The organism is Actinomadura sp. ATCC 39365, from assembly GCF_054392275.1.
Genome location: NZ_CP184335.1, coordinates 9391200 through 9506542, shown reverse-complemented (window position 1 = coordinate 9506542; position 115343 = coordinate 9391200). Strand labels below are relative to the sequence as shown.

At 73.7% G+C, this 115343-nt stretch carries 92 protein-coding genes, 1 pseudogene and 1 riboswitch (2 of these 94 cut by a window edge); of the genes and pseudogenes, 56 read left to right on the top strand and 37 right to left on the bottom strand.

From position 1 onward, the window contains the following. Positions 1-2628 carry the 5' portion of a glucodextranase DOMON-like domain-containing protein gene (locus ACNF49_RS45500; RefSeq protein ID WP_482941611.1) on the bottom strand. It extends 642 nt beyond the left edge of the window, so the window shows 2628 of its 3270 coding nt (coding positions 1-2628); the start codon lies at positions 2626-2628; the stop codon falls past the left edge of the window. Between the two features lie 250 nt (positions 2629-2878). Between ACNF49_RS45500 and ACNF49_RS45495 the strand changes: the two genes are divergently transcribed. After that, positions 2879-4315 carry an MFS transporter gene (locus ACNF49_RS45495; protein ID WP_357979661.1) on the top strand — a complete coding sequence of 479 codons (1437 nt, stop codon included), beginning with the start codon at positions 2879-2881 and terminating at the stop codon, positions 4313-4315. Positions 4316-4714: 399 nt separating this feature from the next. Here the strand turns inward: ACNF49_RS45495 and ACNF49_RS45490 are convergent, their stop codons facing one another. Continuing rightward, positions 4715-6685, bottom strand: a complete 1971-nt coding sequence (locus ACNF49_RS45490; protein ID WP_482941610.1) for a tetratricopeptide repeat protein — start codon at positions 6683-6685, stop codon at positions 4715-4717. A gap of 277 nt (positions 6686-6962) precedes the next feature. Further along, complete coding sequence (locus ACNF49_RS45485) at positions 6963-7160, bottom strand: hypothetical protein (RefSeq protein ID WP_357979665.1); 198 nt, start codon at positions 7158-7160, stop codon at positions 6963-6965. A 302-nt stretch (positions 7161-7462) separates the two neighbouring features. Between ACNF49_RS45485 and fxsT the strand changes: the two genes are divergently transcribed. Beyond that, entirely contained in the window at positions 7463-10030 is a 2568-nt protein-coding gene (gene fxsT / locus ACNF49_RS45480; RefSeq protein WP_357979667.1) for an FxSxx-COOH system tetratricopeptide repeat protein, read from the top strand. Between the two features lie 16 nt (positions 10031-10046). On the opposite strand, the gene ACNF49_RS45475 is transcribed toward fxsT, so the two are convergent. Then, positions 10047-11246, bottom strand: coding sequence for an FxsB family cyclophane-forming radical SAM/SPASM peptide maturase (locus ACNF49_RS45475; protein ID WP_482941609.1), 1200 nt, complete (start codon positions 11244-11246; stop codon positions 10047-10049). A gap of 366 nt (positions 11247-11612) precedes the next feature. Here ACNF49_RS45475 and ACNF49_RS45470 point away from each other — a divergent pair, with 366 nt between their 5' ends. From ACNF49_RS45470 to ACNF49_RS45450, 5 genes are read left to right on the top strand one after another with little or no spacing between them, the layout of a single operon-like run. Next, a complete protein-coding gene (locus tag ACNF49_RS45470; protein WP_482941608.1) occupies positions 11613-12632 on the top strand; it encodes an ABC transporter substrate-binding protein in 1020 nt (339 codons plus the stop codon). Continuing rightward, positions 12629-13465, top strand: a complete 837-nt coding sequence (locus ACNF49_RS45465) for an ABC transporter ATP-binding protein (RefSeq protein ID WP_352324581.1) — start codon at positions 12629-12631, stop codon at positions 13463-13465. Before ACNF49_RS45470 ends, ACNF49_RS45465 begins: the two co-directional genes overlap by 4 nt. Beyond that, positions 13458-14420, top strand: a complete 963-nt coding sequence (locus ACNF49_RS45460) for an ABC transporter permease (protein ID WP_357979675.1) — start codon at positions 13458-13460, stop codon at positions 14418-14420. The genes ACNF49_RS45465 and ACNF49_RS45460 overlap by 8 nt, the downstream gene beginning before the upstream one ends. Then, positions 14417-15745, top strand: coding sequence for an LLM class flavin-dependent oxidoreductase (locus ACNF49_RS45455; RefSeq protein WP_357979677.1), 1329 nt, complete (start codon positions 14417-14419; stop codon positions 15743-15745). The genes ACNF49_RS45460 and ACNF49_RS45455 overlap by 4 nt, the downstream gene beginning before the upstream one ends. Further along, complete coding sequence (locus tag ACNF49_RS45450) at positions 15742-16311, top strand: NADPH-dependent FMN reductase (protein WP_357979679.1); 570 nt, start codon at positions 15742-15744, stop codon at positions 16309-16311. Before ACNF49_RS45455 ends, ACNF49_RS45450 begins: the two co-directional genes overlap by 4 nt. Before the next feature lie 154 nt (positions 16312-16465). Here ACNF49_RS45450 and ACNF49_RS45445 read toward each other — a convergent pair whose 3' ends face one another. The 3 genes from ACNF49_RS45445 to ACNF49_RS45435 all read right to left on the bottom strand — a co-directional run bounded on the left by ACNF49_RS45445 (position 16466) and on the right by ACNF49_RS45435 (position 20272). Next, positions 16466-17260 (bottom strand): SDR family oxidoreductase, encoded by a 795-nt coding sequence (locus tag ACNF49_RS45445; RefSeq protein ID WP_357979681.1) that lies wholly within the window; start codon positions 17258-17260, stop codon positions 16466-16468. Positions 17261-17303: 43 nt separating this feature from the next. Continuing rightward, positions 17304-19310 carry a glycosyl hydrolase family 28-related protein gene (locus tag ACNF49_RS45440; protein ID WP_482941607.1) on the bottom strand — a complete coding sequence of 669 codons (2007 nt, stop codon included), beginning with the start codon at positions 19308-19310 and terminating at the stop codon, positions 17304-17306. A gap of 182 nt (positions 19311-19492) precedes the next feature. Continuing rightward, the gene (locus tag ACNF49_RS45435) at positions 19493-20272 is read right to left on the bottom strand and encodes a CPBP family intramembrane glutamic endopeptidase (RefSeq protein WP_482941606.1); all 780 of its coding nucleotides are present in this window, start codon (positions 20270-20272) and stop codon (positions 19493-19495) included. A gap of 117 nt (positions 20273-20389) precedes the next feature. Between ACNF49_RS45435 and ACNF49_RS45430 the strand changes: the two genes are divergently transcribed. Next, the gene (locus tag ACNF49_RS45430; RefSeq protein ID WP_482941605.1) at positions 20390-21301 is read left to right on the top strand and encodes an NAD(P)H-binding protein; all 912 of its coding nucleotides are present in this window, start codon (positions 20390-20392) and stop codon (positions 21299-21301) included. A gap of 26 nt (positions 21302-21327) precedes the next feature. Beyond that, complete coding sequence (locus ACNF49_RS45425) at positions 21328-21714, top strand: DoxX family protein (protein WP_482941604.1); 387 nt, start codon at positions 21328-21330, stop codon at positions 21712-21714. Between the two features lie 4 nt (positions 21715-21718). Here ACNF49_RS45425 and ACNF49_RS45420 read toward each other — a convergent pair whose 3' ends face one another. The 4 genes from ACNF49_RS45420 to ACNF49_RS45405 all read right to left on the bottom strand — a co-directional run bounded on the left by ACNF49_RS45420 (position 21719) and on the right by ACNF49_RS45405 (position 26359). Then, entirely contained in the window at positions 21719-22051 is a 333-nt protein-coding gene (locus ACNF49_RS45420) for a putative quinol monooxygenase (RefSeq protein WP_352352667.1), read from the bottom strand. Between the two features lie 87 nt (positions 22052-22138). Continuing rightward, positions 22139-22744, bottom strand: coding sequence for a superoxide dismutase family protein (locus tag ACNF49_RS45415; protein WP_482941603.1), 606 nt, complete (start codon positions 22742-22744; stop codon positions 22139-22141). Between the two features lie 98 nt (positions 22745-22842). Then, positions 22843-25032 (bottom strand): transglycosylase domain-containing protein, encoded by a 2190-nt coding sequence (locus ACNF49_RS45410; RefSeq protein ID WP_482941602.1) that lies wholly within the window; start codon positions 25030-25032, stop codon positions 22843-22845. A 163-nt stretch (positions 25033-25195) separates the two neighbouring features. Continuing rightward, the gene (locus ACNF49_RS45405) at positions 25196-26359 is read right to left on the bottom strand and encodes an SRPBCC family protein (RefSeq protein WP_357979696.1); all 1164 of its coding nucleotides are present in this window, start codon (positions 26357-26359) and stop codon (positions 25196-25198) included. A gap of 220 nt (positions 26360-26579) precedes the next feature. On the opposite strand from ACNF49_RS45405, the gene ACNF49_RS45400 reads away from it, so the two are divergent. Next, complete coding sequence (locus ACNF49_RS45400) at positions 26580-27614, top strand: DUF6221 family protein (RefSeq protein WP_357979698.1); 1035 nt, start codon at positions 26580-26582, stop codon at positions 27612-27614. 19 nt (positions 27615-27633) lie between these two features. Here ACNF49_RS45400 and ACNF49_RS45395 read toward each other — a convergent pair whose 3' ends face one another. Further along, complete coding sequence (locus tag ACNF49_RS45395) at positions 27634-28113, bottom strand: proteasome activator (RefSeq protein ID WP_357979700.1); 480 nt, start codon at positions 28111-28113, stop codon at positions 27634-27636. A 115-nt stretch (positions 28114-28228) separates the two neighbouring features. On the opposite strand from ACNF49_RS45395, the gene ACNF49_RS45390 reads away from it, so the two are divergent. From ACNF49_RS45390 to ACNF49_RS45355, 8 genes are all read left to right on the top strand, one after another. Further along, positions 28229-28591: a hypothetical protein gene (locus ACNF49_RS45390; RefSeq protein ID WP_357979702.1), complete on the top strand. Its 363-nt coding sequence runs from the start codon at positions 28229-28231 to the stop codon at positions 28589-28591. A gap of 78 nt (positions 28592-28669) precedes the next feature. Beyond that, positions 28670-28921 carry a hypothetical protein gene (locus ACNF49_RS45385; protein WP_357979704.1) on the top strand — a complete coding sequence of 84 codons (252 nt, stop codon included), beginning with the start codon at positions 28670-28672 and terminating at the stop codon, positions 28919-28921. 127 nt (positions 28922-29048) lie between these two features. Continuing rightward, positions 29049-29582 (top strand): 2,4'-dihydroxyacetophenone dioxygenase family protein, encoded by a 534-nt coding sequence (locus ACNF49_RS45380; RefSeq protein ID WP_352324601.1) that lies wholly within the window; start codon positions 29049-29051, stop codon positions 29580-29582. Positions 29583-29618: 36 nt separating this feature from the next. Then, on the top strand, positions 29619-30860 hold the full coding sequence (locus ACNF49_RS45375; RefSeq protein ID WP_357979706.1) for an MFS transporter: 1242 nt from the start codon (positions 29619-29621) through the stop codon (positions 30858-30860). Continuing rightward, entirely contained in the window at positions 30857-31906 is a 1050-nt protein-coding gene (locus ACNF49_RS45370) for a 2,3-butanediol dehydrogenase (protein WP_482941601.1), read from the top strand. Before ACNF49_RS45375 ends, ACNF49_RS45370 begins: the two co-directional genes overlap by 4 nt. After that, positions 31903-32637 (top strand): SDR family NAD(P)-dependent oxidoreductase, encoded by a 735-nt coding sequence (locus tag ACNF49_RS45365; RefSeq protein WP_482941600.1) that lies wholly within the window; start codon positions 31903-31905, stop codon positions 32635-32637. Before ACNF49_RS45370 ends, ACNF49_RS45365 begins: the two co-directional genes overlap by 4 nt. Before the next feature lie 54 nt (positions 32638-32691). Then, positions 32692-33657, top strand: coding sequence for a helix-turn-helix domain-containing protein (locus tag ACNF49_RS45360; protein WP_357979712.1), 966 nt, complete (start codon positions 32692-32694; stop codon positions 33655-33657). Positions 33658-33731: 74 nt separating this feature from the next. Next, complete coding sequence (locus ACNF49_RS45355) at positions 33732-34625, top strand: IS982 family transposase (protein ID WP_482941599.1); 894 nt, start codon at positions 33732-33734, stop codon at positions 34623-34625. Between the two features lie 21 nt (positions 34626-34646). On the opposite strand, the gene ACNF49_RS45350 is transcribed toward ACNF49_RS45355, so the two are convergent. Continuing rightward, the gene (locus ACNF49_RS45350; RefSeq protein ID WP_482941598.1) at positions 34647-36116 is read right to left on the bottom strand and encodes an IclR family transcriptional regulator domain-containing protein; all 1470 of its coding nucleotides are present in this window, start codon (positions 36114-36116) and stop codon (positions 34647-34649) included. Between the two features lie 115 nt (positions 36117-36231). Between ACNF49_RS45350 and ACNF49_RS45345 the strand changes: the two genes are divergently transcribed. Genes ACNF49_RS45345 through ACNF49_RS45310 form a run of 8 tightly spaced genes read left to right on the top strand, consistent with a single transcriptional unit; the run spans position 36232 to position 43795 of the window. Next, positions 36232-37014, top strand: coding sequence for a CoA transferase subunit A (locus ACNF49_RS45345; RefSeq protein ID WP_357979716.1), 783 nt, complete (start codon positions 36232-36234; stop codon positions 37012-37014). Next, positions 37011-37640, top strand: a complete 630-nt coding sequence (locus ACNF49_RS45340; RefSeq protein WP_482941597.1) for a CoA transferase subunit B — start codon at positions 37011-37013, stop codon at positions 37638-37640. Before ACNF49_RS45345 ends, ACNF49_RS45340 begins: the two co-directional genes overlap by 4 nt. Further along, a complete protein-coding gene (locus ACNF49_RS45335) occupies positions 37637-38785 on the top strand; it encodes a thiolase family protein (protein WP_357979720.1) in 1149 nt (382 codons plus the stop codon). The genes ACNF49_RS45340 and ACNF49_RS45335 overlap by 4 nt, the downstream gene beginning before the upstream one ends. 5 nt (positions 38786-38790) lie before the next feature. Next, positions 38791-39543, top strand: coding sequence for a protocatechuate 3,4-dioxygenase subunit beta (pcaH, locus tag ACNF49_RS45330; protein WP_352328074.1), 753 nt, complete (start codon positions 38791-38793; stop codon positions 39541-39543). Next, positions 39540-40064: a protocatechuate 3,4-dioxygenase subunit alpha gene (pcaG, locus tag ACNF49_RS45325; RefSeq protein WP_482941596.1), complete on the top strand. Its 525-nt coding sequence runs from the start codon at positions 39540-39542 to the stop codon at positions 40062-40064. Before pcaH ends, pcaG begins: the two co-directional genes overlap by 4 nt. Further along, entirely contained in the window at positions 40051-41238 is a 1188-nt protein-coding gene (gene pcaB / locus ACNF49_RS45320; protein WP_482941595.1) for a 3-carboxy-cis,cis-muconate cycloisomerase, read from the top strand. The genes pcaG and pcaB overlap by 14 nt, the downstream gene beginning before the upstream one ends. Positions 41239-41240: 2 nt before the next feature. After that, positions 41241-42338 (top strand): bifunctional 3-oxoadipate enol-lactonase/4-carboxymuconolactone decarboxylase PcaDC, encoded by a 1098-nt coding sequence (pcaDC, locus tag ACNF49_RS45315; RefSeq protein WP_482945673.1) that lies wholly within the window; start codon positions 41241-41243, stop codon positions 42336-42338. Further along, complete coding sequence (locus ACNF49_RS45310) at positions 42335-43795, top strand: aldehyde dehydrogenase family protein (RefSeq protein ID WP_482941594.1); 1461 nt, start codon at positions 42335-42337, stop codon at positions 43793-43795. The genes pcaDC and ACNF49_RS45310 overlap by 4 nt, the downstream gene beginning before the upstream one ends. A 49-nt stretch (positions 43796-43844) precedes the next feature. On the opposite strand, the gene ACNF49_RS45305 is transcribed toward ACNF49_RS45310, so the two are convergent. Beyond that, a complete protein-coding gene (locus ACNF49_RS45305; protein ID WP_482941593.1) occupies positions 43845-46739 on the bottom strand; it encodes a M36 family metallopeptidase in 2895 nt (964 codons plus the stop codon). A gap of 171 nt (positions 46740-46910) precedes the next feature. On the opposite strand from ACNF49_RS45305, the gene ACNF49_RS45300 reads away from it, so the two are divergent. From ACNF49_RS45300 to ACNF49_RS45290, 3 genes are read left to right on the top strand one after another with little or no spacing between them, the layout of a single operon-like run. Beyond that, the gene (locus ACNF49_RS45300) at positions 46911-47657 is read left to right on the top strand and encodes an SDR family NAD(P)-dependent oxidoreductase (protein WP_357979730.1); all 747 of its coding nucleotides are present in this window, start codon (positions 46911-46913) and stop codon (positions 47655-47657) included. Between the two features lie 34 nt (positions 47658-47691). Continuing rightward, the gene (locus ACNF49_RS45295) at positions 47692-48039 is read left to right on the top strand and encodes an ArsR/SmtB family transcription factor (RefSeq protein WP_357979732.1); all 348 of its coding nucleotides are present in this window, start codon (positions 47692-47694) and stop codon (positions 48037-48039) included. Further along, positions 48032-48502 carry an SRPBCC domain-containing protein gene (locus tag ACNF49_RS45290; protein WP_357979733.1) on the top strand — a complete coding sequence of 157 codons (471 nt, stop codon included), beginning with the start codon at positions 48032-48034 and terminating at the stop codon, positions 48500-48502. Before ACNF49_RS45295 ends, ACNF49_RS45290 begins: the two co-directional genes overlap by 8 nt. Before the next feature lie 4 nt (positions 48503-48506). Here the strand turns inward: ACNF49_RS45290 and ACNF49_RS45285 are convergent, their stop codons facing one another. Together ACNF49_RS45285 and ACNF49_RS45280 are read right to left on the bottom strand one after the other, a co-directional pair. After that, a complete protein-coding gene (locus ACNF49_RS45285; RefSeq protein ID WP_482941592.1) occupies positions 48507-49655 on the bottom strand; it encodes a hypothetical protein in 1149 nt (382 codons plus the stop codon). Between the two features lie 81 nt (positions 49656-49736). Then, positions 49737-50450 carry a lytic polysaccharide monooxygenase gene (locus ACNF49_RS45280; protein WP_482941591.1) on the bottom strand — a complete coding sequence of 238 codons (714 nt, stop codon included), beginning with the start codon at positions 50448-50450 and terminating at the stop codon, positions 49737-49739. Positions 50451-50827: 377 nt separating this feature from the next. Between ACNF49_RS45280 and ACNF49_RS45275 the strand changes: the two genes are divergently transcribed. From ACNF49_RS45275 to ACNF49_RS45265, 3 genes are all read left to right on the top strand, one after another. Beyond that, on the top strand, positions 50828-51832 hold the full coding sequence (locus ACNF49_RS45275; RefSeq protein ID WP_482941590.1) for a TerC/Alx family metal homeostasis membrane protein: 1005 nt from the start codon (positions 50828-50830) through the stop codon (positions 51830-51832). Positions 51833-51933: 101 nt separating this feature from the next. Continuing rightward, positions 51934-52650 (top strand): GNAT family N-acetyltransferase, encoded by a 717-nt coding sequence (locus ACNF49_RS45270; RefSeq protein WP_482941589.1) that lies wholly within the window; start codon positions 51934-51936, stop codon positions 52648-52650. Beyond that, positions 52647-53576, top strand: a complete 930-nt coding sequence (locus ACNF49_RS45265; protein ID WP_482941588.1) for a lysophospholipid acyltransferase family protein — start codon at positions 52647-52649, stop codon at positions 53574-53576. Before ACNF49_RS45270 ends, ACNF49_RS45265 begins: the two co-directional genes overlap by 4 nt. Here the strand turns inward: ACNF49_RS45265 and ACNF49_RS45260 are convergent. The 3 genes from ACNF49_RS45260 to ACNF49_RS45250 are packed head-to-tail and all read right to left on the bottom strand — an operon-like array spanning position 53537 to position 56695. Next, positions 53537-54421, bottom strand: coding sequence for a carbohydrate ABC transporter permease (locus tag ACNF49_RS45260; RefSeq protein WP_482941587.1), 885 nt, complete (start codon positions 54419-54421; stop codon positions 53537-53539). The two genes, ACNF49_RS45265 and ACNF49_RS45260, sit on opposite strands and share 40 nt — an antisense overlap. Before the next feature lies 1 nt (position 54422). Beyond that, complete coding sequence (locus ACNF49_RS45255; RefSeq protein WP_357979753.1) at positions 54423-55346, bottom strand: carbohydrate ABC transporter permease; 924 nt, start codon at positions 55344-55346, stop codon at positions 54423-54425. After that, a complete protein-coding gene (locus tag ACNF49_RS45250) occupies positions 55343-56695 on the bottom strand; it encodes an extracellular solute-binding protein (protein ID WP_482941586.1) in 1353 nt (450 codons plus the stop codon). The genes ACNF49_RS45255 and ACNF49_RS45250 overlap by 4 nt, the downstream gene beginning before the upstream one ends. 355 nt (positions 56696-57050) lie before the next feature. Here ACNF49_RS45250 and ACNF49_RS45245 point away from each other — a divergent pair, with 355 nt between their 5' ends. Continuing rightward, on the top strand, positions 57051-59462 hold the full coding sequence (locus ACNF49_RS45245; protein ID WP_482941585.1) for a glycoside hydrolase family 3 N-terminal domain-containing protein: 2412 nt from the start codon (positions 57051-57053) through the stop codon (positions 59460-59462). Further along, entirely contained in the window at positions 59449-60474 is a 1026-nt protein-coding gene (locus ACNF49_RS45240; protein ID WP_364336868.1) for a LacI family DNA-binding transcriptional regulator, read from the top strand. The genes ACNF49_RS45245 and ACNF49_RS45240 overlap by 14 nt, the downstream gene beginning before the upstream one ends. Here ACNF49_RS45240 and ACNF49_RS45235 read toward each other — a convergent pair. The 5 genes from ACNF49_RS45235 to ACNF49_RS45215 all read right to left on the bottom strand — a co-directional run bounded on the left by ACNF49_RS45235 (position 60461) and on the right by ACNF49_RS45215 (position 70571). Beyond that, on the bottom strand, positions 60461-62017 hold the full coding sequence (locus tag ACNF49_RS45235; RefSeq protein WP_482941584.1) for an outer membrane protein assembly factor BamB family protein: 1557 nt from the start codon (positions 62015-62017) through the stop codon (positions 60461-60463). The two genes, ACNF49_RS45240 and ACNF49_RS45235, sit on opposite strands and share 14 nt — an antisense overlap. Further along, positions 62014-63603, bottom strand: coding sequence for a carboxylesterase/lipase family protein (locus tag ACNF49_RS45230; RefSeq protein ID WP_482941583.1), 1590 nt, complete (start codon positions 63601-63603; stop codon positions 62014-62016). The genes ACNF49_RS45235 and ACNF49_RS45230 overlap by 4 nt, the downstream gene beginning before the upstream one ends. A gap of 127 nt (positions 63604-63730) precedes the next feature. Next, positions 63731-65065, bottom strand: a complete 1335-nt coding sequence (locus tag ACNF49_RS45225; protein ID WP_482941582.1) for a xylan 1,4-beta-xylosidase — start codon at positions 65063-65065, stop codon at positions 63731-63733. Between the two features lie 205 nt (positions 65066-65270). Beyond that, positions 65271-66839 (bottom strand): carbohydrate binding domain-containing protein, encoded by a 1569-nt coding sequence (locus tag ACNF49_RS45220; RefSeq protein WP_357979767.1) that lies wholly within the window; start codon positions 66837-66839, stop codon positions 65271-65273. 165 nt (positions 66840-67004) lie between these two features. Next, positions 67005-70571, bottom strand: coding sequence for a galactose-binding domain-containing protein (locus ACNF49_RS45215; RefSeq protein ID WP_482941581.1), 3567 nt, complete (start codon positions 70569-70571; stop codon positions 67005-67007). Between the two features lie 235 nt (positions 70572-70806). Between ACNF49_RS45215 and ACNF49_RS45210 the strand changes: the two genes are divergently transcribed. The 5 genes from ACNF49_RS45210 (at position 70807) to ACNF49_RS45190 (ending at position 76820) form a co-directional block, all read left to right on the top strand. Then, positions 70807-71799: a LacI family DNA-binding transcriptional regulator gene (locus ACNF49_RS45210; RefSeq protein ID WP_482941580.1), complete on the top strand. Its 993-nt coding sequence runs from the start codon at positions 70807-70809 to the stop codon at positions 71797-71799. A gap of 141 nt (positions 71800-71940) precedes the next feature. After that, complete coding sequence (locus tag ACNF49_RS45205; protein WP_482941579.1) at positions 71941-73314, top strand: ABC transporter substrate-binding protein; 1374 nt, start codon at positions 71941-71943, stop codon at positions 73312-73314. Positions 73315-73385: 71 nt separating this feature from the next. After that, positions 73386-74306, top strand: a complete 921-nt coding sequence (locus ACNF49_RS45200) for a carbohydrate ABC transporter permease (protein ID WP_352325894.1) — start codon at positions 73386-73388, stop codon at positions 74304-74306. Positions 74307-74308: 2 nt separating this feature from the next. Then, positions 74309-75268, top strand: coding sequence for a carbohydrate ABC transporter permease (locus ACNF49_RS45195; RefSeq protein WP_482941578.1), 960 nt, complete (start codon positions 74309-74311; stop codon positions 75266-75268). 34 nt (positions 75269-75302) lie between these two features. Further along, positions 75303-76820, top strand: a complete 1518-nt coding sequence (locus tag ACNF49_RS45190) for a glycoside hydrolase family 13 protein (RefSeq protein WP_482941577.1) — start codon at positions 75303-75305, stop codon at positions 76818-76820. A 63-nt stretch (positions 76821-76883) separates the two neighbouring features. Here ACNF49_RS45190 and ACNF49_RS45185 read toward each other — a convergent pair whose 3' ends face one another. The 4 genes from ACNF49_RS45185 to ACNF49_RS45170 all read right to left on the bottom strand — a co-directional run bounded on the left by ACNF49_RS45185 (position 76884) and on the right by ACNF49_RS45170 (position 83083). Continuing rightward, positions 76884-77867 carry an endonuclease/exonuclease/phosphatase family protein gene (locus ACNF49_RS45185; protein WP_482941576.1) on the bottom strand — a complete coding sequence of 328 codons (984 nt, stop codon included), beginning with the start codon at positions 77865-77867 and terminating at the stop codon, positions 76884-76886. A 41-nt stretch (positions 77868-77908) separates the two neighbouring features. Then, positions 77909-80437, bottom strand: a complete 2529-nt coding sequence (locus ACNF49_RS45180; protein ID WP_482941575.1) for a protein kinase domain-containing protein — start codon at positions 80435-80437, stop codon at positions 77909-77911. Between the two features lie 262 nt (positions 80438-80699). Further along, positions 80700-81506, bottom strand: a complete 807-nt coding sequence (locus tag ACNF49_RS45175) for an alpha/beta fold hydrolase (RefSeq protein ID WP_482941574.1) — start codon at positions 81504-81506, stop codon at positions 80700-80702. Positions 81507-81604: 98 nt separating this feature from the next. Next, positions 81605-83083, bottom strand: coding sequence for a hypothetical protein (locus ACNF49_RS45170; RefSeq protein ID WP_482941573.1), 1479 nt, complete (start codon positions 83081-83083; stop codon positions 81605-81607). 125 nt (positions 83084-83208) lie between these two features. Between ACNF49_RS45170 and ACNF49_RS45165 the strand changes: the two genes are divergently transcribed. Together ACNF49_RS45165 and ACNF49_RS45160 are read left to right on the top strand one after the other, a co-directional pair. Then, a complete protein-coding gene (locus tag ACNF49_RS45165) occupies positions 83209-84540 on the top strand; it encodes an NsdA family TPR-like regulatory protein (protein ID WP_482941572.1) in 1332 nt (443 codons plus the stop codon). Positions 84541-84613: 73 nt separating this feature from the next. After that, complete coding sequence (locus tag ACNF49_RS45160; protein ID WP_482941571.1) at positions 84614-85117, top strand: NUDIX domain-containing protein; 504 nt, start codon at positions 84614-84616, stop codon at positions 85115-85117. 21 nt (positions 85118-85138) lie between these two features. Here the strand turns inward: ACNF49_RS45160 and ACNF49_RS45155 are convergent, their stop codons facing one another. Further along, positions 85139-86593, bottom strand: coding sequence for a glycine hydroxymethyltransferase (locus ACNF49_RS45155; RefSeq protein ID WP_357979795.1), 1455 nt, complete (start codon positions 86591-86593; stop codon positions 85139-85141). A 22-nt stretch (positions 86594-86615) separates the two neighbouring features. Then, positions 86616-86702: riboswitch (ZMP/ZTP riboswitch) on the bottom strand. Positions 86703-86783: 81 nt separating this feature from the next. Between ACNF49_RS45155 and ACNF49_RS45150 the strand changes: the two genes are divergently transcribed. Next, a complete protein-coding gene (locus ACNF49_RS45150; RefSeq protein ID WP_482941570.1) occupies positions 86784-87728 on the top strand; it encodes a MerR family transcriptional regulator in 945 nt (314 codons plus the stop codon). 32 nt (positions 87729-87760) lie between these two features. Here the strand turns inward: ACNF49_RS45150 and ACNF49_RS45145 are convergent, their stop codons facing one another. Next, positions 87761-88978 (bottom strand): multidrug effflux MFS transporter, encoded by a 1218-nt coding sequence (locus ACNF49_RS45145; RefSeq protein ID WP_482941569.1) that lies wholly within the window; start codon positions 88976-88978, stop codon positions 87761-87763. A gap of 227 nt (positions 88979-89205) precedes the next feature. On the opposite strand from ACNF49_RS45145, the gene ACNF49_RS45140 reads away from it, so the two are divergent. Beyond that, a complete protein-coding gene (locus ACNF49_RS45140; RefSeq protein WP_357979801.1) occupies positions 89206-89790 on the top strand; it encodes a carboxymuconolactone decarboxylase family protein in 585 nt (194 codons plus the stop codon). Between the two features lie 20 nt (positions 89791-89810). On the opposite strand, the gene ACNF49_RS45135 is transcribed toward ACNF49_RS45140, so the two are convergent. From ACNF49_RS45135 to ACNF49_RS45110, 6 genes are all read right to left on the bottom strand, one after another. Then, positions 89811-90827 carry a class I SAM-dependent methyltransferase gene (locus ACNF49_RS45135; protein ID WP_357979803.1) on the bottom strand — a complete coding sequence of 339 codons (1017 nt, stop codon included), beginning with the start codon at positions 90825-90827 and terminating at the stop codon, positions 89811-89813. A 20-nt stretch (positions 90828-90847) separates the two neighbouring features. Further along, complete coding sequence (locus ACNF49_RS45130; RefSeq protein ID WP_482941568.1) at positions 90848-91921, bottom strand: GNAT family N-acetyltransferase; 1074 nt, start codon at positions 91919-91921, stop codon at positions 90848-90850. Positions 91922-91950: 29 nt separating this feature from the next. Further along, positions 91951-93165: an ATP-grasp domain-containing protein gene (locus tag ACNF49_RS45125; RefSeq protein ID WP_482941567.1), complete on the bottom strand. Its 1215-nt coding sequence runs from the start codon at positions 93163-93165 to the stop codon at positions 91951-91953. Next, positions 93162-94772 carry a carbamoyltransferase family protein gene (locus ACNF49_RS45120; protein ID WP_357979810.1) on the bottom strand — a complete coding sequence of 537 codons (1611 nt, stop codon included), beginning with the start codon at positions 94770-94772 and terminating at the stop codon, positions 93162-93164. Before ACNF49_RS45120 ends, ACNF49_RS45125 begins: the two co-directional genes overlap by 4 nt. Before the next feature lie 4 nt (positions 94773-94776). After that, on the bottom strand, positions 94777-96015 hold the full coding sequence (locus ACNF49_RS45115; protein ID WP_482941566.1) for a hypothetical protein: 1239 nt from the start codon (positions 96013-96015) through the stop codon (positions 94777-94779). A gap of 125 nt (positions 96016-96140) precedes the next feature. After that, positions 96141-97211 (bottom strand): trypsin-like serine peptidase, encoded by a 1071-nt coding sequence (locus ACNF49_RS45110; protein WP_482941565.1) that lies wholly within the window; start codon positions 97209-97211, stop codon positions 96141-96143. Positions 97212-97378: 167 nt separating this feature from the next. On the opposite strand from ACNF49_RS45110, the gene ACNF49_RS45105 reads away from it, so the two are divergent. Both ACNF49_RS45105 and ACNF49_RS45100 read left to right on the top strand, forming a co-directional pair. After that, positions 97379-98038, top strand: a complete 660-nt coding sequence (locus ACNF49_RS45105; RefSeq protein ID WP_357979816.1) for an AMP-binding protein — start codon at positions 97379-97381, stop codon at positions 98036-98038. Between the two features lie 69 nt (positions 98039-98107). After that, positions 98108-100534, top strand: a complete 2427-nt coding sequence (locus ACNF49_RS45100; protein ID WP_482941564.1) for an ATP-binding protein — start codon at positions 98108-98110, stop codon at positions 100532-100534. 26 nt (positions 100535-100560) lie between these two features. Here ACNF49_RS45100 and ACNF49_RS45095 read toward each other — a convergent pair whose 3' ends face one another. Beyond that, positions 100561-103824: an AfsR/SARP family transcriptional regulator gene (locus ACNF49_RS45095; protein WP_482941563.1), complete on the bottom strand. Its 3264-nt coding sequence runs from the start codon at positions 103822-103824 to the stop codon at positions 100561-100563. Between the two features lie 213 nt (positions 103825-104037). On the opposite strand from ACNF49_RS45095, the gene ACNF49_RS45090 reads away from it, so the two are divergent. The 11 genes and pseudogenes from ACNF49_RS45090 to ACNF49_RS45040 form a co-directional block, all read left to right on the top strand. Beyond that, positions 104038-105558, top strand: a complete 1521-nt coding sequence (locus tag ACNF49_RS45090; protein ID WP_482941562.1) for an amino acid adenylation domain-containing protein — start codon at positions 104038-104040, stop codon at positions 105556-105558. A 14-nt stretch (positions 105559-105572) separates the two neighbouring features. Beyond that, positions 105573-105791, top strand: a complete 219-nt coding sequence (locus ACNF49_RS45085; RefSeq protein ID WP_352324385.1) for a phosphopantetheine-binding protein — start codon at positions 105573-105575, stop codon at positions 105789-105791. Then, positions 105788-107115: pseudogene (locus ACNF49_RS45080) on the top strand (flavin monoamine oxidase family protein). Before ACNF49_RS45085 ends, ACNF49_RS45080 begins: the two are co-directional and overlap by 4 nt. Continuing rightward, positions 107108-108805 carry a class I adenylate-forming enzyme family protein gene (locus tag ACNF49_RS45075; protein WP_357979826.1) on the top strand — a complete coding sequence of 566 codons (1698 nt, stop codon included), beginning with the start codon at positions 107108-107110 and terminating at the stop codon, positions 108803-108805. The pseudogene ACNF49_RS45080 and the gene ACNF49_RS45075 overlap by 8 nt, the downstream one beginning before the upstream one ends. After that, positions 108802-110244 carry a KamA family radical SAM protein gene (locus ACNF49_RS45070; RefSeq protein ID WP_482941561.1) on the top strand — a complete coding sequence of 481 codons (1443 nt, stop codon included), beginning with the start codon at positions 108802-108804 and terminating at the stop codon, positions 110242-110244. The genes ACNF49_RS45075 and ACNF49_RS45070 overlap by 4 nt, the downstream gene beginning before the upstream one ends. Then, the gene (locus tag ACNF49_RS45065) at positions 110241-111269 is read left to right on the top strand and encodes an ATP-grasp domain-containing protein (protein WP_482941560.1); all 1029 of its coding nucleotides are present in this window, start codon (positions 110241-110243) and stop codon (positions 111267-111269) included. Before ACNF49_RS45070 ends, ACNF49_RS45065 begins: the two co-directional genes overlap by 4 nt. A gap of 5 nt (positions 111270-111274) precedes the next feature. Then, positions 111275-112504, top strand: coding sequence for a phenylacetate--CoA ligase family protein (locus ACNF49_RS45060; protein WP_482941559.1), 1230 nt, complete (start codon positions 111275-111277; stop codon positions 112502-112504). Between the two features lie 2 nt (positions 112505-112506). Beyond that, positions 112507-113763, top strand: coding sequence for an MFS transporter (locus ACNF49_RS45055; protein WP_482941558.1), 1257 nt, complete (start codon positions 112507-112509; stop codon positions 113761-113763). Then, positions 113760-114611 (top strand): SDR family NAD(P)-dependent oxidoreductase, encoded by an 852-nt coding sequence (locus tag ACNF49_RS45050; protein WP_357979836.1) that lies wholly within the window; start codon positions 113760-113762, stop codon positions 114609-114611. The genes ACNF49_RS45055 and ACNF49_RS45050 overlap by 4 nt, the downstream gene beginning before the upstream one ends. Further along, complete coding sequence (paaI, locus tag ACNF49_RS45045) at positions 114608-115006, top strand: hydroxyphenylacetyl-CoA thioesterase PaaI (protein WP_482941557.1); 399 nt, start codon at positions 114608-114610, stop codon at positions 115004-115006. Before ACNF49_RS45050 ends, paaI begins: the two co-directional genes overlap by 4 nt. Then, positions 115003-115343: the 5' end (the start) of an MFS transporter gene (locus tag ACNF49_RS45040; protein ID WP_357979840.1), read on the top strand. The gene runs 973 nt beyond the window's last position; only the first 341 of its 1314 coding nucleotides appear in the window; its start codon is at positions 115003-115005; its stop codon lies beyond the right edge, outside the window. The genes paaI and ACNF49_RS45040 overlap by 4 nt, the downstream gene beginning before the upstream one ends.

The following is a 115343-nucleotide window of genomic DNA, read 5'->3' as shown; positions in this document are numbered from 1 at the left end:
ATAGGTCCCCGGGCCGTCGTCGTCGCCCTCGGGGTCGGCCACGTCGAGCACGGTGGTGCCCCCGACGACGTCGCCGACGACCGAGCGCCGGGCGTGGGCGGTGCGGCCGCCCGCGGTCGCGGTGACGGTGAGCACCACCTCGCCGAACGCGACCGGCGCCCGCGCGGTGAACGCCCCGTCGGGCCCGGCGCGCACCGAGACGACCCGCGCCGGCGTCCCGAGGTCGACGGGCGCGGCCTCGACGTCCACGAGCGCGCCCGGCGCGGCCGTCCCCGCGACGGCGACCGAGGCGCCTTCGGCGGTCGCGCCGTCGGAGGGGGCGGTGACGGTGAGCGGGGTGGTGCCCGGCATGCCGTGCGCGGCGTACCGCTCGCGGACGGCCTCGGGCTGCTCGGCAGGGCGGCGGGCGCCCAGCGACAGGACGAGCCGTACCAGCTGCGCCTGCGCCCAGGTCAGCGGGGACGCCGAGCCCGCCGGACCGCCGTCGCGGAACCCGATCGAGGCGGTCGCCGGGTCGCTCCCGTACGGCGCGGCGGCCAGGCCCGGGTTCTCCCACGCCTGCTCGGGCACCAGCCCCGTGCCCGACGACATCGCCCGCATGGCCGCCAGCAGCGACGCCGCCGCGGCCTGGTCGCCGCTCTGGAGCGCCTGCTCGGCCCGCTCCCCGGCGAGCACCGGCCACACGTGGCCCGACCCGGTGTTCCCGGTCGGCCACGGCCTGCCGGACGGAGCGCACGAGGTCGGGTCGGGCTCGTGGCAGTCGCCGTAGCCGTCCTCGGTGCCCGGCGTGTCCGAGCCGTACCGGTACCAGCCGGGGCCGCTCGCGGTCGTCCGCCGCAGCACCCGGTCCACGACCGGCAGGGAGGCCAGCACGTCCGGGTCGTCCGCGGGCAGGACGCCGAGCCTGGTCAGCTCCAGGAAACCGGCGTCCACCACCCGGCGCTGGTCCTCGGTGGGGCCGCCGTTGCCCAGGTCGTAGGAGAGCGCCGCGTCGGGGTCGCCGCCGCGCGACAGGCGCAGGAAGTAGCGGGGGGCGTATGGGCCGGTGGTGGTCACCGTCCAGCCCTTGACCGAGCGTGCGAAGTGGTCGGCGGCGGCCCGGTAGAGCCGGGCGCGGGCCCGGTCGCCCTGCCGGTCGGCGATCTCGCCCGCCGAGACCAGCCCGGCGATCTCGGCCGCGATCGTGGAGGGCGAGTGGCCCGCCTGCTCCTCCCACCGCTCCACGCCGTACGCGGGCCCGCGCGCCAGCAGGAAGTCGGCCGCCGCCCGTACGCGCGGCCACAGCCCCGCCTCGCCGCCCAGCCCGGACTGGTGGGCCATGAGGATCGGGTAGGCCGTCTCGTCGAGCTGGTCGCCGCCGGAGTCGGGCGCGAGCCGGCCGTTGAGCAGCGAGTTGCGCGGCAGCCTGCCGTCGGGGAGCTGCTGGCGTTCCAGCAGGAAGCGGGTGGTGGCGCGGGCCGTGGCCAGGTCGCCGGCGGTGAGGAAGCCGGTGAACGCCTCGTACAGGTCGCGGGCGAACACCTCGCGATAGGAGCCGAAGTAGACCGGCTTGCCGCCGGGCAGCGAGCCCGCGTCGACCGCCTGGCCCCACGGGCTCGCCAGTGAGGCGACGACCGCGCCGGGGAAGGTCTTGTCCTCACTCGCCTTCAGCACGTTCGCCGACAGCCGGTAGACGTCGGCGAGGGCGGCGGGCGGCCGGCGCAGCCCGGCGTCGTAGGCCGCCCAGCCCGCCTCGAACGCGGCGCGGGTGGACTCGAACGGCCGCGCCGCCGCCGCGCCCGCCGTCCGCAGCGCGGCCTCGGCGGTGCGCCCGAAGCCCAGCGCGAACGTCACCGCGCCCGAGGCGTCGATCGGCAGCCGGGCGGTGGCCACGACGTTGCCGCGCGGCGCGCTGTCGTAGGGGGTCAGCTCGTGGTCGGCGTCCAGCTGCGCCAGCCCGTCGCCGGACGTGCCCGCGTAGCCGACGCTCGCCAGCGGCAGCCGTCGTTCGGCCCGCAGCGCCAGGTGGGTGGGCACCGCGTAGTCGCGCTCGGGCGCCGAGGTCTCGGTGCCGGTGTCGGAGATCACGGGCGCGCCGGTGGCGGCGTCCACCGCGCCGGTGTCGGCCCCGCCGTCGGCCGGGCCGCCGCCGCCGTTGCCGTTCACGCTCGCGTCCAGCCGGACGTACAGCCGCAGGCCGGGGGGCTGCAGCCGGGTCCGTACGACGACCGCGTCGCTCCCCGGGTCGGTGACGTAGGTGGTGGTCAGCCGGTAGCGGCCGGTGCTGCTGGTGGAGGTGACGGTGCAGCTCAGCCCCGAACGCCCGGTCTCCACCCGGTAGGTGGTGTCGCGGGCCTGCGCCTCGGTGAACGTGCGGCCGTCGGTGACGACGAACTGCATCGTCTCGACGTTCGTGTTGTCGATCGTGGGCTCGTAGACGTCGGACAACACGCCGCCCGCCACCGTGTACCAGACCTTGGACGCCCGGCCCGCCGCCGTCCCCACGCAGTCTTTGCGCGCCTGCCCGAAGTGCGCGGCGGCCCCGGGCCCGGCGGGCGCGGGCCCGGCGGCGACGGCGGGCGCGACCGGCAGGACGACCGGCGGCACGCACAGGACCAGGGCGACGAAGCACCGCCGAAGACCACGCATGAACGCTCCCCTCCGCCCCCACGCCTGGTTGCAGAGAAAACCACCCGGACGCCCCTGTCAACCCGGCCCACCGCCCCGCCGAGGTCAAGGGACCTTGGGTACGTCGAGGTGACCGTTTGCCTGTAACAGGCCCCCGTTACGGGTACGATCACCGTCCGAAGGCCGGTCTTCAACCTGTGACACGAAGCCCGGCTGTGGACGACACCGCACCTGGCTTGCCCAGCGTCCGGGCGCCTTGGGAGCGACAGAGGTGACCGACAGCACCGCGGGCGAGGGCCCGGCCGACGGGAGACGCGCCCCGTGGCGGCGCGACTTCAACCTCCTGTGGAGTGCCTCGGCGGCCAACCAGCTCGGCTCGACGAACGCCATGCTCGCCGTCCCCCTGCTCGCCCTGTCGCTGACCGGTTCGCCGGTGTTCGCCGGCTGGGTGACGGCGGCCGGCACGCTGCCCCGGATCCTGCTGGCCCTGCCGGTGGGCGCGCTGGTCGACTACATGGACCGGCGGCGGGTCATGATCGTCAGCCTGCTGGCCCGCGGCGTGCTCGCCGTGCTGCTGACGGCCGGCGCGTTCGCGACCATGCCGGAGCACGTCGTGCTGCCGCTGGTCGCCGCGGCGCAGGGCGTCTGCCTGGTGTTCTTCAGCACCGCGGAGGCGACGGTGGTGCCGCGGCTCGTCCCGCGCGAGCACCTGCCGGGCGCGATGGCGAAGAACGAGGCGCGCGTGCACGCGGCGGCGCTGCTCGGCCGCCCGCTCGGCGGCCTGCTGTTCGACCTGCACCGGGCGCTGGCCTTCGCCGTCGACGCGCTGACCTCGTTCCTGTCGGTGTTCGCGCTGCTGCGCATGGCCAAGGACCGGCTCACCCCGCACGGCGTCCCGCCGCGACCGCGGGTCAGGGCGCTGGTGGCCGACCTGGGCGACGGCTTCGCCTACCTGCGCAGGGAACGGTTCCTGGTGCCGGTGCTGGTCGTCTGCGCGCTGGCCAACTTCTTCTTCCAGACGCTCGCGCTCGTCCTCATCCTGCTGGCGCACCAGCAGCGGCTGCCGAGCCTGCTCATCGGCTGCCTGATCGCGGCCACCGGGTTCGGCGGCGTCCTGGGCTCGTTCACCGCGTCGCGGCTGCAGAGCAAGGGGCGCACCCGGGGCGTGATCGTGACCTGCGTGTGGTCGTGGCTGATGCTGACCGGGTTCGTGGCGCTGGTCGACCACGACAGCGTCGTGTTCGTCGCCGTCGTGCTGCCGCTGGCCTGGGGCGGCATCGGGTTCACCGGCGCGCACATCAACGTCGCGCTCGCGGTCTACCAGGCCGACGAGGTGCCGAAGGAGCTGCTGGGCAGGGTCACGGGCGCCGGGCGGTTCCTCTCCGGCGGCGCCGTCCCGCTGGGGGCGCTGTCGGCCGGCTACCTGATCGCCGTCTGGGGCACCAGGGGCGCACTCGTCGCGGTGGCGGTGGCCATCGGCCTGCTGGCCGTCGTCCTGACGCTCATGGTGACCTCGCTCGGGCACGACCTGGGCCGCCTGTGGCGCGCGGCCGTCAGCCGGAGGGGACGGCGAGCTCGGAAGGGGGCGGCGCGGGCGGGAAGACCTCCGCGCTCAGAGCGCGCAGCGCCCGCTGCAGGGCCACCTCGACCTCCTCCCCGGCCACAACAGGACTTGATACCGAACGGGCGTGCCCGAACGCCCTGGTGACGGCCGCGCTGAGCTGTTCGAGGCGCTCGCGCGCGCCCTCCGGGCACAGCGGCCACAACCGCTCGACCGCCACCGCCGCCGCCAGGTACTCCACCCGCGCCTGGCGGAACTGGCCGGGCAGGTCCTCGCCGTCGAGGCGGGCGTCCCGGTCGGTGCGCATGTCGAGCGAGATGCTCACGGTCAGCCCGAATCGCAGCACCGCCGACTGCGCGTCGGCGAACGCCGTGCGCAGGGTCTCGGCCCGCGCGTCCTCCCGGTCGGCCCGGCGCTGCTCGGCGGCGGCCCTGGTGGCCTGCCTGGCCTTCAGCCGCTCGGTCACCATCGCCCATCCGGCGCCCGAGAACGCGGCCAGCACGGCCGATCCGCCGGTGATGAGGGCCACCAGGGCGGTGTCCGGCATCACGAGCCCGCGAGCAGCTTCCTGGCCGCACGCCGCTGGTGCTCGGGGAGCGGCGGGCGCCGCGCCGTCATGGCGCGGTCGGCCAGCTCCGTCGCCCTGGTGACGTCGCCGGTGAGCTTGTGGACGCGGGCGGCGCGCAGCAGCACGGGCCCGCTCTCCTCGGCCTCCTTCAGCGCCTCCTCGGCCTCGTCGAGGGCGTCACCGAGGTCATGGGCGACCTCGGGGCGGGTCAGGCTGGCCATCGCCAGCGCGCGGGCCGCCTTGGTGGAGGGCGCGGGCCGGCCGCCGCGCAGCTGCCGCATGTCCCGCAGGGCCGACTCCGCGTCGCCGAGATCGGCCAGGAACTCCCCGCGCGAGCGCCGGGCCTCGGGCGTGTCCGCCTCGCGGTTGAGCACGTCGCTCAGCACGGCGAGGGCGGCGTCCGGCTGGCCGGCCTCCCACAGGGCCTGGCCGAGCGCGGTCTGCACGATGAGGTCGTCCGGCACCCGGCCGACGGCGGCGCGCAGCTGCTCGACGGCCAGGCCCGGCCTGCCCTGGGCCAGGACGACGCGCCCGACCGCTGTCATCAGCCAGCCGACGGCCGCGTTGTCGCCGACGGCCTCGAAGAGCCGGGCCGCGGCGCGGTAGTGCTCGATGCTCTCCTCCAGCAGCCCCTGGTCGTAGTCGATGTTGCCGGAGAGCGTGTCGATCTCGGCCCGCAGCCGCAACGCCTGCGGCGGGCAGGTCTGGGCGGCCTCGTGGACGAGCCGGCGGGCGCGGTCGGGCTCACCCTCGTCGCCGGCGCGTTTGGCGGCGCGCAACCGGGCCGCCGGGTCGGGCGGGGACTGCGGCCACATGGCGGCGTCGAGCTGCCTGAGCGGGGCCAGCATCCGGGGGTGGCGGGGGCCGTGCATGGGCAGGCCGTTGCATTTGGGCGAGCTGACCAGGTAGCGGTCCTCCAGGGCGTTGAGCACGACCGCGCCCACGTCCGCGACCGGGTCGGACAGCCTGCCGTACTCGTGCAGGATGTCCCGGCGGAACCAGGACATGAGGCGGCCGGGGGGTAACAGGTGGTCGGCGGCGACCTCGGCCAGCGTCGCGGCGCAGAACTCGCGCAGCGCCCGGTCGGCCGCGGTGTCCAGCTCCGTCAGCAGGAACCGCTCGCGGTCCGGCGGATCGCCCCACAGCCGGGCGCCGGCGGCCTGCAGGAGCAGCGGGTCGACCTCGTCGGCGGTGGGCCAGGGCCGGCCGGTGTCGTCGCGGACCGTGCGGATCTCGTCGACCAGCTCCTCGACCTTGTCCGCGGCGGCGCCGTCGCCGGTGGACTCGGCCGACAGCCGCATCGCCTCGACGGCGTGCGCCCGGGTGAACGGCGGCAGCGCCAGCTCCTGCGGCTCCCGGACCGCGTAGCGCCTGAGCACGTGCCGCAGCTCGTCGAGGTGGTCGGTGCGGACCGACAGCAGCAGGCGCAGGTCGGGCCACTGGGCCAACGACCCCAGCAGCTCGTCGAAGAAGCTCTCCCTGAGGTGCTCGTACGGGTCGGGCAGCCGTAGGAACGTCTCCACCTGGTCGACGGCGGCCAGCGTCGGCCCGGCGACGCCGTCGTTGCGCTGGAGCCTGCGCAGGAAGTCGCTCACCGACAGGCCCGCGAAACTGGCCAGCGAGCCGCCGTCCGACCACGACGAGAGCAGCGCGATCACGTACGGGTTGTGCTCGGGCAGCGCGGCGGCGGGCCAGACGCGGGTGGAGCGGGCCAGGCCCACCGGCAGCACGCGCGCCCGCTCGTCCCGCAGCGAGGGGATCACGGCGGCCCGCAGCAGCGAGGTCTTGCCGGCGCCGGCCGCGCCGTGCAGGATCGTCAGCCGGTTGCGCCGCCACATGCCGGCCAGCTCCGCGGTCTCCGCGGACCGTCCGAAGAACAGGGCCCCGTCGCCCTCGTCGAAGGGACGAGCTCCGACGAAGGGACCGCGTCGGGGGCCGGAAGCAGTCATGGGACCAGACCTCACTCACCGAGGACGACGTCGTATTCCTTTGTGGCCCGGGACCGGACTGCGGAGGCGCCCGCCCCGGTCAATGCCGCAAGACGCGTGTGGCGGCGAGACTCCTGAATAATTCCGTCCGGTTTCGAGCTCAACGTCCGGCTGTCACCGCTGCACGATTCTCGATGGCTCCCCATGGTATGGCATCGCCGTGGCCGGCGCCCCGTTTTCGGGTTCGCCGAAACCCGGGGAAACATCTCCCGCCGGGTCTCGGCGAATCGGTTCGTGATTACGGATTGCCCGGCCGGTACGGCACCGGCGTGCTGTTGTCGAACGCGGCGAACACCTCGTCTTCCCCCGGGCCCGACTCGAGCAGCTCGAGTAACTCCAGTGCGATCACGGAGTTCCCCAGCCCTTCGAGACGGGCAGGTGAGAGTGCGGACAAATCAAGAAGATCCTTGTGTTGCGTGACGACCTGCGGTGCCATGGGCGCTCCCTCGTCGGCTCTGGCCTGCCCGCAGCGTTCCCCGTCCGGATGACCGGCCCGTCCGGAGCGAAGTGCTCAACAGGCTGATCCCAGGGTGGCCGAATTCGGCGTGCCCGCCAATAGGCGGTGAATTAGTGCCGTCCTGAATCGGCTGTTGGCGGTCGCCGTTATCGGCCGGGTAGTACGGGACCCGCCGGGCCGCTACCATGACAGTCTGTCGTTTTTTATCTTGCCCTATTCTCGAGAACGACTTTCCATTCCTGCACCAGCCCCCGTGAAGGCACGGGCAGAAGGGCGGGCACGTGACGATTCCAGAGCCGTCCGCCGCACTGCGCGCAGTGAGCGACTTTCCCAATGTCTGGAAGGTTCCACCCCGGAACAAGAACTTCACCGGCCGGGAGGAACTGCTGTCCAGGCTGCGCGACAGCATTCTCCAGCAGCCCACCGCGGTCGTGCCGAACGCCCTGCAGGGCTACGGCGGCGTCGGCAAGACGCAGGCCGCGATCGAATACGCCTATCGGTTCCGCGAGGAGTACGACCTCGTCTGGTGGATCCCCTCCGACCAGCCCGGCCTGGTGCGCTCGACGCTGGCCCAGCTCGCGCCCCAGCTCGGCCTGCCGGGCCCGACCGCGACGGGCATCGACGAGGCGGCCAACGCCGTCCTGCAGGCGCTGCGCCGCGGTGAGCCGACCCGCCGGTGGCTGCTGATCTTCGACAACGCCGACGAGCCGGACGACATCAGGGAGATCGTGCGTCCCGGCCCGGGGCACGTCCTGATCACCTCGCGCAACCACCGCTGGGAGAGCGTCGTCGACACCGTCCCGGTGGACGTCTTCCCGCGGCGGGAGAGCGTCGAGTTCTTCCAGAAGCGCCTGCGCAGGGCGATCAGCGAGTCCGTCGCCGTCGAGCTGGCCGAGGCGCTCGGCGACCTGCCGCTGGCGCTGGAGCAGGCGGCCGCGCTGCAGAGCGAGACCGGCATGGCGCCGGAGGAGTACCTCAAGCTGCTCCAGGAGCACACCAGTCAGCTGCTGAGCAGGGGCAAGCCCTCGGAGTACCCGGTCTCCATGACGGCCGCGTGGGGGCTGTCGGTGAACAAGCTCAAGGAGAACCTGCCCGAGGCCATGGAGCTGCTGCGCTGCTGTGCCTTCTTCGGGCCGGAGCCCATCCCGCGCTCGGTGCTCGTCCCGGTCAAGGGGGCGGTGCGCCCGGTGATCGCCGAGCTGCTCGCCGATCCCATCAAGCTGAGCGGGGCCATCGGCACGCTGGCCAAGTACGCCCTGGTGCGGGTCGAGGCCGAGGCGAGCGGTCAGGCCGGCGGCCAGCGCGGCCCAGGGCGACCGGCCACCCTCCAGGTCCACCGCCTGATCCAGGCCCTGCTGCGGGAGGAGCTCGAACCGGAGGTCCAGGAGGAGATCCGGGCGGAGGTCCACTCGCTGCTCGTCGGCGCGGTGCCGCAGGCCCCCGACGACCCGGCCAACTGGCCGCGCTACGACGCGCTGCTGGCCCACGTCCGGCCGGCGAGGGTGGCCGAGAGCCGCAGGGACGAGGTCCGCGACTTCGCGATCAAGATGCTGACCTACCTCAGCTCCTCCGGCAACTTCGCCGCGACCGGCAGCCACGTGGCGACGTTCCTGGAGCGCTGGACGCACGACTCCGGCGCCGACAACCGGCACGTGCTCCAGGCCAAGCGCCTGCAGGGAGACCTCTACCGCGAGCAGGGCCGCTACGCCGAGGCCTACCAGCTCAACCAGTCCACCCTGATCTCCATGCGCGCCGCGCTCGGCGAGGAGGAGCGCGACACCCTCATCCTGCTCAACGGCATCGGGTCCGACCTGCGCGCGCAGGGCCGCTTCATCGACGCCAGGGAGCACGACGAGGAGTCGCTGCGCCTGCACAGGAAGGTGCTGGGGCCCGACGACGTCATCACGGTCAGGGCGATCAACAGCCTGGCCCTCGACTACGGCCTCACCTCCGACTACGTCCGCGCCAAGGAGCTGCTCCTGGAGGCGCTGCGCACGGCCCAGGGCGGGGAGACCGCGGTCACCCGCGGCACCGAGCTCAACCTGCGCACCGGCCTCGGCCGCGTGGTGCGGCTGTGCGGCGACTACCGCCAGGCGGTCGACGTCTGCGACGACGCGCTGATCTTCGGCCGCGAGTTCTTCGACGCCAACCACCCGCGCATCCTGCTGGCCCAGAAAGACCTGGCCATCGCCCTGCTGCGGTCCGGCGAGACCGAGGACGCCCTCCTGCAGGCCATCGACGTGCACGAGCGCTACGTGCGGCTGTACGGGGTCGACCACCCCAGCACGCTCGCCGCCGCCACCTGCCTGTCCAACTGCAACCGCGCCAACGGCAACGTGGAGCAGGCCTACGAGCTGGCCTTCGACACCATGAACCGCTACCCGCGGATCTACGGCGCCGACCATCCGTACAACCACGGCTGCGCCAGCAACGTGGCCCTGCTGCACCGCGTGCTCGGCGACCCGCAGGCGGCGCGCGAGCTGAACAAGAAGGCGCTCGACGGCATCGAGCGCAGGCTGGGCCGCGACCACCACTACTACCTGCTCATCGCCGTCAACTACGCCAGCGACCTGGCCGTCCTGGGCGACCTCAAGAACGCCTGCGAGATCGGCGCGGAGGCCCACCAGCGCCTCAGCGCCCTGGTGGGCGCGCGTCACCCGACGACCCTGGCGGCGGCGGCCAACCTGTCGGCCGACCTGGAGGCCGCCGGGCAGCGGGCGGAGGGCAGGGCGCTCTTCGACGAGACCATGCGGTCCTACCTGGAGACGCTGGGCCCCGAACACCCCGACACCCGGGTGGCCGGCGAACGGCGCCACCTCGACTGCGACTTCGACCCGCCGCCGGTCTGACCGGGCCGGGCCCCGCTCACCCCCCGGGCGCGAGGAGCTCGGGGGTGCGCGGGTCGGCTCTGGTCAGGTCGGCCACGTCGTCGGTCACGGTCCGCCGGATGTGGCCGATCAGCCGGTACAGGTCGCGGCAGTAGATCGACGGGTTGCGGAACCCGCTGCCCGGACGGTACCGGTGGGGGTAGAGACCGCCGCCGCAGATCCTGGCCAGCTCGCAGGCGGCGCACTCGTCCGACAACGCCCGCGCGCCGATCTGCCGGGCCGCGATGGAGGGCAGCAGCAGCGCCGCGTCGAAGGAGTCGCGGAAGGTGTGCAGCAGCGTGCCGGCCGCTCCGTCGTAGGCGGACTTGAGCGTGTCGACCTGTTCGATGCTGCCGTCGGTCTCGATGACCACGACCGCCACCGGCGACAGGCCGATCCCCTCGCTCCTGGACGGCCGGCCGCACACCAGCCGGATGATCTGGCTGAACATGCGGATCTGGGTCTCCCGCTCGGGCGCCCGGTACCAGCGGTCGAAGACGGCCACCAGCCAGTCGCCGTACGGCGAGCCGGTGGACGACCAGCCGGGCGGGGGAGTCGTCCAGTTGCCGTGCGGCAGCAGGAAGTCCAGCACCGGCGGGCGGAACCGGAGCAGCGCCTCGTAGGTCGTGACCGGGTCGTTGGCCAGGTCGAGGGTGCACAGCAGGCCGCCGAACAGGTGGCGGTAGGCGGGCGCGGTCAGGCGTTCGATGCCGGCCCGCACCTGCTCGTAGCTGCCCCGGCCGGAGGCGTTGCGGCGGTGGCGGTCGTGCCCCTCCTTGTCGCCGTCGAGGCTGACGCCCACGTAGACGTTGAGGTCGGCGAACAGGCTCAGGAAGCCCTCGTTGAGCTGGACGCCGTTGGTCTGCACGCGGGCCACCAGCTCGACGCCGGGCGCCAGCGCCGAGCGCAGGGCGGTCAGCGCGTAGCGCATGTGGTCGACGCCGACCAGCAGGGGCTCGCCGCCGTGCAGGATCACCTCGACGCTGTCCAGGCCGTTGGCCTCGGCGTGCTCGGCGATGCGGGCGGCCACGCGATCGATGGTCGGGCCGGACATGCGGCGCGGCTGGCGGCGCCAGCTCTGGTCGGCCATCTCGTACATGTAGCAGTAGTCGCACGCCAGGTTGCAGCGGCTGTGGAGCTTGAGTATGAACTGCCTGAACGGGGTGGGCCGCCACCCCGACTCCAGCAGTCTTCCCACATCGAGATCTGCGGGCCATTCGGCTTCGCCCACGCTGATCAGCTCCCGGGGCTGCGACGAAGCTCGGTGTCCGAGCTCGTTCATCCCCGGACCGGATTCCCGCCAGAGTAGATCATCAAACCGGGCAACTGGGGACCGTCGTTTCCGGAAGCGGGCCGTTCCCGAACAGTAATTCATGTAAATCCAGTAGGAAATGTTGACTTAGCGTTCCGGGTTCCGTAGCTTCGTACGCATGAGCCAGGGCCTCTACCTGACCCGGCGCCCGCACGTGGACCACGGCCACGTCGCCAGCGCGCAGTGTCGCTGATCACGCACCTCCGGCAGACCTCCCTCCCCCCTGCGCAGTTCTCCCCAGAGGAACTCATCGTGATCAACATCAGACGTGCACTCCTCGCCGTGCTGCTCGCCACCGTGACCGTCGGCTGCGGCGCGGCCGAGGGCTCGGTGAAACCCGGCGAACCGGAGGTGAAGGAGCTTCGCTACCAGGGCAGCGTGGGCGCCGTCACCTTCCCCGAACTGGCCGCGGAGCTCGGCTACCTCGGCGACGTCAAGCTCAAGTGGGTGGGCAACACCACCTCCGGGCCGCAGGACATCCAGTCCGCGGCCACCGGCCAGACCGACTTCGGCGGCGCCTTCGACGGCGCCGTCATCAAGCTCAAGGCGGCCAAGGCCCCGATCAAGGCGGTGATCGGCTACTACGGCTCGGACGAGAAGTCGTTCAACGGCTACTACGTCAAGGACGGCAGCCCGATCAGGACCGCCCGCGACCTCATCGGCAAGAAGATCGGCGTCAACACCCTCGGGGCCCACCACGAGGCCGTCATCAAGGAGTACCTCAAGCGTCAGGGGCTGACCCCGGCCGAGATCGAGCAGGTCCAGCTCGTGGTCATCCCGCCGGTCAACACCGAGCAGGCGCTGCGGCAGGGGCAGCTCGACGTCGGCACGCTCGGCGGCGTGCTCAAGGACAAGGCGCTCGAACGCGGCGGGCTGCGTCCGCTGTTCACCGACGTCGAGCTGTTCGGGCCGTTCACGGCCGGGGCCGTCGTGCTGCGCGAGGACTTCATCGCCAGGAACCCCGGCACCGTCCGGACCTTCGTCGCCGGCTTCGCCAAGGCCATCGCCTGGGCGCAGACCCACCCGCGCGAGGAGGTCGTCGCCAAGTTCGAGCAGATCATCGCCAGGCGCGGGCGCAACGAGACCACCGACGTCGTGAAGCTCTGGAAGAGCACCGGCATCGCGGGCAAGGGCGGCGTCATCGACAGCCGGGAGTTCCAGCGGTGGATCGACTGGCTCCAGCGCGAGGGCGAGATCCGTCCTGGGCAGGTCAAGGCCACCGACCTCTACACCAACGAGTTCAACCCCTACGCGAACGGGAGCGGCTCATGACCGCCACGATCAGCGAGACCGGCGTCCAGACGAAGATCGGCATCCGGAACGTCTCCAAGGAGTTCACGGTCAGGGACGCGGGCGAGCCGTTCACCGCCCTGTCCGGGATCGACCTCGACGTCCGCGAAGGGGAGTTCCTCACGCTCGTCGGGCCGAGCGGCTGCGGCAAGTCCACCCTCCTCGACCTGGTCGCGGGGCTCACCGAGCCGACGTCGGGCCAGATCGTGGTCAACGGCGCGCCCGTCACCGGGCCCGGCCTCGACCGGGGGATCGTCTTCCAGCAGTACGCGCTGTTCCCCTGGCGGACCGCGCTGGCCAACGTGGCCTTCGGGCTGGAGGCCAAGGGCGTGCCCAGGGCCGAGCGTACGGAACGGGCGCGGCGGCACCTGGAACTGGTCGGCCTGTCCGGCTTCGAGGACCGCTACCCGCACGAACTGTCGGGCGGCATGCGCCAGCGCGTCGCCATTGCCCGCAGCCTGGCCTTCGACCCCGACGTCCTGCTGATGGACGAGCCGTTCGCCGCGCTCGACGCGCAGACCCGCGAGTCGCTCCAGGAGGAGCTGCTGCGCATCTGGCAGCACACCCGCAAGACCGTCGTCTTCATCACGCACGGCATCGACGAGGCCGTCTACCTGGGGCAGCGCGTCGCCGTGATGACCTCCAGGCCCGGCCGGATCAAGGAGATCATCGAGGTGGAGTTCGACTCGCGCGAGGGCGACCTGCGGGCCGACCCGCGCTTCGGCGAGTACCGGCACCACGTGTGGGGGCTGCTGCGCGACGAGGTCGCCGCGGCGCAGGTGCAGGAGCGGAAGGCGGCGATCCGGCATGACTGACGCCCGCGCCGACGAACGGACGCGGCCCGAGGGCGACGTCCACTGGTACGACCTCCCCGACGACGAGCCCGACCCCGCCGCCGGGGACGAGCGCACCAACGGGAAAGAGCCCGCCGCCCCGATCCGGCCCACCGAGGGGGAGAGCCGGAACCCGGCCCCGGCGGGGGTGAGCCGGACGGCGGCGTCCCCCGCGGCGACGTGGAGGCTGGCGCGGCGGGCGGGGCGGAACTCGGCCGCGATCCTGCTGCTCCTGGCCGCCTGGGAGGTGCTGCCCCGCCTCGGCGTGGTGGACCCCGTGTTCGTGCCGCCGCTGTCGGAGAGCCTGGCGGCCGGCGCGGACCTGCTGCTCACGGGCCGGCTCCCCGAACACCTGGAGGCGTCGCTGGCGCGTTCGCTGTCCGGGTTCGGGCTGGCGATCGTGCTGGCCATCCCGCTCGGGCTGCTGATCGGCTGGTACAAGCCCGTCGCCGACTTCCTCACCCCGCTGCTGGAGGTGTTCCGCAACACCTCGGCGGTCGCGCTGCTGCCGGTCTTCACGCTCATCCTCGGCATCGGCGAGACGACGAAGGTGGCGTTCGTCCTGTACGCCTGCTCCTGGCCCATCCTGCTCAACACCGTCAGCGGCGTGAAGACCGTCGAACCCCTGCTGATCAAGTCGGCCCGGTCGATGGGGCTCGGCCCGGTGCGGCTGTTCCAGAAGGTGATCCTGCCGGCCGCCGTGCCCACCATCTTCACGGGGGTGCGCCTGGCGGGCGCGTACTCGATCCTCGTGCTGCTGTTCGCCGAGATGGTCGGCGCCAAGGCCGGGCTCGGCTACCTCATCCTCGACGCCCAGTCCAGCTTCCGCATCCCCGACATGTACGCCGGCATCATCACGATCTCCGTGGTCGGCCTGCTGTTCAACCTGCTCCTGATCGGCGTCGAGCGCCGCTTCTCCACCTGGAGGACCACGTGACGAGAAAGCTCCACCTGAACGCCTTCCTCATGGGCGTCGGCCATCACGAGGCCGCCTGGCGGCACCCCCGCACCGAGCCGAGCCGCCTGACCGACGTCCGCCACTACCAGGAGCTGGCCAGGATCGCCGAGCGCGGCAAGCTCGACTCGCTCTTCCTCGCCGACGGCGTGGCCCTGCAGGGCGACGTCCGGCACAACGCGCTCGGCGGGCTGGAGCCGCTCACGCTGCTGGCCGCGCTCGCCGCGGTGACCGACCACATCGGGCTCATCGCGACCGTCTCCACGACGTACAACGAGCCCTTCCACGTGGCGCGCAAGTTCGCCTCCCTCGACCACATCAGCGGCGGCCGGGCCGGCTGGAACATCGTCACCTCCGCCAGCGAGGCCGAGGCGCTCAACTTCGGCGTCGAACGCCCCACGCACGCCGCCCGCTACGCCAGGGCGGACGAGTTCCTGGAGGTCGCCGGCAAGCTCTGGGACAGCTGGGAGGACGACGCCATCCTGGGCGACCGCACCGGCGGCCGCTACGCCGACACCGGCAAGATCCATCCCGTCGAGCACATCGGCCGCCACTTCGCCGTCCGGGGGCCGCTGAACACCTCCCGCTCCCCGCAGGGCCGCCCGCTGCTGGTGCAGGCCGGCTCGTCGGAGGACGGCAAGGAGTTCGCCGCCCGGCACGCCGAGGCCGTCTTCACCGCCCAGCAGACCCTGGAGGAGGGCCAGGAGTTCTACAGCGACCTCAAGCGGCGGGTGGCCGCCCACGGCAGGCAGCCCGGCGACGTGCTCGTCCTGCCCGGCATCTCGCCGATCATCGGCTCGACCGAACGGGAGGCGCTGCACCTGGAGAAGGAGCTCGAAGACCTGATCATCCCCGCCTACGGCCTGGCCCAGCTCTCCCACATGACCGGCATCGAGCTGGCCGAGGACGACCTCGACCGGCCGCTGCCGGACGTGCCCGTCGAGACCGAGGGCGCGCAGAGCCGGCGCAAGCTCGTCATCGACCTGGCCAGGCGGGAACGCCTGACGGTCAGGCAACTGCTCAACCGGCTGGCGGGCGGCCGCGGCCACCGCGTGGTCGCCGGGACGCCCGAGCAGATCGCCGACCAGCTCCAGGAGTGGTTCTTCACCGGGGCCGCCGACGGCTTCAACATCATGCCGCCGCTGCTCCCGTCGGGCCTGTCCGACTTCGTGGACCACGTCGTGCCGGAGTTGCAGGTCAGGGGCCTGTTCCGGTACGAGTACGAGGGCCGTACCCTCCGCGACAACTACGGCCTGACCCGGCCCGTCTCCCGGTACGCCGGGCTGGCGGCGGCGGTGGCCGGATGAGCGTCGTCGCGCTGGTCGGCAACCCCCGCGAGGGCTCCAGGACGCGGACCGTGGCCGTGGAGGCCGCCGAGGCCGTCGCGCGGCGGCTCGGCCTCCCGGGCGCGCACGACGTGATCGACCTGTCGGCGCTCGGGCCGCACCTGCTCGCCCCCGGGCCCGCGCCCGGCGTCGAGGTGGCGCTGGAGCTGGTCGCCGAGGCGCGGGTGCTGGTGGTGGCCAGCCCCACCTACAAGGGCACGTACACCGGGCTGCTGAAGGCGTTCCTCGACCGGTTGCGGCCGGAGGCGCTGGCCGGGGTGGTGGCGTTGCCGCTGCTGGTCATGGGGGATCCGAAGCACGCGCTGGCGGTCGAGGTGCACCTGCGGCCGCTGCTGGTGGAGCTGGGCGCGACCGTGCCGACGCCGGGGCTCGCCGTGCTGGAGTCGCAGCTGGCCGTGCGGGAGTCACCGCTGTCCGTGCTGGAGCCGCGGCCGCCCGAGCTGGAGGAGCTCCTGGGCCGCTGGGCGGAGCGGGTCGCGCCGCAGGTGGCCGCCGCCCTCGCGGTCGGCCATCCGGCCACCGCCTGAAGGACGGCGGGCCACTGTTTGAAAGACGAGGGTCACTGTCCGAAGGACGGCGGGCCGCCGCCTCAAGGGCGACGGGCCGCCGTCCGAGAGCGTGCGGTGCCACCCGTCCGAGGGCGGGGGTGCCGCGTGGGAGCGGGCGGGCGGGGGTGCGGGGTCAACGCCAGTCTCCGGACTGGAGCGCCCCCGCCGCCTGCGGTCCCATCGTGACCAGGCCGCCGTCCACGAACACCGACGAGCCGGTCATGTACGAGGCGGCCGGCGAGGCCAGGAAGGCGATGACCGCGGCGACCTCCCGGGCGTCGCCCGGCCGCGGGATCGGGTACCCCGGACGGCTCCCGGCCCGCGGCGGCCGGTCCTCCTGCCCGGTCATCGGGGTGGCGATCTCGCCGGGCGCGACCGTGTTGACCGTGATGCCGTGCGCGGCCAGTTCCAGCGCCAGCACCCGGCTGAGCAGCTTCAACCCGCCCTTGGCCGCGCAGTACGGCCCCGCCCCCACCCTCGGGTACTCCTCGTGCACGCTGGTGACGTTCACGATCCGGCCGCCGCGCCCCTCGGCGACCATCCGCCGGGCCGCCCGCTGCGCGCACAGGAACGGCCCGTCCAGGTCCACCGCCAGCACCGAACGCCAGCGCTCGTAGTCCATGTCGAGCAGCGGCTCCGACGACCCGGTGCCGGCGTTGTTGACCAGCACCCCGAGCCCGCCCAGGTCCCCGGCCAGCTCGTCGACGACGTGCGCGGCGCGGACCGGGTCGGTCAGGTCGTGGCGGCGCACGGCCGCCGCCTTGCCCGCGTCCCGGACCAGCGCGGCGGTCTCCCGTGCGCCGTCCTCGTCCTCGTGGTAGGTGATCCCCACGTCGAACCCGTGCTCGGCCAGCAGCACGGCGGTGGCCCTGCCGATGCCGGAGTCGGCGCCCGTGACGACGGCGACCCGGTCGTAGGTGTCGGTCATGCCGTCCCTCCTGCCCCGCACCCCGGCGCCTAACGCGGCCGTCTCACCAGGGGGCGGGGGCCGGCGGCGGGACCACCGGAGGACGGTCGTCGCAGGTGAGGGTGTTGGGCAGGAGCCAGGGGGCGAGCCAGCCGTCGTTGCCGCCGCCGTCCGTCAGCGAGAACTCCGAGCCGGACGGGGTGAAGTGGAAGGTGCCGCAGTTGTTGACGGGGACCGCGCCCACGTTGCGGGCGTCCACGTTCTCGAAGGCGGCCGAGCCGGCGGCGCGGGCGCTGAGCACCGAGGTGCCCGTGCCGTCCACCCGGACGTCCTTGAAGCGCAGGCCGGTGATGGAGTAGAGGTCCTTGACGGGCCAGTCGGCGACCAGCATGACGGCGTTGTAGGTGCTGTCCAGGTAGTGGTCGCCGGTCACCCGGATGTCGGCGTCGATGTTCCGCTCGAGGGCGTAGAACCAGATGGCGCCGAGGCCGATCTTCCAGTTCAGCTCGTACGTGCCGGCCCGCACGGTGGTGTTGCCGGTGATGTCCAGGCGGCCCGCGAACGGCTCGGCGCCGAAGCGGGAGCCGACCTGCAGGGCGCTGCCCTCGCGTACGGGGTCGGCGATCAGGTTGGCCGAGACCGTGTTGTCCGTGCCGCCGTAGACGGCGATGCCGTTGGCCAGCACCGGCGTCTGGACCGTGTTGTGGTCGAAGGTGTTGCGGGCGTCCGCCGTCCGCTCCGACCACATCGCCAGGCCGTCGTCGCCGGAGTTGCGGACGAAGTTGTCCGACACGACCGTGCCGGTGACGCCGGTGTGCAGGTTGAGCCCGTCGGCGATCTGGTCGGCGATCACGTTGCCGACGACGCGGGTGCCGTTCATCGGGCCGTCGAACCAGACGCCGACCTTGGTGTGGTGGATGTAGAGGCCCTCGATGGTGGAGTCGCTCATCGCGCCGCCGACGCCGTTGACCTGGTCGGTGTCGATGCGCTCGCGGACGTCGCCCTCGATGGCGAACCCGGACAGGCGCACGTTCCGGCTGCCGCCGTCCGCGGCGTCCTTGCCGTAGAAGCCGACGCCGGTGTGGACGGACCCGTCGGGCGCGGGGGCGTCCAGGGCGACCTCGCGGCCCTTGATGATCGTGTACCAGCTTCCGGCGCCGGTGATCGTCACGTCGTCCACGACGATGTGCCGGTTGACCTGGTACGTGCCGGGCGGGACGTAGACCTTCAGATGGGCGCGCCTGGCGAAGGCGATGGCCCGGTCGAAGGCGGCCGACGACTCGCGGCGCCCGGCCGGGTCGGCGCCGAAGGCCAGCACGTTCGCCGCGACCGGCTCGATCCGCGGCGGGGCGACGAGTTCGGAGTCGAGCAGGTCGATGACCGTCCAGGCGGCTCCGGCGCCCGCCGTCAGCCGGATCCGGTCGCCCGCCCGGTAGGTGCGCCCGAGCAGCAGGCGCTGCTCGTCGTAGAAGTGGCTGGGCCGGAACGGCTTGGTGATCGCCGGGGCCGGGGTGGTGGCGCTGGGCACGCAGGAGCACTCGGTGATCCACCAGTCCGGGTGCAGCAGGTCGGCGCCGGGGTCGTCGGTGAAGGGGTACTGGTTGTACAGCCACGAGTACTGCGAGGTCAGCGTCATGGTGGCCCGGTGGCGGCCGTTGACCGCGACGTCGAGCGGCGCGGTGATGCCGCCGCCCGTTGGCGCGTCGGGGATGCTGTAGCGCACGGTGATCGCGTTGGCCGCGGCCGGCAGGGTGAACTCGACGTGCCGGCCGGGCGTCAGCCGGACCGCCCGCCGCCCGGACGCCTCGGCGGGCAGCGTGTACGCGGTGCGGTCGGGGCCGATGACCGTGCCGTCCGTGGGGGCGTTCTCGGCCTCCTGCTCGGCGAAGCCGACGCGCGCGCCCCGGCCGGCGACGAGGGCGGGGTCGAGGGCGGCCCTGGTGACCACGGGCCGCTGCGCCGCGACGGCTGCAGCGGCGGCTTCAGCGGCGGCTTGAGTGGCGGCTTGAGTGGCGGCCTGCGCGGGGACGGCGAGCGAGGCGAGGGGGAGGCCGAGAGCCGCGGCGAGCACCGCCACGACCCTCCGGGATGTGCTCGTGCCTGACATCCGAAGCTCGATTCTCTCGGGGGGTGAGGTGACAGTAGGACCCCACGACCCCGCGACACAAGACTCCTGCGAGGAAGTTCCGAAGCCTTGTTATCGAGGTGCAAGCGTTTATCAGTTTTTTGCGACAGTCACGCAAGTGGCTTGCGTCAGGGGAGCCAGCTCACCCGGCCGTGCAGGGCGGCGTACCCGACGAAGGCCACCACGTCGATCAGCGTGTGCGCGATCACCAGCGGCATCGCGCGCCCCCACCGCTGGTACAGCCGCCCGAACACCAGCCCCATCACCACGTTCCCGACGAACCCCCCGAACCCCTGATACAGGTGGTACGACCCCCGCAACACCGACGACACGACCACCGCCCGCCACGGCCCCCAGCCCGCCTGGTCCAGCCGGTGCAGCAGGTAGCCGCTGACCAGCACCTCCTCCAGCACCCCGTTCTGCGTGGCGGCCAGCAGCAGCACCGGCACCCGCCACCACACCTCGGGCAACTGCCCCGGCACCACCGTCAGGTTGACGCCCAGCGCGTAGACGACCAGGTAGAAGGCCAGCCCCGTGCCACCGATCGCGGCGGCGAGCAGCGCGCCGCGCAACGTGTCGCGGCCCGGCTCGCGCAGGTCCACCCCGATCGTCCGCAACGACTCGCCCGACCGGACCAGCAGGTACGCCACCAGCGCGACCGGCGCCACCGAGATCGCGATGTCCACGAGCTGCAACGTCAGGTCCAGCCACGGCCGCCCGGGGGCCAGCGAGCCGACCAGCACGGCCTGCTGCCCCTTCAGCTCCTTGGGCGCGGTCAGCGAGCCGATCAGCCGGACCAGCGACAGCACCGCGCTGGCGCCGAGCGAGACCGACAGCACGACGAGGATCTCGGCTCTGATGAGTCTGGGGCCGAGGGCCGGAGCGGGTGCGAGTGACTGGGTGTGCATGGGCCGCAGATTAGCCGCCCAGCGCTCCGATCCGGATAAAGCACCCCTTGTCGGCGGGTCCCCGGGACCCGGTCATGGCGATGTCACACTTTCCGTCCCGGGTTCCTCTCAGAGGGCATGAACGACATGATTCTCGTCACCGGCGCCACCGGCGCTTTCGGACGTCCGCTGGTCGAACTGCTCACCGCCCGAGGGGTCAAGGTACGCGCCGTCACCCGCTCGGCGGCCGGGGTGCGCCTGCCCGCCGGGGCCGAGGCCGTCGAGGGCGACCCGGCCCGCCCCGAGACCCTCGCCGGCCACCTGGACGGCGTCACCGCCGTCTTCCTGCACCCGCGCGCCATCGGCGACGGGGCGCCCGGCCTGCTCGCCCGCGCCGCCGAGCGCGGGGCGCGGCGGGTGGTGGCCCTGTCCGCGATGAACGTCGACGAGCCCCTCGACGAGCAGCCCTCCCGCTTCCGCGGCGACCGGAACAAGGAGGCCGAGGCCGCCGCCGTGGACAGCGGCCTGGAGTGGACCAGCCTGCGCGCCGCCTCCTTCGCCGGGAACGCCCTCCAGGCGTGGGCCCCCCAGATCCGGGCCGGGGACGTCGTCCGGTACGTGCACGCCGGCTTCCAGGAGGTGCCGATCGATGAGCGGGACCTGGTCGAGATCGCCGCCAGCACGCTGCTCGGCGGGTACGCCGGACGCCGGCTCGAACTGACCGGGCCCGAGTCGCTGACCCACGCCGCGATGGTGGCCGTGCTCGGCGAGGCGATCGGCCGGCCGCTGCGCTTCGAGGAGATCCCGCCGGAGGCCGCCGAGCGGCACCTGGTCGCGGGCGGCCTGCCGGAGCCGTTCGTCCGGGCCCTGCTGGCCCGCTACGCCAGGTACGCCACGCGCCCCCAGTACCCGGTCACCGAGGACGCGGCCGCGGTGCTCGGCCGCCCGCCCGGCACCTTCGCCGCCTGGGCCGCCGCCCACGCCCCCGCCTTCGCCCCCCAGGACCATCCGGCCGCAGGTCAGGCGCCCGGTCTCCGCCTTCATGGCTGACCAGCCGACACCGACCGGGGGATCCCGTGCCGCACTCCACCGCCTACGTCGTCACCGCGCTGCTGACGATCGCCTGCAACGCCTTCTCCGGGTTCGCCGCCATGACCCGTCTCGAACCGGTCATGCGGTCGCTCGGCCCCGCGCTCGACCGGGCCGGGGTGCCGCAGTCGTGGCTGGTCTGGCCGATCGGCACGCTGAAGGCGGCCGGCGCGGCGGGGCTGACGCTCGGCCTGCTGGGCGTGCCCCTGGCCGGGACGGCGGCCGCGGCCGGGCTCGTCCTCTACTTCGTCTGCGCCCTCTACACCCACCTGCGCGTGGCCGACCGCTCGCCGCAGTTCTCCCTGGCGATCGTGTTCCTCGCGCTCGCGGTCGCCACCCTGGCGCTGGACCCGGCGCTGGTGCTGCGGCCCTGAGCGGTCAGCCGCGCTCGGGGACGGCCATCTCGCCGAGCAGCGACCAGTCGTCCTGCGGGACGTTCGCGTTGACGATGCGCGGCGTCTCGGCCAGGTAGCCGGGCAGCACCTGCTGGGCCTGCTTGAAGTGCGCCGACGTCACGTGCGCCGCCCCGGCCGCGTCGTCGCGGAAGGCCTCGACGAGGACGTACTCGGCCGGGTCGTCGAGGCTGCGCGACCAGTCGAACCACAGGCAGCCCGGCTCGGCGCGGGTGGCCTCGGTGAACTCGGCCGAGATCTCCGGCCAGCGGCCGGCGTGCTCCGGCAGGACGCGGAACTTCGCAGTGATGAAGATCATGACGGGAACTCCCGAGGTCGGCGGCGTTACGGCACGAGACTAGCCGCACACCGCCGCCCGGCCACGGCGGGCCTCACACGCGTCGCGTCACCTGATCACGCCGCAGGCCGTGCGGCCGCCCGCGTCGCCCGTCCTGTGGGTGGCCTCGTCGGGGCCGTCGGGGGCGTAGCGGGCGGGGATGTTGGCCAGGTTGTCGGGCAGCGCGTGCACGATGACCGCGCTGCCGTCGGCGTCGGTCAGCTCGCGCAGCCCGAACCGGTCGGTGACGACGGACGCGGTGCCCGACCCGTCCTTGCCGACCAGCAGCGGCGGCAGGTCGCCCGAGTGCCCGGCGTGGACGCCGCCGGTCAGGTCGAGGTGGCCTCCGGCGGTGAAGAAGGGGGAGACCTGGCCGGTCGCGGGATCGACGGCCTTCGGGTCGCACAGGCCCGTCGTGTGGATGTGGAAGCCGTGGAAGCCGGGCGTCAGGCCCTTGACCGAGACCGAGACGCGTGCCGTCCCGAACCCCTCGCGCAGGATGCTGAGCCGCCCGACCGCGACGCCGCGCGTGTCGCGGATGACCACGGGCCGCGGGTCGCCCTGGCGCGAGGCGGTGGCGTCGGCCACCGCGCTCACGCCGATGGCGGCGACCCCGGCGGCGAGCGCGAGGCAGAGCGCCAGATGTGTCCGGCCGAACGTCCGTGCCTTGGGCATGGCGAAACCGTCCCTCGTGAGGCGGAGATGTGCGGACTCATCGAGGGTACGGTCGTGCCGCGCCGCCTGTCGTATAGCTCTTGAGTCACCCGTCGGGGTTATGGGGCCGTCCGGTCGTCGGGGGCCGGCTCCCCGAGGCCGGTCTCTCCCAGGTCCGTCCGGCCCAGGCCGGGCTCGCCCGCGTCGGGACGGCCCGCGTCCCGGTCGGGTCGGGCGGGCGCGCAGGCGTCGCCGCAGCCGCCGAAGCGCCCGGTGTCGATCGGCGCGAACCGCGTGGCGGGCACGCCCTTCAGCGCCGCCCTCATGGTGTCGTTCCAGATCGGCCCCGGCAGCGAGGCCCCGGCCACCAGGGCGAAGTACCGGCCGCCGATCGTGGTGTTCACCAGCTTGTACCGCTGCGAGCCGCGCGGGTCGCCGATGCTGACCGCGCCCGCCAGATCCGGGGTGAACCCGGCGAACCACGCCGAGGCGTACCCGTCGGTGGTGCCGGTCTTGCCCGCCGCCGGGCGGCCGATGCCGCCGACGCGGCTCATCGTGCCCTTGGTGAACACGCCCGACAGGATGTGCGCGGTCGCGTCGGCGACGCCCGGATCGAGCGCCTGCCGGCACGACGGCCGGTACGAGGTCGGCCGGCCGGTGGCGGCGTCGGTGATCCTGGTGATGGCCATCGGCGCGCAGTACCTGCCCCGGGCGGCGATGGCGGCATACGCGGTGGCCACCGTCACCGGGTCGGTCTCGTTGATGCCGAGCGTGAACGTCTCGTACTCCTGGAGCTTGCGCCCGTCGGCCCGCGCGATCCCGAGCGACTTGGCCGTCTCCACCGTCCGGCACAGCCCCACCCGCTGCTCCAGCGCCATGAAGAACGTGTTCACCGAGCCCCACGTGCCGGTCTGCAGCGTCTTGAAACCGGGGGAGCCCTCGTCGTTGGTGACCGTCCAGGACGGGTCGCCGACGCCGGCGCCGTCGCAGTTCCTGAAGGCGGCGGTGGAGGGGGCGTTGTAGCCGTTGCCCACGGTGATGCCGTCGTCCACCTTCATGCCCTGTTTGAGCGCCTCGACCAGGGTGAACGTCTTGAACGTCGAGCCCGCCTGGAAGCCGATCAGCCCGCCGTGCCGCGCGTCGGCCACCGCGTTGAAGGAGATCTGCTTCTTCCTGGCCGAGGAGCCGTAGCCGCGGCTGGCGGCCATGGCCCTGATCGCGCCGGTGCCGGGCTCGACCAGCGCCTCGGCGGCCAGGGCGTGGTCGGTGGCGTTGACGTGCTTCCTGATCGCCCGGTCGGCGGCGGCCTGGGCCTTCGGGTCGAGCGTGGTGTAGATCTTCAGGCCGCCCTGCGCGAAGGCGCGTTCCCTGGCCCGCCGCGTGTCGCCGAAGGCCGGGTTGGCCAGCAGCTCGTGCCGGACGTACTCGCAGAAGTACGGATGGTCGCTGTCGCCACAGCCGTTGGGCAGCCGGACGTCCTTGAACCCCAGCTTCTTCGCCTTGGCCGCGGACGCCTGCTCCGGCGTGATCCTGCCGAGCTCGGCCATCCGGTCGAGCACCACGTTCCGCCGGGCTAGCAGCAGCGCGCGGGCCTTCTTGCCGCGGCTCGGGTCGGTCGTGTTCGGGTCCTGCACGGCGCCCGCCAGCGTGGCGGCCTGGGCCAGGTCGAGCCGGGACGCCGGGACGCCGAAGAACCGCCTGGCCGCGGCCTGCACGCCGTTGGCCCCCGCGCCGAAGTAGGCGATGTTGAGGTAGCGGCGCAGGATCTCGTCCTTGCCGTACTTCTGCTCGACGCCCATCGCGTAGCGCAGCTCCTTGAGCTTGCGGGCGTAGCTGGCCTCCAGAGCCTTGTTCTTGTCCTGCTCGGTGTCGGCCGCGTTGAGCAGCACCTGCTTGACGTACTGCTGGGTGATGCTCGAACCGCCCTGGCTGAGCCGGTCGGAGCTGAGGTTCTTGACCAGGGCGCGCAGCGTGCCCTCCATGTCGATCGCGCCGTGCTCGTAGAACCGGTCGTCCTCGATGGCGACGACCGCTGTCCGCATCACCTCGGAGATCTGGTCCAGGCGGACGATCTCGCGGTTCTGGTCGTAGAAGCGGGCGATCACGTTGCCGCGGGCGTCGTACACGGTGGAGGTCTGCGCGAGGGGCGGCTCGGCCAGCGCCACCGGCTTGAGGTTCAGCTGCTCGGTGGCGGAGACGACCAGCGTGCCGGTGCCGCCGACGGCGGGCAGCGTGATCGCGGCCGTCAGCAATCCGGCCGACATCGCCGCGACCGCGAGCCGGGCGACGTTCGACAGGCGATGGGGCATGCGGGAGCACCTCCGGGCGGAAACAGGGGCAAGCCCGGACATGACAGCACAGGACGAAAGGCGGCGTCCAAGACCGATATCAGCCATCCGGTGATATCGCGATCGATATCACGCCAGCGTACGGGCCACGCGCGAACCCCCGTCGCGCGTGGCCGTCCGGCGGTCAGAGCAGCGACGGCGCGACCGGCTGCACCTGGTTCTCGACGTGCTCCTTCAGCCGCACCAGATCCTGCCGCAGCTTGCGCGCGGGATGCGCGCCGAGCAGCCCGGCGATGGCGTGCCCGGCCGCCCCCGCGATGGGGTTGTAGCACAGGTGCACCTGGACGCGCGTCCTGCCGTCGGCCTGGGCGTCCACGCGCAGCACGCCGGTGTGGGCGATGAGCTCGCCGTCGCCGGACTTCCAGGCGATCTCCGCGCCCTCCTCGCGCTTGGTCTCGGTGGCCGTGAAGCGGATGCGCGTCCCGGCCGGGCCCCTGATCACCCAGTGGGAGCGCAGCTCGTCGGCCGACAGCCGCACCTCCTCGACGTCCGGCATGAAGCGCGGGAACAGCGAGTAGTCGCTCACCAGCGGCCACACGGCCGCCACCGGCGCCGCGATCGAGACGGCCGCGTTGACGTCGATCGCCTCGCGACCGGCGTTGACGCCGGTGAGGCGGCGCAGCGGCAGGTTCGTCGCCGCCCGCACGGCCAGCGCGGACGCGGCGCAGCGGGTCAGCCAGGACAGCGGCCTCGGCAGCTTGCCGGTGATCGCCCAGATCGAGGCCGCCGCCCCGCCCGCGACCAGCCTGGTCGAGGGCGACCAGCGCTGCTGGAACAGCTCCGGCACCGCCTTGCGGCGGCGGCCCTGGCCCTGCAACCGGGGCACGTCGGTGCCGTCCCTGTGCACGTGCCAGTTGGTCTCCACCCGCTTGACGCCCGGGATGCGGCGCAGCTTCTGGCGGGCGCGCTCGTCCTCGCCCGCCAGCACGTCGCCGGAGAGCGTCACGACGCGCTCGCGCACGTCGACCTCGACGGCGTGCGGGTGGCTGATGTGGCGGCCCAGTTCGGCGCGTACGCGTTCGTGCAGGACGCGGTCGTCGGCGGAGCCGCCGGTCAGGCGGTACCTGGCCGCCGCGGCCGACCCGCGGCCCCTGTTGGACAGGTCGCGGCCGAGCACGCCCAGGCCGTCGCGCACCTCGTGGGTCGCGTGCGAGCCCTTGTCCCGCACGCGGGCGCGGCGCGTCCGGCCCCGGTCCGGATCCAGCAGGTACGTCACCGCGGCCCCGGCGCAGGCGCCGAGCACGGCCGCGACGAACGGATGCGACCGTCCTCGCGACTCCGTGTGCACGATCTGGATACGCCGCGGAGCCGATGGCCGCGATCCCCCGTTGATGGAGCTGATGCCCCGAAAAGCAGTCGTGCGCATGACCACAATCCCCCTCGCTCGCACTTCCCGCTGGCCGTGGCCTACCCCGCAGGTCACAGCGCTAACGGAGGGTCGTCCGGAGGCGTTGGTCGCCCGCGATACCGGGCAGGAGGGACGGCAGGGGATTTAAGGGAGTTCTGGCATGAGAAGCACGGTTCGCACCGCGACGCAGGCGTTCTGGATCGACGCCGGGCACGGCGGGACGCAGGAGCACTACGGCGAACAGCTACGCAGGTGGCGGCACGCGTTCGCGGCCACGGGCGGGGAGGCGGGCGCGAGCGGCGTCACGCTGGACCCCCTGCACTTCGCGCTGGCCGCCTGGGAGGTCGCCACCCGGCCGGTCGCCGACTCCCCGTACGTGCGCACCCATCCCCGGGTCCTGGACGCGACCTGCCACCGGGCCGAGGACGGCCGCGATCCGCTGGCCGTGGTCGAGCTCGCCGCGCCGCCGCCAGTCCCGCTGCCGGACGGCTGGTCGAGCTGGCGGCACCAGGGCGAGCAGCCTTACGCGGCCGGCGCTGAGGGCACGCCGACCGCGCTGAGCACGCTGGAGCTGCGCATCCCCCTGTCCGGGGACCGGCTGCCGACGCCCACCCGGCCGCGCGCCGAGGGCCTGCCCAACCTGGACGACGCCCAGGCGTCGCTGGAGGCGTTCGTGGCCGAGCTGAACGCGGCGGTCACCCCGTTCCTGCGCGAGCTGGACGGCGCCGAGGGCGTCCTCGACACCGACGGCGCCACGCTGATCCAGTGGCTGCGCACGCAGATCGAGGCCGACAAGGCCACCGCGGAGGCGGCGGGCGCCGGCCCCTGGCGCTACCTCACGGCCGCCGGCTCGGCCGCCGCCCCGGTACGCCAGGGCGCGGGCGGCGCGCGGCGGCTGGAGTTCGGCGGCGGGCGGACGATCACCCGCGTCGGCTTCCACGACGACGACCTGCTCCACCCGGTCGAGGCGATCCACATCGCCCTGCACGACCCGGCCGACGCGATCGCCCGCTGCGGCGCCGAGCTGGCGTTGCTGAACGAGCACACCCCGCCGCTGTCGGCCGGGGACGCCGGGGACGCCGTCTGCCCGCTGTGCGGCGGGGCCGCCGGCTCCCCCTGCCAGACGCTGCGCCACCTGGCCTACGGCTACCGCCTGCGCCCCGGCTGGCGGCCCGAATGGAGCCCCTCCCGCTGACCGCTCCCGGCTCCCGTGTCTACATGTAGTTGCCCTCACCCTGGGCGCGGACGCCGTCGGGGCGGGGGAGTGCGCGGCCGGCGTGCAGGCCGAGCTGCTGCTGGCGGGCGGCGGCCTGCTGGAGCTGGAGCCCGGCCTGGATGCCCTGGAACACGCCCTCCAGCCAGCCCACGAGCTGCCCCTGCATGACCCGGATCTCCATCTCCGTCGGCGTCCCGCCGTTCGGGGTGGGCCGCAGGCGCTCCAGCTCGTCGCGCAGCTCGGGGGCGACCGCCCCGGCGACCTCCTGGATGGCCTGCTCGTAGATGCGGTGCATGCGCTCCCTGGCGCGCTCCTCCAGGTGCACCCCCTTGGCCTCCTCCAGCAGGCTGCGGGCCATCGCGCTCACGCGGAGCAGCCGGGCGGGCTCCTCGACGCTTTCGATGTCCGTCCTCACGGCATCGCGCAGGGTGTGCTCACGCTGCTCGTCCCCCGATGCTGGATGCGGCGTCGTCGTCATGTCCTCAGTCCTCGTTCACGCAGGTGAGCGGCTCGCTACCGCCAGCAACAGCCCTTCCCGGTGCCCCGCCGTTCACTCGTGGGAGCGGCCGGAATCCTGGGTAGGGGTCACCCTCATGAACCGGCGAGACGACGATCCCGAGGACGAGTTCTTCGCTCCGGTGCTGCGCGAGCCGCCGCCCCCGGACGAGATCAGCCGCTCAGGCGTGGTGAGCGACACCGGCGTGCCCGGCGTGCACGGCGGCGGCGAGGGCCACTGGCCGCAGAAGCCGCCGCCGTCGAGCGCGCTCGGCCTGCGCCTGCTGGCCGCCGCGCTGCTGCTGCTCGTCGGGGTCGTGCTGGCGGTGCTCGCGGTGCTGGCCGGACGGCCGGCGCTGGCGCTGCCGCCGGCGATCCTGGCGGTGGCCGCCGCCGCGTACCTGGTGGTGTTCGCGCGGCGGCGCGCCCGCGACGACGGCGGCCCGCCCACCTTCGGCTAGCGCGACGCCCGGGGCGACCACCTGGGGTTTCGGTCCTTCTGTGGGGGTACACGCCCGCTGAGGGGAAGAGGAGCCGTGATGTCTCTCATCGACCGTGACTGTGTACGCAGGCTGCTGGAGTCGGAGCACGCCGACGCGACGCTCGTGTTCGTCCGGGGCGACTGCGTCGTGCTGCGGGCCGCGGAGATCGACGACGCCCACCGGGGGCTGGTGATAGCCAGCCGCGAGGACGTCATGGCCCAGCTCCCCGACGGCGCCGCGACGAGCGGGCAGGCCCTCGACGACCTCGCCGTGCGGCTGGACAACGTGGTGCGCGACCTCGGCGCCTGATCGCCGGCCGGCCCGCGTCGCGGCCGCATGTCCTGAATCTGCAAGCCGCCACGTCCACCTGGGGAAAGACGGTGTCGGTCCCGCCGGGATTCACTGCCGGGAACACGACACGAAAGGGGCCGTTCAGATGCCCGACAACCCCACCGGCGAGTTCTGGAAGGACCTGCGGCCGATCGAGAACTCCTTCCGGCCGGACGCGCTGCCCGAGGTGTACCTGTCCAAGGTGGCCACGGACGACGACCGGTACTACGTGCCGTTCACCGAGACCGTCGGCTCGCGGCCGCTGTGGATCAACGTCAAGGACAACAGCTGGGCCGACATCCTGCGGGCCAAGGAGGCCGGGCTGGTCAACCGGCACTACCACCCGCACGAGGTGTTCGCGTACACGATCTCCGGCAAGTGGGGCTACCTGGAACGCCCCTGGACGGCCACCGCCGGCGACTTCGTCTACGAGGCCCCGGGCGAGGGCCACACGCTGGTCGCCTACGACAGCGGCGAGCCGATGAAGACGTTCTTCATCGTCAAGGGCCCGCTGGTCTGGCTGGACGAGAACGGCGACCCCGACGGCTTCTTCGACGTGCACGACTACATCAAGATGTGCCGCGAGCACTACGAGAAGGTCGGCATCGGCGCCGACTACGTCAACTCCCTGTTCCGCTGACCGCCGCCCCGCCGCATCCCCCGAAATGAGAGCGTCATGACCGACATCGCGGCCGCGCCGGACACCAGGGCCGCCGACCGGTACGAGAACCGCCTTCTCGTCATCCTCTTCCTGTCCTTCGGCTTCGTCTTCTTCGACCGGCAGGCGCTGTCGTTCCTGGCGCCGTACATGGACCAGGACTTCGGCCTGTCCAACGCCGAGCTGGGCACGCTGTCCGGCGTGCTCGCGCTCACCTGGGCGCTGGCCGGGATGTTCGCCGGCCGCCTGTCCGACGCGCTCGGCAGGCGCAAGCCCATCCTGGTCGTGGCCGTGGTGCTGTTCTCGCTGTTCTCGGCCTCGTCCGGGCTCATGGGCGGGTTCGCCGGGCTGCTGGCCGCCCGCGCGCTGATGGGCACGGCCGAGGGCGCCGTGCTGCCGATGGCGCAGTCGCTCATGGTCGAGGCCAGCCGGGAACGCCGCAGGGGCTTCAACATGGGCCTGCTGCAGGGCTCGTCGGCCGGGCTGCTCGGCGGCATCCTCGCGCCGCTGGTGGTGGTGTGGATCGCCGAGACCTACGACTGGCGGGTCGCCTTCTACGTCACGATCGTGCCGGGGCTCGTGATGGCCCTGCTGATCGCGAAGTTCGTCCGCGAGCGGTCGCCGCGGACGGCGGCCGAGGCGCCCGCCAAGGAGCCGAGGGTGCCGCTGGGCGAGGTGCTGAAGCTGCGCAACATCGTCGTGTGCATGCTCATCGCCTGCTGCTACCTCACCTGGTTCGTCACCATCATCACCTTCACGCCGACGTACCTGACCCAGGTGAAGGGCTTCGGGCCCGGCACGATGAGCGGCGTCATGACCTGCCTGGGCGTGGCCTGGGTGCTCTGGGGCTTCGCCACCCCGGCCATCTCCGACCGGCTGGGACGCAAGCCCGCGCTGATCGGCTTCACCGCGCTCGCGGTGTTCTGCCCGCTGGCCGTGGTCTACGTCGAGAGCCCCGTGCTGCTCGGCGCGATCATGATCGTCACCTACACCGGGCTCGGCTGCTTCACGCTGTTCATGGCCACCATCCCGGCCGAGACCGTGCCGCGCGGCGCGCTGGCCACCGCGCTCGGCGTGATCATGGGCGTGGGCGAGCTGGCGGGCGGCTTCCTGGGCCCGATGGTCGCCGGTTGGGCGTCCGACCAGTGGGGGTTGCAGGCCGCGATGTTCATCGCCGCCGGCGGCGCGCTGGTCGTGGTGGGGCTCGCCTTCGCTCTGAAAGAGACGGCCCCCGCCGCGCTGCGCAGGGCGGCCGCGTGAGGGCCGCGGTCTGGCACGGGGCGAAGGACGTGCGGGTCGAGGACGTCCCCGTGCGCGAGCCCGGCCCGGGGGAGGCGGCGATCGCGGTGGCGTACTGCGGGATCTGCGGCAGCGACCTGCACGAGTACGCCGACGGCCCGCACGCCATCCCCGTGGGCGAGCCGCACCCGGAGTCCGGCGTCCGCGCGCCGATCGTGCTCGGCCACGAGTTCTGCGGCACGGTGACCGGTCTCGGCGCGGGCGTGACCGGCCTGGCCGTCGGCGACCGGGTCGCGGTGGAGCCGCACTACCGGTGCGGGAACTGCCCGCGTTGCCGGGCGGGGGAGTACAACATCTGCCGCCATTTCGGGTTCGCCGGGTTGATGGGGCACGGCGGGCTCGCCGAACGGGCGACGGTGCCCGCGTACATGCTGCACCGGCTGCCCGAGTCGGTGCCGCTGGAGCAGGCGGCGGTGTTCGAGCCCGCGGCCGTGGCCCTGCACGCGGTGCGGCGGGCCGGGATCCGCGCCGGCGACACCGTCGCGGTCCTCGGGCTCGGCCCGATCGGGCTGCTCGTGGCCCGCTTCGCGGCGCGGGCCGGCGCGGGCCGCGTGGTCGCCGCCGACCGCTCGCCCGCCCGCCTGGAGCTGGCCCGCCGCCTCGGCGTCGAGGCGGCGACGGGCGACGGGCTGGCCGAGGCGGTCGGCGGGGAGGGCGCGGACGTCGTCTTCGAGGCCGTCGGCTCGGAGGGCACGCTGCGCGCCTGCCTGGCCGCCACCAGACGCGGCGGCCGGGTGGTCTTCCTCGGGCTGACCGGCACGGTCTCCCTCGACGCCTTCGCCCTGGTCAACAACGAGCAGACGATCGTGACCAGCGTCGGCTACCGCGACGCCTACCCCGAGCTGATCCGCATCGTCGCCGAGGAGGGCGTGGACCTGGCCGCGATCGTCACCGCGACCATCCCGCTGGAGCACGTGGTGCGCGACGGGTTCGAGGCGCTGCTGCGTGGCGAGGACCAGGTCAAGGTGCTGGTGCGACCGTCTCAGGACGGGGGGCGGCTCCGGTGACCGACGGACTCGCCCCCGGGCTGTTCGCCGGGCGGCACGCGTTCGTGACCGGCGGCACCTCCGGCATCGGCGCGGCGACCGCCGTGCTCCTCGCCGAGCTGGGCGCGGCCGTGACCGCGCTCGGCCTGCCGCCCGCCGACCCGGCCGAGCTGCCCGTGCACCCGCTGGTCCGGGTGGTGGAGCACGACGTGCTCGACCGGGGCGGCCTGGCCCGCCTGCTGTCGGCCGGCGACCCGCTCGACGCGCTGGTCAACTGCGCGGGCGTCAGCCACGACCGCGAGGAGTACGACCTGGCCCGCTGGCAGCGCGTCATCGAGGTCAACCTGACCGCCACCATGGTCGCCTGCCAGGCCGCCCGCCCGGCGCTGGCCGAGCACGGCGGCGCGATCGTGAACGTCTCCTCCATGTTCGCCTTCTCCGGCAGCAGGGACCGGCCCGCCTACAGCGCCAGCAAGGGCGGCGTCTCGCAGCTCACCAAGTCGCTGGCGGCCGAGTACGCCGCCGACGGCATCAGGGTCAACGCCGTCGCCCCCGGCTTCGTGGTCACCTCGCTGGCCCGCGGCGTGCTCGACGACCCGCCGGCCCTGGCCCAGGTGCTGGCCCGCATCCCCGGCGGGCGGCTCGGCAGGCCGCGCGAGGTCGCCTCGGTGGTGGCGTTCCTGTGCTCGCCGGGCGCGTCGTACGTCACCGGGGCGGTCGTCCCCGTGGACGGAGGCTATCTGGCTGTGTGACATCTCACCTAAGCTGTGTGTCCCCTGACCGGCACGAACGCGAGGAGGGTCGCCTTGTCCGCCGTCTCCGTGATCTCCCAGGCCACGACCGAGCACGTCGAACCCGCCGAGCGCATCCACTTCTGGGAGGACTACAACCGCAGGGCGCTGGTGGGCCTGTCGTGCACGTCGTACTCCGAGCACGGCCTGCTGGCCAGGCAGACCAACATCGAGCTGGCCGGGCTGCGGCTGGCCGAGATCGCCGGGAACGCCCACGCGATCGAGCGCAGCCCGCAGACCGTCAGGTCCACGCCGAAGGACTCGGTGTTCGCGACGCTGCTGCTCAAGGGCGAGGCGGTGTTCCTGCACGAGAACGGCTGCCTGGCCGCCACGGCGGGCGAGCTGGTCGTCTACGATACGCGCCGGCCGTACCTGTTCGGCTTCTCCTCCTCGATGCGGCAGATCCTGGTGGACGTCCCGCGCGAGCTGTTCGCGCAGGCGTGCGTGGCGGGCGGGCTGCCGGGGCCGATGGTGTTCGGCAGGGGGACGGCGCGGGAGGGCGTGCTCGTGGCCGCGCTGCGCTCGATGATCGGCGGCCTGGCCGCCCTGCGGTCCGCGCCCGACCCGGCCGAGGCCGAGCGGGCCGTGCTCGGCCTGCTCAGGCAGCTCGCCGAGGAGCGTACGGGCGGGCGTCCCGGGCCGGACGCCTACCGGTCGCAGCTCATCGTCGCCGAGGACTACATCGACCGGCACCTGCACGACCCCTGCCTGGGGGCGGCGCAGGTGGCCGGGGTCATGGGCATCTCCGTGCGGCACCTGGCGCGCATCTTCGAGTCCACCGGCCGCTCGCCGGCCCGGCACATCGTGGAGCGGCGGCTGGTCCGGGCGCACGCCGAGCTGACCGGGCCGCGCGCGCTGGAGACCACGATCGCCGACGTGGCCCACCGGTGGGGCTTCTCCAGCCAGGCCCACTTCGCCCGCCTGTTCCGCGCCCGGTACGGCCTGACCCCGAGCGAGGCCCGCGCCGAGGCGACCCGGTAGGCAGGGCGCGCTAGACGAGTAAGTCCTAAGTCGTTCGGAGTGCAGGCACGACGAAGGGTGTCGAGGATCGATGTGTGACGAACGACCTCAACACCCTTCTGACCGCACTGTACGTGAAGATCGACGACTGGCTGGGCGAATCACCCCGGCCAGGACGACCACCCCGACTGACCGACGCCGAACTGCTGACCTTGGCAGTCGCCCAGGTCCTGCTCGGCGTGCACTCCCAGACCCGCTGGCTGCGCTACGTCCCCGCACACCTGCCCGGCGCCTTTCCGTACCTGCCCGGCCAGTCCGGCTACAACAAGCGCCTGCACAAGGCCCTCCCCCTGCTCAAAAGAGCGATCCGAGCCCTGGCCCGTGACACCGACCTGTGGGACGACCCGCTCTGGGTGACCGACTCCACCCCGGTCGAGTGTGGCCGTTCCCGCCCCACAGCCCGCCGTTCCGAACTGGCGGGGTGGGCCGGCTACGGCTACTGCCGCTCCCACTCACGCTGGTTCTGGGGCCTGCGCCTGCACCTGATCTGCACCCCGGCCGGACTGCCCATCACCTGGGCCCTGGCCACCCCCAACATCGACGAACGCCAGGTGCTCATGGCCGTCATCGAACACGACCCGGATCTCGTGACCGAACGCCCCGGCCTGCTCATCATCGCCGACAAGGGATACATCTCCGCCGAGCTGGACGCCTTCCTGGCCGAACGGGGGGTGCGGCTGTTACGCCCGTCCTACCGCAACCGCACACCCCGCCCCGGCGAGGAACTCCTCAAGCCCATCCGCCAGCTCATCGAGTCCGTCAACGACACCCTCAAGGGCCAACTCGACCTGGAGCTTCACGGCGCCAGAACCGCCATCGGCGTCGGCGCCCGCATCGCCCAGCGCATCCTGGCCCTGACCGCCGCCATCTGGCACAACCGCGCCACCGGCCAGCCCGTCACCCGATCCCTGATCGCCTACGACCACTGACTCGACTTAGGACTTACTCGTCTAGGGGAGCCGGCCGGTGTGCGCGAGGTCGGCCTCCATGCCCGCGGCCGTCCGCCTGAGCTCGGGCAGCACGTCGCGCAGCAGGTGGTCGCGGCTGGCCCGGCCGGCGTGCGTGGCCACGTTGACCGCGGCCACCACGTTCCCGTCCGGCCCGCGCACGGGGACGGCGATCGACCGCACGCCCTCCTCCAGCTCCTGGTCCACCAGCGCGTAACCGTCGGCGGCGGCCTGCCGCACGGCCGCGGCCAGCCTCTCCGGCGAGGTGATCGTGTGCGGGGACAGCGGCTTCGGCTCGATGGCGGCCACCCGCGCGGCGGGCAGGCCGGCCAGCAGCACCCGGCCCATGGACGTGGCGTACGCCGGGAAGCGGGTGCCGACCGTGATGTCCACGCTCATGATGCTGACCGTGGGCACCCGGGCCACGTAGAGCACGTCGTCGCCGGACAGCACCGCCACCGACGCCGACTCGCGGACGCGCGCCACCAGATCGGCCAGGTGCGGCTGGACCACCTCGCCGAACGTACGCTCCGACAGGTGGGCGTAGCCCAGTTCGAGCACCTTGGGCAGCAGCACGTGGCGGTCGCCCTCGGCGGCGGCGTAGCCGAGGCCCTCCAGGCTCAGCACCGCGCGCCGGACCGTGGCCCTGGGCAGGCCGGTCACCCTGGCGGACTCGGCCAGCGTGCAGCCGCCGCGCGCCGACCCGAGCGAGACCAGCACGGCCAGGCCGCGGGCGAGCGACTGCAGGTAGCCCATGCCCAGCTCCTCCTTGACGGCCCGCGAACCGTCGAGGCCGGCGGGCGCGCGGCGCGGCTCCCGGGGCCGGGCGGCCAGGGCCGCCAGGGCGGCCTCCATGTCCGCCACCGTCGCGCGCAGGCGGGGCAGGGCGTGCTCGCGCAGCCCCGCCACCGTGTGCCTGCTGGTGTGGCTGACCACGCTGACCGCGCAGACCGCCGTGCCGCCGGGGTCGCGTACGGGCAGCGCGACCGCGATCAGCCCCGGCTCGATGAGCTGGTCGTCCTCGGCCCACGGCGCGGTGGGGTCGAGCAGGGCCAGCCCCGCCGCGCACCGCCCGGCGGGCAGCAGGTCGCCCACGCGGAAGGCCACCGACATCGTGCGCCGCCGGGTGAACTGGCCGACGAAGCGCACGCCGTCGCCGTCGCGCACGGCCAGCGAGACCGACTCCTCCAGCTCGGCGGCCAGCCGCTCGGCCAGGGGCGACAGGCTCTCCTGGAGGCCGTCGCAGGCCAGGTAGGCCGCGCCCAGCTCCATCAGCGGCGGTGCGAGCAGCACGTCGCGGCCCTCGACCCGCAGGTGGCCGAGGTGCACGAGCGTGGCCAGCACGCGGTCGACCGTGGACCTGGCCAGCCCGGTGGCGCGTACGAGGTCGGTCGCGCGCATGGGCCGCCCGGGGTCGGCGGCCAGCACGCGCAGCACGGCCAGGCCGCGCTCCAGGGTCCCGGCCGGTTCCATCGGCGGCTCCTCATCCAGGTGGGGGCTTTGACAGGAACGCCCCGGTTACAGATACTCGAACTCATAATAGTGAACTAAAGTTCGCAGAGCGAACACCTCGGCTGAACGGAGTGTCGTGCGGAGAGACAAGGTGGTCGCGACGGCCGCGGAGGCGCTGGCCGGCGTGCGGGACGGCGCGTCGTTCGCGGTCGGCGGCTTCGGGCTCAGCGGCATCCCCAACGTGCTGATCCAGGCCCTCTACGACACCGGCGTGACCGGCATCGGCGTCGTGTCCAACAACTGCGGCGTCGACGGCGGCGGCCTCGGCATCCTGCTGTCCGCCGGGCGCATCGCCCGCGTGACCGCCTCCTACATCGGCGACAACAAGGAGTTCGCCCGGCAGTACCTCGGCGGCGACCTGGAGGTCGAGCTGACCCCGCAGGGCAGCCTGGCCGAGCGGCTGCGGGCCGGCGGCAGCGGCATCCCCGCCTTCTACACCCCGGCCGGGGTCGGCACCCCCGTCGCCGACGGCGGCCTGCCGCTGCGCCACCACCCCGACGGCACGGTCGCCGTCGCCTCGCCGCCGAAGGAGGTGCGCGAGTTCGACGGCCGGGAGTACGTCCTGGAGCACGGCATCCGCACCGACTTCGCGCTGGTCCGGGCGGCCAGGGGCGACCGCTCCGGCAACCTGGTCTTCCACCGCGCCGCCAGGAACTTCAACCCGCTGGCCGCCATGGCCGGGCGCGTCACCGTCGCCGAGGTCGAGGAGCTGGCCGAGCACATCGACCCCGACGAGGTCCACCTGCCCGGCGTGTTCGTGCAGCGCGTGCTCCCGCTCACCCCGGAGCAGGCCGCCGACAAGGGCATCGAGAGGCGTACGATCACCCCGCCTCCGGCAGGAGGGACGGTCACCGAATGAGCTGGACCCGTGACCAGATGGTCGCGCGGGCGGCGGCCGAGCTGCGCGACGGTGACTACGTCAACCTCGGCATCGGCCTGCCCACCCGCATCCCGTCGTTCCTGCCGCCGGGCGTCGACGTGGTCCTCCACTCCGAGAACGGCATCCTCGGCGTCGGCCCCTACCCCGCGCCCGCCGACGTCGACCCCGACCTGATCAACGCGGGCAAGGAGACGGTCACCGTGCTCCCCGGCGCGTCGTTCTTCGACTCCTCGTTGTCGTTCGGCATGATCCGAGGGGGCCACATCGACGTGGCCGTGCTCGGCGCGATGCAGGTCTCGGCCCGCGGCGACCTGGCCAACTGGATGGTCCCCGGCAAGCTGGTCAAGGGCATGGGCGGGGCCATGGACCTGGTGCACGGCGCGCGCAAGGTCATCGTGATCATGGAGCACAACGCCAAGGACGGCTCACCCAAGATCGTCGAGGAGTGCTCGCTGCCCCTGACGGGCAGGCGATGCGTGCACCGGATCATCACCGACCTGGGCGTCCTCGACGTCACCGACCAGGGGCTGGCCCTGGTCGAGAGCGCGCCGGGCGTGGGCCTGGACGAGCTGCGCAACCGTACCGACGCGGAGGTCATCGCATGAAGGACGTCTACATCGTCGACGCCGTCCGCACGCCGTTCGGCCGCCACGGCGGCGCGCTGGCCAAGGTGCGCCCCGACGACCTGGCCGCGCACGTCGTCGCGGCGCTGGTCGAGCGGACCGGCCAGGAGAGCGCCGACGAGGTGATCCTCGGCAACGCCAACGGCGCGGGCGAGGAGAACCGCAACGTCGCCCGGATGGCCGCGCTGCTGGCCGGGCTGCCGGTCACCACGCCCGGCGCCACCGTCAACCGGCTGTGCGGCTCGGGCATGGAGGCGGTCATCCAGGCGTACCGGGCGATCGCGGTCGGCGACGCCTCGGCGGTGATCGCGGGCGGCGTGGAGTCGATGACCCGCGCGCCCTGGGTGCTGCCCAAGCCCGACCGCGCCTTCCCGGCGGGCGGCGGGGAGCTGGTCTCCACGACGCTCGGCTGGCGGCTGGTCAACCCGAGGATGCCCGCCGAGCACACGGTCGCGCTCGGCGAGGGCGCCGAGCTGATCGCCGACAAGCACGGCATCACCCGCGCGGAGCAGGACGCGTACGCGCTGGGCAGCCACCGGAAGGCGGCCAAGGCGGCCCTCGACCGCGAGATCGTCCCGATCGCCGGCCTGACCAGGGACGAGGGCATCCGCGACGACACCTCGGCCGAGGCGCTGGCCCGGCTCAAGCCGGTGTTCAGAAAGGACGGCGGCACGGTCACGGCCGGCAACTCCTCCCCGCTGAACGACGGCGCGGCGGCGCTGCTGCTGACCGACGAGGAGGGGCTGCGCGGCCGCGAGCCGCTGGCCCGCCTCACCGCGAGCGCCGCGAGCGCGCTGGAGCCGCGCTACTTCGGGCTCGGCCCGGTCGAGGCCGTGCGCAAGGCGCTGGCCAAGGCGGGCAAGGGCTTCGGCGACCTGTCGACCGTCGAGCTGAACGAGGCGTTCGCCGCGCAGGTGCTCGGCTGCCTGGCCGAGCTGCCCGAGCTCGACCCCGCCCTGGTCAACCCCGACGGCGGCGCGATCGCGATCGGCCACCCGCTCGGCGCCTCCGGGGCCCGCGTCACCGGCGCCGTGGCCCACCGGCTGGCCGCGGCCGGCTCGGGCGTCGGGATCGCCTCCCTCTGCATCGGCGTCGGCCAGGGGCTGGCCGTCGTACTCGAAAGGTAGCGTCCATGTCCGAACCACTCACGCAGGCCGACATCGACCGCGAGATCGCCGCGCTGAGCGAGTCGCGCGGCGAGCGGCCCGCCGACCACCCCGCGCGCGACTACGCCCCCTACCGCAGCACCCTGCTGCGGCATCCCAAGCAGCCGCTGGTCGCGTTGAAGGACCCGGAGGCGAGCGAGCTGTCCGGCCCGGTGTTCGGCGTCACGGACGTGACCGCCCTCGACTCCGACCTGACCCGGCAGCACCTCGGCGAGCCGCTGGGCGAGCGGATCACCGTGACCGGCCGGGTGCTCGACCGCCAGGGCCGGCCCGTACGCGGCCAGCTCGTGGAGATCTGGCAGGCCAACTCCGCCGGCCGCTACCTGCACCAGCGCGACGACCACCCGGCGCCGCTCGACCCCAACTTCTCCGGCGTGGGCCGCTGCCTGACCGACGACGACGGCCGCTACCACTTCACCACGATCAAGCCCGGCCCCTACCCCTGGCGCAACCACCTCAACGCCTGGCGGCCCGCGCACATCCACTTCTCGCTGTTCGGCACGGCCTTCGCCCAGCGGCTGGTGACCCAGATGTACTTCCCCGGCGACCCGCTGTTCCCCTACGACCCGATCCTGCAGTCGGTCACCGACGACGGCGCCCGGCAGCGGCTGGTCTCCACCTACGCGCACGACCTGTCCAAGCCCGAGTGGTCGCTCGGCTACCGGTGGGACATCGTGCTCGACGGGCCCGCCGCGACCTGGATGGAGGAAGGCCGATGAACCCCACCCCCTCGCAGACGATCGGCCCGTTCTACGGCTACGCGCTGCCCTTCCCCGGCGGCGGTGAGCTGGCCACCGGCGGCATCATCGTGCACGGCCGCGTCTACGACGGCGCCGGCGACCCGATCCCCGACGCGCTGCTGGAGTTCTGGCAGGCCGACCCCACGGGCAACCTGTCCGGCGCGCCGGGCTCGCTGCGCCGCGACCCGGTCGACGGGGCGGTGATCGGCCGGCACGGCGTCGACTTCACCGGGTTCGGCCGCGTCCCCACCGACGCCGACGGCCACTGGACCCTGCGCACGGTCGAGCCGGGCAACGGGTACATCAGCGTGTGCGTGTTCGCCCGCGGCCTGCTCCACCACCTGTTCACCCGCATCTACCTGCGGCCCGACGCCTTCCTCGACTCGCTGCCGCCCGAGCGGGCGCGCACGCTGGTCGCGGTCGAGGAGCGGGAGGGCGTCCACCGCTTCGACATCCATCTTCAGGGCGAGAAGGAGACGGTCTTCCTTGACTTCGGCTGACCCCGCCGGAGGGAACCCGGGCGCGCCCTCCGTGGGCGGTCTGGGGGACTTCGGGCTGCTCGCGCCCATGCGCGGCGGGGCCGAGGCGACCGGCGACGTGGCGGTCCTGCAGGCCATGCTCGACGCGGAGGCCGCGCTCACCCGGGTGCTGGCCGCGCTCGGGCGCGCGCCGCGGGAGGCGGCCGACGCCGTGACCGCCGCGGCCCGTGCCGAGCTGTTCGACCCGGCCGGCCTGGCCGCGCGGGCCCGTTCGGGCGGCAATCCGGTCATCCCGCTGGTGGACGACCTGCGCGCGGCCGCCGGGCCGTACGGGGAGCACGTGCACGCGGGCGCGACCAGCCAGGACATCCTCGACACCGCGCTCATGCTGGTCGCCCACCGGGCGCTCGGGCCGGTCCTGGCCGACCTCGACCGGGTGGCCGCCGGGCTCGCCACGCTGGCGTGGGCCCATCGCGACACCGTCATGGCCGCCCGCACGCTCACCCAGCAGGCCGTGCCCACCACATTCGGGCTCAAGGCGGCGGGCTGGCGGAAGCTGGCCCTCGACGCCCGCGACCGCCTCCGCGCCGCCCGCGAGGCCCTTCCCGCCCAGCTCGGCGGCCCCGCCGGCACCCTCGACCGGTTCACCGCCCCTGACGCGGACGACGCGGGCGCGGCGGCGCTCGAGGTGGCCGGCCGGTTCGCCGCCGAGCTGGGGCTGGCCGCGGCCACGCTGCCCTGGCACGTGCTGCGCACCCCCGTCGCCGACCTGGCCGGGGCGCTGGCGTTCACCGCGGGCGCGCTGGGCAAGCTGGCCGCCGACGTGCTGGTGTTGTCGCGTACCGAGATCGGCGAGGTGTCCGAGGGCGTCGGCGGCGGCTCGTCGTCGATGCCGCACAAGCACAACCCCGTGCGGGCCACGATGATCGCCGCGGCGGCCCGCCAGGTGCCCGCCCAGGCCGCGGTCCTGTACGCCTCGCTCGCCGCCGAGGACGAGCGCCCGCCCGGCGCCTGGCACGCCGAATGGCAGCCGCTGCGCGAGGCGCTGCGCCTGGTCGCCGGCGCCGCCCGCGACGCCGCGGAGCTGGTCGCCGGCCTGCGGGTGCACCCCGGGCGCATGCGCGCCGCCCTGACCGTCGCCGGACCGCCCGGCGCCGCCGCCGCCCTGGTCAAGCGGGCGCTGGAGGAGAAGTGACGTTGTTGCAGCACCGGGTGGACGGCCCGGAACACGCCGAGCCGATCGTCCTCGGCCCGTCGGTCGGCACCTCGACCCGGGTGTGGGAGCCGCAGGTCGCCGCGCTGGCCCGCAGGTTCCGCGTGGTCCGCTTCGACCTGCCGGGCCACGGCGGCTCCCCGTCGCCCGGCGTGTCCACGATCGACGGCCTGGCCGGGCTCGTCCTGGACCTGGCCGACGACCTGGGCCTGGACGCCTTCCACTACGCCGGCATCTCCATCGGCGGCGCGATCGGCGCCACCCTCGCCCTGCGCCACCCCGGACGCCTGCTGTCCCTGGCGATGATCTGCTCCTCGGCCCGCTTCGGCGAGCCGGACGGCTGGCGCGAGCGCGCCGCGCTGGTCCGCGAGCGGGGCACCGCGCCGCTGCTGGAGCCCACGGCCAAGCGCTGGTTCGCCGGGCCGGGCGACCCGGCGCTGCTCGACGACCTCGCCGCCGCCGACCCCGCCGGCTACGCCGCCTGCTGCGACGCCCTGGCCGGCTACGACCTGCGCGCCGAGCTGCCCGGCATCGCCGTCCCGACGCTGGTCCTGGGCGGGCGCGACGATCCGGCCACGCCGCCCGCGCACGCCAGGGAGCTGGCCGACGGCATCCCCGGCGCGACGCTCGTGGAGGTGCCTGGAGCGGCCCACCTGGCCGGCGTCGACCAGCCGGAACGGGTCACCGCCGCGCTGCTCGCCCACCTGCCCGCCGCCCCCGGCATGCGGGTGCGCCGGGAAGTGCTCGGGGACGCCCACGTCGACCGGGCCGTCGCCCGCACCACCGCGTTCACCAGGGACTTCCAGGACCTCATCACGCGCTACGCCTGGGGGGAGATCTGGACCAGGCCCGGCCTCGACCGGCGCACCAGGAGCTGCGTCACCCTCACCGCGCTGGTCGCGCACGGGCACCTCGACGAGCTGGCCATGCACGTCCGCGCCGCCGTGCGCAACGGGCTGACGGCCGACGAGATCGGCGAGGTGCTGCTGCAGAGCGCGATCTACTGCGGGGTGCCGGCCGCCAACGCGGCCTTCGCCGTCGCCCAGCGCGTCCTTACCGAGATATCAGGGGAGTCCGCATGACCATCACCCGTGACCTGCTGATCGGCGGCAAGAACGTCCCCGCCCTGAGCGGCCGCACGACGTCCGACCTGGCCCCCTACACCGGCGAGGTGTACGCGACCGTGGCCGCCGCGGGCGTCGAGGACGTCACCTCGGCCGTGGACGCGGCGCAGGCCGCCTTCGACGGCTGGGCCGCCACCAGCCCCTTCGCCCGCCGGGCGATCTTCCTCAAGGCCGCCGACCTGCTCCAGGAGCGCGGCGAGCAGGCCGTGGCGCTGATGGCCGCCGAGGCCGGCGGCACCCGCCCGTGGGCGCTGTTCAACGTCGGGCTGGCCGCGAACATGCTGCGCGAGGCCGCCGCCGCGATCACCGCGCCGCGCGGCGAGGTGCTCACCGCGCAGGAGGAGGGCGTGCTCGGCCTGGCCGTGCGCGAGCCGCTCGGCGTGGTCGCCGCCTTCTCGCCGTGGAACGCGCCGATCATCCTCGGCGTGCGCTCGGTGGCCGCCGCCCTGGCCGCGGGCAACACCGTCGTCATGAAGCCCAGCGAGGACGCCCCCATCGCGTGCGGCCTGTTCGTCGCCGACCTGCTGCACGAGGCCGGGCTGCCCGCGGGCGTGCTCAACGTGGTCACCAACGACCCGGCCGACGCCGCCGTGGTCGCCGAGGCGCTCATCGCCGACCCCCGCGTCCGCGCGGTCAACTTCACCGGCTCCACCGAGGTCGGCCGGATCATCGGCACCCACGCCGCCCGCCACCTCAAGCCCGCCCTGCTGGAGCTGGGCGGCAAGAACGCCATCATCGTCCTGGACGACGCCGACCTCGACCACGCCGTCGACGCCGCCGCGTTCGGCGTCTACATGAACGCGGGCCAGATCTGCATGTCGGGCGACCGCGTGCTGGTGCACGAGTCGCTGGCGGAGGAGTTCGGCCGCAGGTTCGCCGACAAGGTGCGCGCGCTGCCCGCCGGCGACCCGTCCCGGCCGGAGACCGTGATCGGGCCGCTGGTCAGCGCGGACGCCGCGCGCCGGGTGGCCGGGCTGGTCGCCGACGCGGTCGCCAAGGGCGCGACGGTGCTGGCCGGAGGCGGCGAGCCCGAGGGCGCGGTGCACCCGGCCACGGTGCTGACCGATGTGCCGAAGCACGCTGGTCTGTACTACGGCGAGGCGTTCGGCCCGGTGTGCGTGGTCGGCACCTTCGCCACCGACGACGAGGCCGTGGCCCTGGCCAACGACACCGAGCACGGCCTCACCGCCGGGATCATCACCGAGAACGGCACCCACGGCCTGCGCGTGGCCCGCCGCCTGCGGACCGGCATCGTGCACGTCAACGACCAGTCCGTGGGCGACGAGCCGCAGGCGCCGTTCGGCGGGGCCGGCTCCTCCGGCTACGGCCGGTTCGGCGGCCGGTGGGGCCTGGAGGCGTTCAGCAACACCCGCTGGATCACCCTGGCGACCGAACAGGCCCACTACCCGTTCTGACCGCCCGGCCCGCCCCTGGGAGGGGCGGGTCGGCCGGCCCGCCGGCGGGTCAGTGTGCGTACGCCTGGAACTCCGCGGCCCGCACCTGCTCGCGCGCCGGGCTCGCCGTGGCGCAGTCGGTCGCGGAGGTGGGGTCGGCGTCCTGCTCGCCCGCGTAGCGCGGGTTGCCGGTGCACTGGCTGCTGACCACCCGCAGCATCAGGTGGGTGGCGCTGGTCGGCGGCACCCGGAAGGAGCGCACCAGCAGGTCCGCGCCGCGCGGCCGGGGCAGCGTGGCGTCGAACGCGTCCGCCGGGCTGGTGTAGACCTTCCTGAAGCTCGCCGGGTCGGCGCAGTTCGCGGCGCAGGCCAGCACCTCGAACGCGCGCAGCGCCGAGAACCTGTTCTGCCCGCCCGGATCGGCGGCGTCGCCGACGTCGGGCCGGAGCATCGCGCTCACCTGGACCCTGCGCACCGTGACGGGACGGTCGCCCGCCAGGTCCACGGTGACCGACCTGCCGGCCGGCGCGCCGGTGCGCGAGGCCCAGTTCGTGGCCTCGGTGTCGTCGATCAGCCGGGCCTGGTTGACGCCGTCGCCGGCGGCCGTCGCGCCCGCCGCGGACGAGGCGAGGTTGCGCGGCAGCGGCAGCGGGAGCGGCAGCTTCGCCCCGGCCACCACCGGGAACGTCAGCCGCGCGTGCCCGAACCCGGCGCCCGCCACCACGAACCGGTACGTGCCCGGCGTCATCTCGACGGTGTCGCCCAGCGGGGTGGCCGGATCGGTGTCGGCGACCGGCACCGCGCGGCCCTCGTAGTCGCCCACGTAGAGCCGCAGGGCCGCGTCCTTGGCCGCGCCGAGCGGCTTGAGCTGGAGGGAGCCGTTACGGCCCGCCGGGTCGACGAAGCTCGGCGTCGGGTCGGGGTCGTTCGGGCCGTTGCTGGCCGCGCCCTTGCCGAGGCCGTGCTCGGCGAACGCCCGCCACAGGATGTCCTGGTTCGCGCCGTCGAAGCGGATGGCGTCGGCGGCCAGGATCGCGTCACGGTGATCGACGTAGCTGACCGCGCCGGAGGCCATCAGCAGCAGGGCGTCGTACGAGAGCTGCGCCCACCGCCGGTTGCCCGGGCACCTGTCCACCGCCACCTTGCCGTCGGCGCAGTCGCGCTGCCGGGCGGGCGTGCCCTTGCCGTACCGCTTGACGAACGCCTCGCGGACGTCGAACTGGGTGGCGGTCCAGATCTCGCCGTCCGCGTGCACCTGCGCGCCGACCAGGTCGTAGGCGATGTCGCTGTAGTTCAGCGGCGACCTGGACATGTCGTAGTTGCGGATGCCGCGCGTCCGGTCGCCCGTGACGTACGGGCCGATCACGTACGGGGTCGCGCCGGAGGAGCGGAAGCCGTACTCGTCGAGGTACTCCATGGCGAACAGGTCGGAGGTGCTCTCGTTCATGGCGCCCGCCTGCGCGCCGCTCCAGCCGGCGTTCGGTCCGGCGATCATGCGGCCGGAGATGGCGTGGGTGTACTCGTGGCCGATGACCGACATGTCGTAGTCGCCGTCCACGCAGGGGGAGTAGAACGAGCCGGCGATCGGCTGCCACAGGTACATGTTGGTGATCGGGGCGACGCCGTCGGGGCCGGTGATCTGGTTGGCGTTGTCGCGTACCGACGACACGCGTGCGCCGGCCTGGGCGTTGCCCAGCTCGGGGTCGTTGCCGAGCCCGCCGCGGTCGCCGTTGTCCACCTGCATGTTCCAGGCGGACTCGGTGAAGCCGAGCCGGTAGGACCAGTCGTGCATGCGGTTGTGCATGGCGTTGAGGTTGGCGATGGCGGCCTCCAGGTCCGCCTCGCCCGGCTGGTCGAACGTCGCCGGGTCGCACTTGGCCTGGTGCCAGGTGTTGCGCCAGGGGTAGACGTAGTCGCGGTTCGGGGAGGGCGCGTTCGCGCGGGTGCCGACGGTGAACGGGTCGCCGCTCGCGCGGTTCTCGTACGTCCGGGCGGCGTTGCCCGCGCTGGTGTGGGTCGGCGTGCCGGTGGCGTGGTCCACGTCCCAGGCGCGGCCGGTCGCCGGGTCGCCGCCGGTGGCGAGGTCGCAGCCGGGCCCGGCCGCCTGGCACCAGGTCCGCCGGGTGTCGGTGGCGGAGTAGTCGCCGGGCGGGTTGACCGGGAAGGCCGCCCAGCGCGGGTTCTCCGGGTCGAAGTGGTCGACCAGGTTCTCGCGGGTGAGGATGCCGCCGCTGACCGCGTCCACGTGGGTGGTGTACGCCGCCGCCTCGCCCCTCCCGCCGCCGATCAGGACCACCTGGTACGCGCTGTGCACGCCGTCCGGCGCGGGCACGGCCACCTTCGTGACCTGCTTCGTCGTCGCCGTGGCCAGGTCCACGCCGCCGTCGCGGGCCGCGATCTCCAGGGCCCGCGCCTCGCTGATCGCGGCGGCCGGGGGCGCGGCCTGCTCGCGGGCGAGCGAGGAGGTCACGTGGCGCACCTTCCCCCGCACGACGCCGACCGCGACGAGCCCGTCCACCCCGGCCGGCAGCCCGCCGAACCGCTGGCGCAGGAGCACGGCGTGACCGGCGCCCAGGGGGTTGACCGCGACCTTCTCCAGCCCGGCGACCTCCTCGGCCGACAGGCCGAACAGCGGCTCGTTGGCGGTCAGGTAGGCGCGGGCGGCCCGTTCGGGATCCTCGCCCAGGCCCTCGGCGAGCGGCGCGGCGCCGGTGACGACGGCTGGGGTGCCGAGGGCGTTCCAGCGGATCTCCGCGCCGGCGGCCCGCGCGCCGAGCCCGGCGGGCGGCGGGACGCGGCCCTGCCGGTGGTCCAGGTCCGGTTTGCCGTGCTGCTCGGCCTGGAAGTCGTGGACGATCGGGGCCTGGCCGCCGGGTTCGCCCCGCGCGGCGCCGGTCAGGGGCAGGGCAGAGGCGGTGACCGCGAGGGCGATCACGGCGCTGCGTAACCAGGGTCTAGTGGACACGGTTCCTCCTGGGTACAGAAGACGCGCGGTTGACGCCCGTCCCGCCAGAGGTAACACCGCCCCGGAGTCCTGACAAGATCGGATAAAGCCTCCAGACCTGTCCAGTTCTTGACACCACCGCGTATTCAACCTATAGGTTGATAAACCAATGAGTTGAACAAGGAGGAAGAGATGCTTCTCCGAGAAAAGATCGCGGTGGTCCACGGCGGCGGCGGCTCGATCGGCGGCGCGGTGGCCCGCGCCTTCGCCCGCGAGGGCGCCCGCGTCTTCCTGGCCGGCCGCACCCAGGCCCCGCTCGACAAGGTCGCCGACGACATCCGTGCGGCCGGCGGCACGGCGGAGACCGCCCTCGTGGACGCGCTGGACGAGCAGGCCGTCGACGCGTTCACCGGCTCGGTGGCCGCCCGCGAGGGCCGCATCGACGTCTCGTTCAACGCCATCTCCGTCCAGGACGTGCAGCGCCCGCTGGCCGAGATCTCCGTCGAGGACTTCCTGCGGCCGATCCAGGTCGCCGCGCGCACCCAGTTCCTCACCATCAGGGCCGCGGTGCGGCACATGGCCGGTTCGGGCGTCGTCCTGCTGTTCGGCGGCGGCGGGCCGCAGACGCAGCCGGGGCTGGGCGGGTTCAAGGTGTCGCTGGACACCATGGAGGGCATCCGCCGCCAGTGGGCGTGCGAGGCCGGGAGGCAGGGCGTGCGCGTGGTCACCCTGATCACCGGCGGCGTGCCGGAGAGCATCCCCGACTCGTTCCCGGGCAAGGCCGCGCTGGAGGCGGAGCTGCGCGAGCCCACCCTGCTCGGACGGCTCGCCACCCTCGCCGACGTGGGCGACGTGGCGGCGTTCGTCGCCTCCGACCGGGCCCGGACCATGACGTCGGCGACCGTGAACGTCTCCTGCGGCGCGATCGTGGACCATTAGGGTCGGCACCGCCCAGGAAGGAACGTACCCACCGATGCCCGACGACCAGCTCAGCCTCACCTTCGCCGCCCTGGCCGACCCGACCCGGCGGGCCATCCTCGCCCGGCTGGCCGACGGCGAGGCGACGGTCAACGAGCTGGCCGAGCCCTTCGAGATGAGCCTGCAGGCCGTGTCCAAGCACCTGAAGGTGCTGGAGCGGGCCGGGCTGATCAGCCGCGGACGCGACGCGCAGTGGCGGCCGTGCCGCCTGGAGACGGAACCCCTGGAGGGCGCCTCCGCATGGATCGACCGCTACCGCGACCGCTGGACCGGCAGCTTCGACCGGCTCGACCAGGAGATCAGCAAGCTCCGGCACAGCGAGGAAGGACGTGACCATGGGTGAGACCGAATTCGTCATCGAACCCGGCCGCCAGGACATCATCATGATCCGGGCCTTCGACGCCCCCAGGGACGTCGTGTTCCGGGTCGTGACCGACCCGGCGCTGATCCCGCGCTGGTGGGGCCCCCACTGGCTGGACACCCGGGTGGACGCCATGGAGGTCGCGCCGGGCGGACGGTGGCGCTTCGTCAACACCGACGCCCGCGGCCGGGAGTACGCCTTCGGCGGCGTCTACCACGCGGTCGTGCCGCCGGAGCGGTACGTGCGCACGTGGGAGTTCGAGGGCACGCCGGGCGAGGTGGCCCTGGAGACCGTCCGGCTGGAGGAGGCCGGCGGCCGTACCCGGTACGTGGCCCGGTCGGTGCACCCGTCCGTCGAGGCGCGCGACGCCATCGTCCGCGCCGACGGGCCCAAGGGCGGCGTCCAGTCCATGGACCGCCTCGCCGAGCTGCTGAAGGCCCGCTGAGGCGCTACTTCGGGCAGGCCAGGCGACAGCCGGCGAAGCGGGCCTCGTCCGGCTCCGGGAAGCGGGACCTCGCCGCCCCGCGCAGGGCCTCGGCCATCGAGGCGCGCCAGATCGGGCCGGGGACGGTGGTGCCGTCCACGACGTCGTAGCGGCGTCCGCCGACGGTCAGGCCGGTCACCGCGTCGGCGACGGCCGCGTCCAGAACCTGCTCGCACCGGGAGGCGAGGGCGTGCAGCACCTTGCCGGAGCCGTCGCGGACCTCCTCGACCGCCCTCGGCGCGCAGCGCAGGCCGTGGGCGGCCAGCGTGGCGTAGGTGGCGGCGACGGTGACGGTGTCCGCCTCGTTGATGCCGAGCGTGAACGTCTCGTACTCCTGCAGCGGTGTCCCGTCGCGGCGGGCGAGGCCGAGCCGCTGAGCCGTGCGCACGGTCCGGCAGAGGCCGACCCGCTCCTCCAGCCGCAGGAAGAAGGGGTTCGGCACGGCGCGGGCGGCCGAACGCAGGGTGGTGAACGCGCCGCCGTCCTCGCCGCCGCGGCCGATGATCGTATGGGTGGGGTCGCCGACGTTCTCGCCCTTGCAGTTGGTGAAGGAGTTGTAGCCGGTGGCCTGGAAGGAGCGGGCGCGGGGGAAGCCGTCGTCGTAGCGGAAGCCGCCGGACAGCGCCGCCGCCAGCGTGTACGCCATCGCCGTGGAGCCCTGGGGGAGGGCGTGCGCGCCCTCGCCGCGGCTGGCCGCCAGTGCCCTGATCTCGCCGCTGCCCGGCGCCACCATCGCCTCGACGGCGACGGGCGCGTCATCCGGGCGGACCCGAGCCTCGACGGCCCGCTGCGCCGCCTGCTGCGCCCGCGGGTCGAGGGTGGTCGCCACGACCAGGCCGCTCCGGGTGAGCAGCCGCGGATCGATCGCGGTCAGCTCGTCGCGCACCCGGCGGCAGAAGGCGGGGTGGCGGCTGGCCGCGCAGTCGGGGGCGAGCTGCTCGACGACCCGGCCGCCGCCGTCGGTGATCACGCTGTCGCGCACCACCGGCGGGGCGACGGCCAATCGCTGCCTGGCCGGAGCCGGACCGGCCGTCGCGGACATCAGCAGGACGGCGCCCCAGACGGCCGCCGCCACTCCGGCGACGACGCCGACGGCGAGGAGAAGTCGCTTCATCGACGTCCTTCCGGAAGGGGGGTGCGGCCGGCCCGTCCATCATGGCCGACCGCACCGCCCCCGTGCACCGGAGCTAGACGATCACACCCGTTGCCACAGGGCGGGCACGTTCGGCGGCTCCCAGCCGGGCAGCGCCGTGTGCGGCTGGACGCAACGGTAGGTGACGTTGTTGTAGACCACCTGGTCACCCGACTTGTACGCGGTGCCCGCCGTCCAGTTGCCGGTCGGGCCCTGGGTGGGGGTCACCGTGGGGGTCGGGGTGGGCGTGGGGGTCGGCGTCGGGGTGGCGGTGGGGGTCGGCGTCGGTCCGCCGGGACCCACCTGGAGGTCGACGCAGTTGTAGAAGGCGTTCTCCGTGTCGGCGATGTTCCAGATGGCCAGCAGCTTGATGCGCCCGGTACGGCCGCCCAGGTTCACCGAGTGGGTCACCGTGGAACCCGGCTGTCTGCCGTGGTCGTCGAAGACCGCGATCCGGGTGCCGCCGACGTAGTACTCCCACGTGCTGGTGGCGTGCCGAGCCTCGATGAGCCACTTGAAGTTGACCGTGTCACCCACGGAGGCGGCCGGCCAGGCCTTGCTGTCGTCGTCCAGCGGGGACCACCGGGGGTCGCCGCCGCTGCAGTTGCGCAGGCCCTTGGGGCCCTCGACGCTCTGCGGCTCCCAGATGATCTGGCCGCAGTTCTTGACCTTGCCGGCCGCGCAGTTGGCCTGGCGGCTGGGCGGGTCGGAGATGTAACCGTGCGCCGAGGCCGGCGGGGACAGGGCGACGACGGTGGCGACGGAGACCGCCGCCATGGCTAAGAAGGTCCATACTCTGCGCATGTCACCGTTCCTTCATGCTGGGGGATGCTCCCAAATATAAAGGAAAGTTTCCTAACGGTAAATGGCACAGTCAGCGCTTTTCCGCCCGGCAGTCAGGCTCTCGTCACGTTCCGCCGGTAGGGAGGGCCTGCGGCCGGTGGCGGGGCGAGGGCGGGCGCCCGCGCAGATGGCGGGGGCCAACAGGTGGTGACATGTCGTGACATCGCCTAGGCTGAGGGTGCCGAGGGGAGTACTTCGCAAGCGCCGGCCCGGTCAGTACGGACGTCCCAGACGTCCCCGGGCGGCCGCCCGCGCGATCGGCGCACGGGCGAAGGAGACCTCGAACGATGACGCGCGTTCGAGGAGGACCCATGCCCCCGGGCACATTGCCGACTGCCCCCGCCCTGACCACCATCGCCACGCCCACCCTCTGGCTGGTCGCGATCGCCGGGCTCGTGCTGCTGCTGGCGCTGGATCTTTTCTTGACCAGGCGCCCGCACGAGGTCCGCATGCGCGAGGCGGCCGGCTGGTCGGTGTTCTACCTGGTGCTGCCGGTGATCTTCGGCTTCTACCTGTGGGCGGACCACGGCGGCGGCGTCGCCGTGGAGTTCTTCACCGGGTTCGTGGTGGAGAAGTCGTTGTCGGTGGACAACCTGTTCGTGTTCATGTTGCTGCTGGCCGCCTTCGCCGTCCCGCCCGCGCTGGCCCGGCAGGTCCTGCTGTACGGGATCGTGGGCGCGCTCGTCCTGCGCGGCATCTTCATCTGGCTCGGCGCCGCCGCCCTGCAGAGCGGCACGTGGGCGTTCCTGCTGTTCGGCGCGATCCTCATCGTCACCGCCGGGAAGATCCTCAAGGACGTGCTCGGCGGCCACGAGCAGCAGGTGGACATCTCCTCCATGCGCAGCGTCCGGCTGGTGCGCCGGTTCGTGCCGGTCACCGACGACTACCGCGGCTCCCGGCTGGCCGTGCGCGAGGGCGGGCGGCTGGCCCTGACGCCGCTGGCCCTGGCCGCCGTCGCCGTCCTCGGCACGGACATCGTCTTCGCCGTGGACTCCGTGCCGGCCGTGTACGGCGTGACCGAGGACCCGTTCCTGGTCTTCGCCACCAACGCCTTCGCGCTGATGGGCCTGCGGGCGCTGTACTTCGTGCTGCAGGGCGTCCTGACCAAGCTGCGCCACCTCAACCACGGGCTGAGCGTCATCCTGGCCTTCATCGGGGTCAAGCTCATCCTGCACTGGGCGCACGGCGTCTGGGACTGGCTGCCGCAGATCCCGACGCTCGCCTCGCTCGGCGTGATCGTCGCCGTCCTGACCACGGTCACCCTGACCAGCCTGTACGCCAACCGCCGCGACCGCGAGAAGGAGGCCGCGAGCTAGTTCACCGCTCCGACGCCTGGGTGCCCCCGACGAGAGAGCCGGCCGTCATGTCGGCATGACGACATGGTCGCGAGACGCTTTCAGGGAAGGACCCCGCGCCCATGACGATCTCTCTTGACACGAGCCGGTACACGGTCGGCATGGCCACGAGCCCCGCCGACCTCCAGGCGGCCCAGCGGCTGCGGTACGAGGTCTTCGCCGAGGAGATGGGGGCGCGGCTCGACAGCCCGGTCTCCGGCCTCGACGTGGACCGGTTCGACGCCTACTGCGACCACCTCCTGGTACGGGAGGGGCGGCGGGTGGTGGGGACGTACCGGCTGCTGCCGCCGGGACGGTCCGACCGGCTCTACTCCGACGGCGAGTTCGACCTGCGCGCCCTCGCCCCCATCCGGAACGACCTCGTCGAAGCAGGACGTACCACCGTGCACCCGGACCACCGGGACGGCGCGGTGGTCGCGCTGATGTGGGCCGGGATCGCCCGGTACATGGTGGACGGCGGCCACCAGTGGCTGGCGGGCTGCTGCTCGGTGCCGCTCGACGACGGCGGCGCGCTGGCGGCCGGGGTGGCCGGGCGGGTGCCGCTCGGCCCCGAGGAGCACCGGGTCACGCCGCACGTGCCCTGGCTCGGCGACGGCGCGCCGCGCTCCGACCGGTTCGTGCCGCCCGCGCTGCTCCGCGGCTACCTGCGGCTGGGCGCGTGGGTGTGCGGGCCGCCCGCGCACGACCGGGACTTCGGCACGGCCGACTTCTTCGTGCTGCTCTCGATGGCCCAGGTGAACACCCGCTACCTGCGTCACTTCCTGGGCGGGACGCCGTGACCGGCCCGTGGCTGCGTACGGGCCCGTGCACGCCGGACATGTGCGTGGGGGCGGCGGTCGCCGGCGCTGGGGTGGCCCGCCGGGCGCTGCGGCTGCTCGCGGCGGCCCTGGTGGTGCTGGCCGGGGGGCCGCTCGCGCTGTCACTCCGCCGCGCCCGCCCGGACGTGCGGGGGCGCGTCACCGGGACGTGGGCCCGGCTGCTGCTGCGCGCCCTCGGCATCCACCTGGACCTGGCCGCCGGAGAACCGGACGAGCAGGCCGGGAAGCCGGGCGAGCAGGCGCGGGACGGCGAGTGGGCGGGGGCCGGGGAGCTGGTCGTGGCCAATCACGTGTCGTGGCTGGACCCGCTGGTCATCGCGGCCGCCGTGCCCTCGCGCCCGCTGGCCAAGCGGGAGATCGCCGCCTGGCCGGTCGTCCGCACGCTGGCGGCGGGCTCGGGCGCGCTGTTCATCGACAGGGAACGCCTGTCCGCGCTGCCGTCGGCGGTCGCCGCCGTGGCCGCGGCGCTGCGGGCGGGCGACACCGTCGTGGCCTTCCCCGAGGGCACCACGTGGTGCGGGCTCGGCATGGGCGACTTCCGGCCGGCGGTGTTCCAGGCGGCGATCGACGCGGGCGCCGTCGTACGGCCCGCGACGCTGCGCTACCGCGAGGACGGCCGGCCCTCGACCCGCGCCTGCTACGTGGGCGAGGACTCGCTGCTCGCCTCGGTGCTGCGGGTGGCCGCGACCCGGCGGCTGACCGTCGAGGTGCGCCTGCTGGCTCCCCTGCGCGCCGCGCCGTCGACCGTACGGCCGACGGCGCGGGCGGCCCTGGCCGGGAACGCCGAGGCCCTGGTACGCGCCGCGATGGACGGCCCTCCCGAGCGGGCGCGGGGGAGGGCCGTCGCTCACTTGCCGAAGCCCGCGGTCAGCCCGCTGAGCAGCTGACGGCGGCCCACCACGTAGAGGATCAGGATGGGCAGCGTGGTCAGGACGACCGAGGCGAGCACGGCGGGCACGTTCACGCTGTACTGGCCCTGGAACGTCCACAACGCCAGCGGCAGCGTGCGCTTGTCCGGGCTCTGGGTCAGGATCAGCGGCAGCAGGAAGCCGTTCCAGATCGTCAGCGCGTTGTAGATCGTCACCGTCACCACGGCCGGACGGGTCAGCGGGAAGGTCAGCCGCCAGAGCATGCCCCAGTCGGTGGCGCCGTCCAGCCGCATCGACTCGAACAGTTCCTTGGGCACGTCCCTGATGAAGTTCGACAACACCAGCACCGACAGCGGGATCGCGAACGCGATGGAGGGCAGGATCATGCCCAGCAGCGAGTCGTACAGGTGCAGCCGGATGATGATCAGGTAGATCGGGATGATCGTGGCCTGGAGCGGGATCGCCAGCCCCATGAGGAACAACGAGTTCACCCCGCGCAGGAACCGCCCGCCGCCGCGCACGATCGCGTACGCCGCCATGAACGACACCCCGACGGCGGGCACCACCGCGCCGAGGGTGAGGAGGAGGCTGTTGAGGAAGTACAGCGCGAAGTCCGACTCCAGCACCATCCGGTAGGCGCCCAGCGTCGGCTCCGACGGCGGCGCGAGCGGGTTGGAGGCGTAGTAGGAGCTCTGCTCCTTGAAGCTGGTGATGACGATCCAGTAGATCGGGACCACCACGATCGCCAGCCAGATCCACCCGGCCACCCCGGCCACCCAGTTGCGGCGGGCGGCGGCCGGGCCACCCGCCCGCCGGGACGCCCCGGCGGCCGGCCGCGCCGGCTTCGTCAGCGTCGTCGCCATGTCAGGCCCCTTCCAGCTGGCTCGCCGCGGCGTCGCGGCCGCCGAGGCGGCGCAGCAGCAGCGCCAGCGCCAGGCCCACGAGGACGAGGATGACCGCGATCGCGCTGGCCGGGCCCATCAGGTTGGCCTGGAACCCCCGCTTGTACATGTCCAGGGCGAGCACCCGGGTGGCGTCGCCGGGACCGCCCGCGGTCAGCACGAAGATCAGGTCGAAGAACGTCAGCGACCCGACCACCATCAGCGTCGAGGACGTGATGATCGTGTACTTGAGCTGGGGCAGCGTGATGCTGAAGAAGGTGCGCACCCGGCCCGCGCCGTCGAGCTGGGCGGCCTCGTACATCGAGCGCGGGATCTGCCGCACGCCGCCCTGATAGATCAGCGAGTGGAACGGGATGAACTGCCACGACACCACGAAGATGACCACACTGAACGCCAGGGCGGGCTCGCCCAGCCAGTCCTGGGCCAGCAGGTCGAGGCCGAGCCCGGCGCCGAGCCCGAAGTTCGGGTCCAGCAGCGCCTTGTAGGTGATGGCGACGGCGGCCGAGCTGAGCAGCAGCGGGATGAAGTAGAACACCGACAGCACGGCCCGGTAGCGCTGCCGGCCGGCCAGGAACACCCCGAGCAGGATGCTGGCCGGCGTCTGCACCGCCCAGGACGCGGCCATCACCAGGAACGTCACCCACAGCGCGTGCGGCAGCCCGGGGTCGGCCAGCACGGCCTGCCAGCTCGACAGGCCGGCGAAGCCGATGTCGCCGAGCCCGTCCCAGGAGGTGAAGCTGAGGACGAGGACCCCGATCAGCGGGATCACGCCGAAGGCGACGAAGAGCAGCAACGCCGGGACGGCCAGCCAGGCGAGGGAGCCGCGGCCCCCTCGCCCGGCCGCCGTCGGCGCCCGCCGCCCGGCGGGGATCGGGATCACGCTCACTTGCCGATGACCGCGTTCATGTTCGTCTGGAACTGCTGCGGCGAGATGGACAGCTGGAACAGCTTGGCGATGTTGTCCAGCAGCACCTCGGCGGCGGTCGGGCTGAGCGCCTGGTCCCACGACTGGGCGAAGGTCTTGGCGTTGCTGGCGATGCCGTAGACGAACTTCAGGAACTCGGCGTCGGGGGAGGAGGCGAAGGCCGCGTCGGCGCCCTTGACGATCGGCACGGCGCCCGTGTCCGCCCACTCCTTGACCTCGGTCTGGTCGAGCACGCCGCTGGTGAGGAACTTCTTGGCGATCTCCTTCTGCTCGGGGGTGGCCTTGGCGGAGATCGACAGGTACTGGCCGGGGTTGCCGACGGTGTTGCTCGGGTCGCCCTTGCCGCCGTCCACGGGCGGGAAGTTCATGTAGCCGAGGTGGCCGCCGGGGACGAAGTCGCCGCCGTCGTTCTTCATGCCGCCGTACGTCCAGCCGCCGTGCAGCATCATCGCGGCCTTGCCGGTGTAGAGCAGCGCCTGGTCGGCGTTGGAGTCGGCGGTGATGGAGGAGAAGCCCTTGATGAAGCCGTTCGCCTTGATCAGGTCCTGCATCTTGGTCAGGGCGTCCAGGGCGGCGGGGTTGGACCAGGCGTCCTTCTGGCCGTCGAACACCGCCTGGAACACCTCGGGGCCGCCGATCCGGTCGAACAGGAACTCCAGCCACATCATGTTGGTCCAGCGCGACTGGCCGCCGAGCGAGAACGGCGCGATGCCCTTGGCGTTGATCTTGGGCACGATGTCCATGATCTCGCCCCAGGTCGTCGGGGGCTGCACGCCGACCTTCTCCAGGACCTCCTTGTTGTAGTACAGGACGATCGGCTGCACGGTCTCGCACGGCATCGCGTAGATCTTGCCGTCCACGGTGGCCGCGCCGAAGGAGGAGGGGAACAGCCGGTCCTTGACGGCGGCGTTCTCGGAGAACCAGGACGTGAGGTCCTCGACCTGGCCCGCCTGCACGTAGCTGCGCAGCGTGCCGCCGCCCCAGCCCCAGATCAGCGTGGGGGCCTGGCCGGCGCCGATGGCCGTCTTGATCTTGGTCTTGTAGGCGTCGTTCTGGAACGCCGTGCCCTCGATCGGGGTGTTGGGGTTGGCCTTGTTGAAGCGCTCTATCGCCCGGCGGCGCACGCCTTCCTGCGGCTCGACCGACAGGTACCAGTAGGTGGCCTTGGCGCCGCCGCCACCACCGCCGGTCGGTCCGCCGCCACCCGCGCGGGTGGGGCCGGACGTGCCGCAGGCGGCGAGCGCGGCTCCCAGGGGCAGCCCCATCGAGAGGCTGAGGAAGGTGCGGCGAGAGGTTGTCCTGGTCTCCACGCTGATCTCCGTACTCGAATGCCGTGGCCTGGCCGCGGCTCGGTTGTCCTTGGGACGCGTTGGCCGGCGGTCGGATCGGCAAACCCCCCAATGCCGCTCGTCCGCTCGCCGTTGAGTGAACTAGTCGAAACATTTGCGACATGACCGCGCGGCACGTCAATCTAGATTTCGACCATTACCCTGTCAAGACCTCCTACGTGGAAACCGGAGCTGGGCGGCTGCCGGGCCTGTGTAGTAATCTCACGCGGTCATCTAGCTGGCTATTCTGCCCTGGTTGCGGCATTGTGCAGGTGGCAGGCCCAGCTCCGAAATGTTTCGAAACTTTGCGGCAGGAACTCTTGAAGGAGTGCAGTTCATGACGGCTCTAGATCGGACCCCGGCGGATCGGGTCCTCGGTCCGTGGCTGGACCCGGCGCTTCCCGTGGCCGAGCGCGTCGAGGCCCTCCTTCAGGAGTTGACGCTGGAGGAGAAGGTCGCCCAGCTCGGCAGCCGATGGGTGGGCAACGACATGGCGCACGAGGAGGCGGCCCCCGCCCCCGACCCGGACGGCAAGGGCACCCACAACGTGGCCCCCATGCAGGACGTTTTCGCGGCCTCCGGCACCGTCCCCTTGAGCGAGGCCGCCCGGCACGGGCTCGGCCACCTGACCCGCGTGTTCGGCAGCGTCCCGGTGACGGCGGCCGAGGGCGCCGCCGAGGTGGTGCGGCTGCAACGCGAGGTCGTCGGCCTGTCCAGGCTCGGCATCCCCGCCCTCGTGCACGAGGAATGCCTGACCGGTTTCACCACCTACGGCGCCACCGTCTACCCGGCGGCCATCGCCTGGGCCGCCACCTTCGACCCCGGCCTGGTCGAGCGCATGGCCGCGGCCATCGGGCGGGACATGTGCGCCGTGGGCGTCCACCAGGGCCTGTCCCCGGTGCTCGACGTGGTCCGCGACTACCGGTGGGGCCGGGTCGAGGAGACGATGGGCGAGGACCCGTACCTCGTCTCGATGCTCGGCGCGGCGTACGTGCGCGGCCTGGAGGGCGCCGGCGTGATCGCCACGCTCAAGCACTTCGCCGGGTACTCGGCCTCGCGGGCCGCCCGCAACCACGGCCCGGTGCCGATGGGCCGCCGCGAGCTGACGGACATGATCCTGCCGCCGTTCGAGGCGGCGATCACCCTGGGCGGCGCCCGTTCGGTGATGAACTCCTACTCCGACGTGGACGGCGTGCCCGCCGCCGTCGACTCCTGGCTGCTGACCGAGCTGCTGCGCGAGGAGTGGGGGTTCACCGGCACCGTCGTGTCCGACTACTGGGCGGTCCCGTTCCTGGCGACCATGCACCAGGTGGCCGCCGGCCCGCAGGACGCGGGGGCACAGGCGCTCGCCGCGGGCGTGGACGTCGAGCTGCCCGACACCCTCGGCTTCGGCCCCCACCTGGTCGAGCGGGTGCGCCGGGGCGAGCTGCCCGAGTCGCTGATCGACCGGGCCGCGCGCCGGCTGCTCACCCAGAAGGTGCAGCTCGGCCTGCTCGACCCCGGCTGGACGCCGGAGGGCTCGGTCGCCGGCGCGCAGGACGTCGAACTGGACTCGGCCGCCAACCGAGCCCTCGCCCGCGAGCTGGCCGAACGCTCGATCGTGCTGCTCGACGCCGGGACCGCGCTGCCGCTGGGCGCGGGTCTCGGCCGGATCGCCGTCGTCGGCCCGTGCGCCGACGACCCGCGCACGTTCATGGGCTGCTACGCCTTCCCCAACCACGTGCTGCCCCGCCACCCCGGGCTCGGGCTCGGCGTCGAGGCCCCGACCGTGCTGGACGCGCTGCGCGCCGAGCTGCCCGGCGCCGAGATCGTGCACGAGCCGGGGTGCGCGGTCCAGGGCGGCGACCGGTCCGGCTTCGCCGCGGCGGCCGCCGCGGCCCGCGCGGCCGACCTGTGCGTCGCGGTCGTGGGCGACCTGGCCGGCCTGTTCGGCCAGGGCACGTCGGGCGAGGGCTGCGACGCCGAGGACCTGCGGCTGCCCGGCCTCCAGGCCGACCTGCTGGCCGACCTGTTCGCGACGGGCACGCCGGTGGTCGTGGTGGTCGTCTCGGGCCGCCCGTACGCGCTGGGCGAGGTGCACGCCGGAGCCGCCGGGCTGGTCCAGGCGTTCATGCCGGGAGAGGAGGGCGGCGGGGCGATCGCCGGTATACTGAGCGGTCGTGTCCAGCCTGGAGGCAAGCTTCCCGTGCAGATACCCCGCCATCCTGGCGGGCAGCCGGGCACCTACCTGCAGCCCCCGCTCGGAGCCGACAGCAAGGGCATCAGCAACCTCGATCCCACCCCGCTGTTCCCCTTCGGGCACGGCCGCTCCTACACCTCCTTCGAGGTCGGCGACCTGCGGCTCAGCGCCGCCGAGGTCCCGACCGACGGCGAGTTCACCGTCTCGGTCCGCGTCGCCAACACCGGCGGCCGGGCGGGCGACGAGGTCGTGCAGCTCTACCTGCACGACGTCCTCGCCCAGGTCACCAGGCCGGTGAAGCAGCTCACCGGCTTCGCCAGGGTGCGCCTCGAACCGGGGGAGAGCAGGCGGGTCTCCTTCCTCGTCCACACCGACAGGACCGCCTTCACCGGGCGCGACCTGCGGCGCGTCGTGGAGCCCGGAGACGTCGAGGTGCTCGTCGGCACGTCCGCCGCCGACCTGCCGTGCCGCGGCGTGGTCCGGCTGACCGGGCCGGCGCGGCCCGCCGGCGCGGGCAGGCGGCTGGTCACACCCGTGGAGATCCGAGGAGGAACAGATGCCGGCTCCTAGGCGCGCCACGCTGGCCACCGTCGCGGCCTCGGCCGGCGTGTCCGTCGCCACCGTCTCCAAGGTGCTCAACGGCCGCAGCGACGTGGCCCCGGCGACCCGTTCGCTGGTGCAGTCGCTGCTCCAGCAGCACGACTACGTGCCCGCCACGCCGCGCCGCGGCGAGGCGGGCGGCCCCGCCACGGTCGAGGTGCAGTTCGACGACGACCTCAACGCCTACTCCACCGAGATCATCCACGGCGCGATCGAGGCCGGCGACGAGCTGGAGACGTCGGTCGTCGTCAGCATCAGGAAGAGCCACCAGCGCACCGGCGGCTGGGCGCGCGACCTGGTCGCCGCCGGGCGGCGGGCGCTCATCGTGGTGACCAGCGAGCTGACCGGCGCGCAGCTCGGGGCGCTGACGCGGGCCCGGCTGCCGCTGGTCGTGATCGACCCGCTCAACCTGCCGACCACCAGCGTGACCAGCGTCGGCTCGACGAACTTCGCCGGCGGCCTGACCGCCACCCAGCACCTGCTGTCCCTGGGCCACCGCCGCATCGCCTACATCGGCGGCCCGCCGACCTCGGCCTGCAACCAGGCCCGCCTGCACGGCTACCGCGCGGCGCTGGAGGCGGCCGGCGCGCCCGAGCCGCCCGGCTACGTCCGCACCGCCCACTTCCACTACCAGGACGGCCTGGTCAACGGCGCGAGCGTGCTCGACCTGCCGGAGCCCCCGACCGCGATCTTCGCCGGCTGCGACGAGATCGCGCTCGGGGTCATGGAGGCCGCCAGGTCGCGCGGCCTGCGCATCCCGGAGGACCTGAGCATCGTCGGCTTCGACGACACCCAGATCGCGCGGATGGCCTCGCCGCAGCTCACCACCGTGCGCCAGCCGCTGCGCGAGATGGGCCGGGCGGCCCTGCGCACCGCGCTGCGGCTGGCGGCCGGCGAGCGCATCGACTCCCACCACGTCGAGCTGGCGACCGAGCTGGTGGTGCGCGGCTCGACCGCCCCGGCGGCGCCTACGGAAGGCTGAAGGCCAGGAACACCGACCCGTACGGGTTCGGGTACGGCGTGAAGGAGTACCCGGACTGGACGAACAGCATGCCGTGCGACACCACGGCCCCGCCGCCGCCCGAGACGGCCCCGCCGCGCCCGGTCAGGCCGTTGACCCCCTGCACCTCCTGCATGGTGTCGTAGGCCCACACGACCTCGCCGGTGCGCGCCGAGTAGGCCCGCATCTTGCCGTCCATGCTGCCCTCCCAGACCAGGCCGGGCGTGCTGGAGACGGCCGGGGTGTGGCCGAGCTGGCAGACCTGTGGGTACTGGGCCGCGCCACCGGTGGCGCAGCCGTCGGCCGGGTTGGGCGTCTCCCACAACAGGTGCCCGGTCGCCGGGTCGAGGGCGAAGAGGGTGCCGGGCCGGGCCATGTACGTGGCCACGTACAGGCGCTGCCCGTCGAAGGAGGTGCCCCACTGGACGCCGGACAGGCCGCCGCCGGGCATCGGCTCGGACAGCTGCCGCTGCCAGACGATCTTCCCGGTACGGGCGTCGAGCACGTGGTAGACGCCCGCCTTCTGCCCGATGCCGACCAGGGCGCGCCCGCCCGCCCTGAACAGGTTGGGCGCGGCCCCGAGGTCGAAGTCGAGCGCGGTGCCGTCGGGGAAGTTGGGGCAGTACTCGCGGTCCTCGGGGGTGGGCAGCGAGCACTCCAGCCGCCAGGTGTCCACGTCGGTCATCCGCCGGGTCCAGCGCGGGCGGCCGGTGTCGATGTCCAGCGCCAGCACCGAGTCGTAGTGGCCGGCGCTGCCGGTGTAGTTCTGGCCGGTGCCGACGTACAGGGTGCGGGTGACCGGGTCGAGGGCCGGGGAGCTCCACACGCCGCCGCCCGAGGGGGCGTACCGGGGGACGCCGTTGGGCCAGGTGCCGTCCTGGCGGGCCTTCGGGACGGTGTTGAAGCGCCAGACCGGGCGGCCGGTGTCGGCGTCCATGGCGTCGAGGTGGCCGCGGAAGGTGCAGCAGGCGTGCTCCTTGCCGATGATGTTCTCGCCGCTGGAGACGCCGACGTAGACGCGGTCGCCGAAGACCAGGGGCGAGCTGGTCACGATCGCCGTGATGGTGTCGTCGAGCCTGCGGGCCCAGGCCAGGCGGCCGGTGCGCTGGTCGACGGCGTAGAACCAGCCGCGCACGTCGCCGAAGTACACCTTGCCCCTGGCCACGGCCGGGCCGTCCTGCACCTGGGTGCGGCCGGTGCCGACGGTGGTCAGGTCGAACTCCCAGCGGGCGGCGCCGGTGGCGGCGTCCCTGGCGTACAGCTTGCCTTCGGGGGAGCCGAAGTACACGGTGTCGCCCACGACGGCGGGCTGGCTGCGCGGCGTGCCGGCCTCCTTGGGATAGGCGAAGGCCCACTTCAGCGCGAGGCCGCCGACCGTGCGCGGGTTGATCGCGCGTTCGGCCGCGTTGTGCCGCCAGCCCAGCGGGCCCTGCTGCCACATGGGCCAGTCGCCTCCGGTCGCCGCCTGCGCGGGCGCCGGGCCCTGCAGCAGCGCGAGGCAGAGCGCGGTCAGCAGCCGGATCATGAGGTCGCCTCCTTGTTCCAGAACGCGCAGTGGTGCTGCCTGGCGATCTCCCGCGTCACCTGGCTGTCACCGGCCGGGGCCAGGGACATGACGGCGGGGTCGGTGCGGGTGTAGCGGGGCCAGAGCGGGGTCCCCTCCGCGGTCGGGTCGCCGGTACGGGCGAAGCCCGTCCACTGGGCGACGAGCTGGGCGCCGAAGGAGCGCTGGTTGGCGTCCATGTCCTTGACGTCGGAGTACAGGAAGGGCACCTCGCTGATGTGGAAGGCGCCGTTCGGCTTGGTCTGGTCGAGGAAGAACAGCGGCGGCGCGTCGGTGTTGTCCACCTGGAAGGCGTACACCGGGATGTGCGCGGCCAGCCGTTCGTCGTTGAGCAGCGCCGGGCAGACCGAGTTGCTGTCGGCCACGATCGTCCGGTACGCGATGAACGCCGCCGGGGCGGGGAACCTGGCCAGCGGGTAGCGGGCGAGCACCTCGGGGGCGAGGGGGCCGTACTGCTGGCGGACCAGGGTCTCGTACTCGTCCGGGGTGTTCGCGGCGGGGAGCTGGACCTCGTCGCGGCCCACGCCGCGCATGAGGGCGACCTTGTTGACCTTCCCCCTGGCGAACGCCCGGGACGGCGACATGGTCAGGATGCGGCCGTCCACGATGGGGGCGATCGTCCCGCGGTCCGGGCCTAGCCCGTCGGAGGACTGGTCGAGCAGCGCCTTGACCGGCTTGGCCCGCAGGCACGCGGCCGGGTCGGCGGCCTGCTCGCAGCCGAGCGCGGCGGCGAACCTGCCGCCCTGGGCCTGCGCCTCGGCCTGCGTGGGCAGCTCGGCCTTGCAGTCCTGCGGTTGCCAGAAGGTGTTCACGCCGCGCAGCGAGTTGTACTCGCCGCTCTGCACGATCCCCTTCTCGAACAGGCCCTTCGCGGTCGGTGACGCCGTGTGCGCGCAGACGCTCGACCCGCCGGCGCTGGCCCCGAAGATCGTCACGTTGCCGGGGTCGCCGCCGAAGCGGCCGATGTTGCGCCGCACCCAGCGCAGCGCCTCCTGCTGGTCGGACAGGGCGTAGTTGCCGGCGTTCCGGCCGAAGGCCCGGTGTGACACGAAGCCCAGGATGCCCAGCCGGTAGCCGACGCCGACGTGCACGACGTTGCCCGCCCTGGCCAGGTAGGAGCCGTCGGAGGGGGCGCCGTACCGGAAGCCGCCGCCGTGGAACTCCACCATGACGGGCAGATTCCGGGCCCCGTCGGGGGCGGCGACGTTGAGCTTGAGGCAGTCCTCGTCCTCGGAGGGGGAGCCGAGCAGCTCCGCCTGCGGGCACGGGCTGCCCCGCCCGGTGCCGGAGAACACGCCGGGCCAGGGCGTGGCCCGGCGCGCGGGCGTCCAGCGCAGGTCGCCGACGGGCGGGGCGGCGTAGGGGATGCCGAGCCAGGAGCGCAGGCCCTCGCCCGCGATCCCGCACACCTGGCCCGAGTCGGTGGTGACGGTCGTGCCGGGCGCGCAGGCGGGCGCGCTGCGCGGTGCCGCCTGCGAGGGCGGCGTCGTCAGGCTGAGCGACGCGATCACGACGAGCGCGCTCAGCCCTGGTCGGAGCTTCAACATGCGCAAGTTCCCTCGGTGGATTGACACGGGATCTTGCGCATCGTGTCAAGGCGAGTCAGCCGGATCAATGGCGGCCGTCATACCGGACCGCCATCTCGCCCGTGTGATCACCGCGTGCCGCCTCCGGCTAGCGGTCGCTCCACTTGATCTCGTACGGCTTGAGCGTCAGCTCCTTGCCGTCCACCGTCGTGGTGACCTGCTTGCCGGCGGTGTTGACCGCGAGGAGCTGCCGGGGCTGGGCCAGCACCCGCACCCGCCGGTCGGAGGAGGTGACCGGCTCCAGCTCGGCGCCCGCCGGGAACCAGCGGGTGAAGTCGCTGACCAGCTTGCCGGTGGGCATCAGCGCGCCCGTCCGCGGCTCCCACATGCAGGCCCGGCACTCGCCGTCCTTGGCCTGCGGGTTCCAGTACAGGGCCGTGCTCGCGCCGCTCTGGGCGAACTCCATCATCGAGACGGCCTGCACGGCCAGCCGCATGGGCTCGTCCCAGACGGTGCCGTCCTCGGGCACGAAGTACCACTCCGACCACCACACCGGCAGGTCGCCGGTCTTCTCGCGCAGCCACTTGGTGATCGCGCCGAACTTGCCCAGGGCGCCGAACGCGTCCGGCAGCAGCTCGTGGGTCTCGGTGGGGGAGGCGCCGTCCACGACGACGAAGTCGGCGCCCTTCTTGTGCTTGAACCAGTACTCGAAGGCGTCGAGGGCGTGCTGGTTGACCGCCCCCCACGGGCCGCGCAACTCGGTGTCGCCCTTGCTGTCGCTGTCGAAGCCCAGGTACGGCCCGCCGATCTTGGCGTCCGGACGGACCGCCTTCACCGCGTCGTACACCTTGTTGTACAGCTCGGTGTAGCCCTTGAAGTCCGCGGGCTTCTTGTGGTCACGCCAGAAGCCCTTGAACTCGTTCCAGACCATGAAGTACTTCACGTCCCGGTAGCGCTCGGCCACGGTCGCCGCCAGCTTGGCGAAGTCGTCGAAGTGCTCCGGGTACGGCGCGTCCTCCAGGTGCTCCTTCCAGGCCGACTCCTCGGTCGGGCCCTCGGGGCCGCCCTTCATCCAGTCGGGGGCGCAGCACAGCGTGATGACGCCGGTGCCGCCGGACTCCCGCATGAAGTTCGTCCGGCTGTCGAGGTCCTCCCAGAAGTACTCGCCCCGCCGCGGCTCGGGGTTGAGCGCCCCGAAGCCCATGATGTGCTGGTTCTGCAGCATCGGCGTCTCGGACAGCGCGCGGGCGACGTCCTGCTCCAGGCGCGGGGTGATGTTGTTGGCGCTGACGCCGGTGTGGGTCAGGCCCCAGCGCGGCCAGTCGGCGTCCACGGGCGGCGGCTTGAGCGCCTTGGCGGTGGCGGCGGGCGAGGACGCCGCCGGCGGCTGGGCGCCGGTGGTCTCCTGGCCGGCGGTGGCGCCGAGGGAGCAGCCGGCCGCGAGCAGCGCCATGGCGGCGAACCCCATGACGCAGGTGGCCAACCGGCCAGAACGCCGCGCCGCCGTCCTCCCGCTTACTGTTGACACCTGAATCCCCACCTGGTCCTCGGCGCTTTTTGCCTAGAGCGTTCCATGCCCCCGCAAACGCGGCAAACCAGTGGGCCGGATTCACAGCCAAGCGTTATCTCGCGGACACGGCGGCGCTTCCGGCGCCCCTGGCGTGCCGGAAGGCCGCCGCGTCCTGTCCCTAGCGACCCTGCAGGCCCTTGACGTTGTCCCCGAACGTCCAGCCCTTCGAGCCGTCCCAGTTGATCGACCAGGTCATCAGGCCCTTGAGCTGGCCGTTGAAGGCGTTCCAGCCCTGCGACACCAGCGAGGGGGCCATGTATCCGCCGCCGGCGCCCGGCTGCGCGGGCAGGCCCGGCACCTGCTTGTCATAGGGCACGGTGATCGTCGTGCCCTGGATGGTCAGGCCGTTGTTCAGGCAGGTGGTCTGCACGGTGAAGCCCTGCACGGTGCCGGCGGAGTAGGAGTCGCCGGAGCAGCCGTACATGCTGCCGTTGTAGTACTGCATGTTCAGCCACCACAGGCGGCCGTTGTCGGCGTACTTCTTGATGATCGGCAGGTACGCGCCCCAGATCGACCCGTACGTCACGCTGCCGCCCGTCACGTACGCCGTCTCCGGCGCCATGGTCAGGCCGAACCCGGCCGGCATCTGGGCGAGCACGCCGTCGATGATCCGGATGAGGTTCGACTGCGAGGCGGAGAGCTGGGTGATGCTGCCGCCGCCGGTCAGGCCGGTCTCGATGTCGATGTCGATGCCGTCGAAGTTGTACTTCTTCAGGATCGGCACGACGGTCGCCACGAAGCGGTCGGCGACGGCGCTGGAGCCGAGGTCGATGCCGGCCGCCGCGCCGCCGATGGACATGAGGATCGTCGCGCCCGCGGCCTTGGCCTGGCACATCTCGGCCGGGGTGGCGACCTTGACGGTGGCGTCCATGCCGTCCTCCCACAGCACGGTGCCGTCGGAGCGGATGACGGGGAACGCGGCGTTGATCACGTTGTAGCCGTGCGCCTTGATGCGCGGGTCGGTGATCGGGATCCAGCCGAGCGGCGGGTGCACGCCGTTGATCGCGCCGTCCCAGTTCTCCCAGTAGCCCTGGATCACCTTGCCGGCCGGGCGCGGCTTGGTCGGGCAGGTGGTGTCGGTCGGCGTCACGGTCGGCGTGACCGTGGGCGTCACCGTCGGGGTCACGGTGGGGGTGACGGTCGGGGTGACCGTGGGCGTGACGGTCGGCGTCACGGTCGGGGTGATCGTGGGGGAGGCGGTGCCGCCGGGGCCGTCGAAGCTGACGTCGTCGGCGTAGTAGGTGCCCTGCCCGTACCAGCCGTGCAGGAAGATGACCGCGGTGCTCTGGCTCGCGGTGGTCGTGAACGACACGGTGAGCTGCGTGTACGCCCCCGCCGACGACGTCCAGGAGGAGGAGCCGCCGGTCACGCCGAGGTAGACGTAGCTGCCGCGCACCCACGCGCTCAGCGTGTACGTCGTGCTCGGCCGCACCGACACCGACTGGGTGCACTGCGCGGTGTCGGACCCGCTGGCCGCCGCGGCCAGCGCCTTGGTGCCGGAGTGGACCGGGGTGGAGACCACCGACCCCAGCCCGCCGGTGCACGACCACGGCGACAGGGATCCGGTCTCGAAGTCCGGATTGGTGAGGAGGTTGGCCGCCTGGGCGGAGGTCTGGACGACGAGGACGCCCAGTGCCGCCAGGACGGAGGCCAGCAGCACGACGAGGAGACGGCGCGTTCGCTTCATGGTGGACAACCCTTTCGTCGCCCGAGCGCGGGCCCGCGACCAGCGGGTTCATCGGATTATGTAAAGAAACTTTAAAGTTGTCCACGGAGCTTGCATACCACTTGGGTCATATCACGGACGTGCCGTCCGGGCCCCCGCGGACCCGGACGGCACGTCGCGACGCGCTCAGTTCACGTTGAGCGTGAACGTGCTCGTCGTGTTGCGGATATCGGTCGCGTTGTCGCTCAGCCGCAGATTGCCGAACGTGGCCGAGCCGACCGCCGGGCCCTGCCCCGGCTCGGGCAGCTCGTTGACCCAGATGCCGAAGCCCGACTTGGCGTCGAAGGCGTCGCCGCTGCGGTGCGCCCCCGAGATCGACACGTTCGTGAACACGGTGTCGGTGACCGGGTTCAGCGGCGTGCTCGGGCCGGAGTAGCCGGTCTGGAACATGATCCCGCTGTAGGTCGGGTCCACGATGTCCACGTCGGTGACCCGGATCGCGGTGAACTTCTTGGAGGCGGAGAAGATCCACAGCGCCGGGAACGTCTGCTGCCCCCAGAAGTGCCCGCCGGAGCGCACGAGCGAGATGTTCTCGAACTTCGTCTGGCCCGGCCCGAAGTCCCGCATCGGGATGCCGAAGTCCAGCGAGCTGATCGTGATGCCCGAGTAGACCAGGGTGTCGGCGATGTAGGCGTTGCGCACGACGTTGTTCTGGCCGCCGTACACCGCGACGCCCGCGGCCCGCCAGGTCAGCAGTGAGGTGATGTTCTCGAAGACGTTGCCGGACTGGTCGGCGTTGACGTTGTCGATCGCCGCGAACAGCGCGAAGCTGTCGTCGCCGGTGGCCCGGGTCTCGACGTTGGTGATCAGGTTGTTCGTGCTGCCGTTGGTGAAGTTGGCGCCGTCGGCGAAGGTGTTCCTGATGCGCGAGTTCCTGATCGTGACGTGGTCGACGTTCGTGCCCCAGAACATGCAGATCTGGTGCTCGACCCAGATGTCGTCGATCGTGATGTTCGAGACCTTCGACAGGTCGAAGATCTTGCCGGGGCCGTCGATGCGCGAGGTGTAGTTGCCGAAGTGGGCGAACCCGGCGAACGTCGAGCCGTTCGACGACGCCTCGGTGCGCCAGCCGACGTCGGTGCCGTCCTGGCCCGAGGGCGAGACGAACCTGGTGTACCAGGGGCCCGCGCCGACCACCTTGACGGCCTTGCCGTACACCTGGAACTTGCCCGTCGTCTGGTACGTGCCCGCGGGCAGGTAGACGCCGGTCAGGTTGCTGTCCTGGCGCGCCTTGTCCAGGGCGTTCTGCACGTCCTGCTGGGAGAACCCGGCCGGTACGGCGTAGTGCGCGGGGTCGGGGTTGGCGACCGGCGAGACCTGTTCCAGGCTGACGAAGTCGATCGCGTAGGTCGTGTTGTTGGCCGGGTCCTTCTGCAGCCGGATCCTGCTGCCCTTGGGGACCGTGGCGTTCAGCATGACGTTGGCCTCGTCGTAGATGTGGCGGGCCGGGCCGGCGCCGGGCGAGTTGCCGGGGCTCGCCTCCGCGCCGTACAGCCAGGCGTACTTCGAGGTCAGGTCGATGGCCTTGTGGAAGGCGCCGTTGACGTAGATGTTCAGGGTCGAGCTGGTCCCGCCGCCGCCCGGGGCGTCCGGGATGGAGAAGCGGGTGACCAGGGTGTTGGTGTCGGCCTTGGTGGTCCACTCGACGTAGGAGCCGTTCTGGTTCAGCGTCACCGCACGGCGGCCCGACGCCTCGCCGGCCACCGTGCCGACGTCCCTGCTCGGGCCGACGACCTGCGCGCCGCCGCCGGTCACGCCGTCCTCGGCCTCGTAGGTGTCGTACGGCATGTTCGCGCCGCGGCCGACGAAGAGCTGCTGGACGCTGGTGTTGTTGGCCTGCTTGACCGGCAGCTCGTTGGCGTCGTTCGCGATGACGGTCTTCACTGTGTACCTGCCGTTGGTGGCCGTCCAGGTGCCCAGGGAGACGGGGGCGGTGGTGGCGCCGGCGGCGATCGCGCCGCTGTGGGCGCCGGTCAGGGTTCTGACGACCGTGCCCGCCTCGTTCGCGACGGTCAGCGTGACGCCGTGCGCGCCGGCGGCGGAGGCCACCGTGCCCTGGTTCCTGATCGCGACCGAGAAGGCGACCGTGCTGCCGGCGGCCGGGTTGCCCGGCGTCCAGGAGACCGGCGAGGCGACCAGGTCGGAGGTGTCCACCGGCTTGACGACCAGCGGGGACGGGCCGGTGAGGGAGTTGTTGGACTCGTTCTGCTCGATGACGGCCCCGGCGTCGTCGGCCTTGGCGGTGACCGGGTAGCTGCCGGCGTCCCGGGCGCCGATGTTCGCGGTCACGGTCGCCGAGGCGCCCGCGGCCAGCGCGCCCACGTTCGCGGTGGCGACCTTGCCGGCGCCGAGGGAGAAGGCGACGTCGGTCGCGGCCGACGCCGCGTTGCCGGCGTTCCTGACCACGGCCGACAGCGTGACCGCGTCGGTCTCCACCGGCGCCTGCGGCGACCAGGACAGCGAGGTCACGGTCAGGTCGGGGTTCGGCGCGGGCACGCCCATGACCTGCAGCTCGGCCACCTGCCCCGCCGGGGCCCCGGTGTTGGCCGTGAACGAGAGCCGCACGTCGGCCACCCGCGCGCCGACCGGGATCGTCACCGTGTTGCCCGAGGCCGGGTCGAACGTGTACGCCGCCGAGGAGACCAGGTTCGTGAACCCCGAGGCGCCCTGCTCCCTGCCGAGCACCTGGAACGTCTGGGTGCGGGTGCTCCACACGGCGGCCGGGTCCAGCCTGACCACGACCGAGGAGACGTCGGCGTTCGCGCCGAGCTGCACGGTCAGCGTGTTCGGATAGCTGCCGCCCGCGCCCTCCCAGTACGTCGTCACGCTGTTGTCGTTGGCGTTGGCGGCGACGTAGGTGTGCACGTAGGAGGAGGCGGTGATCGGCTTGCCGGCGGCCAGGTTGGAGCCGCCGCCGCTGCCGGTGCGGGTGACGGTGTTGCTCGCCGGTGACTGGTTGCCCGCCGCGTCCCTGGCCCTGACCTGGTAGGAGACCGTCAGCGTGCCGGGCTGGGTGTCGGTGTAGGTCAGCACGTTCCCGGCGACGCTGCCGCGCAGCGCGTTGTTGGCGTAGACGTCGTAGCCGGTCACGCCCACGTTGTCGGTGGCGGCGGTCCAGGTCAGCCTGATCTGGCCGGCGACGGGCTCGGTAAAGGCCAGGCCGCCCGGCGCGGACGGGGCCTGGGTGTCGCCGGAGCCGGGGCCGCGCACCTCGAACTCCGAGACCTGGGCGGCGGGCCAGCCGGTGTTGGCGGTGACCGTCACCCGGACGTACCGGACGGTCGCCGCGGTGAAGGTGATCGTCGCCGCCGGGGCGAACGTGCGCACGGCCGAGGCCGACAGCGTCGTGAGCGGCGAGCCTTCGGCGCCGCCCTGGACCGTCAGCGTCTGCGTCCTGGACTCCCACGTGGAGGGCAGCTTCAGGACCACCTCGTTCACGCTGACGGCCGAGCCGAGGTCCACCTGGATCCACTGGGGGAAGGCGTTGTTGGCGCTCTCCCAGTAGGTGGCCTGGTTGCCGTCGGTGGCGTTGCCGCCGCCGTAGACGTCGGTGGTGCTGCTCACCGTGACCGGTTTCCCGGCCGCCAGGTTCGGGCCCGCGGCCGCGGCCGGCAGGGCCGTCCAGCCGATCAGGGCCAGGGCGACGGCCACGGCCGCCGCGAGCGGTCGTAAGAGGGAGGGCTTGCGTCTCATGGGGGGTGTCACCTCTCGTCGGGCGGGGAGGGTTGCCCGCACCTTAAGTTGACCCCTAGAAATCCGCAATGTTTCTACTTCATTTCGCAAATAATCGACTACAGCATGATTTCCTGGCTCCAGCGAAGCAGGCAGGTCACGGCTCGTGCGAGAGCGGTGGAATCCATGCTCATCGCCTGCAAGGTCCGGCGCAAGTGGTTGCAAGTCTTTGCGGGATTGGTCGTATAGTTTGCGCATGACCCGACGACTCGGAGACGTGGCCAAGAAGGTCGGCATGAGCGAGGCGACCGTGAGCCGGGTGCTCAACGGCAAGCCCGGCGTGTCGGAGGCCACCAGGGAGGCCGTGCTCACGGCCCTCGACGTGCTCGGGTACGAGCGTCCGACCCGGCTCCGCGGCGACCGCGCCCGGCTGGTCGGCCTGGTGCTGCCCGAGCTGCAGAACCCGATCTTCCCGGCGTTCGCCGAGGTCGTCGGCGGCGCCCTGGCCCAGCAGGGCTTCACCTCCGTGCTCTGCACCCGCACGGTCGGCGGGGTGAGCGAGGCCGACTACGTCAGCCTCCTGCTCTCCCAGCAGGTCAGCGGCGTCGTCTTCGCCGGCGGCCACTACGCCCAGGCCGACGCCTCCCACGGGCACTACGAGCTGCTCTACGAGCGCAAACTGCCGACCGTCCTGGTCAACGCCGCCGTCGAGCACCTGGGGTTCCCCCAGGTGTCGGCCGACGACGTGGTGGCCGCCGAGATCGCGCTCGGCCACCTGCGCAGCCTCGGCCACGAGCGGGTGGGCCTGGTGCTCGGGCCGCGCGACCACGTGCCGTCCCGGCGCAAGCTCGCCGCCGTGGTGGGGCAGGTCGATCCCGCGCTGGTCGAGCACAGCATGTACTCGCTGGAGGGCGGCCACGCGGCGGCCGCCAGGCTGGTCGCCAGGGGCGTGACCGGCATCGTGTGCGCCAGCGACATGCTCGCGCTCGGCGCGGTGCGGGCCGTGCGCCGGGCCGGCCTGTCGGTGCCGGACGACGTCTCGGTCGTCGGGTTCGACGACTCGGCCCTGATGAACTGCACCGACCCGCCGCTGACCACCGTGCGCCAGCCGATCGACGCCATGGGCCGGGCCGCCGTCGACCTGCTCATCGCGCAGATCGACAAGCACGTGGTGCCCGCCGACGAGCTGCTCTTCGACCCGGAGCTGGTGGTCAGGGCCTCGACGGGACGGGTTCGCGGCTCGTCCTGAGAACGTCTTCCGGTGACCTAGTCGTTATCTTGCAACCCTATGTCGAAACATTGCGGACATCTGGGGGATCTGCCATTGTGAGCGCACAGCGGGGCGCCTCACCGTCCCCCGGCTTCGTCAAGCTTCGGAAGGGTCAGATCGATGAAGAGATCGGACTATCGCAGGACTGTGGGGCTGCTCGTGGCGGCAGGCCTGAGCATGAGCGCCGTGGCCTGCGGCAGTGGCGACGACACCAAGCCCGAGACGCAGGGCAGCGCCTCGGGCGCCGCGCAGGTGAGCATCACCGTCGCCTGCCAGCCCGCGAAGTCCGCCCCCAAGGAGCGGCAGGCCTGGGACGACGACGTGGCCGCGTTCATGAAGGCCAACCCCGGCGTGACGGTCAAGAGCACCGACCAACAGCCCTGCTTCGACCCCAAGACCTTCGGCCCGAAGCTGGCCGGCGGCCAGATGGAGACCGTGTTCGTGGTGCCGGTCACCAACTACGGCGACGTGATCGCCAAGGGACAGGGCCTGGACATCACGCCGTACACCGGTGAGATCAAGAACTGGAACGACCTGCGCCAGGACGTCCGCGACCTGGTCACCAAGGACGGCAAGGTCTACGGCGTCCCCAACGTCCACTACAGCGTCGGCCTGGTCTACAACCGGGCGCTGTTCACCAAGGCCGGGCTCGACCCCAACAGCCCGCCCAAGACCTGGGCCGAGGTCCGCGAGGCGGCCAAGAAGATCGCCGCGCTCGGCGGCGGCGTCATCGGCTACGGCGAGTACTCCGGCGGCAACACCGGCGGCTGGCACTTCAACCAGGCCCTGTACGGCCGCGGCGGCGACATGGTCTCGGCCGACGGCAAGACCGCCGCGTTCAACTCGCCCGAGGGCAAGGCCGTGCTCCAGTTCCTCAAGGACCTGCGCTGGGTGGACAAGAGCACCGGCGCCAAGCTGTTCAACGCCTGGGAGCCCCTCATGCAGGCCATGGGCTCGGGCAAGGTCGGCATGATGCTCGGCGCCCCCGACGTCGTCACCGACGTGGTCAACAAGTTCAAGGGCGCCGCCACCGACTACGGCATCACCGGCTTCCCCGAGGCCAAGGCGTCGCTGAGCGGCGGCGAGGCGTTCTTCGTCAACCCCAAGGCCACGCCCGAGCAGGCCAAGGCCGGCCTGGCCTGGGTGAACTTCCGCTTCAACACCGTCGACAAGGGCCGCTTCGACTTCGCCCGCGGCAAGTCGCTCGGCAACCCGGTCGGCGTGCCCGACAACGACGTCTACGGCGCCTCGCCCACCGGCAAGGCCCTCCAGGACGCCCGCAAGGCCAACGCCACCCTGCCGGTGGAGAACTACCAGCCGTACGTCGACGCCTCGGCCACCATCCCGCCCAAGATGGAGCCGCCGCACGCCCAGGAGCTCTACGCCATCCTCGACGTCGCCATGTCGGCCGTGCTGAGCCGCGAGGACGCCAGCGTCGACCAGCTGCTCGCGGACGCCGAGACCAAGGCGAACGCCATGCTCGGCAAGGGCTGAGCGGAACGTGGGACCGGGGCGCCGCGCCCGCCGGCGCCCCGGTACGTCGAGTCGGTGATCGGAGACACCTCATGAGCATTGCGACCGCCGGAGCCGCGCGACGGCCGAGGCCGCCCTCGCCGTTGCGCCGGGCGTTGCGGAGGAACCTGACGGCCTACGGGTTCATGGTCGGGGCGCTGTTCTGCTTCGTCCTGTTCTCCTGGTATCCCATCGTCCAGGAGTTCATCCTCAGCTTCCAGAAGACCGACCTGGTCAACGAGCCGGAGTGGGTCGGGCTGGACAACTTCAGGGCCGCCTTCGCCGACCCCGCCTTCGGGCCCGCGTGGCTGAACACGCTCATGTTCACCGTCCTCGCGCTGGTGCTCGGCTACGGGCTGCCGTTCGCGGTGGCGATCCTGCTCAACGAGCTCCGCCACTGCCGGGCCTACCTGCGGTTCGTCGTGTACCTGCCGGTCATGCTGCCCCCGGCCGTCGCGGTGCTGCTCTTCCGCTGGTTCTACGACCCCGACGTCGGCCTGTTCAACCAGATCCTCGGCTTCTTCTCGCTGCCCGGACTCAACTGGATCTACTCGACCGACACCGCGCTGCTCTGCCTGGTGCTCGTCTCGACCTGGATGAACATGGGCTCGGCGACCCTGATCTACCTCGCCGCGCTGCAGAACATCCCGCCCGACCTCTACGAGGCCGCCGAGCTCGACGGCGCCGGCGTGTGGAAGCGGATCAGGCACATCACGATCCCGCAGACCCGGCTGATCCTGCTGCTCATGCTGATGTTGCAGATCGTCGCGACCATGCAGGTCTTCATCGAGCCGTACCTGCTCACCGGCGGCGGCCCCGAGAACGCCACCGCCACCGTCGTCTTCCTGATGTTCCAGCAGGCGTTCACCTACAGCGACTACGGCGCGGGCGGCGCGCTCGGGATGATGCTCATGGTCGTCCTGCTCGCCTTCGCCGCCGTGCAGCTCCGGCTGACCCGCGAGGAGAAGGGCTGACCATGTCGAACGCCACCCTGCGGCGCCCCGCCGCGCCGCCCTCGCCAGGACGCCGGGCGAGGAGACGGCCGCCCAGGCGCATCGAGGTGCAGTTCCGCACGATCATCTCCCCGCACCAGCTCAACAGCCGGTGGGGACGGCGGGTCTACTGGACGGTCCTGGTCGCGACGGTCGTCACGTTCACGGTCGTGTTCCTCCTGCCGATGTACTGGATGATCACCGGCGCGCTGAAGTCGGCCGAGGAGTTCGCCCAGGTGCCGCCCACGCTCTTCCCGAAGGAGCTGAACTTCGGGAAGTTCCTGGAGTCGTGGGAGCTGTTCGACATCGGCACGCTGCTGAAGAACACCGTCCTGTACGCCGCCGGCGGCTGGCTGATCACCATGTCGGTCGACGTCGCCGCCGCGTACGCGCTGTCGAAGCTGCGCCCGGCGTTCGGCAACGTCATCCTCGGCGCCATGCTGGCCACGCTGATGATCCCGCCGATGGTCGTGCTCATCCCCACCTATCTCGCCATCCACGACGTGCCGGTCCTCGGCTGGGACCTGCTGAACAACCCGTGGGGACTGTGGCTGCCCGCCGCGGCCAACGGCTTCAACATCTTCCTGCTCAAGAGGTTCTTCGACTCCATCCCCCGCGAGCTGCTCGAAGCCGCCCAGATCGACGGCGGCGGCCCGTTCCGCATCCTGTGGTCGGTGGTGCTGCCGGTCTCCCGCCCGATCCTCGGCGTGACGTCGATCTTCACGATCGTCACCTCGTTCAAGGACTTCATCTGGCCGCTGCTCGTCATGAGCGACAGCGAGAAGATGACGCTCAGCGTGGGCCTGGCCCAGACCGCCGGGGCCGTGTCGCAGGACCAGGTCATGGGCGGCCTGGTGATCGCCAGCATCCCGACCGTCATCGTCTTCTTCATCTTCCAGCGGCACATCATGGCGGGACTCACCGCCGGCAGCCTCAAGGGCTGAGTGCCTCCACCTATGGCAAGGAGTTGTCTTCAGCATGTCCGAAACGTGGTGGCGGGGAGCCGCGATCTATCAGGTCTACCTGCGCAGCTTCGCCGACGGCAACGGTGACGGCGTGGGCGACCTGGCGGGGCTGCGGGCACGTTTGCCGTACCTGTCGGCGCTCGGGGTGAACGCGATCTGGCTCAACCCCTGGTACCCCTCGCCGCTGGCCGACGGCGGGTACGACGTGGCCGACTACCGGGACATCGATCCCGTGTTCGGCACCCTGGCCGAGGCGGAGGAGTTCATCGCCGAGGCGCACGGGCTGAACATCAGGATCATCATCGACGTGGTGCCGAACCACAGCTCGACCGCGAGCGCGTGGTTCCGGGAGGCGTTGCGCGACCCGTCCGTGCGCGACCGGTTCTGGTTCCGGGACGAGCCCGGCGAGTGGCAGTCGATCTTCGGCGGCCCCGCCTGGACCCAGCTGCCCGACGGCCAGTGGTACCTGCACCTGTTCGACCCCGGCCAGCCCGACCTCAACTGGACCAACCCGGACGTGCACCGCGAGTTCCACGACGTGCTGCGCTTCTGGTACGACCGCGGCGTGGACGGCATCCGCATCGACTCGGCCGCCCTGCTGGCCAAGCCCGACGGCCTGACCGGCTCGTACGAGGACCTGGACGAGGTCCACGACGTCTACCGGAGCTGGCGCCTGATCAACGACGAGTACGCCGACCGCGTCCTGGTCGGCGAGGTCTGGCTGCCCGACCAGGAGCGTCTGGCCCGCTACCTGCGCTCCGACGAGCTGCACACCGTCTTCAACTTCCCGTTCCTGGCCTGCCCCTGGGAGCCGGCCGGGCTGCGCCAGGTGATCGAGCAGACCCTCGCCACCCACGCCCCGCTCGGCGCCCCGCCCACCTGGGTGCTGTCCAACCACGACGTCGCCCGCGTCGTCACCCGGTACGGCCGCGCCGACACCTCCTGGGACCACGGCGACCGCAGGGACGGCGCCCCCTCCGACCTGGAGCTCGGCTACCGCCGGGCGCGCGCGGCGGCGCTGCTGGCCATGGCGCTGCCCGGCGGCATCTACATCTACCAGGGCGAGGAGCTGGGCCTGCCGGAGGTGGACGACATCCCCGACGAGCTGCGCCAGGACCCGATGTGGCGGCGCTCGAACCACACGGTGAAGGGCCGCGACGGGTGCCGGGTGCCGCTGCCGTGGTCGGGAGACGAGCCGCCGTTCGGCTTCGGCACGGCCACGCCGTGGCTGCCGCAGCCGGACGCCTGGAACAAGCTCACCGTCGAGGCACAGACCGCCGACCTGGGCTCGATGCTCAACCTCTACCGGGACGGGCTGCGCATCCGTGCCGAGCGGCTCGGCGACGGGACGCTCACCTGGCTCGACCTCGGGCCCGACGTGCTCGCCTTCACCCGGGAGTCCGGCCTGACCTGCGTGGTCAACCTGAGCGCCGACCCGGTGCCGCTGCCCGCCCACGGCACGGTCCTGCTGGCCAGCGGCACCCTGGACGGCGACCGCCTGCCCACCGACACGGCGGCCTGGCTGGCCTGACACCGCCCCGGCCCGTCCGGAACGCCCGGGGACGCCCGCTCCGGGCGCGGGCCTTCCGGCGGGTCAGCCCTGGACGCGGAGGTCGGCGAAGAGGGCGCGGTGGTCGGAGCCGGGCAGGTCGAGGATCCGCACGTCCACCGCCCGCGCCCGCCCGTCCGTGAGCACGTGGTCGATCGCCACCAGCGGCGGGATCCGGCGCATCGGCCACGTGGGGACCAGCCCCTTGCCGGTGGCCGCCGCCGCGTCGGTGTAGCCGGTGCCCAGCAGCCGCCGGAACACGGCGTGGTCCAGCGTGGCGTTGAAGTCCCCGGCCAGGATCCGCGGCGCGCCCGTGGACGGCGCGGGCGGAAGCGTCCCGACCCCCGCCGCCCACTCCGGCACCGTCGAGGGCACCGGCGCCACCGGATGCACGACCACCACCTCCACCGCGCCGCCGGGCAGCGCCGCCTCCACGACCGGCATGTGGTGCCCGACCGGCTGGAACACGCCCGTACGCTCGCGCAGCGGGTGGCGCGCGTACACGCCGCTGCCGACCGGCCCCCACGTCTCCGGCTTGGTGACCTGGTACGGCAGCAGCGTCTCCAGCCCGGCCGCCGCCAGCCGGTCGCGTTCGGACCAGGTCAGCTCCTGGAGGCTGAGCACGTCCACGTTCAGGGTGCGGACCAGGTCGACGATCGTGCGGGCGTCGCCGCGGCCGCCGTTGAGGTTGGCGGTCAGCACGCGCAACGGGCGGCCGGTCGCGGCGTCCGTACCGTCGGCCAGGACGCGCGGGAGCACCAGCCAGGCCAGGCACACGCACACCGCCAGCATGACCGCGACCGCCGCCCTGCTGCGGACCAGCGCCGCCACCCCCAGCACCAGCAGCGCCGCCACTCCGAAGTACGGCGTGAAGGACACCAGCGGGACCAGCAGGACGCCCGACTCCAGGCCGCCGACCCGGACCGCCGTCCCCGCCGCGAACAGCACCGCGACCGCCGTCGCCAGCCGCCGCCAGACCCGGCGCGGACGCGTCCGCACGGGCTCCTTCACCACTTCGTCCGTGAGCACAGCCCGAACCATAGGCCGCGATTCTTAAACCTGGATGAGCGTCAGGCGGGACCGAGGCTCCACGCGCTCAGCAGCGCGTCGCCGCCGCTGCCCACGACCACGGGACGGCCCTCCAGCTCGGCCGCTGCCAGGGCCCGGACCTCGGCGCCCGGCCCCGGGCCCAGCTCCCCGACGACCTTGCCGTCGGTCAGGCTCCAGACGCGGACGACCGTCTCGCCGCCGCCCGGCGTGTGCGCGACGACCGCGACGGGCCTGCCGCCGAGCGCGCCCACGACCAGCGCGGACGCCCCCCGGTCGTCGGGGCTGCGGCGGCTGAACGTCCACTTCTTCCGGCGCTTGCCGGTCGCCAGGTCGTAGACGCGCAGGGTGGCGTCCAGGTGGGTGGAGACCAGGACGGGACGGCCGTCCACCTCGCCGCAGGCGAGCAGCTCGATGCCGCCGATCTCGCCGGTCTTGTACGAGTGTGTCACCTTTCCGTCTGACAGGCGGCGGACCCGGACGCGGTTGTCGCCGTCGCCGGTGACCAGCACGTCGTCGTCGCCGAGGCGGCCGAAGGCCAGGCCGTTGACGCCCTGGAAGTGGTCGGTGACGGCGGGGCCGATCTGGCGGCCGGTGGCGATGTCCCACAGGCGGACGACGCTGTGCAGGTCCTTGAGGCTGTCGTACTTCTGGGTGACGGCGACCGCGCGTCCGGCGGTGGTGACGGCGATGACCGGGTCGGCCGCCTTCTTCCTGCCGAGGACACCGCCCGACGGATTCCACAGCCGCATCGTGCCGTCGCCGTGCCCGGCGGCGGCCCTGCCGTCGCCGTAGGCCACGGCGGTCACGGCGGCGCCGCCGTCGCCCAGCTTGCGTACGGGCGCGGACGCCGGGCCGAGGTCCCAGACGAGCACCGTGCCCTTGGACGTGCCGCAGACGACGGTGGAGCCGGCGGCGGCCGGGGCGGCCGGCGTGCCGCTGCCCGCCGGCAGCGCCACGGGCTCCCTGACGGGCGCGCCGAACGGCTCGGCCGCAGGGGACCGGGTGGTGGGCGCCGTGGGGGATCCGGTGGGCGACCCTGTGGGGGACGTGCTGGGCCCGGGGCTCGTCGCGGCCGTCGTCGGCGTGGTCGGCGTCGTCGGCGTGCCCGTCGCCGGGGGGCCGGTCGGGTCGCCGGTGGGGCGGGGGGACGGGTCGTCGGCGAGGCCGTTCGCGGGGCGCAGGAGCAGGAAGGCGGACGCCGCCGCAGCCGCCGCGGCCGCCGCACCGCCGACCATCACGGCTCGCCGGCTCACCCGCGGGCCCGAGCCCGGCCTGGTCGCCTCACCATGAAACGCCGGCCCCGTCGCCCCGGCCAGTGACGGAGGAACCGTCGCCCCAGGTCCGGACGGAGGGACCGTCGCTCCAGGTCCGCGCGGAGGGACCGTCGCACCTGGTCCGGGCGGGGGGATCGTCGCACCGGCTCCGGCTCCGGGTCCGGTCGGCGGGGCCGTCGCGCCGGGCGGAGGGGCCGTCGCGGGGCTTCCCCCGCGCCCGTCCGGCCCTCCACCGGCCCCCGGATACGCCGGGTGGTGGGGTGCGGGCCCCTCGGAACGGAGGTGGGCCGAGCCCGGGACGCCGGGCGCGGCGGCGGGCGGGTACGGCGCGGCCGATCCTGCGGCTGCGGGTGGGTACGGCGTCGGCGAGCCCGGGGCGACGGGCGCCGACGCCGAGTTCGGTGGGGACGCGGAGTTCGGTGGGGTCGCCGAGGGCGGGGCGCTCGGGAAGGAGGTCGGGTGGGCGGAGCCGGGGGCGCTGATGAGGTGGCGGAGGAGGCCGGCGGGCGTGGGACGGGCGGCGGGGTCCTTGGCGAGGCAGGACCGGATCGGGTCCACCAGGCGGGCCGGCACGCCTGTGAGGTCGGGCACCCCGCTCATGACCTTGTGCAGGATGGCGGCGACCGTCTCACCGGCGTACGGCGGATGGCCGGTGGCCGCGAACACCATCGTCCCCGCCCAGCTGAACACGTCCGACGCCGGCCCGACCCGCTCGCCCCCGAACTGCTCGGGCGACATGTACGCCGGCGTCCCCATCGGCGCCGAGGCCTGCGTCGTCGCCCCCAGGGCCTTGGCGATGCCGAAGTCGATGACGATCGGCCCCTCGGGCCCCATCAGCACGTTGCCCGGCTTGAAGTCGCGGTGCACGATCCCGGCCTCGTGGATGGCGGCCAGCGCGGTCAGCGTGGAGATCGCCAGCCGGTCCAGAGCGCCCCCGGTACGCGGCCCCGACTCCCGGACGAGCCTCTGCAGGGTGTCGCCCGCGACGTACTCGCTCACGATGTACGGCCGCCCGTCGGCCACCCCCACGTCCAGCACGGCGGCCGTGCAGAACGCGGCCACCCGGCGCGCCGCCTCGGCCTCGCGCAGCAGGCCCCGGGTGACGTCGTCGTCCTGGGTCAGGTGGCTGTGCAGCAGCTTGATCGCGACCTCGCGGCCCGCGCCGTCGACGCCCTTGTAGACGATCCCCTGCCCGCCCGAGCCGAGCACGCCGAGCAGCCGGTGGTCGCCGATCCTCTCGGGATCGCCCGGCCGGAGCGGACGGACTTCCGGCATTCCGCTCCTCCCCTCGGGCACGTACCGGCATATGTCGGCGAACCACACCATAGGGCCGCCTGGGCGAGCCCCGGAAGCCGGGGCCGCGCGGATGGCAGGATCGAAGCCGGCACCGCACAGGAAAGGCGTCCCGCATGGCTCCCAGGATCGCGACCGCGCCGCCAGAACAAGTCGCTGATCCGGATCACGATCGACCGCTGGGGGCCGATCGCGACCGGCGGCTTCCCGCCGAACCTGACCCCCGGCGCCTGAGCCCGCCGCGTCAGCGGGCCAGCACCTCGCGCAGCACGTCGGCGAACTCCTTCGGACGGTCGACGAAGCCGCCGTGCTCGCCGGGGAACACCACCGGCGGCGCGCCGAGCAGGTCGGCCAGCGCCTGCGAGGTGCGGTACGTGAGCAGGCCGCCCGAATCGGCCCCGACGCCCACGACGACGCGGGCCGGCCCGGCCCTCAGTGCCGCGACGTCGGGCACGTAACGGGTGGTGCCGCGCAGTTCGTGCAGGAAGAAGTGGGCGGCGTCGGCCAGATCCTGCTCGGGCGACTCGCTCGGCGGCGGGGGCGGGGCGTCCTCGCCGGTCTCGAAGCCCGCGGTGGCCATGAACTTCCCGAACGCCGCCCCCGGGCCCTCCCGGCGGAACGTCTCGATGATGTCGTCCACCTCGGCGCGGCGCCGGGCCACGTCGGGCAGCAGCTCCAGCACGGGCGGCTCGTGCGCGACCAGGGTGCGCACGCGGGTGGGGTGGCGGGTGACCAGGGCCAGGCCGGTCACCGCGCCGCCGCTGCTGCCGAGCACGTCGGCCGACTCGGCGCCGAGCGCGTCGATGATCGCGAGCGCGTCCTCGGCCCGCAGGTCGGGGGTGGAGTCCTGGTCGGGATCGTCGAGCGTGCTGCCGGACACGCCGCGCGGGTCGTGGGTGACGACGGTGTGCTCGCCGGCCAGCTCCTCGGCCAGCGGCGCGAAGGGGGCGGCGTCCATCGGCGCGCCCACGAGCAGCAGCAGCGGGCCGCTGCCGCGGACGTGGTAGCGCAGGCGGCCGCCCGGGATGTCGAGAGTGTGCATGGTGCTCATCGGCGTGGGTCCTTCCGCGGAGTCGGGGTGACACCAGGTTGGACCTCCGAGGGCGCACGAACTCATCGGTCGACGGGCTTCCTGTGGCAATGTGCCGGTCAGAGCTCCTTGACCTCGTCGAACAGGTCCTCGACGGCCGCGACGATCCGCCGGGTGGCCAGGGAGGCGGCGTCCGGGCCGTCGAACGGGTGCGCCACGCCCTCGGCGACGCCCTCGACGGTGGCGAGGTGGGCCCCCGGATGGCAGACGACGTCCGGCTCGGGCAGGTTGGCCAGCAGGAACTCGCCCTGGCTCGCCCGCGCCTGCGACGGGTGCGCCCCCCGCCGCACCCACCGCAGGTTCCCCGACCGGTCCAGACGGTAGACGCCGGGGCCGTGGGCGGCCGACACGCGTACGGGGGTGTCGCGGGCCAGGCGGACCCTGACGTGGAACGGCCCGCCCGGCCGGGCCGAGCGCAGCAGCGTGCGCTGGTTGAACTCCTGCGCGTCCCCCAGCCAGCTCACCGGCCCGCCGAGCATCACCGACAGGTGGGCCAGCACGAACGGGGGCAGCCCGGCGGCCTGCTGGTTGACCGACGACACCTCGGTGCCCTCCTGGTGCCGCCACTTGATCGCCGTCAGGTAGACGCGTTCGCCCGGGGTGAGGATGGCCTCCACGCTGAACAGGCCGGCCGCGCCGTACCTGCGCCAGGCCCAGAACGCGATGCGCTCGGCGCACTCGATGAGCAGCGCGGCGGCGGGCGTCGGCCAGGGGCGCGACCAGTCGTCGCCGGTGCTGCGCATCGGCCCGGCGCCCAGCTCGGCGATCCCGGCCGAGGTGTGGGCGGGGCGGTCGGCGTACACCCGGACGCCGCCGTCGCGGTCGGGCACGCTGAGCACCGCGATCGTGCACGGCCAGCCCGGCACGTACGCCGCCACCCGGTACGGCCCGAGCAGCCGGGCCGCGCGCGGCATGTCGTCCTCGTCCGCGACGACCACGGTGCCGTGCCGGTCAGCCCGCCGGCCCGCCTGCACGACGACCCGCTCGGTGCCGACCGCGCGCCGCAGCTCGGCCAGTCCGGGCAGCCGCTCGACGTGCACGCAGGGGACGCGGGCCACCGCCGGCACGCCGGCCGCCCGCAGCAGGTCGTCCAGCAGGTGCTTGGCCTCGATCGCGGCCCGCACGTCGGCGTCGATGGCCGCGACGACCCCGCCGGGGCCGGCCAGCTCGCGCAGGCGGGCGTTGTCGTACCAGGTGAAGACGACCGGCGGGCGGTCCAGCTTGAGCAGGTGCCGGGCGGCCTCGTGCCGGACGCGGGGCAGCCAGGCGTGCCGCTCGGCGACCGACCGGGTCCTGGTGCGCTCCTCGGCGGCGACGACCATGCCGGGCAGCGCCGGGTCCCACGCCGTGTAGCAGCCGATGCTCAGCGCCGGGCGCAGGACCTCGACCGGGGCCGGGCCGGTGTAGCCGGTGCGCAGCGCGGTGCTGAACCGTTCGACGCAGACCAGCGGGCGGCCCGCCAGCGCGGCCGTCAGCTCCTCCTGCGCCGCCTCCTCCAGGCCGGTATCGCGCCGGCCCGCGCCGTGCAGCCCCTCCATCAGCCCCTCCCTCGCCGTCCTCCGCTCGGGGCCGTCCCCGAGGGGGCACGGCCCGCACTCTTGACGGTGCGCCACGTCCGGCGCACCGTCGAGGCCACAGTGATGTGAAGCGATGTGAAGATGAGATGCCGCCCCGGCGTACCCACCCAGTCGTCAACCGGGCGCTGGCGGCGTTGATCGAGCAGGCGGGCTGGACGCATGCGGCCACCGCGCGGCACGTCAACGCCGTCGCCGCCGAGAGTGGCGAGCGCGTGCACTACGACCGCTCGGCGGTCGGCCACTGGCTGACCGGCACGATCCCGCGCCCCGAGGCGGTGCGCGCGGCGGTCGAGGCGTTCCGCCGCCGCCTGGGCAGGCCCGGCCTGCGCCCGGCGCATCTGGGCTGGCCGGAGCCGGGCGGGTCGCCGTCCGCCGACGATCCCTGGCGCGGCGATCCGGTCGCCCGGCTCGCCGTGCTGGGCGAGGACGACCTGCTCAACCGGCGCACGTTCACCCTGGCCGCGTTATCCGGCTTATCCGGCTTATCGGTCCTGTCCGCGCGGCGGGCGGGCGGCCGCGCGGCGGCCCGCCGGGCCGGCGCGGGCGACGTCGAACGGATCCGCGCCACCACCCGCGCCTTCGCCGACCTGGACGACCGCTACGGCGGCGGCCACGCCCGCGCCGCGGTCGCCGCCTACCTGTCCCGCGAGGTCACGCCCCTGTTGCACGGCACGACCGGCCGCCGCAGGCCCGACCTGTTCGCCGCCGCCGCCGAGCTGAGCTACCTGGCCGCCTACATGGCCATGGACGCCGGCGCCCACGCCCTGGCCCAGCGCTACTACATCAGCAGCGTGCGGCTCGCCGACGAGGCCGCCGACCTGCCGCTGCGCGCCACCGCCCTGCGCAGCATGGCCGTCCAGGCGGCCGAGCTGGGCCACGACGGCGAGGCGCTGGCCCTGGCCGAGGCGGCCGCGTCCGCGCTGGCCGGGCACGGCCCCGCCCGCACCCAGGCATGGATCACCGGCATGCGCGCCGAGACCCACGCCGCCGCCGGCACCCGCTGGGACGCGCTCAGGCTGCTCAGCCGTACCGAGACCCAGCTCGAACGCGCCGACTCCGTCCCCGAGTCGGAGTGGACGGGCAACTACCGGCGCGAGTCCCTGGAACACCAGATCGGCCTGACCCTCACCCAGCTCGGCGACCACGCCACCGCCGCCCGCCACTTCGCCGCGTCGATGCGGGCCAGACGGCCGGTCGAGCTGCGCACCCGTGCCCTGATCGGGCTGCGGGCCGCCCACTCCCTCCTCCGCGCGGGGGAGGTGGACCAGGCGGCGGCCACCGTCCTCGACCTGAGCGACGACATCCGGCTGATCTCCTCGGCCCGGGTCCGGGAGGAGCTGCGCGGCCTGCGCGCCGCCTGGCAACCCCACCGCGGCAACGCCCTGGTCAGCCGCGCGGACCGCTCGGTCGCGGGCTGACCCCGCAGCACCGCCGTCCAGGCGGGCCGGGCGGGGCCCGTGCGTACGTCGGGTCCGGCTCTAGGATCGCGGCGTGATCAGGAACGCGTACTGCTCCTTCTGCGGCGCCGCCTTCGCCCCCGCCCAGCCCTGGCCCCGCACCTGCGCGGCCTGCGGGAACACCAGCTATCTCAACCCGCTGCCGGTCGCGGTGACGCTGCTGCCCGTCGACGACGGCCTGCTCGTCGTCCGCCGGGACGTCGAGCCGCGCCGAGGCGAGCTCGCGCTGCCCGGCGGGTTCATCGACCTGGGGGAGTCCTGGCAGCAGGCGGCCGTGCGCGAGCTGCGCGAGGAGACGGGGGTGGTGGCCGAGGCCGCCGACGTCACGCTCTTCGACGTGGTCAGCGCCCCCGACGGAACCGTGCTGATCTTCGGGCTCGGCCCGCGTGTCACCGCGTCCGCGCTGCCGCCGATGGAGGCCACGGACGAGACGAGCGAGTGGGTGGTCATCGAAGGGCCCGCCGAGCTGGCCTTCCCCGCCCACACCCGGATGGCGTCCGCCTACTTCGCGGGACGGGCCCGTCGCGGGCCGGAGTGAGCGGGGTGGGCGGCCGGCGGGTCAGCTCAGGTCGAGGCCCGGGTAGAGCGGGTGGGCGGCCAGCAGCTCGGCCGCCGCGGCGCGGGTCTTCTCGGCGGTGCTCTGCGGCAGGTCGTACTTCGCCTTGGAGGTGGCCGACGGCGTGGTGTCGGCCAGCACGCCGACGATCAGCTCGGCGACCTGGTCGAACTCCGGCGTCCCGAACCCGCGCGAGGTGAGCGCCGGGGTGCCGATCCGGATGCCCGAGGTGTACCAGGCGCCGTTGGGGTCGCGCGGGATCGCGTTGCGGTTGGTGACGATCCCGGCGTCGAGCAGCGCCGACTCCGCCTGCCGGCCGGTCAGCCCGTACGTGGACACGTCGAGCAGCACCAGGTGGTTGTCGGTGCCGCCGGTGACCAGCCGTACGCCGCGGCGCGCCAGGCCCTCGGCCAGGGCGACCGCGTTGGCGGCCACCGCCCGCGCGTAGTCGGCGAACGCGGACTGCCGCGCCTCGGCCAGGGCGACGGCCTTGGCCGCCATCACGTTGCCGAGCGGGCCGCCCAGCACCATCGGGCAGCCCCGGTCGATGGAGTCGGCGTACTCGCGCTGGCACAGCACCAGGCCGCCGCGCGGCCCGCGCAGCGACTTGTGCGTGGTGGTCGTCGTGACGTGCGCGTACGGCACCGGGTCGTGCACGCCGGTGAACACCTTGCCCGCGACCAGCCCGGCGAAGTGCGCCATGTCCACCATCAGGACCGCGCCCACCTCGTCGGCGATCTCCCGCATGCGGGCGAAGTCGATGCGCCGCGGGTAGGCCGAGTACCCGGCGATCAGGACCAGCGGGCGGAACTCGCGGGCGGTCGCGCGCAGCGCGTCGTAGTCGAGCAGGCCGCTCTCCGGGTCGGTGCCGTAGGAGCGCTGGTGGAACATCTTGCCCGAGATGTTGGGACGGAAGCCGTGGGTCAGGTGACCGCCCGCGTCGAGCGACATGCCGAGGGCCCGCTGGTCGCCCAGGGCCTTGCGCAGGGTCTCCCAGTCGTCCTCCGACAGGTCGTTGACGTGCCGCGCGCCGGCGGCAGCCAGGGCCGGGGCCTCGACCCGGTGGGCCAGGATGCCCCAGAACGCCACCAGGTTGGCGTCGATGCCCGAGTGGGGCTGGACGTAGGCGTGCTCGGCGCCGAACAGGGCCTTGGCGTGGTCGGCCGCCAGCTGCTCGACGGTGTCGATGTTCTGGCAGCCGGCGTAGAAGCGGTGGCCGATCGTGCCTTCCGCGTACTTGTCGGACAGCCACGTGCCCATCGTCAGCAGGACGGCAGGGGAGGCGTAGTTCTCGCTCGCGATGAGCTTCAGCGAGGCGCGCTGGTCGGCCAGCTCGGCGCGGATCGCGCCGGCCACGCCGGGCTCCACGGCGGCGATCACGTCGAGCGCGTTGCGGTAGGCGGCCGACACGGTGGCCGCGTCGTGGGCGCCGTAGGAATGGGGGTGCTCTTCAGCCATGACTTCTCCCGAGCCGTCGAAGTGAGGGCACCCAGGCGCGCGGCGACGTCCAGGACCGCTCCCCGGTGGTCAGTCCCACCTTACGATCACGCCAGTCACGATCCGAGGCTGACACTACGGTCATCGGCCTGAGCCGCGCAACGAGGGAGGCGCTTGAGCCTCCACCAAGGGGAGACGCCAAGGTGGAGCCATGGACGGCGGCACCCTCTACACGATCGGCGACCTGGCGCGGCGGACCGGGCTCCCGGTCAAGACCATCAGGTTCTACTCCGACCGCGGGATCGTGCCGCCGGTGGAACGCAGCCCGGCCGGCTACCGCCTCTACGACGCCGCCGCCGCGGCCCGCCTCGACCTCGTGCGCACCCTGCGCGACCTCGGGATCGACCTGGTCACGGTCCGCAAGGTCGTGGACCGCGAGCTGACGCTCGCGCAGGTCGCGGCGGCGCACGCCGAGGCGCTGGAGGTGCGCATCCGTACGCTGCGGATGCGGCGCGCGGTGCTGACGGCGGTGGCCCGGCGCGGCTCGGGGCCCGAGGAGATGGAGCTCATGCACAGACTCGCAGGACTGTCGGAGGACGAACGCCGCCGCCTGGTCGGCGACTTCCTGGACGCCGCCGTCCCGGACGCCGGGCCGGGGCTCGCGGGGATCAGGGTCTCGCTGACCCCCGAACTGCCGGACGACGCCGAGCCGGAGCAGGTGGAGGCGTGGCTGGAACTGGCCGAACTGATGGCGGACCCGTCCTTCCGCGCGAGGCTGCACGACCTGACCACCGACCACGCCACCGACCACGCCACCGACCATGCCGGAGGCCATGGGGAAGGGGTGCTGCGGGACGCCGTGTCGCTGGGCGTGTGGGCGGCGGGGAAAGCGCTGGCGGCGGGCGTGGATCCCGCCGCGCCCGAGTCCGCGCCGGTCGTGGCGACGGTCGCCGGCGAGTACGCACGCCTCCTGGGCCGTCCCGACGACGCCGGCCTCCGGCGGCGGCTGCTGGCCAGGCTGACGGCGGCGAACGACCCCCGCAGGGAGCGCTACCTCCGCCTGCTCGCCGTGGTCAACGCCTGGCCGCCCCCGGCCCCGTCGGCCCCGGCCCTCGACTGGCTCGTCACCGCCCTGCGCACCCACCCGGCCCCCTGAACCCAGGCCCCGAAGACACCACCGGACGGGGCTCAGCCGCGGGCGGGGGCCTCGGCGGTGGTGGGGCCGGTCTCGGGGAGGCCCCGGGTCAGCAGGCGGGCGCCGATGCCGAGCAGCGCGCTGACGACCAGCGTGACGCCCATCGGCAGAGCGGTGTCCGCGCCGCCCAGGCCGACCAGCGGCGAGACCAGCGCCCCGAGCGCGAACTGCAACGCGCCCATCACGGCCGCCGCCGTGCCGGTGGCGTACGGCGCCCGCCCCACCGTCAGCGCCGCCGCGTTCCCCATGATCAGCGTGAACGAGCTGACCAGCACGAACAGCACCGGCAGCACCACCACCGCGGCCACCTCCGCCCCCAGCAGCACCAGCAGGACGGCCGACAACCCCAGCACGGCCGCCTGCCCGGTCCGCAGCAGCCCCTCCGGGCTGAACCGGCGCACCAGGCGCGCCCCGACCAGGCCGGTCAGCGTCATGCCCAGCGCGTTGGCGGCGAACGTCACGGTGTAGGCGGGGGTGGACAGGCCCAGGACGTTCTGCACGACGAAGGGCGAGGCCGAGATGTACCCCATCAGCCCCGCGAAGCCGAACGCGAAGGAGAAGGCGTAACCGAGATAGCCCCGGTCGGCGAACAGCCGCCGCACGGTCCGCCCGGTGGCGGCCAGGCCGCCCGCGTGCCGGCGCTCGGGCGGCAGCGTCTCGGGCACGACGAGCGCCGAACCGAGCAGCATCACCGCCGAGATCCCGGCCATCACCCAGAACTCCGCGCGCCACCCGGCGGGCGACAACGCGCCGCCGATCAGCGGGGCCACGACGGGCGCGACGCCGACCACCGAGGCCAGCAGCGAGAAGATCCGCGCCGCCGCCCGGCCGGACGTCAGGTCGGCCGCCACCGCGCGGCCGATGACGATGCCCGCCGACCCGGCGAACCCGTGCACGAAGCGCAGGGCGACGAGCGTCCGGATGTCCGGCGCCAGCGCGCACAGGACGCAGGCGGCCAGGGCCGCGGCGGTGGCCAGCAGGATCGGCCGGCGGCGGCCGAACCGGTCCGACAGCGGCCCGATGACGAGCTGCCCCAGCGCCAGCCCGGTGAGGAACGCGGTCAGCGTGAGCTGCACGCCGGCCGCCCCCGCCCCAAGGTCGGCCGCCAGGTCGGTGAACACGGGCAGGTACATGTCGGTGGCCAGCGGCGCCACCGCCGACAGCAGGCCGAGCACGACCAGCAGCGGCCCGGACACCCCGGTCCTGGTCACGAGGCACGCCCCGGCGGGCAGTGGCGCTGATGGCGGTGGTGGGGAGTGGCGAACTCCATGGTGTCTCCAAGACGGCCGCGCGGCTAGAGACCTAGGATGTTCCGTGATCCGGCCACGGCTAACCGCGCCACCGGCAGCGGAGGGCGAGACGTTACCGCAGGTCCACCCACCACCGGAGCCGGCCAGAGCCCGGGTGAGCCGCGCCGTCGCCGAGACAGGAGCATCGCATGACCGCCCGGCTGCCCGCCCTTCCCCCGGAGGACCTGGACGATGCCCAGGCCGAGGTCTACCGCGCCGTCACCGGCGGCCCCCGGGCGGCGGGCCCCCAGGTCTTCCCCCTCGCCGACGAGCGGGGACGGCTGCGCGGCCCGTTCAACGCCATGCTGCTGAGCCCGCCGGTCGGTGGCGCGCTCCAGGCGCTGGGCGCGGCGGTGCGCTACGGCTCGGTGCTGCCCGACCGGGCCAGGGAGCTGGCGATCCTCGTGGTCGCCGCCCACTGGGGCAGCGACTTCGAACGCGACGCGCACGAGGCGGTGGGCCGGTCCTGCGGCCTGACCGAGGCCGAGCTGACCGCGGTGCGCGAGGGACGTCCGCCCGACCTGGCCGACCCGGCCGAACGCGCCGCCGTGCGCGCCGCGCGCGAGCTGACCCGGGCCGGGACGCTGGGCGAGGAGGACTACCGGGCGGTCACGGCCGCGCTCGGCGAGCGCGGCCTGTTCGAGCTGACCACCCTGGTCGGCTACTACGCCACGCTGGCCCTCCAGCTACGCGTCTTCGCGGGCGAGCTGCCCCCGAAGCAGCGCGAGAGCTGAGCGGCGGGCGTTCACGCGTCTCACGCCGGGAGGCGGCCGGTGGGTCTGGTGGCCACGGCGACCAGGGCCGTTCTCGGGACCTCCGCCACGTACTGCCCGTCGCGCCGGTGGACGACGGGGCGGGGCGGCGTGGCGGGCTCCGGCGGCCGGCGCGTCCCGTGGTCGAAGTGCCGTTCCAGGACCCGCCAGGCCGCCTCGGCGTCCTCCAGGGCGGCGAAGTACCCGCCCAGGCCGTACATGTCGGCGACGTAACGGCACATCCGCTCCTTGGCGGCCCGCTCGCTCCCGGCCCGGACGATCAGCGGGTCGTACAGGTCGAGCACCCGTACGGGCAGGCCCGCGTCGGCGAACAGGGCGGACAGGCCGGGCCGGGTGAAGTGCCGGTAGGCGTGCCCGCCCGCCGCGTGCGGATGCACGACCTGCGCGAAGAAGCCCGCCATGGGGCCGGAGTCGTCGAAGTCGTGCAGCACGATCCGGCCGCCCGGCCGCGTCACCCGTGCCGCCTCGGCCACCGCGCCCGGCCGGTCCGCCGGGGGGATGTGATGGGTCCCGTACGCCAGCAGCACCCCGTCGACCGACCCCTCCCGCAGGAACAGGAACTGGGCGGCCTGCCGCACCGCGGGCAGCCCCTGGGCGAGCGCCCGGTCGACCATCTGGCCGGACAGGTCGCCGGTGATGATCGCCGGTTTGGCGTCCAGGCTGCCGAGCCGGCCGGCGGCCGCCCGCGCGACCGTCCCGTCCCCGCCGAGGACGTCCAGCAGCAGCGGCGGCCCGGCCGCCGGATCGGGGGCGAGCAGCCCGAGCAGCGCCCGGATGCCGGTCCAGCGCACCAGCGCGTCCTGCTGCGCCCGGCGGTAGGAATCGCCCCGCCCGCCGCGGTCGGAGTCGAACTCGCTGCTGGTCGCGGCGAGCACGCCGAGCGCCCGCGCCGCGCCCGGCCGGTCGAAGTCCAGCACGGCGTGCAACTGCGGATGGACGGTCGCGACCAGGCGCAGGTACTCGTCCAGGGTCAGCGAAGGGAGATAGGAGGCGCGCACCGGCCCTCGTCCTTTCCTGGTCACGTGCTGGATGGCGGGGACGGGAGCTGCGGCGGGTCGAGGCGGTGGCCCAGCCCGCCGACGAGCCGGGTGACCAGCTCGCTGCGGGCGGCGAACAACCGGCTGCGCGGCTCCAGCCGCACCCCGAACTGCTTCTTCGTCTCGTACGCCGCGCCGCCGAGGCGCAGCCGGCGCGCGCCCGAGCCGACGGCGGCCCGTACGCACGCCGTGAGCAGCGCGTGGTAGACGGCGGTGCCCTCGGTGAGGGCGTAGTCGCGCCCGATCCACCGGGCGACCAGCTCGTCACCGTCGCGGAGCAGGGCGACGCAGCCGGCCGGCGCGCCGTGCCGGCGGGCGGCCAGGACGGTCAGGTCCGCGCCCAGGGCGCCGGCCGCCTCGGTGAACAGGCGCGGCCGGTAGAAGACGTGCGGCCCGTGGCGGAGGTCCACCGCGGCCACCATCGGGCCCAGCCGGTCCAGCAGCCGGCCCGGCAGCCGGTCCGGCTCCCCGCCGGGCCCGGCCGTCAGCGGCCGGACCTCGATGCCCTCCCGCGCGGCCCGCCGCTGCGTGCGCCGGATCTCGGCCCGCCTCTTGCGCGGCAGATGGTCCAGGTACGCCTCGTACGACGGCCACGTCAGGTCCAGCAGCGTCTCCGGCAGCCAGCCCAGGCGGCTGTACCCCGGCTGCCCGGCGGCGTGCGGCAGGTGGTCGACGACGCAGAACAGCAGCCGCTCGCGCCTGACCAGCGACCGCACCGCCCGCAGCAGGACCCGCCGCTGCGGCCCCTCACCGCCCAGCAGCCCGGACGTCGCCGTCATCGGCGCCTGGACCTGGAGGAACGGCCACCTCCTGGTCAGCCGCCCGAACCGGGACTCCAGCACCGGGTTGTGCAGCCGGTGCTCCAGGGCGCACACCGCCGCGGCCACGAGCCCGCCGTCCTTGCGGACCAGCAGGTAGCGCGGCCGGTGCCCGGACAGGACGCGTTCGGCCAGGGCCAGCCAGTGATGCCGCACGAAGGGCACGCCGTCGGCGAGCGCGTCCCACTCCCCGGCCCCGACCTCGCCGATCGAGGCCGCCACCTCAACGCTGTACATCGCCCACCTCGCCCGCCGGGCGGGCCACGTCAGCGCCGTCCATCGCCGCGCACCTCGAAGCGCAGCGCCCGGGTCACGGCGGCGGCGGCCGCGTCCAGCTCCGCCGGGCCGGACGCGTGCACGACGAACCAGCCGAGCCGGTCGGAGACGTCGCGGTAGGGCCGCACCCGCTGCCCGGGGCGGGCCAGCAGGACCAGCTCGGCCACCTCCGGCAGCGCCCTGGCCGCCTCCACGCCGGACACCGACACCAGCTCGCCCGCCCGCCCGGCGGTCAGCACCCGCCACAGGACCGGCCGGGGCGGGTGCGGGCGCAGCTCGATCGGCAGGCCGACCGCGGCCTGCACGGCGGCCCGCACCGGATCGACGCCGTAGCAGGACCGCACCATGTCGTCGGTGCCGTTGCCGCCCGTGCGCAGCCCGAGCTCGATGACGTACGGCCGGCCGTCCGGGGTGACGATCAGGTCGAGGTTGAGCGGGCCGCGCCGGTAGTCCAGGCGCTCGCAGACCTTGTCCATGATCGAGCGCGTGGTGTCCAGGACGCCGCCGGGCAGCCCGGCCGGCATCCGGCGGCTCATGGTCAGCACCAGCGGGGGCGGGCTCACCGTCTGCAGGCTGGTCGCGACGAACGCCACCCGCCCGTCGTCCACGACGCACTCGCAGTTGCACAGGATCCCGCGGATCTCCTCCTCGACCATCACCAGCCCGCCGTACGAGCTGCGCCGGGCCTCCTCGGCGGCGGCGAGCACGTCGCCGGGGGAGGCGCACCTGCTCACCCCGCGCCCGCTCTGGGCGTCGGCGGGCTTGACGACCACGGGGAAGCGCAGCTTGCGCGCCCGGACCGCCAGGTCGGCCGGGTCGTCGCCGATGATCCACGGGTAGGAGGACACGCCCAGGTCGTCGAGGATGCCGCGCAGCACCCATTTGTCCACCGAGGCCCGCGCCGCCGTCTCCGACAGCCGGGCCGGCAGCCCGTACGCGTCGGCCACCGCGCGCAGCGCGGGCACCGCGACGTCGCTGGAGGGGGCCACCACGCCCGCCAGGTCGGCACGTCCGGCGAGCGCGGCCGTGACGGCGGCCGGGTCGTGCGTGCTGACCGGCAGGTACTCGTCGGCGAGGGCGACGCCGGGCGCGTCGGCCGAACGGTCGACGGCGATCGTCCGCAGGCCCATGCCGGCCGCCGCCCGGTAGGTGGACAGCGAGCCGTCGGCGGCCCCGAGCACCACCAGGGATCTCGCGCCGCTCACCGGTCCGCCTCCTGGCCGCCCCGGTCGTCCGTCCGGCGCTTGCGGGCCCAGAACGGGCCGAGAGCCAGCGCGTCCGCGCCCGTCCTGAGGTAGCAGGCGACGGCGTCCTCGGGCGTGCACACGATCGGCTCGTCGTCGTCGCGGAAGGAGGCGCCGGCCAGCATCGGCACGCCGGTCAGCGCCTCGAAGCGGGTGATCAGGGAGTGGAAGAGCGGGTTGGCGGCACGGCTCACCGTCTGCACGCGGGCGCTGCCGTCCACGTGCGTGATCGCGGGCACCTCGCCGCGGCGGTGGTCCAGCACGTCGAACCCGAGCAGCATGACCGGCGAGGAGTGGCCGCCGGCGAAGTAGTCCCCCGACCGCTCGGCCAGGCACGACGGCGCCAGCGGCAGGAACGGCTCCCGGCGCCTGACCCGTTCGTTCATGCGCGCGGCGGACGTGGGGTCGCGCGGGTCGGCCAGCAGCGAGCGGTTGCCCAGGCCGCGCGGCCCGCACTCCGTCCGGCCCTGGAACCAGCCCACGATCAGGCCGTCGGCGATGCGGGCGGCGGCGTGCCGGGCGATGTCGTCCGGCCGCCGGTAGTCCACGCCCGCGTCGCGCAGCGCCTTCTCCATGCGTTCCTCGGTGTAGCCGGGCCCGGCGAAGACGTGACCGCCCGCCGGGCGGGGCCGGCCGTACAGGCCGACGCTCACCTCCAGCGCCGCGCCGAGCGAGGCGGCGGCGGGCTGGGCGAACAGCTCCTCGAAGCCGGACTCGGCCAGCAGGCGGCCGTTCAGCATCGGGTTCATCGCCGTCTCGCCGGCCACCGCGAGCCGGGTCGTCCCGGTCGTCTCGCGCAGCCATCGGGCCAGGTGCAGCCCGGCCCGCTCAAGGGTGGCCTGGAGGGCGAAGGCGATGTCCACGGCGTGCTGGGTGAGGGCCTCACCGGCGGGCGGGCCCGGCGGCCCGAAGGCGTCGAGGAACTTCGCCGAGACCGTGTGCCGCCCGCCGCCCGCGTGCGGCTCGAACCAGCTCAGGTCCAGCTCGTGGCCGCCGTACGGGGTCAGGCGCAGCAGGTCGGCGAAGGGCTGGACGTAGGTGTCGCCGCCGTACGCCGCCAGCGCCATCACCTTGTCCTCGTCCAGGCCGGGACGGAAGCCGAGGTAGCCGGTGACCGCCGCGTACAGGGCGCCCAGCGAGTGGGGGTGCCCGACGTGCCGCAGGTGCCTGATCCGGTCCCCGTCGGCCACGGCCAGGCAGGTGCCGGTCCCGTCCATCGTGAGCACGGCGGCGGAGTCGAACGGGCTCACATGGAAGGCGCCGGCCGCGTACGCGCGGTGGTGTTCCACCAGGTGCACCCCGAACCCGGCGGGCCCGGTGTGCCCGGCGGCCTCCTTGACCTCCCAGCCGGGCGGGGAGCCCGTCCGCTGCCCGTGGAAGGCCACGTGGTCCACCTCGTCCAGCCCGATCCCCGCTTGTTCCAGGCAGTACGCGACCGCCCGGCGGGGGAACCGGCCGTCGTGCCGGACGCGGGTGAGTCGCTCCTCCTCGGCGAACGCCACGATCTCGCCGTCGCGCACCAGCGCCGCCGCAGAGTCGTGCGCCCGGGAGATGCCCAGTACGTACATGTCGTCACTCCGAGTCTCGCGAGATCAGCATCCGGCGCATCACATGGGCCTTCACGGGCACCCCGAGGGCGAGCGCCACCAGGCCCCCGGCCGCCCCCGACCACGGCACGACGACGACCGCCAGCGAGGCGGTGGCCACCAGCCCGGCGAACGCGCCCGCCGACGTCACGGCGAGCACGTCGTTGTTCGTGTTCTCCACCAGGTAGGCCGCGTACATCACGGTCAGGAACAGCGCCAGGACGACGACGACCAGCCCCGCCAGCACCGGTGGCGACGTCGCGAGCCCCCACCCGAGCAGGGCCGCGCAGGCGACGGCGACGGCGGCCCCCGCCCACCCGGCCCGGCCGAGCAGCCGTGCCGCACGAGCCCGCCCGGCCCGCCCGGCGAGCCCGCGCAGCCGTCGCGAGGTCGCGGGCTGCGCGACCCGCAGCAGGTAGATCACGAGCTGGCAGACCGCGACCGCCGGAAGCAGCGCGAGATACAGCACGCCGCTCTGCCCCGCCCGCCCCGAGGCGCCCAGCACCAGGTACACGACCGCGAAACAGAGCGCGTCACACAGGTCGGCCGCCCCCAGCAACCAGGTGGCCCGCGCCAGGGGACGCAGCAGCGACCGCCGCCCACGGCCGGAAGGAGGGCGCAGCCAGTCGCGGGGCAGCGCCGCGAGCGCCCCGCAGGTCACCGCGACCGTCCCGGCCAGGACGAGCAGCAGGTGCGTCTGCGGCGGCCAGCCGATCCACAAGGTGGCGGCGGTGACGGCGAGCACCACGCCGCCGCTCGCCGCGAACGCCGCCGTGTCCAGCACGGGCCGGCCCCGTACGCGGTGCAGCCCGGAGACCGTCATCAAAAGGCCCGTGCAGGCCGACCACGCCCCGGCCGCGAGGCAGAGGGCCGCCATCGACGACGGCGCGGTCACCGCCACGGGAACGAGCACCGCCAGCAGCACCGCGACCGGCGCGGCGGACATGGCCACCGTCAGCCTGGCCACCGCCGGGCCGGTCCGCCTGACCCGCGCCAGCGTCTTCAGCGCGGCCTTCTCCGGCGCGTCCGCGACCAGGAGCAGCCATCCGCACAGCCCGAGCGCGGTGGCGTAGTGGCCGAACGCGGACCCGTCCCACACGACCGCCGGCGCCACCGCGGCGACCTGCGTACCGGCCCTGAACGCGCCCCGCCCCGCCAGCAGCCGCAGCACCGCCACCGGCCGGAGGCGGGACGCGGCGTGCGCGTCGGGATGGGTCTGGGTCAATGTGGTCCCCCGTCGGTCGCCTGACGGCGTGGTGGCGTTCGTGCGCCGGGTCAGAGCGTCCGCCGTGCGGCCGGAATACCGGCCGGGGGGCCCAAAACAGATCAGTCAGCGGACGCCGGCGGTGGTCAGGCGGCGCCGGAGCGTTGTGCGGCCTGGTAGACGGCCATGGCCTCGTTCCCGAAGAAGGGGCCGAACATGAAGTCGGGGGCGAAGTCGTACTTGAAGCTGTTGACGGAGTTCAGCCAGCCGAGGCCGCTGGCGGTGTCGAACCCCTCGAACCACGGCCCGCCGCTCGACCCGCCGGTCATCGCGCAGCGCAGCCCCTGGTCGCGGGTCCTGACCGGGTCCTTGAACACCCGCCCGCTGCAGAACACGAGGTCGGAGCCGTCGAAGGGGGCGGCGGCCGGGTAGCCGAAGGAGAACATCTGCCGTCCGGTGGGCTGGTTGAAGGCCACCCCCTGGCCGCCGACGACGTCGGTGAGCGTACGCCCCTGCAAGGGCGCGACCACGGCGGCGGCGACGTCGAAGTTGATGTCCTCGTTGGTGTTCCACTGCTGGGTGGTCAGCAGCCGGGTGGCCACCCACGTGCCGAACGGGCGGCGGCCGTCGTCGAAGCCCGGGACGAACACCCAGTTGCGGTGGGCGGCGCCGCCCATCTTGACGCAGTGGCCCGCGGTCATCACGACGCTCTCGTTGGCGCTGGTCACCGCGGTGCCCGAGCAGGAGGCCGTCCGCCCCTCGGCGGTGGTGAAGAAGACCCGGCCGACCGTGCGGGCGACGCCGCCGCCGTCGGCCCACGCCTGGCCGGGACTGTTCTGCGCGGGCGCCGCCCGGCGGGCCGCCGTGCTTCCGGCGAGCGAGGAGGCCGCCCCGCCAGTCCGGGGGCCGGTCAAGGAGCCGGTCCAGGAGGAGGTCGTGATCCGGCGGCCGCCCGTGACGCCGCGGGTCGCCCAGGGCGTGCCCTGCGTCGGCCCGTCGGAGGACGTCCCGCGGCGCGGCGTGGGCGCGGAGAGCGGCCTGGCCGCCCGCATGCGCTCCGGCGTCCAGTAGTCCATGACGGTCCTGCGCTGGGCCGACGAACCGGCCCCCGACCAGCCCACGGGGCCGCGGTCCTGGGTGGTCCCGGCCTGCGCGGGGACCGGCGCGCCCGCCACGGCGAGCGCGACGACGGCGAGCAGGGCGACTCTGCGGTGCATGACGTACCTCCGAAACCGGAACCGGGATCTGCCGTCAGGAGGTACGCGCGCCGCCCCCGCGCGGGCTCAAGCCATGCGGAATCGGGTATGGGCGCGGCCGGATTACACACCCGGTTACACACTCTGGACCATGCCGCCCGGCCGTCCCCCTTCCTAGCCTGGGGGCCATGACTGGTTGGACGGAGACGGTCCTGCTGCGGGCGGCCGCTCTCGGCCCGCGGGTGGCGGTCGCCGAGGCCGCGAGCGGCGCCACGCTCACGTACGGCACGCTCGCCGTCCGCGCCCGCCAGGCCGCGCAGGGCCTGCGGCGGCGGGGCCTGCGCCCCGGCGACCCGGTGGTCGTGCTGCTGCGCGGCGGTTGCCACCTCCCCGTCGCCGGGTACGCCGTGCTCGCCGCGGGCGGCGTGGTCGTGTCCATCCCCGGCGGACCGGCCGCCGCCGGGGCCCGCATCATGATCACCGACCGGGACGACGCCGACGCCATCGCCCAGGAGGCCGACATCCGGCAGGTCTACTCCTTCACCGGCATCCCCGGCACCGCCGGCTTCGACAGCCTGCTCGGCGCCGACGGCCCGATCGAGCCCACCGCCCGGCTCACCACCGCCCGCAAGGTGGGCGCCGCCGACGTCGTCCTGGTCGCCGGGGCCGACCTGCGGGCGTACGACATGGTGCTCGGCGCGGGCGCGCGGCTGGTCGCGGCGCACGAGCCCGACCCGGCCGAGTGCCGCAGGATCATCACCGAGCACGACGTCACCCTGCTGATCGACGCGCGGCTGCGGATCGTCCCGGTCCGCGCCCCCGATCCCGCGCTTGGGGCAAACCTCTGACAGCTCGTGAGGGCGGTGTCACACTGGGTGCCAATCCTGGGGTCCAGACACATGAGGATCATGGTGACGTTGCTCAGACACAACCTTCCCGCCGAGCCCGACAGGTTCATCGGCCGGGAACGGGATCTGGAGGAGTTGTGCGGGCTGGTCGGTGAGGTCAGGCTGCTGACGCTCAGCGGCGTCGGAGGCACCGGCAAGACCCGGTGCGCACTGCAGATCGCCTCCCGGCTGGTCCCGTCCTTCCCCGACGGGGTCTGGCTGGCCGAGCTGTCCAGGCTGACCCGGGCCGACCTGCTGGTCCACGAGATCACCAAGGTGCTGGGCGTGCACGAGGAGGGCGTGCGGCCGCTGCTCGACACGCTGGTCGACTTCCTGCGCGGCAAGAAGCCGCTGCTCGTCCTGGACAACTGCGAGCACCTGGTCGAGGCGTGCGCCGAGCTGGCCGAGCGGCTGCTGACCTCCTGCGAGGACCTGCGGCTGCTGGTGACCAGCCGGGAGCCGCTGAAGATCCCCGGCGAGCTGGTGTGGCGGGTGCCGCCGCTGGCGCTGCCCGGTCCGGCGGAGGCGGCCGAGGAGGTCGAGCGGGTCGAGTCCGTGCAGCTCTTCCTCGACCGGGCGCGCTCGGCCGGGTCGGGGCTCTCGGTCACCGGCGCCAACGCCGGCGACATCGCCCGGCTCTGCCACGCCCTCGACGGCCTGCCGCTGGCCCTGGAGCTGGCCGCGGCCAGGACCGCCGCGATGTCGCCCGGCCAGATCTCGGCCCGGGTCAACGACCGGTTCCGGCTGCTGACGGCGAGCGGCCGTACCGCGCCGGCCCGGCAGCGCACCCTGCTGGCCACCCTCGAATGGAGCCACGACCTGCTCTCGCCGCGCGAGCAGGTGCTCTTCCGGCGGCTCGCGGTGTTCAGCGGGCCGTTCACCCTCGACCTGGCCGAGTCCGTCTGCGCGGGGCCGAGCCTGGCCGCCGCCCAGGTCCTCGACGTGCTCAGCGGCCTGGTCGACAAGTCGCTCGTGCTGTTCGACCAGGGCAGCTCGTGCTACCGGCTGCTGGAGTCGGCCCGCCAGTTCGCCGCCGGGAAGCTGGAGTCGGCCGGCGAGGCCCGGCACCTGCGCGACCGGCTGCTCCACGGCCTGGCCGACCTCGCCCACCACCACGGCCGCGACGTGTGGGCCACGCCCGGCCTGACCTGGCCCGAGCGCTACGCCCGGCTGCTCGCGCTCCAGGACCTGCTGGGCAACGCCCGCGAGGCCCTGTCCTGGGCCGTCGAGTCCGGCCTGGCCGAGCCCGGTCTGCGGCTGGCGTGCGGCTACATGCCGCTGTGGGCCGGGTTCGGCGAGCTGACCGAGGGCCGCCGCTGGTACGAGAGCCTGCTCGCGCTGCCCGCCGCCCGCTCCCTCGGCGACCTGTCCGCCGAGGCCCTGCTCCACCACGCCAACCTGGCCTACGAGCAGCAGGACGCCGCCGCCTGCGGCGAGTCGGCCGCCCGCGCCCTCGAGCTGCGCCGCGCGACCGGCGACGACTTCATGCTGGCCTTCACCCTCGTGATCGCCGGCATGTACGAAGGCACCAAGGGCGACATCGCGCTGGCCGCCGAGCGCGGCGAGGAGGCCCTGGAACTGGCCCTGCGCGTCGGCAACGGCCTGATCGAGGCGTCGGCGCGGCTGCTGCTGTCCGGGGTGGCCGCCTTCCACGGCCTCCGGCGCGAGTCGCTGGCCAGGGGCGAGGAGGCCATCGAGGTCTACTCCCGCTTCGGCCACCTGTGGGGGGTCACCAGGGCCCACCTGGAGCTGGGCCGCTTCGCCGACTTCCTCGGCGACCTCGACAGCGCCCGCCGCCACCTGGAGGAGTGCGCCGAGCTGGCCGAGGAGATGGCGGCCAAGCCGGTCCTCGCGACCAGCCTCGGCCTGCTCGGCGCGGTCCTGGCCCGCCAGGGCGAGGCGGAGCGGGCCAGGGCGCGGCTGGCCCGGTGCGTGACGCTGAGCCGGTCCATGGGGCAGCACCTGCCGATCATCTCCGCGCTGGTCGCGCTGGCCGTCCTGGCCGACAATCAGCACGACCTGGAGACCGCCGTACGCCTCTGGGCCGCGGCCAAGGCCATGGAGGAGCGGCTCGGGCTGCCCGTCTGGACGTCCGCCACGCCCGAGCCGCTGCTCGCCCGCGCCCGCGCGGAGGCCGGTGAGGGGCAGGTCCAGCTCTGGTGGACGATGGGCGGCGGCATGACGGAGGAGGAGGCCCTGCGCTACGGCCTCCAGGGCGAGCGGCCGGCCCAGGGCGCGCCGCGGCCTGCGGCGGGCCCGGCGTCGGTGCTCACGCCGCGCGAGCGGGAGATCGTCGTGCTGATCAGCCGGGGGCTGTCCAACCGGGCCATCGGCGAGGAGCTGTTCATCAGCCCCGCCACCGCCGCCCGGCACGTCGCCAACATCCTGCTCAAGCTCAACTTCGGCTCGCGCACGCAGGTCGCCGCCTGGGCCGCGGAGCACGGCGTACTCCACTGATCCCGCCGGGGCCTCGGCGGGGCCGGTCATCGGCCCGCGGCCACCTCGGCGGGCCGGGCCGGTGGCGGATCCAGGACCGCCGTGAACAGGTCGCCGGCCCGTTCCCGGAACCGTTCGGCGGCCGGCTCGTCGCCGGTGCGGCGGTGGGCGCGTCCCAGCGTCACCAGGGCCCGCGCCTCGCCCAGCTTGTAGCCGCTGCCGGCGTGCACGCGGGCCGCGCGGGCGGCGTAGGAGATGGCCAGGCCCGGATCGCCGGCCGCCAGCGCCGCCTCCGCGCCCGCCGCCAGCGCCGCGCCCTGCACCAGCACCGCGCCCGCCTTCCTGGCCAGCGCCAGCCCCGCCAGCGTGTCGCGCATGGCGGTCACGTGCTCGTCCAGGCGGGTACGCGCCACGGCCAGCCCCACGAGAGCGTCCGCCTGGCCCACGGCGGCGCCGATGCCGCGGGCCCGCTCCAGCGCGGCGCTCAGGTGCCCGACGGCGGCCACGGGGTCGGTCTGGCAGCCGATCCGGCCGAGCCCGAGCAGGGCGTCCAGCTCCAGCTTGGGATCGCCGACCGCCAGCGCCCGCCGCAGCGCCTCCTCGGCGTAGCCAAGCGCGTCGGCCCGCCGGCCCGCGTCCAGGTGCACGTCGGCCAGCTCCCTGCACAGGTCGGCCTGGTACCGTTCGCCGATCGCGGCGCCGAGCCCGCGCGCCGCCGTCAGGCAGCGGACGGCCTCGCCCAGCCGGCCGGTCAGCCGCAGCACGTTGCCGAGGCTGGCCAGCGCGGCGGCCTCGGTCGCCGTCAGTCCGCGGTCCCGGCAGAGCGACACCGCCTCGCTCAGGCGTTCCTCGGCGGCGTCGAGCCGGCCCATCTGGGTCAGCGCCAGCCCGAGGTCGACGAGCGGCGCGGCCCCCACCCGCGAGGAGCGCCGCGAGCCGTCCACGGCCAGGGTCAGCAGCCGTCGGGCCGCGCCGAGCCTGCCCTGCTGGAGGTGGACCACGCCGAGCGCGGCCAGCGCCGCGAGCTTCCCCTCCGGCCAGCCCGCCAGCTCGGCGGCCGTGAACGCCCCCCGCAGCTCCGCGACCGCCTCGGTCAGCTCGGCCGCCCGCCACCGGGTGGCGGCCAGGCAGTGCCCGACGGCCGCCTGGCCCAGGTGGTCGCCGGCCGCGCGGGCGGCCCGCCGCGCATCCCGCAGCACGTCGGTCCAGCCGGGCTGGCCGCCGGTCAGGTCGAGGTAGCCGTTCATGGCGTCGATGAGCCGCCAGGCGTACGGGTGGTCCGGGGCGTTCCGTACGGCGGCGACGAGGTTGGCGCGTTCGGCGTCCAGCCAGGCCAGCGCGGGGGCGGCGGCGGTGAAGGCGGGCGGGCGGCCGGAGCCGTCGGCGGGGGCGCGCAGCAGATGGGGGTAGGCGACGTCGCCGGCCTCCCGGACCATCCGCAGGTACCAGGCCATCAGCGCGTCCAGTGCGCGGGCCCGTCCCGGCGCGGCCTCCTCGGCCAGCACGCGTTCGCGGGCGTACTCCCGCATCAGGTCGTGGAAGGTGTAGCGGCCCGGCTCCGGCTCCTCGACCAGGTGCGCGGCGGCGAGCCCGGACAGCAGCCGGTCGGCCTCGGCGGGCACGGTCCCGGCCAGCGCGCCGGCCGCCCCCGCGGTGAACGTGGGCCCGGGGACGAGCGCCAGCAGCCGGAACAGCCGCCGCGCCGCCGGATCCAGGCGGTGATAGGACAGGTCGAACGCGCCGCGCACGGCCGCGTGCGGATCTCCGGTGACCGCCAGGGCCGATAATCGGGTGCCGGTGAGCCGGCGCACCTGACCGGCGATGTCGCCGACGGCGTCCCCGCCCGGCCGCCCGAGGATGCCCGCGGCGGCGATGCGCAGCGCCAGCGGCAACCGGCCGCACGCCCTGGCCAGGTCGAGCGCCGCGTCCCGCTCGGCGGCCAGCCGCTCGCCGCCGAGGATCCCGCCGAACAGCGTGACCGCCTCGCCGGTGGACAACACGCCGAGCGGGACGGGGATCGCGCCGTCCCGGGCGACCAGGCCGTCCAGGCGGTCCCTGCTGGTGATCACGGTGGCGCAGCGCCGTCCGCCCGGCAGCAGCGGGCGGACCTGCTCCTCGCTGCCGGCGTTGTCCAGCACCACCAGCACCCGCCGGTCGGCCAGCAGGCTGCGGTAGGCCGCGCTGGCCTCCTCCACCGTGCCGGGCACGCGCTCGGCGGGCAGGCCCAGCCCGCGCAGGAACCGGCCGAGCGCCTCGATCGGCAGCAGCGGCCGCTCGGCCGAGTGCCCGCGCAGGTCCACGTAGAGCTGGCCGTCGGGGAAGCGGTGGCGGTTGCGGTGGGCCCAGTGCAGGGCCAGGGCCGTCTTGCCCGATCCGCCCGCGCCGGTCAGCACCGAGATCGCCGTCCCGCCGCCGGCCGGGTCGCCGCCGTCCGCGAGCGGGTCGAGCAGCCGGAGCTCGGCCGTCCGGCCGGTGAACTGGCCGGGGCCGGGCGGCAGTTGCGCGGGCGTCACCGTTTCCCGGGAATCGGCCCGCCTGATCGGCGGAACGTTCCCGCGCAGGATGCGCTGGTGCAGTTGCCGCAGCTCGGGGCCGGGGTCGAGGCCCAGTTCCTCGGTGAGGCGGCGGCGGGTGCGCTCGTACCGCTCCAGCGCGTCCACGCGGCGGCCGGCCCGGCACAGCGCCAGCATGAGCAGGCCGACCAGCCCCTCGCGGAACGGGTGCTCGGCGACCAGCGCGATCAGCTCGGGGACCAGCACGGCCGCGCGGCCCGCCCGGACCTCGGCGTCCAGGCACTCCTCGACGGCTCCGAGGCGTTCCTCGGCGAGCGCGTCGCGCAGCCGGTCCAGCAGCTCGCCGCCGGAGACGCCGGTCAGCGGCTCGCCGCGCCACAGGGTCAGGGCGCGGCGCAGCCCGGTGGCCTGCCGCTCGGCCGTCTCCCCGGCGCGCGCCCGGATGACCGCCGCGCGGAACTCGTGCACGTCCACCTGCCCGGGGTCCAGCCCGAGCTGGTAGCCGCGCGGGCGGTAGGCGATGGTGACGCCGGCCGCCGCCAGGAGGGGACGCAGCCGGGAGACGTACCCCTGCACCAGGTTGCGCGCCCCGGCCGGCGGACGCTCGCCCCACAGGCCCTCGATCAGCCGGTTCACCGAGACGAGCCGGCCCGCGTCCAGCGCGAGCAGGGCCAGCGCCGCGCGCTGCCGGGGCGGCCCGAGCGGGATCTCCTGGCGCCCCCGCCATGCCCGCACCGCCCCCAGGAGCCCGATCTTCAGTACGTCCGCCAGACCCGCCCGTGCTGTTTCGTCTGACATATCGCATTTCCCCTTTGCCACGTCGCAGGCCGCCATACAGGAGACATGACAGGCAGTACAGCCGAAATCCTGACGCCATCAAGCCCCCGTGCAGCGCCCTGCTGCACTCTGAACGCGATCTCGCTTGGGTTCGCTCCACATTCGCTTGACACGGGCTGACAGACGCGCGGACGCGCGGCCGGCCCCGTCGCGTCACCCGGGGAAGAGGCAGCGTTGTCCGAACCGCACCACGACGTTCTCCAGGAGTTCGCCCGCACGGCCGGGCGCCATCCCGGCCGTCCGGCCCTGGTCCACGACGGTCGCACCGTCACCTACGCCGAGCTGGCCGCGTGGGTCCGCGCGACGGCCCGGCGGCTCGGGCCCGATCCCGGGGCGGTGGCCGTGCCGGCGTCCCGCACGCCGGGGACCGTGGCCGCGCTGCTCGGCACGCTGGCGGCGGGCGGCGTGTACGTGCCCGTCGACCCGGCGCACCCGCGGGCCCGCCGGCAGGCGATGCTGGCGGCGGCCGGCTGCCGCACGCTGGTCGCGTCCGGACCGGACGCATGGGGCCCGGACGGCGTGCGGGTGATCGAGCCGCCCGATCACGGCGACCCCGACGGCGGCCCGGCGGGCGAGCTCCCGGCCGTCGCGGGGGACGCGCCCGCGTACGTCCTGTTCACCTCCGGTTCGACCGGCGCGCCCAAGCCCGTGGTGACGCCCAGGCGGGCGATCTCCGTCGTGACCGGGGCGCTGCGCGAGCTGTTCGGCATCACCCCGGCCGACCGGGTGCTCCAGTTCGCCTCGCTGAACTGGGACACCTGCCTGGAGGAGATCCTGCCCGCCCTGACCGGCGGGGCGGCGCTGGTCTTCCACGACGGCGCGCACTCGGGCTCGTTCCGCCGGATGTTGCGCGCGGTCGCCGACGAGCGGATCAGCGTGCTGGACCTGCCCACGGCGTTCTGGCACGAGCTGGTACGGCACCTGGCCGACGAGGGGGCCGCGCTGCCCCCGTGCGTCCGGCTGGTGATCATCGGCGGCGAGGCGGTCAGCCCGTCGCGCCTGGCGGACTGGCGGGCCCTGGACACCGGCGGCGTCCGCCTGCTCAACACCTACGGGTGCACGGAGACCACGCTCATCACGCACGCGATCGACCTGCACGGCCCGATGGCCGGCGGGGTCGCGGGGGAGCGGGCTTCGGCGGCGGGGGAGCGGGTGCCGATCGGGTGGGCGCTTGCGCACGTCGAGCAGCGGGTGAGCGCGGAGGGCGAGTTGCTGGTCGGCGGACCGGCCCTGGCGCTGGGCTACCTGGGCCTGCCGGAGGCGACCGCCGCCCGCTTCGTCACCCCCGAGCCGGGCGCCGGGCGGTTCTTCCGCACCGGGGACCGGGTCACCGTGACCGGCGGCGGGGCGCTCGTCCACGAGGGACGGCTCGACCACGAGCTCAAGATCCGGGGCATCCGGGTGGACCCGGCCGAGGTCGAGGCGCACATCGCCGGCCATCCGGGCGTGGGCGCGGTGGCGGTGGCGGGCGTCACGATCGCCGATCACACCACCCTCGCCGCGTACGTCGTGCCCAGCCCGCAGCCCGGCCGGGACGCCGGGGACGGCTTGGCCGCCGAGGTCCGGGACTACCTGCGGGACCGGGTGCCGGGCCACCTGGTGCCCAGCCGGATCACCGTTGTGCCCGAACTGGCCTACACCACCAGCGGAAAGGTCGACCGCGCCGGTTCGCACCGGCGCTACACCACCAACTGAAGGAGATCATGCACGTGGACGTCACCGCCGTCTCTGACATCTTCCGGCGGGTACTGGAAAACCCCGAAATAACGGATGATTCCGACTTTTTCGTCTTGGGTGGGGATTCGCTGCTCGCCACCCGCGTCCTCAGCGCGATCGCCCGCGACTGCGGCGCCGAGCTGGACTTCGACGACTTCCTCGACGCGCCCACCCCGGCCGCGCTGGCCAAGAAGATCGCGAGCCTGGCATGAGGGTCGTCGTCGTGGGAGCGGGCCTCGCGGGGCTCACCGCCGCCGCCGACCTGGCCGCGACCGGCGCCGAGGTCACCGTGATCGAGGCCAGGGACCGCGTCGGCGGGCGTACGCACGGCATCGAGGTCGCCCCCGGCGGCTGGGCCGACGCGGGCGCGGCGTACCTGGGGGAGCGGCACACCGCGCTGACGACCCTGCTGGCCGAGCTGGACCTGAAGACCACCCCGGCCACCGTGGGCGGCGCGGCCAGGTTCGCGCTCGGCGGCGAGCCCGGGACCGGCCGGTTCCCGCCCCTGTCGGCGGTCGCGCTGGGCGGCCTGTTCGACGCGCTGGAGGAGCTGGCCGCCGCCGTCCGCCCCGAGGCACCCTGGCTGTCGCCGGACGCCGCCCGCCTGGACGCCACCACGGCGGCGGACTGGGCCGCCGAGCACCTGACGCATCCGGACGCGCGGCTGTTCTTCCCGCTGTTCGCCGGCGAGATGATGGCCGCGGACCCGGCGGACGTGTCCGTCCTGCATCTGGCCTTCTACCTGCGCTCGGGCGGCGGCCTGCGCTACCTGAACGCCTTCGCGGGCGGCGCGCAGGAGGACCGGATCGACGGCGGCGCCCACCAGGTGTGCCTGCGCCTGGCCGCCCGGCTCGGCGACCGGGTGCGCCTGGGCGAGCCGGTGCGCGCGGTCCACCAGGACGCGACCGGCGTGGACGTCGTCACCGTGACCGGCGTCACCAGGGCGGACGCGGTGGTGGTCGCCGTGCCGCCGGTGCTGGCCGACGCCGTGGAGTTCCGGCCGGGCCTGCCCGCGCCGCGGTCGGGCCCAGGCACGGCGCCCGGCTGCGCGGTGAAGGTGCACCTGGTCTACCCCGCGCCGCTCTGGCGCGAGCAGGGCCTTTCGGGATGGTCGGTCAGCGCGGACGGCCCCCTGCTGTCCACCGTGGACGACTCGCCCGCCAATGGCTCGGCGGGCGTGCTGACCGGGTTCGTGACCGGCGCGCAGGCCAAGGCGTTCGCCGCGCTGCCCCCGGACGAGCAGGCCGGTCAGGCGCGGGCCCAGGTCGCGCGGCTGTTCCCCGGGCTGCCCGCCCCGGACGCCTGCCACGTGACCGACTGGCTCGGCGAGCGGCACAGCCGGGGCTGCTACGCGGCGCTGTTCGGGCCGGGCGACTGGCTGCGGCTCGGCCCGCGGCTGACGACCCCCACCAGCGGGTGCACTGGGCCGGCACCGAGACGAGCACCGAGTTCTTCGGCCTGATGGAAGGCGCCATCCGCTCAGGACACCGGGTGGCCGCGGAGATCGACGCGACCTGGAGGCACAACCATGACTGACCGGACCCCGATCGCCCCCCTGGCCGTACGGCAGGGCTTCATGACCGAGCCCGGCCTCGGCGCGGGCAACTTCCTCGACCACGCGCTCGCGGCCAACCCCAACCGGTCGGTGCCGTTCGTCCACAGCCACCACACCGACCACCGCGGCCAGGTCGTCTTACGCGGCCACAGCCTGACCGACCTCGCGGCCCTGCGCGACCGGTACGCCACCTGGTACCACGCCAACGGCGTGCGGCCCGGCGAGCCCGTGGGTGTCGTCGTCGCCGAGGGCCTGGAGCCGCTGCTGCACTTCCTGGCGCTCACCGCGCTCGGCGCCATCCCGGCGATGGTCAACGACGCCATGCGGGCCGACGTCATGGCCGGCTACCTGGAGCACGTCGGCGTGGTGGGCGTGGTCGCCGACGACACGACCCGGCTGCAGCTCGCCTACCGCAACACGCCGCGGGCCCGGCCCCGATTCGTCGCCCTGGCGTCCGAGGTGCGGGCCCACGACGCGGCGTCGGGCGGGCTGCCGCAGCAGTACCCGTACCGGCACGAGCCGGACGACGTGGTGGCGCTCATCCACTCCTCCGGCACCACCGGCACCCCCAAGTCCACCATCCTCGGACATCGCAGCTTCTGGGACGGCAAGCAGCTCCGGATGGTGCGTTTCCCGGCGGAGCCGTACGACCGGCTGATGTCGCTCATGCCGCACACGCACGCGGGCGGGCTCAGCTACTTCCTCACCGCGGTGCTGCTCGGGCTGCCGACCGTGATCATGTCGGACTGGCGGCGGGCCGGGGTGGAGCCGGTCATGGAGGCGTTCCAGCCGACCATGGTGGCCTCGTTCCCGCGCACGTTCGTCGAGCTGGCCACCGGCGAGCTGCCGGTCAGGGGCGCGGCCAGGGTGCACTCCTGGTTCAACACCGGCGACAGCGCCCACTACGGCCACATCCGGCGGCTCGTCCAGCTCGGCGAGCGGCCCGCGGGGCTGATCAGGTCGTGGCTGCTGCCGCGCGGCGAGGCCGCCGGCGAGCCGCTGCCCGGCTCCCAGTTCGTGGACGGCCTCGGCTCCTCGGAGATGGGCATGGCGCTGTTCGGCCAGGTCACCTCCCCCGAGACGCCGCGCGCCGACCGCTGCGTGGGCAAGCCCCAGGACGCGGTGATCAAGGCCGCCGTGCTCGACGAGAACGGGCGAGAGCTGCCCGACGGCGAGGTCGGCCTGCTGGGCGTGATCACCCCGTCGCGCACCCCCGGCTACTGGAACGACGCCAGGCTGACCGGCAGCTTCGAGCTCAACGGCTACTGGCTGACCGGCGACGTCGCCCGCCGGGACGCCGAGGGCGACTTCTACCACCTCGACCGCACCGTGGACGTGATCGACACCGCCGCCGGGCCGGTCTACAGCCTGCCCGTCGAGGAGGTCCTCATCGCCGACTGCGCGGACCTCGTCCAGGACTGCTCGGTCGTCGGCGTGCCGGGGCCCGAGGGGCAGGTGCCGATCGCCGTCGTACGGCCGCAGGCCGAGGCCGCCGCGGTCACCGCCGAGGAGATCAGGGAGAAGGCCAACAAGGCGCTGGCCGACGCGGGCCTGGCCACGCTGGCCGCCGTGATCCTGGCGCGCACCGAGCAGGACTACCCGCTCGGCCCCACAGGCAAGGTGCTCAAGCGCGAGCTGCGCACCCGGCACGCGGCGCTGTTCGCCGGATGAGCCCGAACGACGACAGGTCCCGCCGCCCCGCCGCCGACGTCGAGACCGCCCGGTCCGGGGCTGCGGGGTCCGGGGCCGCGGGGTCCGGGGCCGCCGGCCGCCCCTACGTGTACGCGCGGCGGGCGCTCGCCGAGCCCGACTGGCGGCGGCTGCCGGGGTGGCGCCGGGTCACCGAGGCGCAGTGGCGCGACGCCCAGTGGCAGCGCGCCCACTGCGTGCGCAACGCGGCACAGCTCCGCGCCGTGACCGGCGACCTGCTCCAGGACGCCTTCCTCGCCGACCTGGCCGCCGACGTGGCCCGGTTCGCCACCATGTCCATCCTGGTCACGCCCCAGCTCCTCAACGTCATGGCGCCGGACGAGGCCGGCGATCCGGCCGCGTTCACGGCGGCGTTCCTGGCCAACCCGGTCCGCCGCTACCTGCTGCCGGTCGCCTCCGACCGGCACCCGGTCTGGCCCAGCCATCCGCGGGCCCAGCGGGACTCGCTGCACGAGGCCGAGATGTGGGCGGTGGAGGGCCTGACCCACCGCTACCCGACGAAGGTGCTGGCCGAGCTGCTGGCCACGTGCCCGCAGTACTGCGGCCACTGCACCCGGATGGACCTGGTCGGCACCTCCACCCCGCAGGTCGTCAAGGCCAGGCTCACGCTCAGGCCGGTGGACCGGCAGGAGCTGATGCTGGACTACCTCAAGCGCACGCCCGCCGTCCGGGACGTGGTGGTCTCCGGCGGCGACCTGGCGAACATGCCGTGGCCGCGGCTGGAGGCGTTCCTGCTGCGACTGCTGGAGCTGGAGTCCGTACGCGACATCCGGCTGGCCACCAAGGCGCTGGTCGGGCTGCCGCAGCACTGGCTCCAGCCGGCCGTGGTCGAGGGCGTGGGCCGGGTAGCCGCCGTCGCGAGGGCCCGCGGGGTGAACCTGGCCGTGCACACCCACGCCAACCACGCCCGCTCGGTGACGCCGCTGGTCGCCGAGGCGGCCGGCGCCCTGCTCGCGGCCGGCGTGCGGGACGTGCGCAACCAAGGGGTGCTCATGCGCGGCGTGAACGCCACCCCGCACGACCTGCTCGACCTGTGCTTCGCCCTGCACGGCGAGGCCGGCATCCTGCCCTACTACTTCTACGTCTGCGACCTGATCCCCAACGCCGAGCACTGGCGCACCCCGCTGCACCAGGCGCGGCACCTCCAGGAGGCCATCATGGGCCACCTGCCCGGCTACGCCACGCCCCGGATCGTGTGCGACGTGCCCTACGTCGGCAAACGCTGGGTGCACCAGGCCGCCGCCTACGACCGGGAACGCGGCGTCTCGTACTGGACCAGGAGCCACGGGATCGGGCTGGAGCCGCCCGGCCCGGAGCGCCGCTTCCCCTTCTACGACCCGATCGACACCCTGCCCGAGCCCGGCCGCCGCTGGTGGGCGAGCCAGAAGGGAGAGTCATGACCCCGTTGCGCCGTTTGTGCTGGATCTTCCCCGACCGGGAGTCCACCAGGGCCACCGCGATGTGGCACCCGTTCTTCTGGGACCTGTACGAGGACGTCGCCGCCGAGCTCGGCCTGCGCTGGACCAGGAACTCCCCGGACTCGGTCACCGTGGACGCGCTGGAGCCCGGCAGGCCCCGCGTCTTCGTGGACGACGAGCCCGTCACCCCCGAGGACACGCTCTTCATCACCGCCCTGTACTCCCTGCCCTACCAGTCCATGGACGTCTTCAACCAGTACGCCCTCTACGCCGTGCTGGAGGAGGCCGGCTTCTACCTGCCGTTCCCGCCGTCCCTGTCGCCCGTGGCCAACGACAAGCTGGCCACCGTCCTGCGGCTGAGCGACTCGCCCGTGCCGCCGATCCCGACCCTGCGCATCGGCACCGGCCGGGACACCAGCAAGCACCTGTACGAGGCCGCCATCGCCGGCCTCACCTACCCGGCCCTGGTCAAGCCGTCCGGGTGGTGCGGCGGCGGCGGGGTGAACCTGGCCCGCGACTCCGAGGAGCTGCGCGGCCTGGCCAGCCTCGCCCAGGGCGGCGACACCACGCTCGTCGTCCAGCCCTACCTGGGCGACGGCACCGTGGACTACCGCGTCTACGTCGTGGACGGCGAGCCGTACGCGGTCATGAAGCGCATCCCGGAGCCGGGCTCGCCGGTCGCCAACGCCAGCAGGGGCGGCACGATGGAGTTCCCGCCCGTGCCGCCCGAGCTGGCGGCGGCCACGGCGTACTTCTACGAGCGGCTGCCCATCCCGTTCTTCTGCGTCGACTTCCTGCACGACGGCGAGCGCTACTGGTTCTCCGAGCTGGAGCCCGACGGCGTGATCGCGCCCGACCTCGGCGACCCCGCCCGTACCCTCCAGCGCGACGTCACCCGCGCCCGCTGGACGGCCTACCGCGACGGCCACGCCCGCTTCCTCAAAGACCGCCTTCCGCAAGACCGCCTTCCGCAAGACCGCCTTTCGCACGAACCCGAGAGCTGGTGACCCCCATGACCGAATCGTTCTCGCTGACGTCCGCGGCGGCCGAGCCGCTGCTGCGCGTCCCGAGGCGCTCGCTGGAGCGGCTGAGGAGCGTGCCCGCGCTCGCGCCGCGCTACGAGGGCCACGAGAAGGTGCTCACGCTGGAGGACCTGGCCGCCCTGCCGCCGCTGGTCAAGGACGACCTCAACGTTGCGCTCGCGCACCTGGAGCCCAAGGCCGGGCAGGGCGCGACCTGGCTGTTCCAGAGCGGCGGCAGCACCGGCGCGCCCAAGGTCGGCTACGCCCCCACCGGCTTCTACATGGAGGGCGTGCACCGCCATTGGCAGCCCCTGGAACCGGACGACGTCTTCGTCAACGCCTGGGGCGCCGGCCGCATGTGGGGCGCCCACTTCCTGGCCGCCGCCCTCGCCGACCTGTCCGGCTGCCGGGTCATCGCCCTGGGCTCGGTCGGCAAGGAGGAGTACGGCGACTGGCTGGGCTTCTTCGCCGACCGTAAGGTGACCGCGTTCGGCGGCACGCCCAGCGTGCTGCGGCTGTGGTTCGCCCACGCGCGGGCGGCCGGCCTGCGCCTGCCCGCGCTGCGCAAGGTGCTCTGGCTGGGTGAGGCGTGGCATCCCCAGCTCGACGAGGACCTGGCCGAGGTCGCCCCGGACGCCCGCCGCTGGGGCATGTTCGGCAGCACCGAGACCTGGGTCGCCGCCACCAACACCCCGGACTGCCCGGCCGACGTCTTCCACCCGCTGCCCGACCAGCTCGTGCACAGCGACGCCGACGAGCTGCTGGACTTCACCACGCTCAACCCCGACATGCTCAACCCGGTGCTGCGCTACCGCACCGGCGACGCCGGCCGCCTCGTCTCCTGCCCGTGCGGCCGGGACGGCCGGGCGCTGCGCATCCTGGGCCGTCGCGACTCGGTCGTCCAGGTGCGCGGCCTCGGCCTGCACGTGGACGACGTCGTCGCCCAGGCCGAACGCGAGCCCGGCGTGCTGCGCGCCCAGGTCCTGGTCACCGAGCGGCAGGGCCGGGTCTCCGGCGTGGACGTGCTGCTGCTGACCGGCCCCGCGACCCCGCCCGACCTGCCCGAACGGCTGCGCCGCGACCTCCTGGCCGGCACCTTCACCCTCAGCACGGCCTTCCAGCACGACCCCGGCTCCTTCCGGGTGCGGACGGTCGACGCGCTGATCGGCAACGACCGCACCGGCAAGACCTCCTCCTTCGTCGTGCGGGAGGAGCAGTGAGGATGCCGGGGTCGCTCGGCAGGGAGTTCGGCCTCTACTGGAGCGGCCAGACGGTGAGCCTGCTCGGCGACCGGATCACCGTGTTCGTCGTCCCGACGTTGATGATCTTCGTGTTGCACGCCTCCGCGCTGGAGGTCGGCATCGTGGCCATGGCCCAGTACCTCGGCATCCCGCTGCTGGGGCCGATCGCCGGGGTGCTCGTGGACCGGTGGGACAAGCGGCTGACCATGGTCGTGTGCGACCTCGTCCGGCTGGTGGCGGTGGGGGTCATCCCGGTCGCGTACTGGTTCGGGATGCTCTCGACGCCGGTGTTGTTCGTGTGCGTGGCGCTGATCAGCGGCGCGACGATCTTCTTCAACATCGGCTACCTCGTCGCCGTGCCCACGACCGTGCCGCAGGACCGGCTGGTGCGGGCGTACTCGCGGCTGGAGGGCAGCAGCACGGTGTCGGAGGTGGCCGGGCCGTCGATCGCGGCGGGCCTGTACCACCTGCTCGGCGTCGCCTCGCTGCTCGTGGACGCGGCCACCTACCTGGTCTCGGCGGCGTGCCTGCGGGCCATGAAGCCGTGGGGCGTCACGACCGGGGAGCGGGTGCCGGTGCGCTCGCGGCTGATGCTCGGCTTCCGGCTGAACTGGGCCGACCCGGTGCTGCGCCGGGTGGTGCTGGCCGCGGTGGTGCTCAACTCGGGCGGGCCGGTCTTCGTCACGGTCCTGCCGGTGCTGGCCTACCAGGGGCTCGGCGTCTCGGTGGGCGTGTTCGGCGCGGCGATGTCGGCGGCGGCCGTGGGCGCGGTGCTCGGCGCGCTGGCCGCCCCGAGGATCAGCGACCGGCTCGGCCTCGGCCGGACCATGGCCTGGGCGCTGCTGCTGCACTGCCTGGTCGGCCTCGGCGTGCTGGCCGCGCCCGCGCTGCCCGCCGCGCCGGTGATCGGCGTGACGTTCGGCTGCTACGGCTTCTTCATGTCGTGCATCAACGTGTGCAGCGCGCCGATCCGGCAGTCGCGGATGGCCGCCGAGAACCAGGGCGTCATGCACGCCGCGTTCCGCACGGCGACCTGGGGGGTGATCCCGCTGGCCGCGCTCGCGGGCGGGTCGGCGGTCACCCTGCTGACGCCTGCGCTGGGCGTGCTCGGCGCGGCGCAGGCCGTCATGGCCGGCGGCACGCTGCTGGCCGCGTTCTCGTTCCTGCCCGCCTCGGGGATCCAGGCCCTCATGGACCGGGCCGAGCCGCGGGCCCACCTGGCGGGGAGCGCGTCATGACGACTGTGCTGATCACCGGGACCTCGTCGGGGATCGGGCTGGCCACGGCGGTGACCGCCGCGCGGGCCGGGATGACGGTGGTGGCCACCATGCGCGACCCCGGCCGGGACGGCGACCTGCGCGCGGCGGCCGACCGGGCCGGCGTCACCCTGGACGTCCGCCACCTCGACGTCACCGACCCCGCCTCGGCGCGGGCGTGCGTGAAGGGCGTGCGGGAGACGTACGGAGGGCTGGACGCGCTGGTCAACAACGCGGGCGTGTCGAACTTCGACCCGACGATGGAGATGTCCACGCCGGAGGCGCTGCGCGCCAACTTCGAGGTCAACTTCTTCGGGGTGATCGAGGTCAGCCGGGTGGCGATGCCGCTGCTGCGGGCCGCCGGAGGGCGTCTGGTGACGGTCGGCAGCGTGCACGGCGTCGTGGGCCAGCCGTTCAACGAGGCGTACGCGGCGGCGAAGGCGGCGGTCGAGGGGTTCATGGAGAGCCTGGCGCCGGTCGCGGCCGCGCACGGCGTACGGGTGAGCGTGGTCGTGCCCGGCTTCGTCTCCGACACCCGGTTCGGGATTTTTCCGGACATCAACCGGAAGACGATCCGGGCCGCCTCCGGCCCGTACGCCCCCACCTTCGACGCCTACCTCGACTGGGTGCGCGGCCCCGGCTGGGAGGGCGCCGGCCAGACCTCCTGGCAGGTGGCCGACGTGATCGTGGACGCGCTGACCGCCGCCGACCCGCCCTTCCGCATCCCGACCGGCCCCTGGGTGTCGCGGTACGTGGCCGGCAAGCTCGCCGACCCCGACGGCTCGGCCGTCCAGGAGATGGCCGAATCCTGGATCGGCGGCGCCCCATGACCGGCCCCGACCCGGCCTGCCGGGCGCTCGGCATCGCCCTGGAGGAGGCCGCCGCCGGGCGGGCCCGGCTGCGCATGCGCGTCACCGAGGACATGGTGAACGGGCACGGCGTCGCCCACGGCGGCTACCTGTTCCTGCTCGCCGACGCCGCCTTCGACCACGCCTGCAACAGCCGCGGCCCGGTCATGCTGGCCCACAGCGCCCAGGTGACGTTCCTGCGCCCGGCCGCGGCGGGCGACGTGCTGGTGGCCGAGGCCACCGAACGGGCCAGGCACGGCAGGCACGGCGTCTACGACGTCACCGTACGCCGCCCGGCCGGCGAGATCGTCGCAGAGTTCCGCGGCCACGGCGTCGTGGTCGCCGGCCGTCCCACCAGCGAAGGGAGAACCTCATGAACCGGCGGACCGGACGCTGGATCGAGCACTGGGAACCCGAGGACCCGGGGTTCTGGGCGGCCGTCGGACGCCGCGTCGCCACCAGGAACCTGATCTTCTCCATCTTCGTCGAGCATCTCGGCTTCGCGGTGTGGCTGCTCTGGAGCGCCGTCGTCGTCCTGCTGCCGAAGGCGGGCTTCCCGTTCACCGTCGACCAGCTCTTCTGGCTGGTCGCGGTGCCGAACCTGGTCGGCAGCACGCTGCGGCTGCCCTACACCTTCGCCGTCTCGGCCTTCGGCGGGCGCAACTGGAACGTGGCCAGCGCCCTGCTGCTCCTGGCGCCGACGGGGCTGCTGGC

Bases quoted from the DNA above. Each gene is read 5' to 3' on its own strand.
- ACNF49_RS45490 (WP_482941610.1), bottom strand. From the start codon at position 6,685: ATGACTGCTTCCGGCCCCCGACGCGGTCCCTTCGTCGGAGCTCGTCCC.
- ACNF49_RS45485 (WP_357979665.1), bottom strand. From the start codon at position 7,160: ATGGCACCGCAGGTCGTCACGCAACACAAGGATCTTCTTGATTTGTCC.
- ACNF49_RS45465 (WP_352324581.1), top strand. From the start codon at position 12,629: ATGACCGCCACGATCAGCGAGACCGGCGTCCAGACGAAGATCGGCATC.
- ACNF49_RS45460 (WP_357979675.1), top strand. From the start codon at position 13,458: ATGACTGACGCCCGCGCCGACGAACGGACGCGGCCCGAGGGCGACGTC.
- ACNF49_RS45450 (WP_357979679.1), top strand. From the start codon at position 15,742: ATGAGCGTCGTCGCGCTGGTCGGCAACCCCCGCGAGGGCTCCAGGACG.
- ACNF49_RS45445 (WP_357979681.1), bottom strand. From the start codon at position 17,260: ATGACCGACACCTACGACCGGGTCGCCGTCGTCACGGGCGCCGACTCC.
- ACNF49_RS45435 (WP_482941606.1), bottom strand. From the start codon at position 20,272: ATGCACACCCAGTCACTCGCACCCGCTCCGGCCCTCGGCCCCAGACTC.
- ACNF49_RS45430 (WP_482941605.1), top strand. From the start codon at position 20,390: ATGAACGACATGATTCTCGTCACCGGCGCCACCGGCGCTTTCGGACGT.
- ACNF49_RS45420 (WP_352352667.1), bottom strand. From the start codon at position 22,051: ATGATCTTCATCACTGCGAAGTTCCGCGTCCTGCCGGAGCACGCCGGC.
- ACNF49_RS45415 (WP_482941603.1), bottom strand. From the start codon at position 22,744: ATGCCCAAGGCACGGACGTTCGGCCGGACACATCTGGCGCTCTGCCTC.
- ACNF49_RS45410 (WP_482941602.1), bottom strand. From the start codon at position 25,032: ATGCCCCATCGCCTGTCGAACGTCGCCCGGCTCGCGGTCGCGGCGATG.
- ACNF49_RS45400 (WP_357979698.1), top strand. From the start codon at position 26,580: ATGAGAAGCACGGTTCGCACCGCGACGCAGGCGTTCTGGATCGACGCC.
- ACNF49_RS45395 (WP_357979700.1), bottom strand. From the start codon at position 28,113: ATGACGACGACGCCGCATCCAGCATCGGGGGACGAGCAGCGTGAGCAC.
- ACNF49_RS45390 (WP_357979702.1), top strand. From the start codon at position 28,229: ATGAACCGGCGAGACGACGATCCCGAGGACGAGTTCTTCGCTCCGGTG.
- ACNF49_RS45385 (WP_357979704.1), top strand. From the start codon at position 28,670: ATGTCTCTCATCGACCGTGACTGTGTACGCAGGCTGCTGGAGTCGGAG.
- ACNF49_RS45380 (WP_352324601.1), top strand. From the start codon at position 29,049: ATGCCCGACAACCCCACCGGCGAGTTCTGGAAGGACCTGCGGCCGATC.
- ACNF49_RS45375 (WP_357979706.1), top strand. From the start codon at position 29,619: ATGACCGACATCGCGGCCGCGCCGGACACCAGGGCCGCCGACCGGTAC.
- ACNF49_RS45350 (WP_482941598.1), bottom strand. From the start codon at position 36,116: ATGGAACCGGCCGGGACCCTGGAGCGCGGCCTGGCCGTGCTGCGCGTG.
- ACNF49_RS45340 (WP_482941597.1), top strand. From the start codon at position 37,011: ATGAGCTGGACCCGTGACCAGATGGTCGCGCGGGCGGCGGCCGAGCTG.
- ACNF49_RS45335 (WP_357979720.1), top strand. From the start codon at position 37,637: ATGAAGGACGTCTACATCGTCGACGCCGTCCGCACGCCGTTCGGCCGC.
- pcaH (WP_352328074.1), top strand. From the start codon at position 38,791: ATGTCCGAACCACTCACGCAGGCCGACATCGACCGCGAGATCGCCGCG.
- pcaG (WP_482941596.1), top strand. From the start codon at position 39,540: ATGAACCCCACCCCCTCGCAGACGATCGGCCCGTTCTACGGCTACGCG.
- ACNF49_RS45310 (WP_482941594.1), top strand. From the start codon at position 42,335: ATGACCATCACCCGTGACCTGCTGATCGGCGGCAAGAACGTCCCCGCC.
- ACNF49_RS45300 (WP_357979730.1), top strand. From the start codon at position 46,911: ATGCTTCTCCGAGAAAAGATCGCGGTGGTCCACGGCGGCGGCGGCTCG.
- ACNF49_RS45295 (WP_357979732.1), top strand. From the start codon at position 47,692: ATGCCCGACGACCAGCTCAGCCTCACCTTCGCCGCCCTGGCCGACCCG.
- ACNF49_RS45290 (WP_357979733.1), top strand. From the start codon at position 48,032: ATGGGTGAGACCGAATTCGTCATCGAACCCGGCCGCCAGGACATCATC.
- ACNF49_RS45285 (WP_482941592.1), bottom strand. From the start codon at position 49,655: ATGAAGCGACTTCTCCTCGCCGTCGGCGTCGTCGCCGGAGTGGCGGCG.
- ACNF49_RS45280 (WP_482941591.1), bottom strand. From the start codon at position 50,450: ATGGCGGCGGTCTCCGTCGCCACCGTCGTCGCCCTGTCCCCGCCGGCC.
- ACNF49_RS45275 (WP_482941590.1), top strand. From the start codon at position 50,828: ATGCCCCCGGGCACATTGCCGACTGCCCCCGCCCTGACCACCATCGCC.
- ACNF49_RS45270 (WP_482941589.1), top strand. From the start codon at position 51,934: ATGACGATCTCTCTTGACACGAGCCGGTACACGGTCGGCATGGCCACG.
- ACNF49_RS45260 (WP_482941587.1), bottom strand. From the start codon at position 54,421: ATGGCGACGACGCTGACGAAGCCGGCGCGGCCGGCCGCCGGGGCGTCC.
- ACNF49_RS45245 (WP_482941585.1), top strand. From the start codon at position 57,051: ATGACGGCTCTAGATCGGACCCCGGCGGATCGGGTCCTCGGTCCGTGG.
- ACNF49_RS45240 (WP_364336868.1), top strand. From the start codon at position 59,449: ATGCCGGCTCCTAGGCGCGCCACGCTGGCCACCGTCGCGGCCTCGGCC.
- ACNF49_RS45235 (WP_482941584.1), bottom strand. From the start codon at position 62,017: ATGATCCGGCTGCTGACCGCGCTCTGCCTCGCGCTGCTGCAGGGCCCG.
- ACNF49_RS45230 (WP_482941583.1), bottom strand. From the start codon at position 63,603: ATGTTGAAGCTCCGACCAGGGCTGAGCGCGCTCGTCGTGATCGCGTCG.
- ACNF49_RS45220 (WP_357979767.1), bottom strand. From the start codon at position 66,839: ATGAAGCGAACGCGCCGTCTCCTCGTCGTGCTGCTGGCCTCCGTCCTG.
- ACNF49_RS45215 (WP_482941581.1), bottom strand. From the start codon at position 70,571: ATGAGACGCAAGCCCTCCCTCTTACGACCGCTCGCGGCGGCCGTGGCC.
- ACNF49_RS45210 (WP_482941580.1), top strand. From the start codon at position 70,807: ATGACCCGACGACTCGGAGACGTGGCCAAGAAGGTCGGCATGAGCGAG.
- ACNF49_RS45205 (WP_482941579.1), top strand. From the start codon at position 71,941: ATGAAGAGATCGGACTATCGCAGGACTGTGGGGCTGCTCGTGGCGGCA.
- ACNF49_RS45200 (WP_352325894.1), top strand. From the start codon at position 73,386: ATGAGCATTGCGACCGCCGGAGCCGCGCGACGGCCGAGGCCGCCCTCG.
- ACNF49_RS45195 (WP_482941578.1), top strand. From the start codon at position 74,309: ATGTCGAACGCCACCCTGCGGCGCCCCGCCGCGCCGCCCTCGCCAGGA.
- ACNF49_RS45190 (WP_482941577.1), top strand. From the start codon at position 75,303: ATGTCCGAAACGTGGTGGCGGGGAGCCGCGATCTATCAGGTCTACCTG.
- ACNF49_RS45180 (WP_482941575.1), bottom strand. From the start codon at position 80,437: ATGCCGGAAGTCCGTCCGCTCCGGCCGGGCGATCCCGAGAGGATCGGC.
- ACNF49_RS45175 (WP_482941574.1), bottom strand. From the start codon at position 81,506: ATGAGCACCATGCACACTCTCGACATCCCGGGCGGCCGCCTGCGCTAC.
- ACNF49_RS45170 (WP_482941573.1), bottom strand. From the start codon at position 83,083: ATGGAGGGGCTGCACGGCGCGGGCCGGCGCGATACCGGCCTGGAGGAG.
- ACNF49_RS45165 (WP_482941572.1), top strand. From the start codon at position 83,209: ATGCCGCCCCGGCGTACCCACCCAGTCGTCAACCGGGCGCTGGCGGCG.
- ACNF49_RS45155 (WP_357979795.1), bottom strand. From the start codon at position 86,593: ATGGCTGAAGAGCACCCCCATTCCTACGGCGCCCACGACGCGGCCACC.
- ACNF49_RS45150 (WP_482941570.1), top strand. From the start codon at position 86,784: ATGGACGGCGGCACCCTCTACACGATCGGCGACCTGGCGCGGCGGACC.
- ACNF49_RS45140 (WP_357979801.1), top strand. From the start codon at position 89,206: ATGACCGCCCGGCTGCCCGCCCTTCCCCCGGAGGACCTGGACGATGCC.
- ACNF49_RS45130 (WP_482941568.1), bottom strand. From the start codon at position 91,921: ATGTACAGCGTTGAGGTGGCGGCCTCGATCGGCGAGGTCGGGGCCGGG.
- ACNF49_RS45120 (WP_357979810.1), bottom strand. From the start codon at position 94,772: ATGTACGTACTGGGCATCTCCCGGGCGCACGACTCTGCGGCGGCGCTG.
- ACNF49_RS45110 (WP_482941565.1), bottom strand. From the start codon at position 97,211: ATGCACCGCAGAGTCGCCCTGCTCGCCGTCGTCGCGCTCGCCGTGGCG.
- ACNF49_RS45105 (WP_357979816.1), top strand. From the start codon at position 97,379: ATGACTGGTTGGACGGAGACGGTCCTGCTGCGGGCGGCCGCTCTCGGC.
- ACNF49_RS45095 (WP_482941563.1), bottom strand. From the start codon at position 103,824: ATGTCAGACGAAACAGCACGGGCGGGTCTGGCGGACGTACTGAAGATC.
- ACNF49_RS45075 (WP_357979826.1), top strand. From the start codon at position 107,108: ATGACTGACCGGACCCCGATCGCCCCCCTGGCCGTACGGCAGGGCTTC.
- ACNF49_RS45070 (WP_482941561.1), top strand. From the start codon at position 108,802: ATGAGCCCGAACGACGACAGGTCCCGCCGCCCCGCCGCCGACGTCGAG.
- ACNF49_RS45065 (WP_482941560.1), top strand. From the start codon at position 110,241: ATGACCCCGTTGCGCCGTTTGTGCTGGATCTTCCCCGACCGGGAGTCC.
- ACNF49_RS45060 (WP_482941559.1), top strand. From the start codon at position 111,275: ATGACCGAATCGTTCTCGCTGACGTCCGCGGCGGCCGAGCCGCTGCTG.
- ACNF49_RS45055 (WP_482941558.1), top strand. From the start codon at position 112,507: ATGCCGGGGTCGCTCGGCAGGGAGTTCGGCCTCTACTGGAGCGGCCAG.
- ACNF49_RS45050 (WP_357979836.1), top strand. From the start codon at position 113,760: ATGACGACTGTGCTGATCACCGGGACCTCGTCGGGGATCGGGCTGGCC.
- paaI (WP_482941557.1), top strand. From the start codon at position 114,608: ATGACCGGCCCCGACCCGGCCTGCCGGGCGCTCGGCATCGCCCTGGAG.